The following is a 109,257-nucleotide window of genomic DNA, read 5'->3' on the forward strand; positions in this document are numbered from 1 at the left end:
CCGCAGCCCGCAGCCCGCAGCCCGCAGCCCGCAGCCCGCAGCCCGCAGCCCGCAGCCCGCAGCCCGCAGCCCGCAGCCCGCAGCCCGCAGCCCCTGGGGCGCCCGTGGTGTGGGTCGAGCCGCTGTGGGCCCTCCCGCCACCGGCGCCTGTGCCTGTACCTGTACCTGTACTTGGCGTGTGCCACTTACCAGTGCGACGTCACCGCCGCCTAGCTGACCGGGCTGCTCTCACCAGTTCGGGCCCACCCGTGCCGTCGCGATCACCGCAGCGTCGGGATCCCGTTCCGCCGTGATCACTGCGATCTCGCGCTCACTCACCCCTTCGCCCGACGACGCGCCACGACCGCCCCCCAGCCCCCGCCGCCTTCGCGGGCTCTTCTCGCCTACCGGGGGCCGGGCCGTGGGAAGCCGTCCGAACGCCCAGATCGCCACGGTCGCCAGTCCGGCCGCTTCTATGAGGGCAGCCGCCGTAGGTTCCGAGTTCCTCTCATGCGCTGTTGGCTCCGGGGGCTCCGGATGCCGGAGAGCCGTGGGGTCGTCCGCCGTTACGGGAACCCCGAAGATCGGCAGAAGTCGGGACGGGCCGCCGCGGAGCATGCTTCGCGGCAGCAGGGACAGCGGGTCCAGGTAGGTCTTGCCGCGACGTAGGCCCCAGTGGAGGCAGGGCTCCCGGCAGTGGAACGGGCCGTCGTGCTGGAGGACAGCGACTGGCTGGCCGGCCTTGACGCGCTGACCCTTCCGCACCGTGGAGCGTACGGGTTCGTACGTGGTGCGTAACGGAGGGCGACCCGAGCCGGACACCTCAAGGGTCAGGACGCCGCGGCCTGCGACGGTTCCGGCGTAGGCCACCCGGCCAGGGGCGGCGGCTCGCACCACGGCGTCGGCGGAAGCGGCCAGGTCCACCCCGCGGTGCCCGGCTGCCCACGGGGAAGGAGGTGGCTTCCAGCCCCTGACCACCGTCGGCTGTGCGCCCGCAGGTCCTCCCACTGGCCAGGCTCTGTCTTCGTCCGGCGCGGCAGGTGCCGATGGCGCAGCCCCCTCGGCGCGCCACCGCACCCCCTCGCCGAGTCCCGCGACCCCCGCCCGCTCCACCCCACGCTCCACCCCTCGCCCCGCCACCCCGCTCACCGACGGATCGGCAGCGCTCGCAAGGGCGGGAGTGAAGAACGTGAGGACCGCGGCCGCGGTCGGGGCCAGCAGTACGCCCGCCGCGTGGGCGGGGAAGAAGCAGCTCGGCCCGTATCCCTTCGGCTTCCCGCGCGGACCCGGCGGTAAAGGCACGGGCGACCGGAAGCGGGACGGGGGCGGGGACGAGCAGCGAGACCGGGACCGGTGCCGAGGCAGAGGTGGGAATGAGAACGAGGGCGAGGACGAGGGCGGAGGCCGGCGCCGGGCAGAGGGAGCGGGCTCGTCCCCGCGCCCCGCTCGGGTGCAGTGCCTGGGCCGCCCGCCGCCCGCCGGCCGTGGGAAACGCCCCCGGAAGCCGGTGAAGGAGGCACGCAAGGCCCTGGTCGGGACCGAATGTCGTCGCGGATTCTGTCGCGGTTTTTGTCGCGGGTCTCGCCGCGTGTTTCGTCGCATGTGTTGACGGTGACGCAGTCCGTCGCGGTGTGTGGATCTTGGTCTGAAGCTGTGGATGACGGGGCGGTTGTGGACAACGGTGTCACCCGGGCGGGGCTCGAAATGGTGCGTGTCGCCCGGTGCATCGGCAGTCCCGTACACTTCTGGTGGCGATCCGGGTCACCGGGTCGACTTCGCACGCCCCGCCGTCAGTGCACCAGTCCCGTTCGGGCAGCACGACGGCCGCGCCCCTCGGTCCTCGGACGGCTCCGCAAGGTGTCTTCCCCGGCAGGCGCGTCGGGGCGTCAGGCACCGCGGCCGACCGGCCGCAGTGGAACCGAGAACAACAAGGAGTACGGCCATGGCCGTCGTCACGATGCGGGAGCTGCTGGAGAGCGGCGTCCACTTCGGGCACCAGACCCGCCGCTGGAACCCGAAGATGAAGCGCTTCATCTTCACCGAGCGCAACGGCATCTACATCATCGACCTGCTCCAGTCGCTGTCGTACATCGACCGCGCCTACGAGTTCGTCAAGGAGACCGTCGCCCACGGCGGCTCGGTCATGTTCGTCGGCACGAAGAAGCAGGCCCAGGAGGCCATTGCCGAGCAGGCGACCCGCGTGGGCATGCCCTACGTGAACCAGCGCTGGCTCGGCGGCATGCTGACCAACTTCTCGACCGTCTACAAGCGCCTCCAGCGCCTGAAGGAGCTCGAGCAGATCGACTTCGAGGATGTGGCCGCGTCCGGCCTCACCAAGAAGGAGCTCCTGGTTCTCTCCCGCGAGAAGGCCAAGCTGGAGAAGACCCTCGGCGGTATCCGCGAGATGCAGAAGGTGCCCAGCGCCGTCTGGATCGTGGACACCAAGAAGGAGCACATTGCCGTCGGTGAGGCGCGCAAGCTCAACATCCCGGTCGTCGCGATCCTCGACACCAACTGCGACCCGGACGAGGTCGACTACAAGATCCCGGGCAACGACGACGCGATCCGCTCCGTCACCCTGCTCACCCGCGTGATCGCCGACGCCGTCGCCGAGGGCCTCATCGCCCGCTCCGGTGCCGCCACCGGCGACCAGAAGCCCGGCGAGAAGGCCGCTGCCGCCGAGCCGCTGGCCGAGTGGGAGCGCGACCTGCTCGAGGGCGAGAAGAAGGCTGACGACGAGGCCCCCAAGGCCGAGGAGAAGCCCGCCGAGGCCCCCGCCGCCGAGGCCGAGAAGCCGGCCGAGCAGGCCTGACCCGCAGCATCCGGCTGATGACGGCGGGGGAGAGCGCCACAAGCGCCGCCCCCGCCGTCCACCCGTAGATCTTTCGACTTCGAGATTTCGAGAAGAGATTCACAGACCATGGCGAACTACACCGCCGCTGACGTCAAGAAGCTCCGCGAGCTCACCGGCGCCGGCATGATGGACTGCAAGAAGGCCCTGGACGAGGCCGAGGGCAACGTCGACAAGGCCGTCGAGGCGCTGCGTATCAAGGGCCAGAAGGGCGTCGCCAAGCGCGAGGGCCGGTCCGCCGAGAACGGCGCGGTGGTCTCCGTGATCGCCGACGACAACACCTCCGGTGTCATCGTCGAGCTGAAGTGCGAGACGGACTTCGTCGCCAAGGGCGAGAAGTTCCAGGCCGTCGCCAACGAGATCGCCGCGCACATCGCGAAGACCTCCCCGGCCGACATCGAGGCCCTGCTCGCCTCCGAGATCGCGGCCGGCAAGACCGTCCAGGCGTTCGTCGACGAGGCCAACGCCAACCTGGGCGAGAAGATCGTCCTGGACCGCTTCGCGCAGTTCTCCGACGGCTACGTGTCGGCGTACATGCACCGCACCATGCCCGACCTGCCCCCGCAGATCGGTGTCCTCGTCGAGCTCGACAAGGAGAACGCCGAGGTCGCCAAGGGCATTGCGCAGCACATCGCCGCGTTCGCCCCGAAGTACCTCGCCAAGGACGACGTCCCGGCCGAGGTCGTCGAGGCCGAGCGGCGTGTCGCCGAGGAGACCACCCGCGCGGAGGGCAAGCCCGAGGCCGCTCTTCCGAAGATCGTCGAGGGTCGGATCAACGGTTTCTTCAAGGACGCGACGCTGCTCGGTCAGCCGTACGCCCTTGACAACAAGAAGTCCGTTGAGAAGGTCCTCCAGGAGGCCGGTGTCACCCTGAAGCGCTTCTCGCGCATCAAGGTCGGCATCTGAGCCTGTCGCGAAGGCAGCGAATGACCTACGACCCCGCTAGGGTCGTACGCAGTCGGCCGCTCAACGGCCGGCCGCAGATGTGACGAGGAGGCCATTGCCGCAGAGGGATCTGAACCAGACCCACGGCAATGGCCTTCTTCGTATGTGCACGAGGAGAGCTCAATGATTCACGGTGCCGACGGCGCGCACACAGACCATGCCGGTCACGGCGGCAGGCGACGCTTCCTGCTGAAGCTGTCGGGCGAAGCGTTCGCCGGCGGCGGGGGACTGGGCGTCGACCCCGACGTCGTGCACGCGATGGCCCGCGAGATCGCCGCCGTGGTGCGCGACGGCTACGAGATCGCCATCGTGATCGGCGGCGGCAACTTCTTCCGCGGCGCCGAACTCCAGCAGCGCGGCATGGACCGGGCCCGCTCCGACTACATGGGCATGCTCGGCACGGTCATGAACTGTCTGGCCCTCCAGGACTTCCTGGAGAAGGAGGGCATCGACTCCCGCGTCCAGACAGCCATCACCATGGGACAGGTCGCGGAGCCGTACATTCCGCTGCGCGCGGTGCGCCACCTGGAGAAGGGCCGGGTCGTCATCTTCGGCGCCGGCATGGGTATGCCGTACTTCTCCACCGACACCACCGCCGCCCAGCGTGCCCTGGAGATCGACGCCGAGGCCATGCTGATGGGGAAGAACGGGGTGGACGGCGTCTACGACTCCGACCCCAAGAAGAACCCCGACGCGGTGAAGTTCGACGCGCTCGAATACGGCGAGGTGATCACCCGCGACCTGAAGGTCGCCGATGCCACCGCCATCACGCTGTGCCGGGACAACAAGCTCCCGATCCTCGTGTTCGAACTGCTCGCCGAGGGCAACATCGCGCGTGCGGTGAAGGGTGAGAAGATCGGCACGCTCGTCAGCGATCAGGACACCCGGGCCTGACGGCCTCAACTGCCGTGATTCCGTACGGGCATCGGCCTGTACGGGCGGCAACTCCCGACCGGGGCAGGATCCCCGGCACGGGGATGGACAATGGCCTGCCGGTCGGACACCGTGCAGGAGAAGACGCGCGGCAGGGGCGAGGCTCTGCTTCTTACCGAAAAGACCAGGAGCAAGTGGTGATCGAAGAGATCCTCCTCGAGGCCGAGGAGAAGATGGAGAAGGCCGTCGTGGTCGCCAAGGAGGACTTCGCCGCGATTCGCACCGGGCGTGCGCACCCGGCGATGTTCAACAAGATCGTGGCGGACTACTACGGTGCCATGACGCCGATCAACCAGCTGGCGTCGTTCTCGGTGCCCGAGCCGCGGATGGCCGTGGTGACCCCGTTCGACAAGAGCGCGCTGCGCAACATCGAGCAGGCCATCCGCGATTCCGACCTCGGCGTCAACCCGAGCAACGACGGCAACATCATCCGAGTGACGTTCCCGGAGCTGACCGAGGAGCGCCGCAAGGAGTTCATCAAGGTCGCCAAGAACAAGGGCGAGGACGCGAAGATCTCGATCCGTAGCGTCCGGCGCAAGGCCAAGGAGACCCTCGACAAGCTGGTCAAGGACAAGGAGAGCGGCGAGGACGAGGTGCGCCGCGCCGAGAAGGAGCTCGACGACACCACCGCGAAGTACGTCGCGCAGGTGGACGAGCTGCTCAAGCACAAGGAATCCGAGCTCCTCGAGGTCTGATGAACGAGTCTTCCTGGGGGGCCCCGCCCGGCGCCGGTCAATGGGGACCGCCCGACCACGGACCGGCCTCCTCGCTTCGAGGGGCGGCGCCCCCCGCTCCGGCGGGTCCGGTGTACGACTGGGGCGATGCGGCGCAGACTCGGCCCATGCCCTTTGTCCCCGGGCAAGGCGGACACCAGGATGACAACCGGGAACATCGGGATATCCGGGATAACCGGGATCATCTGGACGACCGGGGGGCTGCTCGACGGAGCGGCCCCCTGTTCCGCGACGAAAAGCCGCAGGAGCCCATGCCCACCTCTCTTTCCGGGTCCGACAGCTCGCCGGACTCAGAGAAGCCGAAGAAGAAGAGCGCGGGCCGCAACCTGCCCGCCGCCATAGGGGTCGGCATCGGCCTCGGCGTGATCATTGTTGCGTCGCTCTTCGTCTACAAGCCCGTCTTCATCGGCGTGATAGCGATCGCCGTGGTCGTGGGCCTGTGGGAGCTGACCTCGCGGCTGGCGGAGCGCAAGGACATCAGGGTGCCGCTGGTGCCGCTCGCGGTCGGCGGCACCGCCATGGTGGTCGCCGGCTATGTCCGCGGCGCCGAGGGGGCGTGGGTGGCGATGGCCCTCACCGCGCTCGCCGTGCTCGTCTGGCGGATGACCGAGGCGCCCGAGAACTATCTGCGGGACGTCACCGCCGGCGTCTTCGCGGCGTTCTATGTGCCCTTCCTCGCGACGTTCGTGGCGCTGATGCTCGCGGCCGAGGCCGACGGGCCGCAGCGGGTACTGACGTTCCTGCTGCTCACGGTCGTCAGCGACACCGGTGCGTACGCGGTCGGCTGGCGGTTCGGCAAGCACAAGCTCGCCCCGCGTATCAGCCCCGGCAAGACCCGTGAGGGGCTCGTCGGCGCGGTGCTCTTCGCGATGGCGGCCGGCGCGCTGTGCATGGAGTTCCTGATCGCGGACGGCGCCTGGTGGCAGGGCCTGCTGCTCGGCCTCGCCGTCGCGGCCAGTGCGACCCTGGGCGACCTCGGCGAATCCATGATCAAGCGTGACCTCGGCATCAAGGACATGGGCACCCTGCTCCCCGGCCACGGCGGCATCATGGACCGGCTCGACTCTCTGCTGCCGACCGCGCCGGTCGTCTGGCTGCTGTTCGTGATCTTCGTGGGAGCCGGCTGATCGCAGGGTTCTCTCAGGTGAGGGCAGGGAGAGGGATTCCTCTTCCTGCCCTCTTCTGTGCACCGCCTCCCGTCTACCGAGGCGGCGACAGGGCCTCGACCACCGCGCGCAGTGGCTCCGGCGACGTGGCGAACTCGCCGAGGTAGGCATACGACAGTTCCGTGACGAGGAACAGGTTGGTGGCGACGAGGACGCTCACCGCCGCGACCATTCCGTAGTGGATCAGGGCCTGCTCGGAGCCGAAGGTGGCGGAGAATCCGAGGACCAGTCCACTGGTCAGAAGAACCGCCATCCACAGGGACAGGGGTGGGCCGATGTTGGTGCGTGCTTCGAGCAGCCGTTCCGTGCGTGCGAGGCTCATGTCCTTCAGGGACGCGAGCGAGCTGGCGAGGAAGGCTCGCTGGGTGTCGTTGCGGGGCTGAATGCTCTCGTACGTGCTGTGCAGACGGTTCAGCGCGTTCTCGGCCTCGGGCGTGGTATCGCCTGCCGCGGCGCTGGGCCACTCGGCCGCCGCCGCGCGTCCGTACGCCAACAGGCTCTGCCTGATCCGCGCGCTCTCGGCCTTGCCGAACACCTCGCGGCCCCTGGCCAGCTGCGTCGCCATGGCGCCCTCGGTCCGCGTCGTCTGGTCGGCCGTGTTCACCTGGCCCCAGAGCGCGAGGACGATGAAGCCGATGAGGAACCCGTAGACGACCGCGATCACGGGGAAGAGGAACTGTGCGATCTCGTTCTGCTTGCCCTGCTTGATGCGAGGGACGCGGCGCCGGACGAATGCCTGGGCGACCGCGGTCCCGCCGGCGATCACGACGACGAGCCCTGCCAGCAGCAACGAGGAAGGGACATTGATCACGATCCAACGGGTCACGGCCACTGTTCCACGCTCCTGACGTACCCCACACCGGCCACCACGGCGCGGTGGCCAACGAAGCGAAGTGCGGGACGCCGGCCTACCAGTCCCGCTCACCGACGAGGGATCCGTCGTGTACGAGGCCGACCTCGACGAAGCTCTCAACCGCAACCAGCTCGCCCGCGCCATCCTCACAACGGAGAACCTGCACCAGGTCGAGCAGCACAGCCGCGATATCTGCGGATTCTCTGAGATCGACTACGAACGCAACAAGTCCAGTTGGCTCGGCAGTCAGTCCGCCCAGAGGCTCGACCCGGAAACCGTACTCCACCGGCTCGACGAGTTCGAGGCCGACGCCCGCTCCCGCGGAATCAACCACACAACGTTCCGCCGACTCGCCGAAGCCTTCGGGCTTAGCGATACCCAGCCCAGGACCTCAGGGCACTACTGCTCAGCAGCCGCCCGGAGCAGTACCAGGCCCTGCCCGGCCGGCGCCCGTGCCTCGCACAGTAATCAGCCGTCTGATGCCAGAGAAGGGGTACGGCTTGGCTGAGGCAGCGGGCGCCGCGGACCTCGTCAGACGAGCACTTAATCTGCCCAAAACGCCACGCACTTCAGGATCACAGCTGTATGGTCGGCCAGGAAGGCCACAGGTATAAGCGTCAGGAGAACTAAAGTGGTTGACACGGACCAGGAAAGAGTTGCTTTCAAGGACCCGCGTCCCACCGTCGAGAGGATCTCACAACTCGCACAGCGAGTACTAACGGGTGACATCCTCTTGCCGAAATTCCAACGTGACTTTGTTTGGCCCAGGGAAAAGGTTTTGGGGCTGCTGGACTCGATCGCCCGCAACTATCCCATCGGAAGCATCCTTCTCTGGCAGTCTCGGCAGGAATTGGCAAGCGAACGGACAATCGGAGGGCTTAACATTGCCGATCGTAAGCCGGACTACCCAGTCAACTACCTTCTAGACGGCCAGCAGCGACTTTCGACCGTCTGTGGCGCACTCCATTGGAAGCCCGATGGTGATCCGGACAGTATCTGGAACATTGTATTTGACGTCCAGGCCGACGAGTTCGTGCATCTCCACTCACTCGGCGACCCCCCGTTGACGCAAATCCCCGTCCGCCTCCTGTCGGATCCCGCTAATTTCTTTCGTCGTGTCTCTGCAATCGAGGGAGATGCTGCGAGGGTAACTGCCGATGCGTTGTTCAACAGGTTCCAGGACTACATGATCGCCGCAGTGACCCTTGGAGACATGCCAATTGACGACATCGCGCCCATCTTCGAGCGTGTCAACAGCAAGGGGACTCCACTCACGATTGTTGACCTCATGAGGGCGGCGACGTGGGACCCGGCGTTTGATCTGCGTGATGCGATCGATGGCATCTTGCAGAGCCTCGCAACCCGCAATTATGATTCGATCGACCGAAAAACCGTCCTAAGGTCCGTGGCTGCTGGAGCAGATTACGGGTTCGCTGTCGATGACATCGACAAACTTCGCAACAAGAATGTCGACGAACTTCGGCAGGTTATCGGTGAAGTAACAGAGGCGGCCAAAAAATCTGTCGACTTCCTCACAACCCATATTAGGGCACCTCGTCCACAATCCCTTCCGTACACGAATCAGTTTGCCGTCCTGACGGAAATCTTCAGGAGGGTGCCAGCTCCGCACAACGATCAGTTCGCCGAGTTGGAGAATTGGTTTTGGCGTACGACGCTCAGTGGTTACTTCGGCGGCTGGAACACGGGGCAAATGTCCAGTGACTGGAGGGCTATCAAAGAATTCGCCGAGGCAATTCCCGGCACGCCGCTGGACGTACCAGCTTCCCTCCCGCGCAAGGATATCTGGAAAGTATCACAGTTCCGAGCTAACAGCGCGGTTTCGAAGATGCTCGCGCTGATGCTGTCGTATGCAGGCCCCGTTGACATGCTCACGGGTCAGCGGCTTGATGTCGGAAAGTCCCTGTCCTGGAGTAACGACAAGGAGTACCACCACTTCTTCCCACGCGACTACCTGAAGGGGCAGGATGTTCCTGGAGGTCGAGCAAACGCAGTAGGGAATATCGTTCTTCTCTCATCCTTGAGTAATATCGGGATCAGTAATTCTGCGCCTTCACGCTACCTGCGGCAGTTGATCGACTCTGTCGGTCGAGAAGAAGCGGTTGGGCGACTCGGCACTCTGCTCGTTTCCGAAGAAGCCCTTGAGTGTGCCCTGGTGGATGATTATCCAGGCTTCCTGGAAGCGCGCTCTATGACGCTGCACGAGCGTGCATTGCAGCTGGTCGGTGAATCCATGGCCGAAGAAAGTGACTCCGGTGCACCGGGTGTTGGAGAGATCTCAGTCGATGATGCTGTGAATTTGGAAGCGGAGGCTGATCCAGAGTCGTGAGTCTGATCCCGCGCATCGTCACGGGCCGGCCAACACGAGTTGCTCTGGTTTGATGGAGGCTCCGATAGCGTGGCTGAGGTCGGTGGGGGCAGCGAGGCACACGCGCGCCTGGTCGGTTTGCGGACCCGCCGCCGTGGCTGACTGGCGTCGGCTGAGGTCCAGGCGGGCAGCGGGGGCAACCACGGTCAACGAGAGCGCTGAACGGTCCCCGCACCCACTGAGAGACCGGAGCCGGCTGCCCGCCCACCGGCCAGGGACGCACCGCGGAGATCACCCCCAGGCTTACAAAGCAGTAGTCCCGAGGGCAGTAACGTCCACGCCCATGACTTCGTCTCCTGATCGTGTGGACAGCAGGGAAGCGCTGGCGTCGTTTGTCCGCTCCCTGCACCGTGACCATGCCGACAACGCCGCCTCGTGGGAAAACGCCGATCTTGGTGACTTCCTGGAGGCCCTGGCCGCCTGGATCGACGATGCGGGCGGCTGGCATCGGAACGCTGGTCGTGAACTTCCTGTCGACGGTGACTGGGCCTTTTTTGCCCGAGCTCTGAGCGCAGCTGCCGTGTACGAGTAGTGCTGGGGAGCGGAGGCTGGGCCGTCTCCGGGCCGTGCGAGGGCGGCCCAGCGCAGGCGGCGTTCGAGGGTGACGGCTTCCACTCCGCTCTCACCTGGGCCGCGCCGGACGATCTGCCACACTGGACCCACCATGCCTGCACCCGGAGAACTTACTTTTGTCGCGCCGCGCGGGGCCAAGAAGCCGCCGCGGCACCTTGCTGATCTCAGTCCCGTCGAGCGTCGTGAAGCGGTGGCGGCGATCGGGGAGAAGCCGTTTCGCGCCAAGCAGCTGTCGCAGCACTACTTTGCCCGTTATGCGCATGATCCGGCGCAGTGGACCGACATTCCGGCGGCGGCGCGCGAGAAGCTGGCGAGTGAGCTGCTGCCGGACCTGATGACGGTCATGCGGCATATCTCGTGCGATGACGACACCACGCGGAAGACGCTGTGGAAGCTGCATGACGGGACGCTCGTCGAGTCGGTGCTGATGCGGTACCCGGACCGGGTCACGATGTGTATCTCGTCGCAGGCTGGGTGCGGGATGAACTGCCCGTTCTGCGCCACGGGGCAGGCGGGGCTGGACCGTAATCTCTCGACCGCCGAGATCGTGCACCAGATCGTCGACGGGATGCGTGCGCTGCGCGACGGGGAGGTGCCGGGCGGGCCGGCGCGGCTGTCCAACATCGTCTTCATGGGGATGGGGGAGCCGCTTGCCAACTACAAGCGGGTGGTCGGGGCCATCCGGCGGCTGACGGACCCCGAGCCCGACGGGCTGGGGCTGTCGCAGCGGGGCATCACCGTCTCCACGGTCGGGCTGGTGCCGGCGATGCTGCGGTTCGCCGACGAGGGCTTCAAGTGCCGGCTGGCCGTGTCGCTGCACGCCCCGGACGACGAGCTGCGCGACACCCTGGTGCCCGTCAACACCCGCTGGAAGGTGCGCGAGGTGCTGGACGCGGCGTGGGAGTACGCCGAGAAGTCCGGGCGGCGGATCTCGATCGAGTACGCGCTGATCCGGGACATCAACGACCAGGCGTGGCGCGGTGATCTGCTGGGGCGGCTGCTGAAGGGCAAGCGCGTCCATGTGAACCTCATTCCGCTGAACCCGACGCCGGGCTCGAAGTGGACCGCTTCGCGTCCCGAGGACGAGCGGGCGTTCGTCCAGGCCATCGAGGCGCACGGGGTGCCGGTGACCGTCCGCGACACCCGCGGACAGGAGATCGACGGCGCCTGCGGGCAGCTCGCGGCCTCGGAGCGCTGACCGCCCCGCTGATACGGTGTGGTCGAACAAATGCACATTCCGACAGGGGAGCGCCACAGCGCTGAGAGTGCGGAAGCGTCGTAGTCCTACGGTGCCCGCAGACCCTTGAACCTCGCCCGGGTCATTCCGGGTAGGAAGTTCGGTCGTCACTCATGCTGTTGCGCCCTGCCCGGAGTTCCCTCCCCGCGTCCCCGGACGCCGGGAGTCGTGGACGCCGGGCAGGGCCGCGTCTCTTCCTGGCCAGCCAGGAGGAAATCAGTGAGCACCATCAGCAGGATCACCACGACGGCGGTGGCCGCCGCGGTCGGCATGACCGCCCTCGCCGCCTGCGGGAACTCCGGCGGCGGCAGCGCGGACGCCAAGACCGTCACGCTCGTCAGCCATGACTCGTTCAACGTCTCCAAGTCCGTGCTGGCCGCCTTCGAGAAGGAGAGCGGCTACAAGGTCACGATGCTCAAGGGCGGGGACGCCGGCAAGGCCTTGAACCAGGCGATCCTGTCCAAGGACAACCCCCAGGGCGATGTGTTCTTCGGTGTCGACAACACGCTGCTCTCGCGCGGTCTGGACGAGGGACTCTTCAGCCCCTACCGGGCCAAGGGGCTGGAGAGTGTCCCGGCGGGGCTTCAGCTCGACAAGGGTGAGCACCGGGTCACCCCGCTCGACTACGGCGACATCTGCGTCAACTACGACCGCGGCTACTTCACCCGGCACAAGATCGCGCCGCCGAAGACCTTCGACGATCTGCTCCAGCCCCGGTACAAGGGGCTGCTCGTCACGGAGAACTCCGCCACCTCCTCCCCGGGGCTGGCCTTCCAGCTCGGCACCATCGCGAAGTACGGGGAGAAGGGCTGGCAGAGCTACTGGAAGAAGCTCAAGGCCAATGGCGTCGAGGTCGTCGACGGCTGGGAACAGGCCTACAACGACCGGTTCTCCGGCTCCGCCGCGGGCAAGGGCAAGGGCGACAAGCCGCTGGTGGTCTCCTACGCCTCCAGCCCGCCCGCCGAGGTGCTCGGCAAGAAGCCCGCGCCCAAGGAGGCCCCGACCGGTGTCGCGGCCGGCACCTGCTTCCGGCAGATCGAATTCGGCGGTCTGCTGAAGGGCGCGAAGAACGAGAAGGGCGGCAAGGCGCTGCTGGACTTCCTGCTGAGCAAGAAGTTCCAGGAGGACGTGCCGTTGCAGATGTTCGTCAACCCCGCCCGTAAGGATGCCGCGGTGCCGGAGCTGTTCACCAAGTACGGCACGACGATCGACGAGCCGGCCACCCTGGCGCCCGGGACGATCACCAAGAACCGCGAACAGTGGATCAAGCAGTGGTCCTCCCTCGTTCTGAAGTAACGCCTTCGGACGGCACGGGCGCCCGGCGCGGCAGGCCCGCGCGGGGGACGGCGGTGCGGCTCGGCCTGATGGCGGTGCCGCTCGCCTTCTTCGCGCTGTTCTTCGCCTATCCCGTCGTGGCGATCGTCGGACGGGGGCTCAAGGACGGCGGGCAGTGGCAGCTCAGCCGGTTCGGTGCCGTGCTGAGCGACCCGGACGTCGTGCAGGTGCTGTGGTTCACCGTCTGGCAGGCGGCCGCCTCGACCGGGCTGACGCTGCTGATCGCGCTGCCCGGCGCCTATGTCTTCGCGCGCTTCGACTTCCCCGGCAAGCAGCTGCTGCGGGCGGTCGTGGCGGTGCCGTTCGTGCTGCCGACCGTTGTTGTCGGCTCGGCCTTCCTGGCGCTGGTCGGGCGGGGCGGGCTGCTGGACGACCTGTGGGGCGTGCGCCTGGACACCTCGGTGTGGGCGATCCTGCTGGCGCATGTCTTCTTCAACTACGCCGTGGTCGTACGGACCGTCGGCGGGCTCTGGGGGCAGCTCGACCCGCGGCAGGAAGAGGCGGCGCGGGTGCTGGGAGCCGGGCGGTTCGAGGCCTGGCGGCGGGTGACGCTGCCCGCGCTGGGACCCGCCGTCGCGGCCGCCGCCCTGATGGTCTTTCTGTTCACCTTCACCTCCTTCGGGGTGGTGCAGATCCTGGGCGGGCCCACCTTCTCGACGCTGGAGGTGGAGATCTACCGGCAGACCGCGGACTTCTTGGATCTGCCGACGGCCGCCGTCCTCACCATGATCCAGTTCGCCGCGGTGCTGGGCGTCCTGGCGCTGCACGCCTGGACCGTGCGCCGCCGGGAATCCGCCCTCCGGCTCGTGGACGCGTCGCAGACCGCTCGCCGGCCGCGCGGCCGGGGCCAGTGGACGCTGCTGTGGGGGACGCTCGCGGTCATCGCCGTCCTGCTCCTCACGCCGCTGGTGGTGCTCGTGGAGCGCTCGTTCGCCGGGCCGGACGGCTACGGGACGGCCTTCTACACCGCGCTCGGCTCCGCCGCGAGCACCGACAGCACCTTCGCCGTCGCCCCCCTGGACGCGCTGTGGAACTCCCTCGCCTACGGGGCCGCCGCCACCGTGATCGCGCTGGTCGTGGGCGGACTGGCGGCCGCCGCACTGACCCTCCCCCGGCTGCGCCGCGGCCCGTCCGGGCGGACCCCCCTGGTCAGCCGGTTCGTCCGCGGCTTCGACGCGCTGCTGATGCTGCCCCTGGGGGTCTCCGCGGTGACCGTCGGCTTCGGCTTTCTGATCACCCTCGACGAGCCACCGCTCGATCTGCGCGCCTCGTGGTGGCTGGTGCCGCTCGCCCAGGCGCTGGTGGGGGTGCCGTTCGTGGTCCGGACGATGCTGCCGGTGCTGCGGGCGGTCGACGGCAGGTTGCGGGAGGCGGCCGCCGTGCTCGGTGCCTCCCCCTGGCAGGTGTGGCGCGCGGTTGACCTGCCGATGGTGCGACGGGCGCTGCTGATCGCCGCGGGCTTCGCCTTCGCCGTGTCGCTCGGTGAGTTCGGCGCGACGGTCTTCCTCGCCCGGCCGGACCAGCCGACGCTGCCGGTGGCCGTGGCCCGGCTGCTGGGGCGTGCCGGGGAGCTCAACTACGGGCAGGCGATGGCCCTGTCGACCATCCTGATGCTGGTGTGCGCCGCCGCCCTGCTGGTGCTGGAGCGGCTGCGCCCCCTCGACCGATCCGGGGAGTTCTAGATGACGGCACGGGCCGGGAGCACGGCGCGGGAGCTGCTGCGGCTGGGCGGGGTGACCGTCCGCTTCGGCACGGGCGGGCGCCCCGCGCTGGACGCGGTCGGTCTGGAGGTCGCCGCCCGGGAGATCGTGTGCGTCCTGGGACCGAGCGGCAGCGGCAAGTCCACGCTGCTGAGGGTGGTCGCCGGGCTCCAACAGGCCGACACGGGGCAGGTGTTGCTGGAGGGGCGGGACCAGTCGGGGGTGCCCGCCCACCGGCGCGGGGTCGGCCTGATGTTCCAGGACCACCAGCTCTTCCCGCAGCGCGATGTCGCGGGAAATGTCGCCTTCGGGCTGCGGATGCGGCGCACCCCGCGCGCTGACCAGGAGCGTACGGTCGCCGAACTCCTGGACCTCGTCGGGCTGCCGGGCGCCCAGCGGCGCGCCGTGGCCTCCCTGTCCGGCGGCGAACAGCAGCGCGTCGCGCTGGCCCGCGCCCTGGCCCCCCGCCCCCGTCTGCTGATGCTGGACGAGCCCCTCGGCCAGCTCGACCGCGGGCTGCGGGAACGGCTGGTCGTCGAACTCCGGCGGCTCTTCCAGGAGTTGGGGACGACCGTGCTGGCCGTCACCCACGACCAGGGGGAGGCCTTCGCGCTCGCGGACCGGGTCGTGGTGATGCAGGACGGCCGGATCGCGCAGTCCGGCACCCCGCTGGAGGTCTGGCAACGGCCCGCCACCGAATTCGTCGCCCGCTTCCTCGGCTTCGACAACGTCGTCGAGGCGACGGTGCAGGGCGAGGCGGCCGCCACCCCCTGGGGGAAGGTGCCCGTGCCGGCGGCCACCCCGGACGGGCCGTGCCGGCTGCTCGTCCGCCCGGCCGGGGTACGGCTGACGGCCACCTCGGAGGGCCTGCCGTGCACGGTCGCGGCCCGTACCTTCCGCGGCACCCATGTCGCACTGCTGCTCCAGCCGGCCGCCGGACCGCAGGTGGAGGCGGCCTGCGCGCTGCGGGACGCGCCCGAAGTGGGCGAGCGGGTGGGGATCGCCTTCCAGGCGCAGGACGTGGTGGTACTGGACGCCTCCGCTCCGGCGGGCTGAGCACCGGCGCGGGCCCGGTGGGACGCCGGGGCCGTGGGCCGCTCACCGGCGTCCCACCTCCGGCAGTCGCGCCGGCCAGGGACGGAGACGCGCCTCAGCGGGCCGCGACCTCCGTGGGCCGCTCGCCGGCCTCCGGCGTCCCGGCCCCGGCTGCGCCGGGCTCCGCCTCCGGCTCGCCGAACCAGGCGACCGCGACGGCACCGGCCACCGCCACCACGAAGCCGAGGACGGCGACCCAGGCGAAGCCCGGACGGGACGCGTCCCCCAGCCACAGCACCCCGAGAATGCCGGGGACCACCGTCTCGCCGACCACCAGCGCCGCCGTGGCGCCGTTCACCGAGCCGATCTGGAGGGCGACGGTGTGCAGATACATGCCCCCGATACCGGCCACGAGAATCGCGTACAGCGCGGGGTCGCCGAGCAGCGACGGCAGGTGGAAGGGGTCCACCCCGTTCAGCACCCGTACGCCGACCCCGAGCGCACCGAACCCCAGACCGGACAGCAGACCCGCCAGGATCGCGGCCCGCCCGCCGAGCAGCCGCACGATCAGGATGCCGCCGCCGATCAGCACGACGGAGGCGACGAGCAGCCACCAGTGGGTGGCGATCGGGGTGTGACCGCTGCCCTCCGGCCCCGCGGCCGTGGCCAGCAGCACCAGGGCCGCGCAGACCACCGCGATGGAGGACCACTCGGCCCGGCTGAGCCGGATGCCCAGAAGCTTGATGCTCAGTACGGCCGTGATCACGAGATTGGCGCTGATCACGGTCTGCGAAAGGAACAGCGGCAGCAGCCGGGCGGCCAGCGCGCCCAGCCCGAACCCGACGAAGTCCAGCACCGTGCCCACCATGAACTCCCAGGTCACGGCCGCCTTCGCGGTCGATGACAGGCTGGGCCCGCCATGCTGGGTGACCCCGGTGGTGGAGGACTCGGCCGCCTCCCGGCGAGCGGATTTGCGGGAGCCCACCGCCTGGAGGACCGATCCCGTGCCGTAGCAGGCCGACGCCGCCACGGCCGTCAGAAGGCCGATGATCACCAAGAGCTCCGTTCGCCCGCTGTCCGCATTACTCGTTCATTACCTTCTTGGCAGACGTGCATTTGGGGACGGGAGTTGCCTCCGCCGGCAAATACACCGGTGCGCCGCCGGCCGCAGCCGCGCAGAGCCTTCGACGCCGGGAAGCCGGCGAGCGCACGGACGCGTCAGGAAGGCGCCTGGGTACGGAGGCGGGCCAGCGCCTCCGGGGCCTCGTCCACCGAGTCGACCAGGGCGATCCGGGCCGCCATCGGCCGGTCCGCGGCCAGCGCCTGGAGCAGCGGCCAGGTGGGGAGCTTCTCCGTCCAGTGCGCGCGGTTCACCAGCACCATCGGGGTCGGCTCGCCCCGCGACTGGTAGTAGTTCGGCGTCGCATTGTCGAAGATCTCCTGTACGGTCCCGGCCGCGCCCGGCAGGAACACGACGCCGGCGTTGGCGCGCGCCAGCAGCCCGTCCTCGCGCACCGCGTTGACGAAGTACTTGGCTATGTGGGACGCGAAGGCGTTCGGCGGCTCATGGCCGTAGAACCAGGTGGGAATGCCGGCCGAGACGCCGCCGCCCGGCCGGCTCCGGCGTATCTCGAAGGCGGCCCGGGCCCAGTCCGTGACGGACGGGGTGAAGTGCGGTGTCTTGGCGAGGAGTTCCAGCGCCGAGTCGAGCATCTCGTCCTCGAAGGGCGCGGCGTACGCCCCGAGGTTCGCCGCCTCCATCGCGCCGGGGCCGCCGCCGGTCGCGACGGTCAGCCCGTCGCGGGTGAGCCGGCGGCCGAGCCGGGCCGCGCCCGCGTACGCCGCGGAACCGCGCTCCAATGCATGGCCGCCCATGATGCCCACCACCTGCGCACCGGCGAGGTGTTCGTCCAGGGCGTCGGACACCGCGTCGTCGTGGATGCTGCGCAGCATCGAGGCGAAGATGTCACCGTCCGACTTGGTCTCCTGGTACCAGCGGTAGGTCCGGGCGTCCGGGGTGGCGTCGAAGCCGCCGTCGGCCAGCCCCTCGAAGAGCTCGTCCGGGCCGTACAGACCGCCCCGGTACGGATCGAACGGCAGGCCCGGCACGGGCGGGAAGACCAGGGCCCCACCGGCACGCACCTTGGCGGCGGCGTCCGGCTCCATGGCGCAGCCGAGGAACACGGACTCCGTGGTGTCCGCGCTGAGCAGCGCGAACGTACGGTCCGTCAGGTCGACCGACTGGACGCGATGTCCGGCGAGACTCCCCGAGGAGACCACCCGGTCGAACTCCTCCAGGGACTCGATCTCACGGTCGTCGTGGTCGTCGTGGGTGTGGGGGCGGCGGGACGCTGAGGGCTGTGAATTCGACTGCACGTCCGTCATGTTAGGACCGCAGTGTGGCCACCGGCGGGCCGAGGTGCCCGTCCGCGGCCGCGGCATCAAGCGCGGCGGGCAGCGCACTGTCATAGGCCGGGCGCGCCTGCCGCTGTACGTCCCGGCCCTCGTCCGTGATCACGCTGTACACCCCGCGCCGGTCATCGGGGCACAGATCGCGGCGGTCAGCCCGGACGACTCCAGCCGGGAGGCCGGCCGGCTCACGGAGCTCTGGTTGAGGCCGATGAGGTCGGCGAGCTCCTGCATCCGCAGCTCACCGTCGTCCGCCTCGGCCAGTGGAGTCCCGGGCGGGCGGGGCCGCCGCTCGACGGCGCGGCGGTCGGCCGGTCGGCCGTGCTGACACGGCCGGCGCCGTCAGGGGAACGGACCGCCCCCACACCCACACCCTCAATGCACCAGCGGAAGCGTGGCCATCTCCGCGACGGTCCAGGTCAGCGGGGCCATGACGAGGACCAGCGCCAGGAAGCGCAGGGCCGCGGCGCGGTGCAGCACCGAGGCGGAGGCGCCCAGGCGGCGGAGGGCCGCCGTGGTGTGGGCGCGGGCCGAGCGGGACTCCACGGCGGCGGTGAGCGCGCTGGCGGTGACACAGGCGAGGACGACCGCCGCACCGACCGCGGTGAGCGGGCCGAACGGACTGGCCGGCGAGGCCTCGTAGACCTTCACGGCGGCGTACGCGGCGGAGGCGACCGCGCACAGCACCCCGAGCGGGCGGCCGAGGCGGTGCGACTCCTCCTGGAGCACGCGGCCGGACAGCAGGCGCAGTGCGCCGGGGCGCCCGGCGCAGAGCAGCCGGCCGCACAGATGCACCAGACCGGGACCGGCCAGCACGAGGCCGAAGGTCGACAGCGCCCAGCCGGCCAGCACGCCAGGGGGGCTGCCGACCAGCCGGCCGGGCAGCGGCAGCAGTCCACCGGGGGCGTGGGCGCCGCGGCTGGTGTACGCCTCGATCGCCAGGCCGGCCGCGGCCAGCGCGATGCCCCAGGGGAGGCCGGAGGGCTGGGCGGTCCTGGGGCGGCTGTCGGTCTCGGGCGTGCCGGCCTCGTCACGGGGGCGCAGGGAGACGGCGGTCGCGGCCGCGGCGGTCAGCGGCACGGTCGCCAGCAGCAACAGGGCGCCGACGAGCGGCACCGGATGGCCGGTGCCGAGCAGGTCGGAGTCGAGACCGAGGGCGGACGGGCGGCCGAGCTGCCCCGGCCCGAGGTCGCCGCGCAGCCGGAGGAAGGCCAGCAGAGCCAGCGCGACGCCGAGGAAGCAGGTCAGCGCGGTGGAGGCGGTGGCGAGCAGGGTGAGCCGGAGCGGGCCCAGGCCGGCGGCGGTCATCCCGCGCTGGAGGCGGGCGGCGGGATCCGTACGCGCCGTGGACACCGCGAACTGGGCGGTGGCGGCGAGCGGGGCCGCGCACCACAGCAGGCGCACCAGCGACTCGTCGGCCGCGGACGGATGACCGGCGGCATGGCCGAGGGTGGAGAGCAGAAGGAAGCCGGTGCCGGCCGCCGCGGCGGTGACGGAGAGGCGGCGCAGCAGGACGAGTGGGCGCGAGCCGCGGGCTAGACGGAGAGCGAGCACTCTGCCCTGCTTTCCTCATCGGAGGCGCCGGTGGTGTCGGGCGCACCGCTCGACTGGTGGCCGTCGAGGAGCGCGAGGGACCGGTCGGCGAGCGTGGCGACATCGGGGTCATGGGTCGCCAGGACCACGGTGATCTGGTGCGAGCGGGCCGCGGTGGTGAGGGTGCGCAGCACCTGCGTGCCGTCGGCGCGGTGCAGCGGGGCGGTCGGCTCGTCGGCGAACAGCACCTGGGGCGTGGTGGCGAGCGCGCGGGCGATGGCGATGCGCTGGCGCTGGGACTGGTCGAGCTGCGCGGGGCGGCGGCTCGCGCACATGCCGACGTCGAGGCGGTCCAGCCATTCGAGGGCGGTGTGCTTGGCGGAGCGGGTGCCGGTGCCGCGGAGCAGGAGGGGGAGGGCGGCGTTCTCCCAGGCGGTGAGTTCGGCGACGAGATGCGGTTCGGTGTCGATCCAGCCGAACCGGTCCAGCCGCAGCCGTTCGCGGCTGGGGGAGGAGAGGGTGTGCACGGGGGAGCTGTTGAACCACACCTCGCCCTCGGCCGGGACGAGTTGGCCGGAGAGACATTTCAGGAGGGTGGTCTTGCCACTGCCGCGCGGGCCGGTGACGGCGAGGATCTCGCCTTCGGGGACGCCGACGGAGACTCCGGTCAGGGCGGAGGTGCCGCCGTACGCGTGGTGCAGGCCGCGGGCCCAGAGAACGTCGTTGTCAGGCGGGGCCACCATCTGCGCACCTCTTGTTGTAGGCGTCGAATCGTTCCCCCGACCGGGTGAACGACCATGGAGGGTATCGGTCACAAGCACGGTAAGGATTGGTGACCCCCGGTATTCGCCGCTTGGCAGCACAACGGCCCAGATTCACTCGTATGGCTTGAAGTGAGCGAATCTGGGCCGCTGGATGTTCAGTTGTCCCCGCGCGCGGCGGGTGGTGCCGCGGGGGTCAGAGCTTGGTCCAGGCCTCGGTGAGGACCGTGCGCAGAATCTGCTCGATCTCGTCGAAGACCGACTGGTCGGCGACCAGCGGCGGGGCGAGCTGGATGACCGGGTCGCCACGGTCGTCGGCGCGGCAGTAGAGACCGTTGTCGTACAGCGCCTTGGAGAGGAAGCCGTACAGGACGCGCTCGGTCTCCTCCTCGTTGAAGGACTCCTTGGTGGTCTTGTCCTTGACGAGCTCGATGCCGTAGAAGAAGCCGTTGCCGCGGACGTCGCCGACGATCGGCAGGTCGTGCAGCTTCTCCAGGGTGTTCAGGAAGTTGGCCTCGTTGTCGAGGACGTGCTGGTTGAGGCCCTCGCGCTCGAAGATGTCGAGGTTGGCGACACCGACGGCCGCGGAGACCGGGTGGCCGCCGAAGGTGTAGCCGTGCAGGAAGGTGTTGTCGCCCTTGTAGAACGGCTCGGCCAGGCGGTCGGAGATGATGCAGGCGCCGATCGGGGAGTAGCCCGAGGTCATGCCCTTGGCGCAGGTGATCATGTCCGGGACGTAGCCGAACTTGTCACAGGCGAACGTCGTACCGAGGCGGCCGAAGGCGCAGATGACCTCGTCGGAGACGAGCAGCACGTCGTACTGGTCGCAGATCTCGCGGACCCGCTGGAAGTAGCCGGGGGGCGGCGGGAAGCAGCCGCCGGCGTTCTGCACCGGCTCCAGGAAGACCGCGGCGACCGTCTCCGGGCCCTCGAAGAGGATCTGCTGCTCGATCTGGTCGGCGGCCCAGCGGCCGAAGGCCTCGGGGTCGTCGCCGTGGATCGGCGCGCGGTAGATGTTGGTGTTCGGGACCTTGTGCGCGCCGGGGACCAGCGGCTCGAAGGGGGCCTTCAGACCGGGCAGACCGGTGATGGACAGGGCGCCCTGCGGAGTGCCGTGATAGGCCACCGCGCGGGATATCACCTTGTGCTTCATCGGCTTGCCGACGAGCTTGAAGTACTGCTTGGCCAGCTTCCAGGCGGTCTCGACGGCCTCGCCGCCACCGGTGGTGAAGAAGACCTTGTTGAGGTCACCGGGGGCCTCGTTCGCCAGCCGCTCGGCCAGCTCCACCGCCTTGGGGTGCGCGTAGGACCACACGGGGAAGAAGGCCAGCTCCTGCGCCTGCTTGAAGGCGGTCTCGGCGAGCTCCACCCGGCCGTGGCCGGCGTTGACCACGAAGAGGCCGGCGAGCCCGTCGATGTAGCGCTTGCCCTTGTCGTCGTAGATGTTGGTGCCCTCGCCGCGCACGATCGTGGGCACGGGGGCATTCTCGTACGACGACATGCGGGTGAAGTGCATCCACAGGTGGTCGTATGCCGTCTTGGAGAGGTCGCCGCTCATTGCTATCTCGTTCCCCAGGTGTAGGTCTGCTTCCGGAGCTTGAGGTACACGAAGCTCTCGGTGGATCGGACGCCGGGAAGCGTGCGGATCCGCTTGTTGATCATTTCCAGAAGGTGGTCGTCGTCCTCGCAGACGATCTCGATGAGGAGATCGAAGGAGCCTGCCGTCATGACGACGTACTCGACCTCTTCCATGGTCGTCAGGGCGTCGGCCACGGGGTCGAGGTCACCTTCGACGTTGATGCCGACCATTGCCTGCCGACGGAAACCGACCGTGAGGGGGTCGGTGACCGCGACGATCTGCATCACGCCTTGGTCGAGCAGTTTCTGTACGCGCTGGCGTACCGCCGCTTCGGACAGGCCGACGGCCTTGCCGATCGCGGCATACGGACGGCGCCCGTCCTCCTGGAGCTGCTCGATGATCGCCAGGGAGACGGAGTCGATCGACGGGGTGCCGTTTCTGTCACGAGTGGCCACGCCGTTCACTGTGCACGAGCCTCGTCTGTCTTGCAACCCCAAAGCGATGAAATTAGTCGTGTAGCGATCAGAATTTCACTGATTCCGTTGTTCCTGGGTGGCGGGTGTGTTGAAAACGTGGGTTCCATGGCTAGGGTGGATGTCCAAACCACCAGACTTCTGACTGAAGGGGGCGCACAGTGACCACCGCACTGCGTCGTCTGCGCAACTACATCGACGGGGAGTTCCGGGACGCCGCCGACGGGCGGACCACGGAGGTGGTCAACCCCGCCACGGGCGAGGCGTACGCCACCGCCCCGCTCTCGGCCGCCGCCGACGTGGACGCGGCGATGGCCGCCGCCGAGGCCGCCTTCCCCGCCTGGCGGGACCTGATCCCGGCCGAGCGCCAGAAGGTCCTGCTCAAGATCGCCGACCGCTTCGAGGAGCGGGCGGAGGAGCTGATCGCCGCCGAGTCCGAGAACTGCGGCAAGCCGGTAGCGCTCGTACGGTCCGAGGAAATCCCGCCGATGGTGGACCAGATCCGCTTCTTCGCGGGGGCCGCACGGATGCTCGAAGGCCGCTCGGCCGGCGAGTACATGGAGGGCTTCACCTCCATCATCCGCCGCGAGCCGGTGGGTGTCTGCGCCCAGGTCGCGCCGTGGAACTACCCGATGATGATGGCCGTGTGGAAGTTCGCCCCGGCGCTGGCCGCGGGCAACACCGTCGTCATCAAGCCGTCCGACACCACCCCGGCCTCCACGGTGCTGATCGCCGACATCATCGGCAGCGTGCTGGACGAACTGGGCCACTCCCGCGGGGTGTTCAACGTCATCTGCGGTGACCGCGAGACCGGCCGGCTGATGGTCGAGCACAACGTTCCGGCGATGGCCTCGATCACCGGCTCGGTGCGCGCCGGTATGCAGGTCGCCGAGTCCGCGTCCAAGGACCTCAAGCGGGTCCACCTGGAGCTGGGCGGCAAGGCGCCGGTCGTCGTCTTCGAGGACACCGACATCCCCAAGGCCGTCGAGGACATCTCCGTCGCCGGCTACTTCAACGCCGGCCAGGACTGTACGGCCGCCACCCGGGTGCTCGTCCACGAGTCCATCCACGACGAGTTCGTCTCCGCGCTGGCCAAGGCCGCTTCGGAGACCAAGACCGGCGCGGTCGACGACGAGGACGTGCTCTACGGCCCGCTGAACAACGCCAACCAGCTCAAGCAGGTCAAGGGATTCATCGAGCGGCTGCCCGCGCACGCCAAGATCGAGGCGGGCGGTGAGCAGGTCGGCGAGAAGGGCTACTTCTTCGCCCCGACCGTCGTCTCGGGCCTCAAGCAGGACGACGAGATCATCCAGCACGAGGTCTTCGGCCCGGTCATCACGGTCCAGTCGTTCAGCGACGAGAAGCAGGCCGTGGAGTGGGCCAACGGCGTCGAGTACGCCCTGGCGTCCTCGGTGTGGACCAAGGACCACGCCCGCGCCATGCGGATGTCCAGGAGCCTCGACTTCGGCTGTGTGTGGATCAACACCCACATCCCGCTGGTCGCCGAGATGCCGCACGGCGGATTCAAGAAGTCCGGCTACGGCAAGGACCTTTCGGCCTACGGCTTCGACGACTACACCCGCATCAAGCACGTGATGACCTCGCTGGACGGCTGAGTAGGGGGAATCCTTCCCGCCGGGCGTCACGGAACGCCCGGCACACCGTCGCGGGCGGAGGCCCGGCAACTGACGCTCTGTCGCTTGCCGCCTCCGCCCGCGACGCGTGAGAGTGCTCGCCATGGCAGATCTTTCGCGGCGGGCGCTGCTCCGGGGCACGGGCGGACTGGGTGTGACGGGGGCGCTGGCCGCCATGACCGGATGCGGGGTGCCACCGGCCTACGTCGGGGCGGCGGACCGCGGAGGCCCGGACCGGTCGGCACGGGACCGCAGGCTCGTCTTCGCCAACTGGCCCCTCTACATCGACGTCGACGACCACCACAAACAGCGCCGCCCCACCCTGGACGCCTTCGAGCGGCGCAACGGGATCTCCGTCACGTACACCGAGGAGATCAACGACAACGACGAGTTCTTCGGCAAGATCAGCCCGGCGCTGATGAACCACCAGAGCACCGGCCGCGATTTGATCGTCATGAGCGACTGGATGTGCGCCCGGTTCGTCCGGCTGGGCTGGGTCCAGGAAATGGACCGCGCCGCCCAGCCGCACGTCGCCCGGCACCTCGATCCGCTGCTGCGGAGCCCGCACTTCGACCCCGGCCGCAGGCACTCGGTGCCCTGGCAGTCCGGGATCACGGGCATCGCCTACAACCGCAAGAAGCTCGGCCGGGAGATCCGGCACACCGCCGACCTCTGGAAGAACGATCTGCGCGGCCGGGTCACCCTGCTCTCCGGGCTCGATGAATCATTCGCCCTGCTCATGCAGGGCGACGGGGTGGACATCACCCGCTGGACGGCCGACGACTTCCACCGGATGACCGACCGCATCCGCCGCCTGGTGAGCAGGGGCCACATCCGGCGGTTCACCGGCAACGACTACATCAAGGACCTGGACTCCGGGGATGTGCTCGCCGCGCAGGCCTACTCGGGCGATGTGATCCAGCTCCAGGCGGACAACCCGGACATCGAGTTCGTGGTGCCGGAGGAAGGCGCCGAGCTCTGGGCCGAGAGCCTGCTGATCCCCGACCTCGCGGAGCACAAGCGCAACGCCGAGCGGCTGATCGACTACTACTACCGCCCGGAGGTGGCCGCGGACCTGGCCGCCTGGGTCAACTATGTCTGCCCCGTACCGGCCGCGCGCGATGTCCTCGCCTCCTCCAGGGACCGGGAGCGCGCCGCGCTCGCCGAGGACCCGCTGATTTTCCCCGACGACGCGATGCGCAAGCGGCTGGCCATCGCCCGCGACATCACGTCGAAGGAGCGGGCCGAGTTCGCCAAGGAGTGGAACGGGATCGTGGGGTTGTGAGCCTGCCGGCCGTGCCGGCTGTGCCGGCCGGGCGGTGTTCTCTGTCCGTGCCGTGGTCTCTGTCCGTGCGGTGTTCGCTGCCGTGAGGCGCCTCGCTCCCTGCCGTGAGGCGCCTCCTTATATTCCGGCAACGATTACGGAGAGTGGTTGGTTCCTTGGCGTTGCGTGATGTGCTGTTGCGGGTTGCGGGTTGCGGGTTGCGGGTTGCGGGATGCGGGATGCGTGAGGCGGTGCTGCGTGAGGGGCAGTGTCACGACAGGGTCAGTGCCATCACGACAGGGTCAGCGCCATGACGCCGTGTACGCGTCGATCTCGGCCGAGAGGCGGGACTTGGCCGGCGCGTCCATGAAGGAGGCGTCGACGGCGTTCTTGGCGAGGGCGGCCAGGCCGGTGGTGTCCAGGCCCAGCAGCCGGGCGGCGACGGCGTATTCGGTGTTGAGGTCCGTGCCGAACATCGGGGGGTCGTCGCTGTTGATGGTGACCAGCACGCCCGCGTCGACCATCTCCTTGACCGGGTGCTCCTCCAGGGTGCGCACCGCGCGGGTGGCGATGTTGGAGGTGGGGCAGACCTCCAACGGGATGCGGTGCTCGGCGAGATGGGCCAGCAGCCGGGGGTCCTGGGTGGCGCTGGTGCCATGGCCGATGCGCTCGGCGCCGAGGTCGTTGAGGGCGTCCCAGATCGTGCCGGGGCCGGTGGTCTCCCCGGCGTGCGGTACGGAGTGCAGACCGGCCGCGCGGGCGCGGTCGAAGTACGGCTTGAACTGCGGGCGCGGCACCCCGATTTCCGGGCCGCCGAGGCCGAACGAGACCAGGCCCTCGGGCTGAAGATCACAGGCGATCCTGGCGGTCTCCTCCGCGGCTTCCAGGCCCGCCTCGCCGGGGATGTCGAAGCACCAGCGCAGCACGACGCCCAGCTCCGACTCCGCCGCCTTCCGGGCGTCCTCGATGGCCTCGACGTACGCGGCGTCGGGGATACCGCGGCGGGTCGAGCTGAACGGGGTGAGGGTCAGCTCGGCGTAGCGGATCTGCTGCCGCGCCATGTCCCGGGCGACCTCGTAGGTCAGCAGCCGGACGTCCTCGGCGTCGCGGATCAGGTCCACGACGGAGAGATAGACCTCGATGAAGTGCGCGAAGTCGCGGAAGGTGAAGTAGTCGGCCAGCGCTTCGGGGTCGGTGGGGACGGCGGAGTCGGGGTGCCGCGCCGCCAGTTCGGAGACGATGCGCGGGGAGGCCGATCCGACGTGGTGGACGTGCAGCTCCGCCTTGGGCAGGCCCGCGATGAAGGCATCGAGATCGGACAACGGTTCCTCCTGGTCAAAGGGTGCGCGGGGGTGCAGGGAACGGCCTGGCCATGCTAAGCGGGCGGGGCCGGCCGGGGGCGCGGGTGTGCGGAGATCGCCCGCACCCGGCCGGCCGCGCGGTCTGTCCTACGCCCCCGCGCCGGCCGCCTCCCGCAGCCGCTGGCGGGCCGCCATCAGCGCGAAGCCCAGCAGATTCAGGCCCCGCCAGCGGGCCGGGTCCGCGGCCCGCTCGTCGTCGGCGGCGAGGCCGATGCCCCATATCCGGTCCACGGGGCTGGCCTCGACCAGCACCCGGGAGTTCGTGCCGAGCAGATACTCCCGCAGGGCGGCGTCCTGGCCGAACTTGTGGACGCTGCCCTCGACGACCAGGTCGAAGCGGTGCCGCCGCCAGGTCTCCTCGTCGAAGCCGCGGACCGTGCGCCCGGCGTCCTTGGCCTGCTTGGGGTGGCGGGCCGCGAGCGCGCGGCGCTCCGCCTCCGCATCGCCGAACAGCCGGGCCTTGCCGGCCATCATCCAGTGCTCCGCGGTGGCGTAGCGGACGCCCTCGGCGGTGAAGGGAGCGGGCCACCACTGGCTGAAGCAGCTCACGCCCAGGCTGCCGTCGCGCCGGGGGCTGTGGCCCCAGAAATGGACGTATTTGAGGCGCTTGCCGGTGGCGGTCTGCCGGCACAGCTCCTCGACCGAGCGGGGCCCGTCCGCGACCGGCCCGGCCGCGTCCCCCGTGGTGATCCCCGTGCTGTCGTGCATCATGCCGGGATTCTGTCAGCGGGCACTGACAACGTGTCGGGGTCCCCGAGGGTGAAATCGCAGAATCCGTCGCGTAACCAAAAGGCAACAACGGAATCCCTTGTTGAGGTCGCTCTCCTCTGTCAAGATCGGCCATCGATTCCGGAAATAGCTACGCCAGACAGTGCCGCTGAGCGGCTCCGGCGCCCGGCGGAGGAGAGCACCATGGATCACCGATTCGATGTCACCGAGCGGTTCGCCGAGGGCGCGCAATTCATCGCGGGCAGTCTCCGCGCCGGCAGTTCCGGCCGCACCCAGGACGTCGTGGACCCGGCGACCGGCGAGACGGTGTACTCCTACGCCCTCGCGGGGACGGCGGATGTCGACGCGGCCGTGGATGCCGCCCGGCAGGCGTTCCCGGAGTGGGGCGGTGCCACACCGGGGGAGCGCTCCGACACCCTGCACCGTTTCGCCGCCGCGCTCGCCGAGGACGCCGGCGATCTCGCCTACGCGGAATCGCTGAACTGCGGAAAGCCGATCAAGCTCAGCAACGAGTTCGACGTACCGGGCTCGATCGACAACGCGGCCTTCTTCGCGGGCGCCGCCCGTCACCTGGAAGGCAAGGCGGCCGGCGAATACAGCGCCGACCACACCTCCGTCATCCGCCGCGAACCGATCGGCGTGGTCGGCTCCATCGCCCCGTGGAACTACCCGCTCCAGATGGCCGCCTGGAAGGTGCTCCCGGCCATCGCCGCGGGCAACACCATCGTCCTGAAGCCGGCCGAGATCACCCCGTTCACCTCGCTGCTGTTCGCCCAGGCCGCGCAGCGCGCCGGACTGCCCGACGGGGTGCTCAACATCGTTTCCGGCGCGGGCCGGGACGCCGGTGAGCGCCTCGTCGGCCACCCCTCCGTCGCGATGACGTCCTTCACCGGCTCGACCGCCGTCGGCAAGCGCGTCGCCGAGATCGCCACCGGCACGGTCAAGCGGCTGCACCTCGAACTCGGCGGCAAGGCCCCCTTCGTCGTCTTCGACGACGCGGATCTGGAGGCCGCCGTCCATGGAGCGGTCGCCGGATCGCTGATCAACACCGGCCAGGACTGCACCGCCGCCACCCGCGCCTACGTCCAGCGCCCGCTCTACGACGCCTTCGTCAGCGGCGTCGCCGACCTGATGGCGACCGTACGGCTCGGCGACCCCTTCGACCCGTCCACCGACCTGGGCCCGCTGATCTCGCACGCCCAGCGCGACCGGGTGGCCGGTTTCGTCGACCGGGCGCGCGGCTACGCCACGGTCGTCACCGGCGGTGAGGCTCCCGGCGGCGAGCTGGCCAAGGGCGCCTACTACCGGCCGACGCTGATCGCCGGGGCCGCGCAGGACAGCGAGATCGTGCAGTCCGAGATCTTCGGTCCGGTGCTGGTCGTGCTGCCCTTCGACAGCGACGACGAGGGCATCGCGCTGGCCAACGACACCCCCTACGGGCTGGCCGCCTCCGCCTGGAGCCGGGACGTCTACCGCACCGGCCGCGCCACCCGCGAGATCAACGCGGGCTGTGTCTGGGTCAACGACCACATCCCGATCCTCAGCGAGATGCCGCACGGCGGCGCCAAGGCATCCGGTTACGGCAAGGACATGTCGGCCTACTCCTTCGACGAGTACACCCAGGTCAAGCACGTCATGTACGACAACACCGCGGTCGCGCGCAAGGACTGGCACCGCACGATCTTCGGGGACCGCCCCTAAGGGACGTTCCCCGCCGAGCACCACCGAGCCCCCCACCGGGCCCACCCCATGGGCCCACCCAGCGGCCAGCGCCGCGCGGCATCGTCACCACCGGCCGAGCGCCGGGCTCACCCTTGAAAGGGCACTGCGCATGGAGCACCACGAGCAGCCCGAACCCCTGTCCCCGGCCGAACTCGCCGCTGCGCGCCGTAGCCTGACGGACGGCCGGCTCGCCATGACCCGCCGCTCCCTGCTGCGCGCGAGCGGCGCCGTGGCGGCCACGATCGGCGGCCTCGGTGCCCTGTCGGCCTGCGGCATCCCGCCCGCGGGCCGTACGGACGCCGGCCGTTCCGAGGACCACTCCAGGGCGGAGAAGCGGATCAGCTTCTCCAACTGGACCGAGTACATGGACGTCACCGACGACGGCAAGCACCGGCCCACCCTGGAGCACTTCACCAAGCGCACCGGCATCGCGGTCAAATACACCGAGGACATCAACGACAACGACGAGTTCTTCGGCAAGATCCAGGCCCAGCTCGCGGCGGGCCAGGACACCGGCCGGGATCTGATCGTGCTCACCGACTGGATGTGCGCGCGGATGATCTCCCTCGGCTGGATCGAGTCGCTGGACCCGGCCAACCTGCCGCACGCCTACGCCCATCTCTCGCCGCAGTTCCGCAGCCCCGCCTGGGACCCGGGCCGCGCGCACTCCTACCCCTGGCAGGGCATCCCGGCGATCATCGCGTACAACAAGAAGGCCACCGGCGGCCGCAAGGTCGACTCGATCAGCCAGTTGCTGGAGGACCCCAAGCTCAAGGGCCGGGTCGGTTTCCTCTCCGAGATGCGCGACAGCGTCGGACTGACCCTCCTGGACATGGGCAAGCGGCCCGAGGACTGCACCGCGGACGATTTCGACGCGGCCATCGCCCGGATCCAGAAGGGCGTGGATTCCAAGCAGATCCGCCGCTTCACCGGCAACGACTACACCACCGACCTGGACAAGGGCGACCTCGCCGCCTGCGTGGCCTGGGCGGGCGATGTCGTCCAGCTCCAGAACGACAACCCGGACATCGGCTTCGCCGTCCCCAAGGCCGGCTACATGACGTCCACCGACAACCTCATGGTGCCGAACAAGGCCCGCCACAAGCAGAACGCAGAACGGCTCATCGACTACTTCTACGAGCCGAAGGTGGCGGCGAAGATCGCGGCGTACATCAACTACGTCTGCCCCGTGGAAGGCGTACGCGAGGAACTCGCCAAGATCGACAAGAAGGCGGCCGCCAACCCGCTGATCATCCCGGACCAGGAGATGGCCGAGAAGTCCCACTCCTTCCGTGCCCTGTCCGCCAAGGAGAACAAGGCGTTCACGCAGAAGTTCTCCGACCTCACCGGCGCTTGATCCCCCACCTCTCAGGCCCGCCCGAGCCGTTTCGCCCTCCGACCCACGGGACGACCGACATGACCCACTCCGCGACCCCCCAGAGCAGCGGCGGCGACGTCCGCCTCCACGGGATCAGCAAGACCTACGGCTCCTTCACCGCCGTCCATCCGCTCGACCTGACCGTCCCCGCGGGCTCCTTCTTCGCGCTCCTGGGCGCCTCGGGCTGCGGCAAGACGACCACTCTGCGCATGATCGCCGGGCTGGAGGAGCCCACCACCGGCACCGTCGAGCTGTCCGGCCAGGACGTCACGGTCCTGCCGCCGTACAAGCGCCAGGTCAACACCGTCTTCCAGAACTACGCGCTCTTCCCGCACCTGGACATCTACGAGAACGTCGCCTTCGGTCTGCGCCGCCGCGGCATCAAGTCCGTCAAGAAGCAGGTCGAGGAGATGCTCGACCTGGTCCAGCTCGGCCCGATGGCGCGCCGCAAGCCGCAGCAGCTCTCCGGCGGCCAGCAGCAGCGCGTCGCGGTCGCCCGCGCGCTGATCAACCACCCCCAGGTGCTGCTGCTCGACGAGCCGCTCGGCGCCCTCGACCTCAAGCTGCGCCGCCAGATGCAGCTGGAGCTCAAGCGCATCCAGACCGAGGTCGGCATCACCTTCGTCCATGTCACCCACGACCAGGAGGAGGCCATGACGATGGCCGACACCGTGGCCGTGATGAACGGCGGCCGGGTCGAACAGCTCGGCGCCCCCGCCGACCTCTACGAGAACCCCGCCACCACCTTCGTCGCCAACTTCCTGGGCACCTCCAACCTCATCGAGGCCGAGGTCGTCGAGGCCGGCGGGGACGAGCTGCTGCTCAAGGCGGCCGACGCCAAACTGCGGCTGCCCGCCGCCCGGTGCAGCGCCCCCGCCCGCACCGGCGGGAAGGTGCTGGCCGGTATACGGCCCGAGAAGGTCGCCCTCAAACACACCGATGACGCCGGCACCATCGCCGAGGGCCGCAACCGGCTGCCAGGCCGCATCAAGGACGCCAGCTTCATCGGCGTCTCCACCCAGTACGTCGTCGAGGTACCCGGCCTGGGCGAACTCGCCGTCTACGAGCAGAACGTCGAGCGCGACGGCCGCCTCGTCCCCGGCGCCGAGATCGTCCTGCACTGGAGCCCGGCGCACACCTTCGGTCTGGACGCCGCACAGGACATCCAGGCCGGCGCGGACCTCGACGAGGAGGCCGCGTGACCACCACCGAGACGCCCGCACCACCGGACGGCCAGGCCGGGACGGCACCCCTGGAGGTGCGCAAAACCCCCGCCCGCAAGCGGCTCGTCCCCTACTGGCTGCTGCTGCCCGGCATCCTGTGGCTGATCGTCTTCTTCGCCGCCCCGCTCGTCTACCAGGCGTCGACGTCGGTCCAGACCGGCTCCCTCGAAGAGGGCTTCAAGGTCACCTGGCACTTCGCGACGTACTGGGACGCGCTCGGCGAATACTGGCCGCAGTTCGTCCGCTCCGTGGTCTACGCCGCCACCGCCACCGCGCTCTGTCTGCTCCTGGGCTACCCGCTGGCCTATCTGATCGCCTTCAAGGCCGGCCGCTGGCGGAATGTCGTGATGATCCTGGTCATCGCGCCGTTCTTCACCAGCTTCCTGATCCGTACGCTCGCCTGGAAGACGATCCTGGCCGACGGCGGACCGGTCGTCGGGCTGCTGAACTCGCTGCACGTCCTGGACGTCACCAGCTGGCTGGGACTCACCGAGGGACAGCGGGTGCTGGCCACCCCGCTCGCGGTGGTCTGCGGACTGACCTACAACTTCCTGCCGTTCATGGTGCTGCCGCTCTACACCTCGCTGGAGCGCATCGACCCGCGCCTGCACGAGGCCGCCGGGGACCTCTACGCCCGCCCGGCCACCACCTTCCGCCGGGTGACCTTCCCGCTGTCGATGCCCGGTGTCGTCGCCGGCACCCTGCTCACCTTCATCCCGGCCGCCGGTGACTACATCAACGCCGAACTGCTGGGCTCCACCGACCAGAAGATGATCGGCAACGTCATCCAGTCGCAGTTCCTGCGGGTGCTGGACTATCCGACCGCCGCCGCCCTCTCCTTCATCCTCATGGCGGCCATCCTCGCCATGGTCACGCTCTACATCCGCAAGTCGGGGACGGAGGATCTGGTCTGATGGCCGTCCACGGGACCACCGAAGCCACCGCGGTCCGCACCCCGAACCGGGGCCTGCGCTGGCTGCGCCGCAACATCGTCGCGATAGCGGGCCTGTGCACGCTGGGCTACCTGATCCTGCCCAACATCGTGGTGATGGTCTTCTCCTTCAACAAGCCCAACGGCCGCTTCAACTACCAGTGGCAGCGCTTCTCCACGGACGCCTGGCGCGATCCGTGCGGCGTCGCCGACCTGTGCGGCTCGCTGGCCCTGAGCCTCCAGCTCGCGCTGTGGGCCACCCTCGGCGCGACCGTCCTCGGCACCATGATCGCGTTCGCGCTGGCCCGCTACCGCTTCCGGGCCCGCTCCGGCGTCAACACCCTGATCTTCCTGCCGATGGCGATGCCCGAGGTCGTCATGGCCGCCTCGCTGGCGACCCTCTTCCTCAACATGGGCATCCAGTTCGGCTTCTGGACGATCCTCATCGCGCACATCATGTTCTGTCTGAGCTTCGTCGTCACCGCCGTCAAGGCCCGGGTGATGAGCATGGACCCGCGTCTGGAACAGGCCGCGCAGGACCTCTACGCCTCCCCCCTCCAGACCTTCCTCCGGGTGACGCTGCCGATCGCCGCCCCCGGCATCGCGTCCGGCGCGCTGCTGTCCTTCGCCCTGTCCTTCGACGACTTCATCATCACCAACTTCAACGCCGGCTCCACCGTCACCTTCCCCATGTTCGTCTGGGGATCGGCGCAGCGGGGCACGCCGGTTCAGATCAACGTCATCGGCACGGCGATGTTCCTGGTCGCCGTGGTGTGTGTAGTCGTCGGCCAGCTGGCCGGGGCCCGCAAAAGGAGCAAGAGGAGCTGAGAACCATGGCACGAGCTGCCATGACCCCGTCCGCCGCGCATGCGCTCGCGGACGCCGAACCCACCCCCTTCTGGCTGGCCGACCCGGACCGGCCGGCCGCCCGGCCCGCCCTCGTCGGCGACGAGACCTGCGATCTGCTGGTCGTCGGCGGCGGCTACTCCGGTCTGTGGACCGCGCTGATCGCCAAGGAACGCGACCCCCAGCGCGATGTCGTCCTCGTCGAGGGCGCCGAGATCGGCTGGGCCGCCTCCGGACGCAACGGCGGTTTCTGCGCCGCCTCCCTCACCCATGGCCTCGGCAACGGCCTGGCCCGCTGGCCCGGTGAACTCGCCACCCTCGAACAGCTCGGCATCCGCAACCTCGACGCCATCGAGGAGGCCGTCGCCCGCTACGGCATCGACTGCGCCTTCGAGCGCACCGGCGAGATCGACATCGCCACCGAGCCCCACCAGATCGCCGAACTCAAGGAGTTCGCCGAGGACGCCGCCGGACTCGGCCTGGACCGGCACACCTTCCTCGACGAGGACGAGCTGCGCGCCCAGATCGACTCGCCGACCTTCCGTGCCGGACTGTGGGACCGCGACGGCGTCGCCATGCTCAACCCGGCCCGGCTCGCCTGGGGCCTGAAGCAGGCCTGTCTCGGCCTCGGCGTCCGCATCTACGAGCGCACCCCCGCCACCGACCTCGCCTCCGACGGCATCGGTATGGCCGTCCGTACGCCCTACGGCCGGGTCTTCGCCCGCCATGTCGCGCTCGGCACCAACGCCTTCCCGTCACTGGTCAAGCGGGTCCGCCCGTACATCGTCCCGGTCTACGACCACGCCCTGATGACCGAGCCGCTCTCCGAGGAACAGCTCGCCGCCATCGGCTGGAAGAACCGCCAGGGCCTCTCGGACTCCAACAACCACTTCCACTACTTCCGCATCACCGCCGACAACCGCATCCTGTGGGGCGGCTACGACATCGTCTACCGCTACGGCGGCGGCGTCCGGGCCGAGTACGACCACCACCCCGCCACGTACGAGAAGCTCGCCCGGCACTTCTTCCGCTGCTTCCCGCAGTTGGAGGGGCTCCGCTTCACCCACACCTGGGGCGGCGCCATCGACACCTGCTCCCGCTTCTCCGCGTTCTTCGGCACCGCCCACGCCGGCCGGGTCGCCTACGCCACCGGCTATACCGGCCTCGGCGTGGGGGCCACCCGCTTCGGCGCCGAGGTGATGCTCGACCTGCTCTCCGGCGAGCGCACCGAGCGTACGGAGCTGGAGATGGTCCGCAGCAAGCCGCTGCCCTTCCCGCCCGAGCCGCTGCGCTGGGCCGGTATCGGGATCACCCAGTGGTCCATGACCCAGGCCGACACCCGCGGCGGCCGCCGCAATCTGTGGCTGAAGGCCATGGACAAGGTGGGGCTGGGCTTCGACAGCTGACACGCGGCGCAAGGGGCGGGCGGCGGGCAGCCGTCCGCCCCGCGCGTTCCTCAGCGCCGCTGCGCCCGCCCGGCGCCCGCCCCCGACCACCGGTCGCACACCGCACACCACACCGCCAGCAGCACCGCGGCCAGGCACCAGCTGCCGAGCACATCCAACGGCCAGTGATAGCCGCGACGCACCAGCCCGAGGCCGACGGCCACATCGAGCAGCGCCACCACGGCCACGACCGCGGGCGCGAACAGCCGGCGGGCCGGGCGGGCCGCCCGCCTCCGCCGTACCCCGCGGATCACCAACAGCGCGGCCACGCCGTACGCCACCGCCGCCGTGGCGCCATGGCCCGACGGATAGAAGCCGTCGTGCGCCCCGCCCGCCATCTCCGGCGGGCCCGGCCTGGCGAGCCACAGTTTGAGCGGGACGACCAGCGCGGGCACCACGGCCAAGGTGAGACCGGCGGCGAGCGGCGGCAGCCACCACCGCACGCGGGCACCCTCGTTGGGCGCCTCCTTGCTTCTGTCGCGCCACCCCTGCCACCCCGCCCACACCATGACCACGCACAACACCGGCAGTGCCACAGCCGTGTTGCCGAGATCGGCGCAGAACTCGGCGGGCCCGGCCGGGAGATGGCCGGTGGCCAGTGCGCGCCCGAGCCGCTCGTCGAGCGCGCGCAGCGGGCCGTGGCCCGCCACCTGCCAGGTGAGCGCGCCGAAGAGCAGCGCACCGACGGCACCGACCCACCACGGGGAGCAGCGCCGGGAGCCGTCGCCGGACGGGCCATCGGACGGGCCGGAGCCCGGAAAAGGGGTCGGCCGCCTCGGAACAGGGGGGGTGGTTCCGAGGCGGCCGCGTGGACCGGTGTCCCGCGCGCCCCGGGGGGTATGGGGCGGGCGGACATCCGATCGGTGAGGATTCCCGGAACCGGGGGTTCCGGTGTTGTGCGCGAGGGCACGGCCTGATCGGAGCCGGGGAAGCGCCGACCGGGCGTCGCCCGCAGTCCCCTGCGAGCGGGGTGTTTCTCTCATCTGCAGAAACCGTACGGCACCGCGAGCGCACCCGACAGGCGCATCACCCTGCCGCCATCGGCCCCGCACATCTTCTTCACGCCATGTCTCCAGCTACGCGCGTCCATACGGAAATGAGCCCAGAAAAGGGGACAGAAGGGGGGTGGAAGGGGGAGGGCAGGTGCGCGCGCCGGCCCGCACCCGGCCCGCCTCCCGCCGCGCGTCGGCCCGTCTCCCGCGCCGCGTACCCGCCCGTCCCCGGGCCCCGAACGGGGCGCGGCCCGGGGCACGACATGAGCCGTGCCCCGGGCCGCGCCGGGGTTCCTTCCGCGAGGTGCGCGCCGCCGGCCGCTCAGAGCGCGGCGAAGGCGCCCTCAAGGATGTCCAGACCCTCGTTGAGCAGGTCCTCACCGATGACCAGCGGCGGCAGGAAGCGCAGCACATTGCCGTACGTGCCGGTCGTCAGCACCAGCAGGCCCTCCTGGTGGCAGGCCTTGGCGAGGGCGCCGGTGGCCTCCGGGTTCGGCTCCTTGGAACCGGACTTGACCAGCTCGATCGCGATCATCGCGCCGCGGCCGCGGACCTCGCCGATGATGTCGTACTTCTCGGCAAGGGCGTTCAGCCGGGCCTTCATGACCTCGCCGATCCGGCGGGCCTTGGCGTTCAGGTCCTGCTCGCGCATGGTCTCGATCGAGCCGAGCGCCGCGGCGCAGGCCACCGGGTTACCGCCGTAGGTGCCGCCCAGGCCGCCCGCGTGCGCCGCGTCCATGATCTCCGCCCGCCCGGTCACGGCCGCCAGCGGCAGACCACCGGCGATGCCCTTGGCCGTCGTGATCAGGTCCGGCACGATGCCCTCGTCCTCGCACGCGAACCACTGGCCGGTGCGGCAGAAGCCGGACTGGATCTCGTCCGCGACGAAGACGATCCCGTTCTCCTTCGCGAAGTTCGCGATCGCCGGGAGGAAGCCCTTGGCCGGCTCGATGAAGCCGCCCTCGCCGAGCACCGGCTCGATGATGATCGCCGCGACGTTCTCCGCGCCGATCTGCTTGGTGATCTGCGAGATGGCCTGGTCGGCGGCCTCCTGCGCGCAGTTCTCCGGGCCGGTCAGCCAGCGGTAGGGGTAGGCCAGCGGGACGCGGTAGACCTCCGGCGCGAACGGGCCGAAGCCGTGCTTGTACGGCATGTTCTTGGCGGTCAGCGCCATCGTGAGGTTCGTCCGGCCGTGGTACCCGTGGTCGAACACGACCACGGCCTGCCGCTTGGTGTACGCACGCGCGATCTTGACCGCGTTCTCCACGGCCTCCGCACCGGAGTTGAACAGCGCCGACTTCTTCGCGTGGTCACCCGGCGTCAGCTCGGCCAGCTGCTCACAGACCTCGATGTACGGCTCGTACGGCGCCACCATGGCACAGGTGTGGGTGAAGGCCGCCAGCTGTGCGGTGGCCCGGCGGACGACCGCCTCCGCGCTGTTGCCGACCGAGGTCACCGCGATGCCGGAGCCGAAGTCGATCAGGGAGTTGCCGTCCACGTCCTCCAGGACGCCACCGCCCGCGCGCTTGACGAAGACGGGCAGCACGGCGCCGACACCACCGGCCACCGTGGCCTGCTTACGGGCCCACAGCTCCTGCGACTTCGGGCCGGGGATCGCGGTGACGACGCGACGCTCCTGGGCGAGGGCGGGGCCTCCGGACAGTTCGGTCATGGCAGTCTCCTGGTGGGTGGAACGGGACGTACACAGGTGTTGTTCTCGCAGGCTAGGGGCGGCCGGGCGGGTCTGGCATGTTCCGTTCGGGAGAAGTGCGCGTGTTGCGTTGTCCGCACCGGACATAGCGACGCCCCACGGCCAGTAGATTGAACGCCGGCCCACCCGGCAACGGCGGCCACCAGCGCGGGCATGACAATGACAACGCGGCCGGCCGCCCCGGCCGCGGCAGGCCACGGCTCAAGGGGGACAAGGGGCACCGGATGGACACCGAGGGCACGCACGACGCACGCAACACCCGCTCCGACCAGGTGCCGCGGCCGGCGGCACCCCCGGACGTGCCGCCGCGGCCCAGTGCGGCGCCGCACTTCGCCGCTCCGACCGCCGCGGCCGGCCGGGCCGCGGGCTCCGAAACCCGGCCGGGCGATGCACCACAGTCCCCGTTCATGGCCTGGCTGAGCGCTCCGCGGGTCCTGGCAGGGCCAGGGGTCTGGGCCTTCGAGCACAAGCCCCGGCCCAAGGAGGAGCCGCAGGAGATCGCGGTGCCGCAGCTGATCGCCGGGGCGGTGATTTCGTTCCTGTGCGCGTGGCTGATCTGGTCGTTGCTGATGAACGACTACCTCGGCCCCTACTGGAAGTGGCCGCGCGAGGTGATGCTCCCCGACGCGTGGAAGACGGGCAACGCCAACATCATCTCGTCCTTCATCTATATGGCCCTCGTTCTCGGCGCGATCGTCGTCGTCTTCGGCCGGGTGGGGCGATGGCCCACGCTGTTCCGCCGGATGCTCGCCCCAGCGGCGAACCGGGTCTGGGACCGGCTGCCCGCGTGGCTCGCGCCCAAGGAACCCGCTGCGCTCCCCGGCGGACAGCTGTTCGCGCGAGCGGCGGTGACCCTGCTGCTCGTGTGGCTTCTCTGGCAGTGGTGCATCGACAAGACGACCGACTCGTCCCTCCTGATGCTTCAGCTGGAGCATCTGACGCCGGTGTCGGGCGAGGCCGCGTCGTATTTCTACTACGCCACCAGCTTTTCGCTGATCGACCTCGGGCTGCTGCTGGCCGTCTTCAGCCGGTTCGCCTGCCTGCCGGAGCTGCGTCGTCGGTACGGCTCACCGAGCCGTCGGGGCACGTCCGACGCCAAGAAGACGGCCGATCCCACCGCCCGGGTGCTTCAGGTGGACCAGGCGGAGTGGGCCGCCCTGCGTGCCGCGGGCGCTCCCGGGGCCGCCGACCGCCTGGCGCACGAGGCCCGGTCCGGGCTCATGAACGATGTCGATCACGCGCGGATCAGCCGTGCCTGGCAGTCCGTACGTGCACAGCCGAGCCGGCTTCAGGCCTTCGTCGACAGTGTGCGCGACCACGGCGCCGCCGCGTGTCTGCACCCCTCCGGGGCACGCGATCTGACGACGCGGACCGCACCGCACGACCTCCTCACCTCCCAGGTGCGCATCGGCACGGCGGCCGAAGACGCACGCAACCCCTATGAGCGGCGCGGCACGGGCTGTGCGCTCGAACCCGAGGTGCTCGGCACCTCGCTGCTGGCGGTCGGCCCGCCCGGTTGCGGAAAGACAACGCGCCTGGTGCGCCCGCTGGTTGAGAGCCTCTGCCTCCAGGCGCTGGCCGGGCGGGCCGCCGTCGTGTCCCTCGGGACGGCTGCCTCGGCACCCGCGCCCGAGGACGCCTTCGACGCCGTGGTCAGGATCGGGCACCGCGACGCGGAGTGCGATCTGGACCTGTACGGCGGCACGACCGACCCCGATGAGGCGGCCGGAATGCTGGCCGAGGCGCTGGTAGGGGATGTGGCGGCGACGCTGCCCGGAGGCGATGTGCGGCGGGCGGCCACCGTGCTGGGGCAGTTGCTGGGACCGTTCCAGGTGGCGCACGGGCGGTTCCCCCGCGTGACGGAGCTACGGGAGTTGCTGGACGGGGCACGAGAGGCAATGGCGGGGCTGCGGGCCACGCTCGAGGCGGCCGGTGAGCACGGCGCGCTGCGGGAGCTGGACGCCCGGGAGCGGCAGGCGGAACGGCCGGGAGACGCCGGGGTGCTGCTCGCGGACCGGATCGCGCTGCTGGACCGGCCGGCGTTCGCGGGCTTCTTCGACCCGACCGGGCGCGCGCGGCAGGTGTCGCTGCGGGCCCTGGATCATCCGCTGCGGGTACGGATCGATCTGCCCGAACGCGGCCACGCGGAGGCTGCGCGGATTCTGGCCCGGCTGGTCCTGGCGCAGTTCACCGAGTGCGCGGTGGCTCGGTCGGACCGGTCGGTCTTCGCCTGTCTGGTGCTTGACGACGCCTCACATGTGATCACGCAGGAGGCGCTGCGCGGACTACAGCGGCTGCGGTCGGCGAACGCGGGAGCCGTGCTGACGCTGCGTTCCCTGGACGACGTGCCCGACGCGCTGCGCGGCACCCTGCTCGGTGCGGTCGGCTGCCGGATGGCGTTCGCGGGCGTGACCACCTGGGACGGGGCGCGGTTCGCCGAGGTGTGGGGCAAGGCGTGGGTCGAGACGCGGGACGTCACCGACCGGCAGATTGTCTCCGACGAGCCGTTCACCAAGGTCATGCACTCCATCCGGCGGCTGGTCACGGGCAAGAACGTGACCGCCAAAGCCGTCACCGTCCGTACCGTCGAGCGGGAGCGCTGGTCCGCGTCGGATCTGGCGAATTCGGTGCCGCCCGGGCATGCGGTGCTGTCCGTGACGTCGGTGGCCGGGGAGCATGCTCCGCCGGTGCTGGTGGATCTGCGGTCCTGAGGGGCTCGGGGGACCGCCCGTGCCGCCTGCCCGGGACGGAGGGGTGGGGGGCTGGAATGGTGGTCCCCCCGATTCCTCCGTTGAGGCAGAATCGGCAGTGGCCGTTCATACGAGGCGGCGTAATCAATCGGGTGTCGGGCGGGCATCGGCCGGTTCGTGGCCGGTTGCCGGCCGGTCCCTCGTAGTCGTCGACGTCGTGAAGGTCCCATGCCGCACACCCTGGCTTCCCTGGTCAACCACACCGCGCTCAAGCTGACCGTGCTCGCGGGCGAGGAGCGGCTGGACGTGCCGGTGCGCTGGGCGCACGCCAGTGAGCTGATCGATCCGGTGCCGTACATGGAGGGCGGTGAGCTGCTGCTGATCACCGCGCTCAAGCTGGACGCGGAGGATGCGGAGGCGACCCGGAGATATGTGCGGCGGGTCGCGGAGGCCGGGGTCGTCGGGCTGGGGTTCGCGGTCGGGGTGAATTACGAGGGGGTGCCGCAGGCGCTGGTCGACGCGGCCAGGGAGCAGGGGCTGCCGCTGCTCGGGGTGCCGCGCAGGACGCCGTTCATCGCGATCAGCAAGGCGGTCTCGGCCGCCGTCGCCGCCGACCAGTACCGCGCGGTGACCGCGGGGTTCGAGGCGCAGCGGGAGCTGACCCGGGCGGCGCTCAGCGCGGAGGGGCCGGCCGAGCTGCTGGCCCGGCTCGCGGCGCATCTGGACGGCTGGGCCGCGCTCTACGACGCGTCGGGCGCGGTGGTGGCCGCCGCCCCCGACTGGGCCGCCCGCCGCGCGGCCCGGCTGACCGACGACGTCGGGCGGCTGCGGGAGCGGCCCGCCCCCGCCAGCTCGGTCGTCAGCGACACCGACGGCGATGACCGGGTCGAGCTCCAGTCGCTGGGCACCGGGCGCCGGGCCCGCGGGGTGCTCGCGGTGGGGACCGCCGCGCCGCTCGGCACCGCCGAGCGCTATGCCGTGCACTCCGCGGTCGCGCTGCTCACCCTGACCACCGAGCGGTCCCGGGCGCTTCAGGACGCCGAGCAGCGGCTGGGTGACGCGGTGCTGAAGATGCTGCTCGCGGGGGAGCCGGACCATGCGCGGGCGGTGGCCGGGCGGCTCTACGGCGGGCTGCTGGACGCGCCGTTCCGGGTGGTGGTCGCCGAACCGGTGGCCGGTGAGGAGCCGTCGCCGGGCGGCGGTGCGGGAGCCGGGGCCGTCGGGGTGCTCGATGCGCTCGCCGACGCGATGGACTCCGCGGCCGCGCGGACCGGTGAGGCGGTGCTCGCCGTCCCGGACGGCGGCCGGCTGATCGTGCTGGTCGCGGACGGCGGGGCGGCCGCGGACGCCTGTGCCGCCTACGCCGCCGAGGCCGAGGCCCGCGCCGGTGCGCAGCCGCGGGCGCGGGGCCGGGTGGCGCGGGCAGAGTCGGGCAACGGCGCGTGGGTGGCCGTCGGGCTGTCGGCGCCGACCGGGCCGATCGCCGCCGCGAACGCCTACCGCCAGGCCGAACAGGCGCTCTCGGTGGCACGGCGGCGCGGCCGTGCGCTGGTCGAGCACGAGGACGTGGCGGCCGGGTCCGTACTGCCGCTGCTCGCCGACGAGGCGGTCCGCGCCTTCGCGGACGGGCTGCTGCGGGCGCTGCGCGAGCACGACGCGACCGGCCGCGGCGATCTGGTGGCCTCGCTGCGCGCCTGGCTCGCCCGGCACGGCCAGTGGGACGCGGCCGCCGCCGACCTGGGGGTGCACCGTCACACGCTGCGCTACCGGATGCGGCGGGTGGAGGAGATCCTGGGGCGCTCGCTGGACGACGCGGATGTGCGGATGGAGCTGTGGCTGGCGCTCAAGGCGACCTCGGCGCCGCAGGGGGAGTGAGGGCTGGGGCGCCCCGAAGCCCCGAAGCCCCGGGGCGGGGCCCCAAGCCGGGGGTCCAGGGTGGCGCCCCGCTGGTTCGTCGCGGTGGCCGCCCGGGTAGGGAGCCGGAGGCTGTCCTCTTGCAGGCCGCGGCGGATCGAAGACGAGCGCGTCGGAAGCGCCGAGCCACCCCCGGAGGGCCGGCTCCGGGAGCGTCCGGGAGCCCGCGCCGCCGCGCGCCCCGGACCGGCCCCGTACGCCCCCTCCACCGCGGAGAGACGGGCGTGGTGATTACGCCGCTTCGGACAAACGCCACGACGGCGCCGCACCCCTACCGTGGGTCCAGAGTCAAAACCGCAGAGACGCTCCCTGAGCCATGCGCACCACCCACCACTTCTGAAGGGCCGGGTTCCACTGTGCCGATCCCCACTGATGCAGCCCCCACCGCCTTTTGGCTCGCCGGCCGCGAGGCCACCGGCGAGGCCACCTTCGATGTCACCTCCCCCTGGGACGGACGTCTCGTCGGCACGGTGAGCGTCCCCACCGAGGCCCAGGTCGAGGAGGCCATCGCGGCCTCCGTCGCCGTCCAGGAGGAGCTCGCCGCGACCCCCGCGCACGTGCGGGCCGCCGCGCTGGACCATGTGCACCGCCGGCTGGTGGAGCGTACGGAGGAGATCGCCCGGCTGATCTCCGCGGAGAACGGCAAGCCCATGAAGTGGGCGCGCGGTGAGGTCGGCCGCGCCGTCTCCGTGTTCCGCTTCGCCGCCGAGGAGGCCCGCCGCTTCAACGGCGGCGAGGCGCAGCGGCTGGACACCGACGCCGGCGGCGCCGGCCGGCTGGCGCTGACCCGCCGCTTCCCGCGCGGCACGGTCCTGGGCATCGCCCCGTTCAACTTCCCGCTGAACCTCTGCGCCCACAAGGTCGCCCCGGCCATCGCGGCCGGCGCGCCGATCATCCTCAAGCCGGCGCCGGCCACCCCGCTCTCCGGCCTGATCCTCGGCGAGCTGCTGGCCGAGACCGACCTGCCGGCCGGTTCCTGGTCGATCCTCCCGGTGCCCAACGACCGGATGCCGGCGCTGGTCCAGGACGAGCGGCTGCCGGTGGTCTCCTTCACCGGTTCCGAGAAGGTCGGCTACGCGATCCTCGACTCGGTGCCGCGCAAGCACTGCACCCTGGAGCTCGGTGGCAACGGCGCGGCCGTCGTCCTGCCGGACTTCTCCTCCGAGGCGGACCTGGACTGGGCGGCGCAGCGCATCGCCACCTTCTCCAACTACCAGGGCGGCCAGTCCTGCATCTCGGTGCAGCGGGTCATCGCGGACGCCTCCGTGTACGACCGGCTGGTGCCGAAGATCGTGGCGGCCGTCGAGGCGCAGGTCACCGGCGACCCGTCGGACGACGCGACCGAGGTCGGCCCGCTGGTCAACGAGGAGGCCGCCCAGCGCGTCGAGTCCTGGGTGGACGAGGCGGTGGAGCGCGGGGCGAAGCTGCTCGCGGGCGGCAAGCGCGACGGTGCCTCCTACGCGCCGACCGTGCTGGAGGACGTGCCCGCCGACGCCACCCTCGCCTGCGAGGAGGTCTTCGGCCCGGTGCTCACGCTCAAGAAGGTCGACGGGGAGGCCGCGGCCTTCGCAGCCGTCAACGACTCCAAGTTCGGCCTTCAGGCGGGCGTGTTCACCCATGACGTGCAGACCGCCTTCCGCGCCCACCGCGCGCTGGAGGTCGGCGGCGTGATCATCGGCGATGTGCCGTCCTACCGCGCCGACCAGATGCCGTACGGCGGCGTCAAGCAGTCCGGTGTGGGCCGCGAGGGCGTGCGCTTCGCGATGGACGACTACACCTACGAGCGGGTGCTGGTCCTGACCGGACTCGCCCTGTAACACCCGGCCCGGCCCGGACCGGTGGACAGCGACGGCCATCCCTCGGGCCGTATCGCCGTCCGGGCCCCGGCCGGCGCGCCCCCCGGCGCCGGCCTCTCCACGCGGCGCGCTCCGGCACCCTGTTTCCGGAGCGCGCCGCGTCCCCCGTTTCCGGCATCGTCTCCCGCCATGCCGGATCTTGACCGTACGGGACGCGCCCCCGCCGCTTCCTCCTGTCTGAGGGGGAGCCGCGGCCGTACCACCAGGGGGGAGACACCGCCGCGTGTACAACTCTCGCGGTATGCCGCACCCCCCGAAGGGCGGAGGGCGGCCGGCCGGCCCGGTCCGGGGCCGGGGCACAGGTCCCCCATGGCGTGCGGTGGCCCGAACACCCACCCGCGCCCGGTAGCTCCAGTGGTGCAACCCGTGCGGATCGGGTAACTCTCACAAGTAGCGCTGTCCAGCGGCCGACCGGCCGCCGGCGCTGAACTCCCGACCCAGCGGCGAGGTGAGCTCCTGATGACCGCTCCATCCATCCGCAACGTTTCCGAGCGCGAAGCACGCCAGGTCGCCGAGGCGGCCCGCGAGCAGGACTGGCGCAAGCCCAGCTTCGCCAAGGAACTGTTTCTGGGGCGCTTCCGGCTCGACCTCATCCATCCGCACCCCACCCCCGCGGTCGACGACGTACGCCGCGGCGAGAAGTTCCTGGCCACGCTGCGCGAATTCTGCGAGACGGAGGTCGACGGGGGGCGGATCGAGCGCGAGGGGCAGATCCCGGACGAGACCGTGGACGGGCTCAAGGCGCTCGGCGCGTTCGGGATGAAGATCGACCCCAAGTACGGCGGCCTCGGCCTCACCCAGGTCTACTACAACCGCGCGCTGTCCCTGGTCGGCACCGCCAGCCCCGCCATCGGCGCGCTGTTGTCGGCACACCAGTCGATCGGCGTCCCCCAGCCGCTGAAGCTGTTCGGCACCAAGGAGCAGAAGGAGACCTTCCTGCCCCGCTGCGCCCGTACGGACATCTCGGCCTTCCTGCTGACCGAGCCCGATGTCGGCTCGGACCCCGCCCGGCTGGCGACCATGGCCGTGCCGGATGGTACGGACTATGTGCTCGACGGCGTGAAGCTGTGGACCACCAATGGCGTGGTCGCCGATCTGCTGGTGGTGATGGCGCGGGTGCCCGCGTCCGAGGGCCACAAGGGCGGCATCACGGCCTTCGTCGTCGAGGCGGACTCGCCCGGCATCACCGTCGAGAACCGCAACGCGTTCATGGGCCTGCGCGGCCTGGAGAACGGCGTCACCCGCTTCCACCAGGTACGGGTCCCCGCCGCGAACCGCATCGGCCCCGAGGGCGCCGGGCTGAAGATCGCCCTGACCACCCTCAACACCGGCAGGCTGTCGCTGCCCGCGATGTGCGTCGGCTCCGGCAAGTGGTGCCTGAAGATCGCCCGCGAGTGGTCCGGGGCCCGCGAGCAGTGGGGGCGGCCGGTCGCCAGGCACGAGGCGGTCGGCGCGAAGATCTCCTTCATCGCGGCCACCACCTTCGCCCTCGAAGCGGTCGTCGACCTGTCCTCCCAGATGGCCGACGAGAACCGCAACGACATCCGCATCGAGGCCGCCCTCGCCAAGCTCTACGGCTCGGAGATGGGCTGGCTGATGGCCGACGAACTGGTCCAGATCCGCGGCGGCCGCGGCTTCGAGACCGCCGACTCGCTCGCCGCCCGCGGCGAACGCGGGGTCCCCGCCGAGCAGATGCTGCGCGATATGCGCATCAACCGGATCTTCGAGGGCTCCACGGAGATCATGCATCTGCTGATCGCCCGCGAGGCGGTCGACGCCCATCTGTCGGTCGCCGGCGACCTCATCGACCCCGACAAGACCCTCGCCGACAAGGGCCGGGCGGCGGCCAGGGCCGGCGGGTTCTACGCCCGCTGGCTGCCCAAGCTCGTCGCCGGACCGGGCCAACTCCCGCGTACCTACCAGGAGTTCGGCATCCTCTCGGGTCATCTGCGGTATGTCGAGCGGACCTCCCGCAAGCTCGCACGCTCCACCTTCTACGCGATGTCCCGCTGGCAGGGCCGGATGGAGACCAAGCAGGGCTTCCTCGGCCGGATCGTCGACATCGGTGCCGAACTCTTCGCGATGAGCGCCGCCTGTGTACGGGCCGAGTATCTGCGGGAGACCGGGGACCACGGCCGTGAGGCGCAGCAGTTGGCCGATGCCTTCTGCCGGCAGGCGCGGATCCGCGTCGAGGAGCTGTTCGGCCGGCTGTGGACCAACACCGACGAACTCGACCGCAAGGTCGTCTCCGGAGTCCTCGACGGCAGCTACGCCTGGCTGGAGGAGGGCATCATCGACCCCAGCAGCGACGGCCCCTGGATCGCCGACGCCACTCCGGGCCCGAGCACGACCGACAACGTCCGGCGGCCCATCCGCTGACGTCCCTCGGCCGCACGCCCGGGGCCGGTCCGGCAGCGATCCACCGGACCGGCCCCGGGGCATGTCCCGCGGCGCGCCGGCGAGCCGCATGATCCATCCGACCGGCCTGGGTGTCCCGGCCCCCTCGGCGACCGGCCACAATGGACCACATGACGGACTCCCTCGCCCACCCGCATCTGCGTTTCGAGCCGGCCGCCCCGCACCCCGGCGGCCCGCGCGACATCGTGATCCTCGGCTCGACCGGATCGATCGGCACCCAGGCGATCGACATCGTGCTGCGCAACCCCGACCGTTTCCGGGTGACCGCGCTCTCCGCGGCCGGCGGCCGGGTGGAGCTGCTCGCCGATCAGGCGCACCAGCTGCGGGTGACCGCCGTCGCCGTGGCGCGCGAGGACGCGGTGCCCGCGCTGCGTGCGGCGCTGGCGGACCGCTACGGCGCGGGTGAGCCGCTGCCCGAGATCCTGGCCGGCCCCGACGCGGCCACCGACCTGGCCGCCTCCCCCTGCCACACCGTCCTCAACGGCATCACCGGCTCCATCGGGCTCGCCCCCACGCTGGCCGCCCTCAAGGCGGGCCGGGTGCTCGCGCTGGCCAACAAGGAGTCGCTGATCGTCGGTGGCCCCCTGGTCAAGGCGCTCGCCGCGCCCGGCCAGATCATCCCCGTCGACTCCGAGCACTCCGCGCTCTTCCAGGCGCTGGCCGGCGGCGACCGCGCCGAGGTCCGCAAGCTCGTCGTCACCGCCTCCGGCGGCCCGTTCCGCGGCCGCTCCAAGAGCGAGCTGGCCGGGGTCACACCCGAGCAGGCGCTGGCCCACCCCACCTGGGCGATGGGCCCGGTCGTCACCATCAACTCCGCGACCCTCGTCAACAAGGGCCTGGAGGTCATCGAGGCGCATCTGCTCTTCGACGTCCCCTTCGACCGCATCGAGGTCGTCGTCCATCCGCAGTCCTACATCCACTCGATGGTGGAGTTCACCGACGGCTCCACGCTCGCCCAGGCCAGCCCGCCCGACATGCGGATGCCGATCGCCCTGGGCATCGGCTGGCCCGAGCGGGTCCCGGACGCGGCCCCGGGCGTGGACTGGACGAAGGCGCAGACCTGGGAGTTCTTCCCGCTGGACGAGGAGGCCTTCCCCGCCGTTTCGCTGGCCTGCCGGGTTGGTGATCTGGGCGGCACCGCCCCCGCCGTCTTCAACGCGGCGAACGAGGAATGTGTGGATGCCTTCCTCCAGGGCGGGCTGCCATTCACAGGGATTGTGGATACGGTCGCCGCAGTGGTCGCCGAGCACGGCACGCCCGCACGGGGAACCTCCCTGACGGTCGCGGACGTCCTGGAGGCGGAAACCTGGGCGCGCGCCCGCGCCCGCGAACTGGCCGCCCGTGCGGCACGGACACCTTCGGAGGCTCGCGCATGACGACCTGGATGACCATCCTCGGCATAGTCGTCTTCGTCGTCGGCCTGCTGTTCTCCATTGCCTGGCACGAGCTCGGCCATCTCTCCACGGCCAAGATGTTCGGTATCCGCGTGCCGCAGTACATGGTGGGCTTCGGGCCGACGCTCTTCTCCCGTAAGAAGGGCGATACCGAGTACGGCATCAAGGCCGTCCCGCTCGGCGGCTACATCCGCATGATCGGCATGTTCCCGCCCGGCGACGACGGAAAGCTCCAGGCCCGCTCCACCTCTCCGTTCCGCGGCATGATCGAGGACGCCCGCTCGGCGGCCTTCGAGGAGCTCCGGCCCGGCGACGAGAAGCGGCTCTTCTACACGCGTAAGCCCTGGAAGCGCGTCATCGTGATGTTCGCCGGGCCGTTCATGAATCTGATCCTGGCGGTCGTGATCTTCATGAGCGTCCTGATGGGCTTCGGCATCAACACCCAGACCACCCAGGTCGGCTCGGTCTCGGAGTGTGTCATCTCGGCGGCGGCCAAGACGGACAAGTGCCCGGCCGGCGCCAAGGACTCCCCGGCCAAGGCCGCGGGCCTGCGGGCCGGCGACAAGATCGTCTCGTTCAACGGCCACGCCGTGCCGGACTGGGGCGCCCTCCAGCAGCAGATCCGCGACACCACCGGGCCCGCGACACTCGTCGTCGAACGGCACGGCGCGCGCAAGACCCTGCATGCCGACCTGATCGAGAACAAGGTCGCCAAGACCGACGGCCGCGGCGGCTATGTCCCCGGCGAATTCGTCACCGCCGGCTTCCTCGGCTTCACCCCGGCCAGCGGCGTCGTCCAGCAGTCCTTCGGCCAGTCCGTCGACCGCATGGGCAACATGGTCGAGCAGGGCGTCTCCTCGCTGATAAACCTGCCCGCCAAGGTGCCGGACCTGTGGGACGCGGCCTTCAACGGCGGCGAGCGCAAGCAGGACTCCCCGATGGGCGTGGTCGGTGCGGCCCGGGTCGGTGGCGAGGTCTTCTCCCTGGACATTCCGCCGGAGCAGCGGGTGGCGACCATGCTCTTCCTGGTCGCCGGCTTCAACCTCTCGCTGTTCCTGTTCAACATGCTGCCGCTGCTGCCCCTGGACGGCGGGCACATCGCCGGTGCCGTGTGGGAGTCGATCCGGCGGGCCTTCGCCAAGATCGTCCGGCGTCCGGACCCCGGCCCCTTCGACGTGGCCAAGCTGATGCCGGTCGCCTACGTCGTCGCCGGGATCTTCATCTGCTTCACGCTGCTGGTTCTGGTCGCGGACGTGGTGAATCCGGTGAAGCTGACCTGAAAACAGGTTTGGCGGCGGCCGGGCACCTCCGTGGCGTTTGCCGGGCACCTCTGTGGCGTTTGGAGGTGCCCGGCCGTCCCATTCGTGGCACCACACGGGCGCGATGTGCTTGCCGCGACTCCTGTGCCGTAATCTCGAAGACCGGAGCCCGCCGCTGCGGGGCCTTGATCCACACCTTGGGGTTGCTCGCCAGATGACTGCCATTTCACTGGGAATGCCGGACGTACCGACCAAACTTGCCGACCGACGGGTCAGCCGCAAGATCCAGGTCGGTCCGGTCGCCGTGGGCGGAGACGCACCGGTCTCGGTGCAGTCGATGACGACCACGCGGACGTCCGACATCGGCGCGACATTGCAGCAGATCGCCGAGCTGACGGCCTCCGGCTGCCAGATCGTCCGGGTCGCCTGCCCGACGCAGGACGACGCCGATGCGCTGCCCGTGATCGCCCGGAAGTCACAGATTCCGGTCATCGCGGACATCCATTTCCAGCCGAAGTATGTTTTCGCCGCCATCGACGCCGGCTGCGCCGCGGTCCGGGTCAACCCCGGCAACATCAAGCAGTTCGACGACAAGGTCAAGGAGATCGCCAAGGCGGCCGGCGACGCCGGCACCCCGATCCGGATCGGCGTCAACGCCGGCTCCCTCGACCGCCGCCTGCTCCAGAAGTACGGCAAGGCCACCCCCGAGGCGCTCGTCGAGTCCGCGCTGTGGGAGGCGTCCCTCTTCGAGGAGCACGGCTTCCGCGACATCAAGATCTCGGTCAAGCACAACGACCCGGTCGTGATGGTCAACGCCTACCGGCAGCTCGCCGCCCAGTGCGACTACCCCCTCCACCTCGGCGTCACGGAGGCCGGCCCGGCCTTCCAGGGCACCATCAAGTCCGCCGTCGCCTTCGGCGCCCTGCTCAGCGAGGGCATCGGCGACACCATCCGCGTCTCGCTGTCCGCACCGCCCGCCGAAGAGGTCAAGGTCGGCATCTCCATCCTGGAGTCGCTCAACCTCCGCCAGCGCCGGCTGGAGATCGTCTCCTGCCCGTCCTGCGGCCGCGCCCAGGTCGATGTCTACAAGCTCGCCGACGAGGTCACCGCGGGCCTGGACGGCATGGAGGTGCCGCTGCGCGTCGCCGTCATGGGCTGCGTCGTCAACGGCCCCGGCGAGGCCCGCGAGGCCGACCTCGGTGTCGCCTCCGGCAACGGCAAGGGCCAGATCTTCGTCAAGGGCGAGGTCATCAAGACCGTCCCCGAGTCGAAGATCGTCGAGACCCTCATCGAAGAGGCCATGAAGATCGCCGAGCAGATGGAGAAGGACGGCATCGCCTCCGGCGAGCCGACCGTGGCCGTCGCCGGCTGACCCACGGCCCTCAGCACCGCCGCCGAGCCCCGCGCCCGCCCCGGGCCGCGGGGCTCCGCGCTGCCCGGCACGATCCGCCCCCGCAGCGGCCGGGTGCTCCCGCGCGGGGGGAGGTAAAGTGCCAAGACCTGCTCCCGCCTGGCCTCCCAGGCCCGTAACGGTGAGGCTTTCCGACACGTGCTGACGACCACCGCCATCAAGGTCCTCGAGCCCGGGGAGCTCGACGACGCCCTCGCGGTCCTCGACCGCGATCCGGTCGCCAATGCCTTCGTCGCCGCCCGCGTTCAGATCGCCGGCCTCGACCCCTGGCGGCTGGGCGGCGAGATGTGGGGCTGGTACGTGGACGGCCGCCTGGAGTCGCTCTGCTACGCCGGCGCCAACCTCGTCCCCGTCTGCGCCACCTCCGAAGCCATCCACGGCTTCGCCGAGCGCGCCCGCCGCCAGGGCCGCCGCTGCTCGTCCATCGTCGGCCCCGCGGAAGCCACCGCCGAACTGTGGTCGCTGCTGGAGCCCTACTGGGGACCGGCCCGCGACATCCGCGCCCACCAGCCCCTGATGGTCACCACCGCACCGTCCGCCGAGATCGCCCCCGACCCGTACGTCCGGCGGATCCGCAAGAACGAGATGGACCTGATCATGCCCGCGTGCGTGGCCATGTTCACCGAAGAGGTCGGCATCTCCCCGATGGCCGGCGACGGCGGACTGCTCTACCAGGCCAGAGTCGCCGAACTCGTCGGCGCCGGCCGCTCCTTCGCCCGGATGGAGAACGGCAAGGTCATCTTCAAGGCCGAGATCGGCGCCGCCACCCCGCGGGCCTGCCAGATCCAGGGCGTCTGGGTCGACCCCGCCTATCGCGGCAAGGGCCTCTCCGAGACCGGGATGGCCGCCGTGCTGCGCTATGCCCTCAGCGACGTCGCCCCCGTCGTCAGCCTCTACGTCAACGACTTCAACACCGCGGCCCGCGCCTCCTATCGCCGGGTGGGCTTCGAGGAAGTCGGAGCGTTCATGAGCGTACTGTTCTGACCCACCGCCTTGTACGCTCCGAGCATGGATGACGTCGCGGTCGGCCCCCTTGATCTCGCTGCCCGCGTGGATGACGCGCTGGCCGTCCAGGCGCTCGCCTTCGGCCTGAGCGACGAGGAGATCGCCGTCCGCCGGCACATCGTGCTGCGCCACCTCGGCTGCCCCGGCGCCCGCGCGCTCGGCGCCACCACCCCCGACGGCCGGCTGGTCGGCTTCGTCTACGGCATGCCCAACGACCGCGCCCACTGGTGGTCCACCGTCGTCGAGCCCTACCTCCGCAACGAGCGCCTCGACCACTGGCTCGACGACTCCTTCACCATCACCGAGCTGCATGTCCACCCCGGCTACCAGCACCGCGGCCTCGGCCGCTCACTGATCACCCGCATCACCGACGAGGCCGCCGAACCGCGCTCCATCCTCTCGGCCATCGACACCGAGAGCCCCGCCCGCCGCCTCTACCGCTCCCTCGGCTACCACGACCTGGCCCGCCGCGTCCTCTTCCCCAGCGCGCCCACGCCGTACGCGGTGATGGGGGCGCCCCTCCCGCTGAAGCGTCCTTGACCTTCCGCCCACGTTTTTGTCTGTCCCGCCGTGGTGGTTTCTCGCCGTGGCGCCTGCGGCGGGCTGGGTGGTTTGTGGGTGCGGTGACGGGCCGGAGGGGCCTGGTGTGTGGACTGCTTCGCTTTACGTCCACACACCAGGCCCCTCCGGCCCGTCCCCTCCCGTTGGGGGAGTAGTAACGGTGGGTGGGGGCTGGCCGCCGTTAGTCGTTTCACTGCGTCCCCGAGGGGGGTAGCGGACCACTCAGAGCAGCCCCCACCAACCGTTTTCCCACCCATCCCACGGGAGGGGACGGGCCGGAGGGGCAGGGGTGTGGGACGTAAAGCGAAGCAGTCCCACACCCCTGCCCCGGAGGTCCGTCACCGCACCCGACAGCCCCGCGCAGCGGCACCGCCCGCCGCAGGCGCAACGGCGAGAAACCACCACGGCGGGAAAGCCGAAAACGCGGGAGACAGGCCAAGCGCAGCGGTATCGCATTTCGTCGTGCCACACCCAGGCGGCTAATCTCCAGGGAGTCACCTTTCTTACGCAGGAGAATCTCCCATGGCCCACGCCGCACAGGTCCAGCGCATGTCCCGCTTGATGATCAAGACACTGCGCGACGACCCGGCCGACGCCGAGACCGCCAGCCACAAGCTGCTCGTCCGCGCCGGTTACGTCCGCCGCTCCTCCGCCGGCATCTGGACGTGGCTGCCGCTGGGCAAGAAGGTCCTGGAGAACGTCTCCCGCGTGGTGCGCGAGGAGATGGACGCCATCGGCGGCCAGGAGGTCCTGCTGCCGGCCCTGCTGCCCAAGGAGCCCTACGAGGCCAGCAACCGCTGGGAGGAGTACGGCGACCTGCTCTTCCGCCTCAAGGACCGCAAGGGCGCCGACTACCTCCTCGGCCCCACCCACGAGGAGATCTTCACCCTCACGGTCAAGGACCAGTGCACGTCCTACAAGGACCTGCCGGTGATCCTGTACCAGATCCAGACCAAGTACCGCGACGAGGCCCGCCCCCGTTCCGGTGTGCTGCGCGGCCGCGAGTTCCAGATGAAGGACTCGTACAGCTTCGACACCACCGACGAGGGCCTGGCGCAGTCCTACGCCCTGCACCGCGAGGCCTACACCAGGATCTTCGAGCGGCTCGGCCTGGACTACCGCATCGTCTCCGCCGTCTCCGGCGCGATGGGCGGCTCCGCCTCCGAGGAGTTCCTGGCCCCCGCCGCGGCCGGTGAGGACACCTTCGTCGACTGCCCGGCCTGCGACTACGCCGCCAACACCGAGGCCGTCACGGTCAAGGTCGAGCCGGCCGACGGCTCCGCGCACGGCCCCGTCGAGGAGCTGGACACCCCCGACACCCCGACCATCGAGTCCCTCGCCGAGTACCTCGGGGTACCGGCCGCCGCGACCCTCAAGAACCTCTTGATCAAGGTCGACGGCGAGATCGTCGCGGTCGGGGTCCCCGGCAACCGCGAGGTCGACCTCGGCAAGCTCGGTGAGCACCTGGCACCGGCCACCGTCGAGCTGGTCACCGCCGAGGACTTCGTCGACCGCCCGGACCTGGTCCGCGGCTACGTCGGTCCGCAGGGCCTGGCCGGCAAGGCGTTCCGCTACCTCGCCGACCCGCGCGTGGCCCCCGGCACCGCCTGGGTCACCGGCGCCAACAAGGAGGGCAAGCACGCCAGGAACGTCGTCGCCGGCCGGGACTTCGAGGTCGACGAGTACCTCGACGTGGTCGTCGTCGAGCCCGGCGACCCCTGCCCCGAGTGCGGCACCGGCCTGAAGATCGACCGCGCCATCGAGATCGGCCACATCTTCCAGCTCGGCCGCAAGTACGCGGACGCCTTCGAGCTCGATGTGCTCGGCCAGAACGGCAAGCCCGCCCGGGTCACCATGGGCTCGTACGGCATCGGCGTCTCCCGTGCGGTGGCCGCCCTCGCCGAGCAGACCCACGACGACAAGGGCCTGTGCTGGCCCCGCGAGATCGCCCCGGCCGATGTGCATGTCGTGGCGGCCGGCAAGGCCAAGCAGACCGAGCTCGCCCTGGAGGTCGGCGAGCAGCTCGGCGCCGCGGGCCTGCGGGTCCTCGTCGACGACCGGGCCGGTGTCTCGCCGGGTGTGAAGTTCACCGACGCCGAGCTGCTGGGCGTCCCGACCATCGTGGTCGCCGGCCGGCGCGCCGCCGAGGGCGTCGTCGAGGTCAAGGACCGCCGTACCGGCGAGCGCGAGGAGCTGACGGTCGAGGAGGCCGTCGCCCGCCTCAGCGCGTAACCGGCGTACGGCGAACGGGCCGGCCGGGGGTGCGCCCCGGCCGGCCCGTTCGCCTGTGCACCGACCCGCCGGGCAGGGCCTACAGCCAGGCCGCGAACTCCAGCAGCGCTTCCCCGCGCTGACGGTCGCCCACGGCCGCCTCCCGTACGCCGGTGTCCACCGCCCGGTACAGCGTCCATTCGCGCAGCCGGTCCCGGTCCACCTCCAGGGAGTCGGCCAGTTTGGCCACCCGGCGGCGGGCCGCGGCGGCCGCGCCGGAACCGGCCAGCAGATCCTCGAACCGGTCCAGCACCAGCGCCGCCAGGTCGTACGCCCGCTCGCCGACCACCGGCGACGGGCCGACCGCCAGCCAGGGCGCCCGCGCACCGGCCAGCACCTTGCCCTGCCGGAACGCGCCGTGCAGCAGGAACTGCTCCCCGGACCCGGCCGGCAGACCACGCCGCAGCTCCAGCGCCTGCTCCACCAGCGGCCCGGCGGCCCGGGTCAGTGCCCCGGCCGTGCGCAGCCCCTCCACGGCCTCCTCCGTACGCCCGGCCAGCGTCTCGAAGGGATGCCCGGCGGCGGGCTCCACCCACAGCCGCCGCACCGTGCCGGCCGCCTCCAGCACCGCCTTGGCCTCCGGCAGCGAACGCAGCGACACCCCGCCCTGAAGCCGCTCCAGCAGCAGCGCGCCGCTCTTCTCGTCGGACCGCAGCAGCCGCACCGCGCCCCAGCCGTCCCACACCTCCAGCGCCGCGCCCTCGTGCGCCGACACCCGCCCCGGCACCGGGAACTTCAGCGCCGCGGGCGTCCCGTCCTGCTGCCGTACGAACGCGAGCAGACTGCTGCGGCCGCCGGGCGCGTGCACCCGTTCCAGCGTCAGCTCCCAGGCCGCCAGCTGCTGCTGAACCAGCGTCGGCAGTGCCGTGAGCCACTGCCGCACCGGACTTTCCGGATCGCCGCTCAGCGAACTCACCAACCGCTGCGGCGGTTCGATGGGTGCGGTTGCCATGCGTGAGCTGTCCCTTTCCCGGTGGCGGAGACCGCGGAGCGGCCGGTCGTTCAGAGCGCGCCCGCGGCGGCGCTCGCGGAGCCGGACGGGGCGGCCTCCGCGGCCCGCTCCACGAGCCCAGGGAAGGCTACGCCGCCGCCGCGCCAGCGCACCGACCGCACCGCCGCCTCCCGCAGCGCGGCCGCCGCCTCCCGCCGCCGGACCGCGCCGCCGGCCCGTACGAGATCCGCGTACACGGCGGCCAGCCGGTCCTCCAGCTCCGCCGCCAGCCGGGCCGCGGCGGCCGCGTCGGGCACCGGGAAGGGCAGCTCGTAGGCGGCGGCCGCGGCCTGCGGGGTGCCGCCCAGATCGCGCACCACGCGGCGCAGCGCGTCCCGGCGGGCGCGGTGTCCGTCGTACGCCGCCTGTGCCTCGGTGCGCCGGTCACCGGCGATCCGCCCGCCGACCACGCCGTAGCCGTACACCGCGGCATGCTCGGCGGCCAGCGCCGCCTGCACCGCCGTCAGCTCGTCGGGTCCGCCGTCGTCGTTGTCGCGCCTGCTGCCGCGAGCCGTTCCGGCCGTCATCCGCACACCCCTTCGCTGGTTTCTGCCCGGTGCCCCGCCGCGCCCGTCATCCGGCCCGCTCCGCCAGCAGATACGCGTGCACCGCACCGGCCGCCGCGACCGAGGCCAGCAGCCGGGCCAGTTCCGGAGGCGCGGCGATCAGCGCCTTGGCGCGGGTGTCGGCGAGCCGGCGTTCCGCGTCGGCGAGCGCCGAGCGGGCGGCCCGCTCGTCCTCGGGGACCGGAGGGCCGGACGGCCGGGCGCCGTGCGGCGACGGACCGGACGCGGGCGCTCCGGCGTCGTGTGCGGGGCCGTCGGAGGCGCCGCCGCCGGGCGAGGCCGCGGCCCGCTCGTCGCCGAACGCCTCGGCGTGCCGGGCGACTTCGGAGCGCAGCGGGCGCAGCCGTGACTCCAGCGCCGGATGCGCGGCCAGCGTCGCGTCATAGCGCGCCAGCAGGGTCGTGCTGTCGCGGGCCGAGCGCTTGCGCAGCCGTTCGGCGGCGGAGGAGTGTTCGGCCCGGTCGGGGCCGGAGTCCTCGGAGCAGCCCGTGAGCAGGGCCGCGCCCCCGAGGGCGGCACCGGCCAGCAGGGTCCTTCTGCGCGCGTACGCCACTTTCGGCACGTTGCACTTCCCGGGGTCTTCCGTAGTGATCACCGCAGGCGAGAGTATCCGTGACCACCCACCGAATCGTCAGTACCCCGCCGGAACCGATAGGCTTTGACCCGACACGCGACCTACCCACAACAGCACACGCGGCCGAGGAGTCACCCGGATGAGCACCACCCAGAGCGAGAGGCTGCGCGGACTGCTTGAACCGCTCATCGCCGCGCGCGACCTGGATCTGGAAGAGATCGAGGTGACACCGGCAGGCAAGCGGCGGGTGCTGAGGATCGTGGTCGATTCCGACGAGGGCGTCCAGCTGGACGAGTGTGCCGCGCTGAGCCGCGAGGCCTCCCAGGTCCTGGACGACACCGATGTGATGGGCGGCGCCCCCTACACCCTTGAGGTGACCTCACCCGGCGCCGACCGCCCGCTGACCGAGCTGCGGCACTACCGCCGCGCCGTCGGCCGCCTCATCAAGGCCCAACTCCACGAGGGCGGCGAGCTGGTGGCGCGGATCACCGCCGTCGACGACTCCGGACTGGACCTCGAGGTACCGGGAGTCAAGGGCCGCAAGCCGACCGCCCGCCGGGTCTCCTTCGACGAGATCGCCAAGGCGCGCGTCGAGCTGGAATTCAGCCGTAAGCCCGACAAGACAGACAAGCGCGACGCGCAGCACGACGAGAAGATCGACGAGAACAAGGAGGAGGCGTAGCCGTGGATATCGACATGAGTGCCCTGCGGGGTCTGGTGCGGGAGAAGGAGATCTCGTTCGACCTGCTGGTCGAGGCGATCGAGTCGGCCCTCCTCATCGCCTACCACCGCACCGAAGGCAGCCGCCGGCGGGCGCGGGTGGAGCTGAACCGCAACACCGGTCATGTGACGGTGTGGGCGAAGGAGAACGCCGAGGACCTCTCGGACCTGCCGGAGGGCGAGGAGCCCCGCGAGTTCGACGACACCCCCTCCGGCTTCGGAAGGATCGCGGCGACCACCGCCAAGCAGGTCATTCTCCAGCGGCTGCGGGACGCCGAGGAGGAGATCACGTTCGGTGAGTACGCCGGACGGGAGGGCGATGTCGTCACCGGCGTCGTCCAGCAGGGCAAGGACCCCAAGAACGTCCTGGTCGACATCGGCCGCCTGGAGGCCATCCTGCCGGTGCAGGAGCAGGTCCCCGGCGAGGACTATGCACACGGCACCCGGCTGCGCTCGTACGTCGTCCGGGTGGTCAAGGGCGTCCGCGGTCCGTCCGTGACGCTCTCGCGCACCCACCCCAATCTGGTGAAGAAGCTCTTCGCCATGGAGGTCCCGGAGATCGCGGACGGCTCGGTGGAGATCTCCGCCATCGCCCGCGAGGCCGGCCACCGCACCAAGATCGCCGTACGGTCCACGCGCTCCGGCCTGAACGCCAAGGGTGCCTGCATCGGCCCGATGGGCGGCCGGGTGCGCGCCGTGATGGCCGAGCTGCACGGCGAGAAGATCGACATCGTGGACTGGTCGGACGACCCGGCCGAGCTGGTGGCGAACGCGCTGTCGCCGGCCCGGGTCAGCAAGGTCGAGGTCGTGGACCTGGCGGCGCGCTCCGCCCGGGTCACCGTGCCCGATTACCAGCTGTCACTGGCCATCGGCAAGGAAGGGCAGAATGCCCGGCTCGCCGCCCGTCTCACGGGCTGGCGGATCGACATCCGCCCGGACACCGAGCACGCGCCGCAGGACTGAGACCGTCCGAGGCGGCCGGTCGCGCCGCGGGCCCCGGAAAATCGGTGGTGCCGCGGCGCCCGGCCGGGAATTCTGAGCAGCCGTCCGGCCTTCACCCCATCGGGGCCGGAGCGGCGCGGGGAGGTAGACTTAAGCAGTGTCTGGCCGGACGCATGCCCGCGCATGCCCTGAGCGCACCTGTCTGGGATGCCGGGAGCGAGCGGCCAAGGGCGATTTGCTGCGCATCGTGGAGATCGAGGGTGAGTGCGTCCCCGATCCTCGCGGTACGCTGCCCGGCCGGGGTGCTTATGTGCACCCGACACTGGTCTGCCTCGACCTGGCGGTTCGCCGCCGGGCGTTCAACCGGGCCTACCGGGCCCGGGGACCGTTCGACACGACGGCCTTGCGCCGGTCCGTCGAGCGTGCCGAGCAGCCCCTGCAATAACGCACAGCACGAAATGCACAGCGCACGGAAAACCGTGCGGTCAGGTACCTCGCGAGTCGGAAGTAGGTCGAGATTGCGATGAGCACTCGATGAGTACGCGATGAGTACGCCCATGAAGTAGCGACGGTCCGGTGGACAAACCCGGACCTAGAAGGAGCGAAGTGGCTAAGGTCCGGGTATACGAACTCGCCAAGGAGTTCGGCGTTGAGAGCAAGGTCGTCATGGCCAAGCTCCAAGAACTTGGTGAATTCGTCCGTTCGGCGTCCTCGACGATCGAGGCGCCGGTTGTTCGCAAGTTGACCGACGCTTTCCAGGCAGGCAGCGGCAATGGCCGCGCCGCCGGTAAGCCCGCGGCGCCGCGGAAGTCGGCCCCCGCGAAGCCGTCCGCGCCGTCCCCGGCGCAGGCGGCGCGTCCTGCTGCCCCGAAGCCGGGCGCCCCCAAGCCGGGCCCCGCGGCTCCGGCAGCCCCCGAGGCACCGAAGGCCCCCGAGGCCCCGGTGGCTCCCAAGAGCACTCCCGCCGCCGGCCCCACCCCGGGCCCGCGCCCCACCCCGGCGCGCCCCGCGGCACCCAAGCCCGCTCCGGCCGCCCCCGCGCAGCCCGAGTTCCAGGCTCCGCCGGCCGCTCCGGCCGCCGGCCAGTCGGCTCCCCGTCCCGGTGCCCCCGCCCCGCGTCCGGCCCGTCCGGCGCCCGGCCAGGGTGGTCAGGGCGGCCAGGGCCGCGGTAACGCCCCGCGTCCCGGTGGCGAGCGTCCGGGCCCGCGTCCCGGCGGTCGTCCGTCCGGTCCCCGTCCGGGCAACAACCCCTTCACCTCCGGTGGCTCCACGGGCATGGCCCGTCCGCAGGCCCCCCGTCCCGGTGGCGCCCCGCGTCCCGGCGGCCAGGGTGGCCCCGGCGGTCCGCGTCCGCAGGGCGGCCAGGGCGGTCCCCGTCCCCAGGGTGGTCAGGGCGGCGCGCGTCCGACCCCGGGCGGTATGCCCCGTCCGCAGGGTGCGGCCCCCGGTGGCGCCCCGCGTCCCGGTGGCGGCGGCGGTAACCGCCCGAACCCGGGCATGATGCCGCAGCGTCCCGCTGCCGGCCCGCGTCCGGGCCCCGGCGGTGGCGGTGGCCGTGGTCCCGGCGGCGCCGGTCGCCCCGGTGGCGGCGGTCGTCCCGGTGGTGGCGGCGGTTTCGCCGGTCGTCCCGGTGGTGGCGGCGGTCGTCCGGGTGGTGGCGGCGGTTTCGCCGGTCGTCCCGGTGGCGGCGGTCCCGGTGGTGGCGGCGGCTTCGGCGGTCGTCCCGGCTTCGGTGGCCGTCCCGGCGGTCCCGGTGGCCGTGGTGGCACGCAGGGTGCGTTCGGCCGTCCCGGCGGTCCGGCGCGTCGTGGCCGCAAGTCGAAGCGGCAGAGGCGTCAGGAGTACGAGGCCATGCAGGCCCCGTCGGTGGGCGGCATCATGCTGCCGCGCGGCAACGGCGCGACGGTTCGCCTGTCGCGTGGTGCCTCGCTGACGGACTTCGCCGAGAAGATCAACGCCAACCCGGCGTCGCTGGTCCAGGTCATGCTGAACCTGGGCGAGATGGTCACCGCGACCCAGTCGGTCTCCGACGAGACGCTCCAGCTGCTCGCCGAAGAGATGAACTACGTCGTCGAGATCGTCAGCCCGGAGGAGGAGGACCGCGAGCTGCTCGAGTCCTTCGACATCGACTTCGGTGAGAACGAGGGCGGCGAGGACATGCTCGTCGCGCGTCCGCCGGTGGTGACCGTCATGGGTCACGTCGACCACGGTAAGACCCGGCTGCTCGACGCGATCCGCAAGACGAACGTCATCGCGGGCGAGGCCGGCGGCATCACCCAGCACATCGGTGCCTACCAGGTCGCGACCGAGGTCAACGACGAAGAGCGGCGCATCACCTTCATCGACACCCCCGGTCACGAGGCGTTCACCGCCATGCGTGCCCGTGGTGCCAAGTCGACCGACATCGCGATCCTCGTGGTGGCGGCCAACGACGGTGTCATGCCGCAGACGATCGAGGCCCTGAACCACGCCAAGGCGGCCGAGGTGCCGATCGTGGTCGCGGTCAACAAGATCGACGTCGAGGGCGCCGACCCGACCAAGGTGCGCGGCCAGCTCACCGAGTTCGGTCTGGTGGCCGAGGAGTACGGCGGCGACACCATGTTCGTCGACATCTCCGCCCGTGAGGGCCTGAACATCGAGCAGCTGCTCGAGGCCGTGGTCCTGACCGCGGACGCCTCGCTCGACCTGCGCGCCAACGCGGAGCAGGACGCACAGGGCATCGCGATCGAGGCCCACCTCGACCGTGGCCGCGGCGCCGTGGCGACCGTCCTGGTCCAGCGCGGCACGCTGCGCGTCGGCGAGACGATGGTCGTCGGCGACGCATACGGCCGGGTCCGTGCGATGTTCGACGACAAGGGCAACAACGTCGAGGAAGCGGGTCCGTCGACCCCCGTCCTGGTCCTGGGTCTGACCAACGTCCCGGGCGCCGGCGACAACTTCCTGGTCGTCGACGAGGACCGTACGGCCCGTCAGATCGCCGAGAAGCGCGCGGCGCGCGAGCGCAACGCCGCCTTCGCCAAGCGCACCCGCCGGGTGTCCCTCGAGGACCTGGACAAGGTGCTCAAGGCCGGCGAGGTCCAGCAGCTCAACCTCATCATCAAGGGTGACGCTTCCGGTTCCGTCGAAGCCCTGGAGTCCTCGCTGCTCCAGCTCGACGTCGGCGAAGAGGTCGACATCCGGGTGCTGCACCGCGGCGTCGGTGCGGTCACGGAGACCGACATCAACCTGGCGTCCGGCTCCGACGCGATCGTCATCGGCTTCAACGTGCGCGCCGAAGGCCGTGCGACGCAGATGGCCGAGCGCGAGGGCGTCGACGTCCGGTACTACTCGGTCATCTACCAGGCGATCGAGGAGATCGAGGCGGCCCTCAAGGGCATGCTCAAGCCGGAGTACGAGGAGGTCGAGCTCGGTACCGCGGAGATCCGCGAGATCTTCCGCTCGTCCAAGCTCGGCAACATCGCGGGTGTGCTCATCCGCTCCGGCGAGGTCAAGCGCAACACCAAGGCGCGCCTCATCCGCGACGGCAAGGTGGTCGCGGAGGACCTCAACATCCAGGGTCTGCGCCGCTTCAAGGACGACGTCACCGAGATCCGCGAAGGCTTCGAGGGCGGTATCAACCTCGGAAACTTCAACGACATCAAGATCGACGACGTCATCGCGACGTACGAGATGCGCGAGAAGCCGCGCGGCTGATCGGGCAGCAGGCCGGGGCCGGTCGGCGGAAGATATTTCCGTCGATCGGCCCCGGCCGTTCCGTGTACGGTTCGAAAAGACAACGGACTCCTAAGGCCCCACGGGTGGCTCGACCCGTCTTGCATGTACGTAGGGACGCTGTCCTTCGACCTGCTTCTCGGCGACGTACGGTCGCTGAAGGAGAAGCGCTCCGTCGTCCGCCCGATCGTCGCCGAGCTGCACCGCAAATTCGCGGTGAGCGTCGCGGAGGTCGGGGACCAGGATCTGCACCGCAGGGCCACCATCGGCCTGGCGGTGGTCTCCGGGGACACGGGGCATCTCACCGAAATCATGGACCGCTGCGAGCGCCTGGTCGCCGCACGGCCCGAAGTGGAGCTGCTGTCGGTACGCCGACGGCTGCACGGCGACGACGACTGACCTGATGACCAGGCATCCCGTCGCCGGCGGAAGCACAATTGTGGAAGAAAGAAGGAGACGGACCAGTGGCCGACAATGCGCGGGCGAAGAAGCTGGCGGACCTCATCCGGGAGGTGGTCGCCCAGAAGCTGCAGCGCGGTATCAAGGACCCGCGGCTCGGTTCGCATGTGACCATCACGGACACCCGGGTCACCGGCGACCTGCGGGAGGCTACGGTCTTCTACACGGTCTACGGGGACGACGAGGACCGCGCCAGCGCCGCCGCCGGACTGGAGAGCGCCAAGGGCATCCTGCGCTCCGCGGTCGGTGCGGCGGCCGGCACGAAGTTCACGCCGACCCTGGCGTTCGTGGCGGACGCCCTGCCGGAGAACGCCAAGACCATCGAGGACCTGCTCGACAAGGCACGGGCCTCGGACGCCAAGGTGCGCGAGGTCTCCTCGGGCGCGCAGTACGCCGGTGAGGCCGATCCGTACCGCAAGCCGGGCGAGGACGAGGACGACGAGGGCACCGCGGCAGAATGAAGCGTGAGAGCAACAAGCCGGGCGGGCTCGTCATCGTCGACAAGCCGTCCGGCTTCACTTCGCACGACGTGGTGGCGAAGATGCGCGGTATGGCGCGTACCCGCCGGGTCGGGCACGCGGGCACGCTCGACCCGATGGCCACGGGCGTCCTCGTCCTGGGCATCGAGCGGGCCACCAAGCTGCTGGGCCATCTCGCGCTGACGGAGAAGGAGTACGTCGGCACGATCCGGCTCGGTCAGACGACCGTCACCGATGACGCCGAGGGCGAGATCACCGCGTCGAAGCCGGCGCACGGCCTCGCCCGCGAGGACATCGACGCGGGCGTCGCCGAGCTGTCCGGCGCGATCATGCAGGTGCCGTCCAAGGTCAGCGCCATCAAGATCAACGGCAAGCGCTCGTACTCGCGGGTCCGCGAGGGCGAGGACGTGGAGATCCCGGCCCGCCCGGTGACCGTCTCCTCGTTCGTGGTGCACTCCGCGCACGAGACCGAGGCCGAGGACGGCACCCCGGTGACCGACCTGCTGGTCTCCGTCGAGTGCTCGTCCGGTACGTACATCCGCGCGCTGGCCCGCGACCTGGGGGCCGGGCTCGGCGTCGGCGGCCATCTGACCGCGCTGCGCCGCACCCGCGTCGGCCCGTACAAGCTGGACCGGGCGCGCACGCTCGAACAGCTCCAGGCGGCGGTGGACGACGCCGAGGGCGAGGGCCTGCCGGTCATGCCGCTCGGTGACGCGGCCGCCGCGGCGTTCACCCGCTGGGATGTCGCCGAACCGCAGGCGCGGCTGCTGCTCAACGGTGCGCGGATCCCGATGCCGCGCTTCGAGGGCGACGGCCCGATCGCGGCCTTCGGGCCGGACGGCACGTTCCTGGCACTGGTGGAGAACCAGGGCGGGAAGGCCAAGAGCCTGGCGGTGTTCGCCCTCTAGGGCGGGCTCATTGCCTGACACCGGGGCCGGGGCCGGGCGTGGAAACGCGCTCCGGACCCGGCCTTCCGCGTATCCGCCTCCGGGCGCCGACCGCCCCCGGAGGCGGCGAGGGCACCCGGGCCGCCCGCACGGCGCCGGCACCGGCCCTGCGCCACCCTCCCCCTCCCCCCTCCGCTCCGACAGGTTCCGGCCATTCACTCATTCGGTGAGGCGCTCGGAGTGAATCAAGGAGTGGACGGGGGCGCGTTGGCCGGCTGCTCTCCCGCGGCGATCACCGCCTGCTTACCGTGCGGAGAACGGGACAGGGCGAGAGGACCGACGATGGCGTTGCTGGATGCCGATGCGGACGCGGCACTGGTGCGGATCCGCGATCTGGCAGGTCGGACGCGGGGTACGGGCTTCCTCGCGGACCACGACGGCACCGTGGTCACCAGCCACGAAGCGGTGGACGGTGCGGCACAGCTGGTGCTCCAGCCCATGGCGGACGGTGCGGGCGGGGGTGCGGCCGGGGGCGGCGGATGGACCTGCCTGGTGGCGGCCGATGCGATCACGCCCCTTCCGGAAGCCGGGCTCGCCCTCGTACGGACCGACAGCTTCGGGCCGCACCGGCTCGCGCCGCTGCCCCTCGCCACGCGCCGGCCGGCCCCGGACACCCGCGCCCGGCTCTGGGCGGGCGGCTGGCTGGACGGCACGGTCGTCGGGCCCGGCTCCGGAGTGATGTACACGGCCGCCGCACGCGTCCATCTGCTCGACGAAACGCTGGAACTCGGCCTCTGCGCGGGCGGGCGGGAGGCGCTGCGGCTGGGCGGTCCCGCGATCGGCGGGCCGGTGCTGGACGCCCGGACGGGCGTGGTGCTCGCGGTCCTCGGCACCGCGCTGCATCCCCAGGCCCCCGGTGGCTTCCGGACGGGGCAGGCCCCCGGGCGCCGGGCGGACGGCTTCGCGATTCCGCTGCGCGCGGTCGCCGAGGCCGCGCCAGGCCCGCTCGCCGCCCTGCTGGAGCGCAACGCGCGGACCGTCCCGGCCTACGGCAGCGAGCTGAATCCGGCCGGTGCGCGGCATCTCGCCGAGGTGGCGCTGGGCTCCGCCACGCGGCCACGACTGTGGCGCGAGCCGGTCGAACGGCCGGAGGTGGCGGCGGAGTTCACCCGTTTCGGGGCCGACGACGGGACGGCGGGCGCACGGGTGCTGGGGCTGGTGGGGGAGCCCGGGACCGGGCGCAGCACCGAACTGGCCGGGCTGGCCGCCCGCCGCGCGCAGGGCCCCGCGCCCGCCCCGACCGTCTGGCTGCGCGGTGCGGAACTGCGGTCCGATGACGACGGCGTCCGCAGCGCGGTCGAGCGTGCGCTGCGCTCCGCGGGCCGGACCGTCGCCGCCGCGGAGCGTACGGCCGGTGATCCGGCGGACACCACGGCGCAGGGCGTGGCCCGGGCGGCGGCCGCGGCCGGAAGTCCGCTGCTCGTACTGCTCGACGGGCCGGAGGAGATGCCGACGGGCCTGCTGCGGCGGCTGGCCGAGTGGACCGGGGCGACGGCCGACTGGCTGGGGACGGCCGGGGTGCGGCTGGTGATCGCCTGCCGCCCCGAGTACTGGGAGCGGGCCGGTGTGCTCTTCCCGCCCGGTCTGCTGCACCGGCCGCACCGTCCGGTGCCTGCGCTGCCCGCCTGTGTGGAGCTCGGCGACCTTCCCCAGGAGGCCGCGGAGCGCGCCCGCGCCCGCTACGGCCTGCCGTCCGGCACACCGGCCGCACCGGACGCCCGCCATCCGCTGGCCCTGCGGCTGCTCGCGGAGGTGCGGGCGGCGCTGCCCAAGGGGGACGAGGCCGGGCGGGACGGCGGCATCGGCTCGCCGGACCGCCACCAGATCTTCGACGCCTACCTGGACCTGGTGTGCCTGCGTATCGCCGTACGCATCGCGGCCGCGCACCGGCCCGCACTGCGCGGCACCGCCGTCCGCCGGCTGGCCGCCCAGGTCGCCGGCCAGGTGCACGAGGCGGCCCGCCGCTGCCTCGGCCCCGGTCCCGGAGCGCTGGACCGTACGTCCTTCGAGGAGGTCTTTCCGCGGGCGGCCGGCTGGGCCTCCGCGGTGCTCGCCGAGGGGCTGCTGATCCCGGCCGGCACCGGATACCGCTTCGCGCACGAGGAGTTCGCGGAGTGGCTCCAGGGCGCCCATGCCGATCTCGATCTGCTGCCCGTCCCCGGACACCGCGTGGGGCCGGTCGTCCAGGCGCTGCTGCGGCTCGCCGGACGCGAGGGCTCGGTGCAACTGACGTTCCGGCTGGCGGAGTTGGTGCCGATGGCCACCGCCCCCGCCGCCGGAACACCGGCCCCGCACGCCGTGGACGGCCGCTGGTGGGCCGCGCGAGTGCTGTCCGGGGTGCTGCTCCGGGTCCCCGATGCGAGGCCGTACACGGGCGTACTGCGGCTGCTCGCCGACCGGATCACCGAACGGTCCCTCCGGACGGGCGGGTTCGCGCACACCGGACTGGAGGCCTTCGGCCCGTGGTTCTGGGAGCGGCTGGCGCTGGCGGACGAGGACCGGATGGATCTGTTGCGCCGTCTGCTGCCGGCGGACGGGCCGCCGGCCGGGGCGGGCCGGGTGTCGGGTGGGGGAGCGCGGGGCGGGGCGGAGCGGGGTGGCCCGGGGGGCGAGGCGGATCGTGCGCCGCTCGGACCGCCGCGGCCGCGGGGGCGGGGGCGGGCGTCGGCGTCCGTGGCCGGCGCCGCGGCCGGAGGCACATCCGACGCGTCGACCGGCTCGTCCTCGACCGGCTCGTCTTCGACCGGCTCGTCCTCGTCCCGCCCGTTGCCGTCCGGCCGGACGGCGGGCGATCTTCTGCCGTCCGGCGACGGTCCGGCCCCCGCCCTGCCGTCCGACGACGGTCCGGCCCCCGGCCACGCCTTCGCCCCGCCCCCGCGGGTACGCGTCCACCCCGCCGACGACGCGTCCGTCGGCCGGTGGGACGGTGAGCCCCCGCCGGGCGGGGCGCACCCGAGCGGAACGCCCCGCCCCGCCTCCGGGACGGGCACCGGCGACGGGCCGCCCGGAGGGGCCGGCGGGGCGGCCGGGGCCGGTGCGCCGCGCTCGTCGCGCTTCCTCGACGCCGCGGCCGAGCTGCTGTGCGCGGACCCGGAGCGGATGCAGCCGCTGCTGTGCGCCTGGTTCGACGACACCCGGCCGCTGCAGCGCCTCGGGGGCGACGAGGGCGACGGCCCGGCCCGCCGCGCCCTGCCCCCTGAGATCACCGTGGCCGCCGCCGCGCAGGCCCTGCTGCACACCCACCGCCGGCCGGCGCTCGACGCGCTCACGGAGGCGCTGGTGGAGGCCGCGCACCCCAAGGGCGACGAGCTGATGGACGCGCTCGCCGAGGACGAGCCGGCGGCGGTGTGCCGGGCCGTGGACCGCTGGGCCCACGACACCCGCCCCGAGCGCCGGGCCGCCGCCGCGTCCTACGGTCTGCGGGCCGCCCCGTACGTCACCGCCGCGGCCGACCGCGCCCTGCTGCGCTACGCCGCCCTCTGCCTGCTCGCCCGGACCGCGGACAGCGCCCACCACGGCTCCGCGCTCGCCCTGCTCGTCGGCGACCCGGCCACCCGGGACCGCTTCCTGGACCGGGCGCTGGCCCGCTTCGTGGCGGGGGATCCGCAGCTGCCGCCCACGGCGTTCCGGGCCGCTCTCACCGACCATCCCGGGCCGGTGCTGGACGCCTTCCGGGCCCGGCTGGTCGGTGGCGCGGGTCCGCCGGTGGCCGCCGGGCTGCTGCGGATGCTCGCCCGCACCGAGGAGCCGGTGCTCGCCGGCCGCATCGACGGCCTGGTCCGCGACTGTGCCCGGCACTGCCCCGACCGGGCCGCGCGCCCGGTCGCGGAGTTCGTCGAGTGCCGCCTGGAGCGCGGACCGGCCGCCCGCGCGGCGCTCCGCCCGCTCGCTGCCGAGCTGCTGACCGGATACCCCGTACCGGTCCGGTGCGCGCTCGCGGCGGTGGTGGCCGAGGTCGGCTCCGGCGACTCGGCCCCGTTGCGCCGTGAGCTGCTGGAGGTGCTGCTGGCGCAGGAGGCGTCGCACGCGGCGCCGCACGGCGGGTACGAGGAGACCGGCCCGGATACCCGAGTGCTGGAGGCACTGCTACAGACGGCCGCCGAGGGAGCGGAGCGGCGGCCGGCCGAGCGCACCCGGGAGCTGGTGCACCGCACCGGGACGCTGCTGGTCCGTACGCCCGAGGGCGCGGCCCGCTTCGACCGGCGGCTGGTGGAGCTGGGGCGGCGGGTGCCCGGCTTCGCACGTCGGGTACAGGACTGGGTGGCGGACGAGCCGGGGGAGTGGGCGGCGGTGGTGGGGCCCGGTGCCCGGGCCACGCTCGCCGGATGCCACAGCTGACCGGCGGGTGGAGCGGGCCGGAGAGGTGCTCCGGCCGGTGTGGCGGCCCCGCCGCGCGCCCGCGGTCCCGGCGGTGGGCGGTTGCGCTGAGCCACCCTTCGCGTGGAGCACCACCCGCGGCATGGCAGTCTTAGACCTGCGCCATGCCGACGTGGCGCAATGGACGGACAAGGGTTCGGGCGAGGAGCGGGCACAGTGCAGCGCTGGCGTGGCTTGGAGGACATCCCCGAGGGCTGGGGGCGCAGCGTCGTCACCATCGGCTCGTACGACGGAGTACACCGCGGCCACCAATTGATCATCGGCAAGGCCGTCGCGCGCGCCCGTGAGCTGGGGATTCCCGCGGTGGTCGTCACCTTCGACCCGCACCCGAGCGAGGTCGTGCGGCCCGGCACCCACCCGCCGCTGCTGGCTCCGCACCACCGGCGTGCGGAGCTGATGGCCGGTCTGGGGGTGGACGCGGTACTGATCCTCCCGTTCACCAAGGAGTTCTCGAAGCTGTCCCCGGCCGACTTCGTGGTCAAGGTGCTGGTCGACAAGCTGCACGCCCAGGTCGTCGTCGAGGGCCCCAACTTCCGCTTCGGGCACAAGGCGACGGGCAACGTCGAGACCCTGGCCGAGCTCGGGATCACCTACGACTACACCGTCGAGGTCATCGACCTCTATGAGCGCGGTGCGGCGGGCGGCGGCGAGCCATTCTCCTCCACGCTCACCCGCCGGCTGGTGGCCGAGGGCGAGGTGGCCGGTGCGATGGAGGTCCTCGGACGGCCGCACCGCGTCGAGGGCGTCGTCGTCCGCGGTGCCCAGCGCGGCCGCGAACTGGGCTTCCCCACGGCCAATGTGGAGACCCTGCCGCACACCGCCATCCCGGCCGACGGGGTCTACGCCGGCCTGCTCCAGGTGGAGGGCGAGGCGATGCCGGCGGCCATCTCGGTCGGCACCAACCCGCAGTTCGACGGCAAGACCCGCACCGTCGAGGCGTACGCCATCGACCGCGTCGGCCTGGACCTGTACGGCCTGCATGTCGGAGTGGACTTCCTCGCCTACATCCGCGGCCAGGAAAAGTTCGACACACTCGACGCCCTGCTGGAGCGGATGGCGGTCGACGTGAAGCTGGCGCGGGGGCTGATCGCGGCGGCGGGTTGAGCGACGGGGCGGGCGGGGCGGCGGACGAGGTCTGCGGCGGATGAGCTCTGCGGCGGACGAGGTCTGTGGCTCGCAGCGCCGCTTGGTGGACTTCCGCCGGCTCGTCTTCGGGGCTCCTGCTGGGCCGCTGCTGGGCCACTGCTGGGGGTTGCTTCCGCTGCCTTGCCTCTTGGGGGCCGCCGCCTCCTCCACCCCCCCCGGTAGTTTTTTCCCCGCCGCCCACCCCCCCTTCGGGGGGTGGGCGGGTGTAGAGGTGCGGTTTGCTCTGAGCGGCGGGCGCAGAAGTGCCGCAATTTCGAGAGGGGCGGGCCGGCGTCCTCTCCCCCAACTTGGCTGATTCCGCCCGGAGTTGGGCCGGGACCGGTTCACTCGTCCGAGGGATGACGTGATACAGGGCGGGGCCCGGCACTTGAGAGGTGCCGGGCCCCGCCCCGTATTGCGTTACGCCCGCCTCACTGCGGAGGCGGCTGCTGCTGCCACCCGGGCGCCAGACCTGGCCCCTCCGGCTGCGGTGCGTCCGGAGCGGGCTGTTGCTGCTGCCAGTGGGCCGGCGGCTGGCCCTGCTGCGGCTGCTGGGTCCAGCCACCCTGCTGCGGCGGGTAGCCGGCCGGCGGCTGGCCCTGTTGCGGCTGCTGCGGCTGGCCCTGCTGGGCGTACTGCTGCTGCGCGTAGGGGTCGCCGCCCATCTGCTGCTGGGCGTACGGATCGCCGCCCATCTGCTGCTGCGGGTACATGCCCTGCGCCTGCTGCGCCCGCGCGAAGTCCTCGGCCACCAGGGCGGAGAGGTTGAAGTACGCCTCGCGGGTCTTGGGCCGCATCATGTCGAGGTCGACCTCGGCACCGGCGGCGAGATGCTCGTCGAAGGGGACGACCACGACACCGCGGCAACGGGTCTCGAAGTGCGACACGATGTCATCGATCTTGATCATCTTGCCGGTCTCACGGACACCGGAGATGACCGTGATGCCGCGCTGCACCAGGTCGGCGTAGCCGTGCGCGGACAGCCAGTCCAGGGTGGTGCTCGCGCTGCTGGCACCGTCCACGGACGGGGTGGAGATGATGATCAACTGGTCCGCGAGATCGAGGACTCCGCGCATCGCGCTGTAGAGCAGACCGGTGCCCGAGTCGGTGAGGATGACCGGGTACTGCTTGCCGAGGACATCGATCGCCCGCCGGTAGTCGTCGTCGTTGAAGGTCGTCGAGACGGCCGGGTCGACGTCGTTGGCGAGGATCTCCAGGCCCGAGGGGGCCTGCGAGGTGAACCGGCGGATGTCCATGTAGCTGTGCAGATGCGGGATCGCCTGCACCAGGTCACGGATGGTCGCACCGGTCTCCCGGCGCACCCGTCGGCCGAGCGTGCCGGCGTCCGGGTTGGCGTCGATCGCCAGGATCTTGTCCTGCCGCTCGGACGCGAGCGTGGAGCCCAGGGCGGTGGTCGTGGTGGTCTTGCCGACGCCGCCCTTGAGGCTGATCACCGCGATCCGGTAGCAGGACATCACCGGCGTACGGATCAGCTCCAGCTTGCGCTGCCGCTCCGCCTCTTCCTTCTTCGCGCCCAGCTTGAACTTGGACGGCTGGGCATTGGCACCCGGCTTGCGCTTCTTGGGCTGGTTGCGCAGCAGCCGGTCGGAGGTCAGCTCGACGGCGGCGCTGTAGCCGAGCGGCGCGCCGGGGGCGGCCCGCTGCTGAGGCTGCTGCTGGCCCGGCTGCGAGTACGAGGCGTAGTTGGCCGCGGCGTTCGGGTCGCCGGCCTGCTGACCGGGCAGCGGCTGGTACTGCGCCTGCTGGGGCTGGGCCTGTTGGGCCTGTGCCTGCTGCGCTTGCTGAGCCTGCTGGGCCTGCTGGGCTTGCTGTGCCTGCTGGGCTTGCTGTGCCTGGGCTTGTTGGGCCTGCGCCGCCTGGGCCTGTGCCTGGGCGGCCTGAGCCTGTGCTGCCTGCTGGGCGGCGTGCTGCTGGGGGTAGCCGGCCTGCGCCTGGCCCTGCTGCGGGTAGCCCTGCGCACCGGTCTGCGGATAGCCGTACGCCGACTGCTGCGCGGCCGCGTGAGGCTGCTGTGCGTGGGGCTGCTGCTGGGCCTGCTGGGGGTAGCCGTACGCGGGCTGCGGATAGCCGTAAGCGGGCTGTTGCTGCTGCGCGGGCGCGCCCTGCTGCTGTTGCGGGTAGCCGGCCTGCTGGGCGTGCTGCCCCTGGGGGTACCCGGCCTGCGGCTGTCCCGCCTGCTGGGCGTGCGGCTGCGGCTGCGCCTGAGGGTGCTGCTGGGCCTGCTGCGGCTGCTGCTGAGCGGCCTGAGCTTGGGCCTGTGCCGTCCGCGGGTCCGCGGGCTGGTACTCGGCCGGCAGCGGCGGCAGCGCGCCCTGTCCGGGCACACCCTGCTGCTGACCGTCCGCCGCGGCACCCCAAGGAGCGCCCTGCTGCGGCACTCCTTGCTGCGGAACGCCCTGCTGGGGGGCCTGCTGCGGAGCCGCCTGCGGGGGCATCGCCTGCTGCGGAACGCCCTGCTGCGGTACGCCCTGCTGAGGGGCCGTCTGCTCCGGAACCCCCTGCTGCGGCACACCCTGTACGGGCATGCCCTGCTGGGGCACGCCCTGCTGCGGCTGCTGCTGGGCCGGGGCGGGCTGCGCCTCCGGCATGGCCGCCTCGGGGGCGGGCTGCGCGGGCACCGCGGCCTCAGGGGCCGGGGCGCTCTCCTCGACGGGGGCGGGCGCGGCCGAGGTCTCCGGCTGCGGCGCCGCCTCGGTGGACGTGACCTCGGGCTCGGACGCGTTCGTCGCCTCCGGCTCGTCGTCCTCGTCGTCGTCCCAGAGCGAGGCCGACGGATCGGTGCCCGTGCCCATACGCCGATTGCCGGTGCCGGCACCCTCGTTCGCGGCCGGCGCGGGCTCCGAGGGAGTCTCCACCGGGTCAGGGGCAGTGGCGGCGACCGGGGCGTCATTGCCCGTTTCCTGGGGGCGCAGCGTCGGGAATCCCGGCGGCGCGGCCTCCGCGGGCCCGGGGAGCGGCTGGCCCAGGGGCTGTCCGACGGGGGGCTGGGCCCCGGCGGCCGGAGTGACGGACGAAGACACAGGAGGAGCCGCGGACGAGGCGCCGGCGCTCGCGCCGCCACCACTGGTGTCGTTGCTCGCGTACCAGGCCGGTGCGGCGAAATCGATCTTGAACTCACCGGTCAGGTCGAACTCGGACTGGTCGTCGTCAGGATCGTTTCCGTCCGGACGGAAAGCCTCCTGCTCGTTCACTGTGCCTCCTGGTGTACTGCAACGCACCTGAACGGCAGGACCGGATACAGGCGGATCGATCGGATGTAGCGGAAGTCGGAACACACCACCCGGGGTTGCGCCAACACTAGCTGTCTCCATCCCCGTATCGACTGCCGTCATGCTGTGCTCCTGCGGCTGTCCCACACAGCCTAATCAAGAGTCGGCGCATAACGGCAGTCGATGTCATGTCGTCTTCATACCCTTCGCACGCTTACGGGCGCACCCGTGGATGCGCCCGTAGGTCGTGCCCCGTGGCCGGTTGCGGACGCGCTGCGCACAGCGCTTCGCGGGCGACCGGCCCGGAATGACGGTCAGTCCATCCGGCGCGGCCCGCCGAGCAGGTTGGTCTCCGCTTCCGTCGGCTGCGTCATGACGAACTGGTGGCCATCGCGCGAGCACCACAGCATGGCGTTGTCGCTGAGCGTCGGCAGCACCGCGCCGACCTGCTCCGGCAGCCGCATGATTCGCGTCACAACCTCCGCCTCTTCGGGCGAAAGCCGCTGGAGACCGACCAGATCGGCGCGGCTGAGCATCTGTGGCGACCGCGGCCCGAGGAACGGCAGCACGGTCAGCACCGACTGCCAGGGGCTCGGGGCGAGCTGATTGCGCGGCGGGCGTGCGCCCATGTCCCGTACGACCAGCACCGGGCTGGAAACCGACGGGCCCTGGGGTGCGATCTGGCGTACGTCATGGACCGACACACACTGCTGTCCGCCGCCCGCGGCCTGTGCCATCTGGCCCCAGGCCGGCGGCCGCGCGGTCTCGACCGCGACCCGGGCACCGACGGCGACCGTGCGCAGCGCCAGTACCTGCGCCATCCACATGCTGCCGACCAGCGCGATCTCCATCGGCGCGGGCCGCAGCAGGCTCAGCACGGCGGGCTGGTTCTGCGGGTCGATGCCGATGATCACGCCGTCGTCGCCGACCGGGAGGGTCAGTGAGGCGAGCGATTCGGCCGTCAGCACATGGGGGCTGCGCCGCGGACCGCGCAGGCCGTAACCGGGCCTCGGCTTCGGACCGGTCGGCCCCGACTGGTCCTCGTCCGGGCGCGGCTGGTGCGAGAGCCGCCCGCCGCCGTCGCCGCCGCCGAGCGGGGGATTGCGCCAGCCGTTGCCGCTGGTGTTGACACGGGGCTGATAGGTGGGAGAGGCCATCAGCGGGTACCTCCGAGGGGAAGCGTGGCCAGCAGGCCGGGCAGCTGTTCCCGGTCGAGCCGTACGAGGCCGACCTTCACGGAACCGGAACGGCGCTCCAACTCGCTCTGTGCGGCGGTGAGTTCGTTCTCGCTGCGGGTGGAAAGACGGACGTAGCCCGAGATGGCCGGGGCGCGGCCGCTGCCGTGTGTGGCGGTCAGCGCGAAGGTGCTGGCCATCGCCCTGGTGCTGGTGAGCAGCTGGGTGACGGCCGCCAGCGGCGCACCGCCCTGGCCCAGTTGGGGCCACCGGCCGATCCAGTACGTGGAGTGCCAGCGGTCGTCGCAGCGCATCGCCCGGGTCGTCTCCTGGGTGCGGCGGGCGGCTCGTCCCTCGCGTCCCATCGCGCCGTTGGCGGCCCGCGGGCTGACGCACACCGCGGTGCCGATCGCGGCCACCACCTCGCGCTCGGCGAGCACCTTGGCGCGTACCCCGTGCGCGGTCAGCCGGCTGACGAGCTGGTCGGCGGCGCGCAGCAGCGAACGCTTGGCGCCCTCCATCCCGCCGCCGCGGGCCTCGATCGCCTCGGAGCACAGCTCGGGGTCGAGCTTGAGCGCGATCCACGTCAACTGGAGCGCGGGCGTCTGGGCCTGGGCCTGGAGCGGTGCGTACGAGCGGGCCGCGACGGCCTGTTCGGGCAGGTGCGGGGCCGGCGCGGGCTGGGTGTACTGGACGAACTGCACCGACTCCAGGTGGATGTCCTCGATGTCGAGCGCGGTGTGCAGCACCTCGAGCGGCAGCATGTGGCTGCCGCGCTCCGGGCGCAGCGGCTCGTCACGGGCGTCCACCTGGACGAGGGCGGTCAGGAACGTGCCGTCGCCGACGAACCCGATGGCGCGCTGATCCGACTCGGTCGTGAACTCGTAGGTGCGCAGCGCCGGTTCGCACTCCACCACCGGGGCGATCGCCGGGTCGACGCCCTGGGTGGCCGCGAGCGCGGAGGCGCTCTCCTTGCCGCGGCGCTTCATGGCGCGCACGGTGGTGATCCATTCCGGCAGCGGAATCCTCCGCCGCCGGCCGAGCGCGAAAATGACCAGAACTGCCGCGATCACAATGGCCGCGGTCAGTGCGGCCGGGTGGATGGACCAGCCCACCAGTACCAGGGCCGCGGCGAGTTCGATGATGGCCAGCTGCTGAACGCGGACCCCGCCGATGGTTCCGGCCTGTTGGCGCAGCCGCGGTGCCACCGGACCTGCCGGGCGGGCCGCGGAACCCCGGCCGCCATTTTCTCTGTTGCCCGGAGCTGTGCCGTTTTGGCCAGCATTTCCCGCGTATTGCGGTGCAGCGGAAGGCTGTTGCTGCTGTTGCCGCCCGTTGCGGCGTCGAGCCCTGGTGGCGCTGGACATCCCCCGGCCTGCTCCTCTACTGGTGGTGTGGGCCTCTAGGCGTATCGGCCGCCGCTGAGACTGGTGCGTTGGAAGGTGGCACCCGTACCGTACGGGTCGATCGACACACGGCATAGTAGAGGGCGCTACGGCGTGAGTGCCGGGGGCGGTCGATGTGGATCCGACAGGCGGGGAGAGAAAGCAACAATGGCATCACGTCGGGACGAGCTGAATGCGTATTCGTTCGCTCGAAAGCGCACGAATGCGGCATTTCTGAAGCCGCTGCCGAACGGTTCGATCGAGAGTGCTCCCAGGCCCCTGAAGGCGGTGGTGCCGAGCATCATGATGGGGGTCGTGATGCTCGTGGGATTCGGTGCCTGCGGCATTCTCAAGCCTGTTGCCCCGCAAGGCTGGGACGAGGTCGGAAAGAATGTCATCGTCGGGGACAAATCCACCACGCGTTATATCGTCCTGAAGCAGGGCAAGCAGAAACTGCTGCACCCGATCCTTAACCTCGCCTCCGCCCGGCTCCTTATCGACCCGAAGTTCACGGTGGTCAAGGTCAAGGAATCCGAACTGGACGGAAAGATCCCGCACGGACCGGCCATCGGTATTCCCTACGCCCCCGACCGGCTGCCCACCACGGAGGACGCCGACACACCCAAGACCTGGGCGGTGTGCAACCGTCCCGGAAGCGGCCTCAACAGCAAGCCCCAGCAGTCCGTGTTCATCCTGGGCGGCAAGGACAAGCAGGCCGTCGAGGGCAAGGGCAAACTCGGCCCGAGCCAGGCGCTGTTCGTCGAGGACCCCCAGCACAAGAAGTGGCTGGTCGACAGCGAGGGCAAGGCATTCGAGTTCAACGGGGGGAGTGAAGCGGTCAACGACACCCTGCGCCGCATCATCTTCCGTTCCGCCAAGCCGCAGCCGGTGTCGCAGGACTTCATGGACACCCTCCTCGTGCTCCCGCCCAAGCTCGGCATCAGCATGCCCATGGTCCCCGGGGCGGGGGGCCAGACCACCGACCCGAAGGTCCCGGCACGGGCCAGGACCGTCGGTTCGATCCTCCAGGACAGCAGCGGCCAGAAGTACGTCGTGGAGCAGGACGGCGTCGAGCAGGTGACGGACTTCGTGGCGAACCTTCTGGAGGAGGGCGCGAACGCCGACAAGCTGCACAGTGACGGTTCGCGGGTCAAGCCCGAACAGATCGCCGTCAACAGCATCGACCCGAAGCGGGACGACTCGGATAACCCGACGTACTTCATGGGGAAGTTCGGCACGTTTCCTTCCCCGTGGCCCACCGAGAGCCTCTCGGTGGCCAACGAATTCGAACACGGCTCCCAGACCGGCGGACTGACCCGTCCCACCCGGAACGGCGTCTCGTGCAGCGTTTACAACGGCAAGAACATCAAGCTGCCGGGCGGCGAGGAGAAGCAGCTCGGATACAAGAACGGCGTGCCGGACATGCAGACCTGGGTCGGCAGCGACTACCCGGTCAAGATTGCCACCGGAGCCAACTCGTACGTCACCCCCGGCAGCGGCCTGCTTTACACGGAGGTGCGCACCTCCGCTTCGACGAGCGGCAGCCAGTTCCTGATCACCGACACCGGACTGCGCTATCCGCTGCCGAGGAACAACGACAGCGAAAGCAAGGCCGGCAAGGCCGATGACGAACAGGACAAGGCGAAGGTCCACCTCGGTTACGAGGGCACGCATCCGCCGCTGATCCTGAAGGCGTGGTCCGAACTCCTCTCCACCGGCCCGTCGCTGGACATTCAGAGCGCCAAGAAGCCGCAGTCGTCCTGATATGAGCGAAGGCCGCGCCGAGTCCTGGAAAGGGACATTCGGCGCGGCCTTCGGCGTACTCCGGATTCCGCCGCCGCGGTTTTCCCGCCGGGATCGCGACGGCCTTCTCGGTGTGATCTTCACCGTCCGGGAGTGTTGACGAATGACCGATAGCGGCGCATCTGTCCGTTTCCCGTGAACGACGTTTCGCTGACGGCCAGTTGACATTGTTGTGATCCCGTCACAACAGTCCTCCCCCCTGTTGGGGACAGGCATATCGAGTGGTTAAAGTAGCCAAAGGCGTCAGCAGGAGATGCCTGCCGCGCGAGCGCCTGTGGCTGCCCGGTGCGGTACGACGTACGAGTCTCATGGGGGACGTTGACTATGGCTGGTCAGCAGTACACAACCACCGAGGAGGAGATGGTCGCGTTCAGCGGCAAGATCTCCTCGGTCAACCAGTCGATCCAGGGCGAGATTTCGCGCCTGAACACGGTCGTCGACACCATCACGTCTGGGTGGAAGGGTGCTGCGGCCTCCTCGTACAACCAGCTCCAGTCGCAGGTGAACGAGGACGCCAACCGTCTCAACCAGCTCCTGGCTGAGATCAAGGAAGCGATCGACGAGACCACCAAGAACTACTCCGCCTCCGAAGAGGAGCAGGCGCAGTCGATCTCGCACATCTCCGCCTCGGCTTCCCCGTTCGGATGATGGGGCCGCGCCGCTGACCGTGGCGCAACGGCCCAGCCGCCGCAGCCCGGGCCCGCCGGTCACATCCGCCGGCCCGCTGTGGTGTGCGAATCGACCAGGCATCATCAACTCCTGAGGAGACACCATGTCAGGCCAGATCCTCGTTAATTTCGCGACGATCTCGCAGGCCAGTTCCGACGTGCGCGGGACGGCCAACAACATCCGCCAGCAGCTGGACGACCTCGAGGCGGGCGTCAAGAAGATCGCCGCCAGCTGGGAAGGTGCGGCGCAGGAGGGCTACCAGGCCCGCCAGCGCGAGTGGGACCAGCGTGCCGCCTCCCTGCACTCGACGCTCGAGGCCATCGCCAAGGCGCTGGACCAGGCCGCCCAGAACTACCAGGCCACTGAGCACAAGAACTCCGGCATCTGGGGAGGCTGACCTCCGGTCAGTCGAGCCGGAGACGGCCAGACCTGAGCAGCCCGGCTGCTCGCACAGTGGTCCATGAGGGCGAGCGCGCTGCATCAGTGCGCTCGCCCTTCTGCCGTCCACCACTCCTCCACCCCTCCGCCTCCGTCTCCTCACCTTTCGTTCCTGCCCAATTCGCCACACATGGAGAGCAGAAAGCCCGTGGGATCTCGCGCCATTGGTCACCGAGCCGGGCACCGTCGCCGAGCGGCGGGTGCGCTGGTCACGGCGGCGTGCATCGTCGGCCTGTCGAGTGCCACCGCCGCACCGGCGGTCGCGGACCCGAACGTTCCGCTCAACAGTGGTGAGTGCAAGTTCGGCACCAACGACATCAAAGAGACCCCCTGGTCGCTCCAGCGCCTCCTGACCAATCAGATGTGGGCCGACACCAGGGGCAAGGGCGTCCGGGTCGCCGTCATCGACACCGGCATCGATGCGGGCAACTCGCAGATCAAGCCCAACATCGAAGGCGCCGGCAAGAAGTTCGTCTCCGGTGCCGGCAAGCCGACCGTCGATCAGGTCGGACACGGCACCAAGGTCGCGGGCATCATCGCCGCCCGCCCGAAGCTGGGTTCGGGTTTCTACGGAATCGCCCCCGAAGCAAAGGTCATTCCGCTACAGCAGACCAGCGAAGAGAAGGCCGGCACCGCCGACAGCCTCGCCGCCGCCATCGATTACGCGGTCCGGCTGAAGGTCAACATCATCAACGTTTCTCAGGGCACGGACGCCGGCGAGGAAAAGCTGGGCCCCCTCAAGGCAGCGATCCAGCGAGCCGCCCAACAAAACGTCCTCATCGTCGCGTCGGCCGGAAACGACGGCGCGAGCGGCAAGGTAAAGAATATGTACCCCGCCGCTTTCCAGCAGTTCGAGAATGTGCTGTCCGTTGCCGCCTCGGACCGCAACAACGAGCGCGCCCCCTTCTCCCAGCCGGGATCCTGGGTCGACATCGCCGCGCCGGGCGTGAACATGGTCTCCACCGTCCCCGACGGCGGTAACTGCGTCGACCAGGGCACCAGCTTCGCCGCACCCTACGCCGCGGGCGCCGCGGCCCTCCTCATCGCGAAGCACCTGAACGAGGTCCCGAAGTGGACCCCGAAGCAGGTCATCTGGCACCTGGAGAAGACCGCGGAGCGCGTGCGCCCGAAGGCGGACCAGAACATCGGCTGGGGCGTCGTCGACCCGGTCGCCGCCCTCAACGACGACACCAGGCCCACCGCCTCACCCCAGCCGGACAAGCCCTCCAACGCGGCTGACGGCTCCAACATCCAGCCGGCCGCCGTCACCATCGGAGAATCCACCGAGGAACGGCGCGCCCGCATCTCCATCTACATCGTCGGTGGCGGACTTCTTGCCGTCGCCGCGGTCGTCGGCTCCTCGATCGCCATCCGCGACTGGCGCCGCAAGACCGGACTGACATCTCACGGGGAGGCCAGTAATGGCTAAGGAATACCGCGTCGATCTGGACGCCTTGGACCAGGTGGTCAAGGAGCTGAACGGTGTCCTGAAGGACATGAACGGGACCAAGGGTAAGGCCGGTAGCGGGACTTACCTGCCGTCAAGTGCTTTGGGTAAGAAGTATGCAGAGCACGAAATGCTGCACACAGCTCACAGGGACATGAAGAAATTCATCGACGACGAGATCGTCGGCAAGATCGAGAAGCTGGTCGAGGATTTCGGTCAGAAGTCCAAAAAGACGAAGGAAGCCTACGACGACGCCGAGCACGAGAACAAGATCCACTGACGGTGGTCGGCTGATCGCCGACTGAAGAAAAAGGGGGCCCACAGGTGGGTGAAGGAAAGAGCGGCGTGCCTGAAGAAAGGTACGAGAGCTATCGGCATGTGACGGACTTCAACCAGAGCAACTTCAATGGTCTGAAGGACATGCTCGATGGTGCCGATCCCGAAGTTCTTTACTCTGTCGCTCAGCACTGGCAGGACCTTGCCGACGACTTGGAGACACACAAGAAGAGTTTCTCCAAGGCCGTAGACAAGGTGATGGAACACTGGCAGGGCGAGTCCGCTGAACGCTTCCAGAAGAGGGCTCGGCAGATCATCGCGAACTTCGAGACCGGGAAACCTTGGTGCACTCACACGGCGAAGGTCATGGACGAGTCGGCCAAGGCCCTTCAGACGGCCATCAACAAGGTCAGGATGAAGGAGGAAACCTGGGAACTCGGCGACCTCAATGACTGGGGTTGGGACATCTCCGACGATGATCTCGACGAAGCGCTCAAGAGGGGCGAAGACGCCACGGGTCTCCTGGAGGCGAACAAGGACAGGCTCGACGATGAGCAGACGCTTCGGCTCGAGTCGACCATCGCCATGGAGCAGTTGGGCTCGTCGTTTGTGAGGGCTTCGAAGGCGCTGAAGGCGCCAACGCCGGGGGACCTTCGTGGCCGAGACGACAAGATCCCCGATCACCAAAAGGACCCGTCAAACGATCCAGGCGCCATTAACACGCCCATGATTCCGACGGGTGGTGGACCGAAGGGTGGCGGGGGTGGACTCAAGCTCCCCAAGCGGGGCGCGAACTCCGGTAGCACCCCCAAGATGCCCAGCCCCCCGAGCCTCAAGCATCCGGGTGTCAGCGGTGGCCTGGGAGAACTGAAGCCTAAGGGGCCCACTGTGGGGACTGGCCTTGACGGCCTCCACGATGGACCCAGCGGCGGCCTCAAAGCCCCCAGTGGCCCCGGTGGTGGCGGTCTCCACGCGCCAAGCGGCGGTGGTCCCGGCGGTGGGCCTGGCTTGTCAGGCATGCCGGGCGGCATGCCTGGCCCTGGCGGTCTCAAGAGCGGTGGCCCTGGCGGTCTCAAGGGCGGAGCCCCTGGGGGGCTCAAGGGTGCTGGCCCCGGCGGTCTCAAGAGTGGTGGCCCTGGCGGTCTCAAGGGCGGCGCACCCGGTACCACCTCGGGCGGTGCCCACTCGGGGGGCCGTGCCGGCATGCCCGGCATGGCCGGCGCACACGGTGGTGGCGCAGGCAAGGGCGCCGGTGGCGGGGGTGTCAGCGCCGGCGGTGCCCAAGCGCGGCAGAAGGGCGGGATCATCGGGTCGCCCGGTGGTAAAGCCAGCGGCGGAGGACAGGGGGGATCCGGCCTGCACCGCAGTCGAGGGGGAACTGCCTCCGGGGCCAATTCGGGTAGCGGACGTCGCCCGGCAGGCATGATGGGTGGCATGCATGGTGCGCCCGGTGCCAGGGGCGAGGGCGGAGGGGGTGACGCGAGCCGTCCTGACTACCTCGTGGAAGACGAGGAAACCTGGACGGCCAAGCGTAATGTGGCTCCCCCGGTCATCGAGTAGGAACGGCCGGTCAAGCAATCGGCGGACGTGCTTGGGGCCCGCAGCCCCTCGGGCTGCGGGCCCCAACTCTGTAGGAAGGTGTTACGGCATGAGCTTCACGCGGACGCTGCGTGTGGTGGGCGGCGCGGTGGTGGCGGGGGCGCTGCTCTTCGGCACCGCGCCGGTTGCATCGGCAGATCAGGTCAGGAAAGACCAGTGGCCGTTGACGGTCTTCGGAGTTGACGACATTTGGAAGGTGTCAACAGGCAAGGGCGTCACGGTTGCGGTTATCGACGACCCGGTAGACGGAAGCCACCCTGATCTAAAGGGAAGTGTGCTTCCCGGAAAGAGTTTCCTCCCCGGTGGGGGAACGGCAGATCATCCGAACCAAGAGTATGAGCATGGCACTGCCATGGCTTCGCTCATCGCAGGGCACGGGCACGGTCCTGCGGGATCCGACGGGGTCAAGGGGCTGGCACCTGATGCCAAGATCCTTCCTGTAGGAATTTATCTTGGGAACAGCAGCGGGGTGAAGAAGTCCTATGCCGAACCCTTGAGGTATGCCGTCGACCACGGTGCGAAGGTCGTCAACATGTCGTTCGAGGTTTACGAGGATACGTCACCTGCTGAAAAGGCAGCTGTTGAATATGCCCGGAAGCATGACGTCCTGGTAGTTGCTGCATCGGGAAACTCTGGCTCCAGCATTCCTCGCAATCCATCAGCAGTACCTGGGATCCTCGCTGTGGGGGCGATGGACATCGACCTGAAGGTTTGGAAGTTCTCTAACTACGGGTCGCATATCAGGCTGTTGGCCCCAGGAGTTCACATCCGCTCAGCGGGTGTCGAAGACCCGTACAGGCTGGCCAACGGCACGTCCGACGCCACCGCCTACGTGTCTGCCACAGCGGCCCTTCTACGCCAGAAGTTCCCAGACCTGACCGCTGGCCAGATTGCCAATCGCCTGGTGAAGACCGCCATTTTGCCGGACAGCATGAAGGGCAAGAAGCTTCCCGACCCACACTACGGTTACGGCATTGTCAATCCCTGGCAGGCGCTCATCAAGAAGATGCCCGCGGGATCGGAGAACGGGCCGTTGCCTGCCCTCAAGGATGGCTCGTCCAAGGCATCCGGTAACGGCAAGGGCGCTCAGCAGGCAACTGAGAGCGATAAGGGTATGAGTACAGGCGTCATCATCGGCATTGTCGGTGGTGTGGTCGGCCTCCTCGTCGTTGTACTGATTGTTGTGCTGGTGGTCAAGAAGAAGAGCGGCCGTAACGGTCCGCCTCCGGGTGGCCCTGGTGGCTTCGGGGGGCCTGGTGGCTCCGGTGGCTTTGTGCCGCAGCCGCCGAACCCGGGGTACCAGCAGCAGCCGAGCGCGCCCGGTGTGTATCCGTCGGCGCCGCCCACGCAGCCGCCGGGGCAGTAATTCCGAACTTGTTTCATCAAAGGTGCGGCCCGCAGCTTTCGAGCTGCGGGCCGCACTGTTGGGGAGAGGTGTTACAGCGTGAGTTTCACGCGGACGCTGCGTGCGGTGGGCGGCGCGGTGGTGGCGGGGGCACTGCTCTTCGGCACTGCGCCGGTTGCTTCGGCAGACCAGATCAGGCATGAACAGTGGCCGTTGAGGTCCTTCGGAGCTGACGACATCTGGAAGGTGTCAACCGGCAAGGGCGTCACCGTCGCGGTTATCGACGACCCCGTAGACGGAAGTCACCCTGACCTCAAGGGAAATGTGCTTCCTGGCAAGAGTTTCCTCGATGGGGGAACGGCAGATCGCCCGGATGGGAAGCATGAGCACGGCACCGCCATGGCTTCGCTCATCGCTGGGCACGGGCATGGCCCTGGGGGATCCGAAGGAGTCAAGGGGCTGGCGCCTGATGCCAAGATCCTTCCCGTGGGAATCGACCTTGGCGACCAGGAGGAGTCCTACGCGGAACCGTTGAGGTATGCCGTGGACCACGGCGCGAAGGTCGTCAACATGTCGTTCGAGGACTATGCGGACACGTCACCTGCCGAAAAGGCATCTGTTGAATATGCCCGGAAGCACGACGTTCTGGTAGTTGCGGCATCTGGAAACACTGGCTCCAGCATTCCCCGTCTTCCTTCTGCGGTACCGGGGGTTCTCGCTGTCGGAGCGGTGGACATTGACCTCAAGGTCTGGAAGTTCTCCAGCTACGGGCCTCATATCAAGCTGCTGGCGCCAGGACTTCATATCCGGTCGGCGGGAGTTGAGACCCCTTATCGCCTGGCCAACGGCACGTCAGACTCTACAGCGTACGTATCTGCTGCCGCTGCCCTCCTCCGCTCCAAGTTCCCGGACCTGACCGCCGGCCAGATCGCCAACCGTCTGGTGAAGACTGCCGGGCTGCCGGATGAGATGAAGGGAAAGAAGCTTCCTGACCCCCACTACGGCTACGGTTTCATCAGGCCGTCCAAGGCGCTCACCGCGAAAATCCCCGCAGGCTCGAAGAATGGGCCGCTGCCTCCTGTGAGCGATGGCTCCCCCAAGGCGCCCGGTAAGGGCGAGGCAGTCAAGAGCGATGGCGATGAGGGAATGAGTACGAGCGTCATCATCGGCATTGCCGGTGGTGTGGTCGGGCTCCTGGTTGTCGTGCTGATCGTTGTGCTGGTGGTTAAGAAGAAGAGCGGCCGTAATGGTCCGCCTCCGGGTGGCCCCGGTGGCTATGGCGGCTACGGTGGTCCCGGGGGACAGGGCGGCGCCGGTGGCTTTGTGCCCTATCCGTCGAACCCGAACGGCTACCAGCAGCACCCGAGCGCGCCCGGTGCGTATCCGCCGGCGCCGCCCACGCAGCCGCCGGGACGGTAATTCCAAGCTGGTTCATCAAAGCGGCCCGCAGCTTTCGAGCTGCGGGCCGCCGCCTGTTCAGCAGAGGTGCTGTGGCATGAGCGCTGCGCTTCACCGCCGCGCCGAGCGCTCCCGCGGACTGCATCCGGGACGGACAGTGGGTGCTTGACGCATCCCATCCATAGGAGGCCGGATCAGCCGAAGACCGAGCGGACCTCGTCTGTTACGTCGGGGTTGTTGGTGGCGGCGCCGCCCGTGCGGCGGTCGACGTGGCGTTGGGCGTGGTTGAGGCCGCGGTTGGTGAGGTCTTCCTTGGCGTGGTCGATGTAGGTGCCGGGGTCCGCGAGGCTGGCGACGCCGTCCTTGTAGTCCTGGGCGCCTTCCTTGATGCCGTCGACGTATTCGCCGGCCTTGTCCTTGGCGATGTCGCCGGTTTCGCCCCAGTCGATTCCGTCGCGGGCGCCGAAGTGACTTTCGATGCCCTGCTGTGTGACGTTCTGGGCCATCTCCGTGGCGGCCTCTTGGGCCTTGGCCTTGCCCTCTTCGACGATCTTGTCCCTGGCGATTTCCTTCGCCTGGTCGACGACCTTGTCCTTGACGGTCTCCTTGACCGTCTTCTTCACATAGTCCGCCGCGATCTTGCGGGCTTCCTTGGAGACCGCCTTCTTCGCCATCTTCTTGATGGCGTCCATGGTGGCGTGCTCCATCGCCTTGGTGGCCGCCTCCATGACCTCGCGTTTGATCTTGTCGAGGATCTGGCGGACGAGCACGCGGGTCGCTTGGGTGGCCCCTGCGGCGCCGAGCTCGGAAAGGCCGAGGGTGAAGGGTGCGGCGGCCTGGGCCGCGATGATCTCGGCGGCCAGGATGACGAGTTGGACGATGACCGCGATTTTGCCGGCGAGAACGGCGATGGCGGCCGCGTCGAAGGCGAGGGCGATGACCTCGGCCGCCGCGGCGGCGTCGCGGAGGTAATTGTCCCCGCTGTCCCCGCCGCCGGAGAAGGATCCCCATTCGTTGGAAAAGCCCTCGATCGCATCGCCGGAGTTGGCGGAGACGACTTGATTGGCTGCCGAAGAGCCCTGGGAGGACGCCTGATTGACCGACTCGGCGAAGTTGCGCCAGACCTGCGCGCATTCGTGGAGCTTGTCCTCGTCGGCGTCCGGCCAGTTGTAGCCGAGGAGGTCCAGGACCCAAGCTACCTCGCCTGGCAGCGTCAATGACACAGTGATCGTCCCCCGTGCAGTTATGGCGATTGCGGAGTGGAAGGGAAGGGTGGTGGAGAAGGAGAGGAAGGGAGAGTGGGAGTGAGGATGAGGATGAGGCGGGGGGAATTCCCGCGCCCGGGCTCAGGCGGGACAGGGTGGCGTCAGATGGCCGGGTGGCCTACCGCCCGTCAGACGGCCGGACGGCCTACCGCGCTGATGGTGTGAATGCCCTGCTCGTCGGATTCGGTGTACGAGTCGCTCATGCTCTGGAGCTTGTCGCCGATGCCTTCGAGGCGCTCGCCCAGGGAGTCCATCGACTCGAACATGCCGTCCCTGATGGGCGTGTAGATCGTTTCGAAAATATCGCCGAAGTCGCAGTTCTCCCAGGGGCTGCCAAGGCCTTCAAGATCGTCTTGAAGCTTCTTCGACGCCTTGGAGAAATCGCTGCCGATGTGCACGAACGCGTTGCCCTGCGTGCGCAGCACATCCGGATCGACGTCAAACGCCTTGCCTGCCACCATTGCCCCCGTTTTGCGGTGTCCCGCGCGATACTTGTCGCGTTCTTAACGAGCCCACATTAGGCGATCTGAATGCAGGCATGTCAAGGCGAGGAGTGTGGAGGGAACGTGGGCATCGTGGTATGGCAACTCCGTTGCGATTCTGGGGAATTGCCCTACCTGAGGCTATTGGTGAACCTTGTGGGTGGCGCGGATGCGGGCGCGACGAGCGCGTACTGAAAGGGAAGGTTAAATATTGGTACGCCGCTGGTCAATCATTTGCTGAGTGCTGAGCGTTCCCGTGGCGGGGCCGGTCCGGAATCCGTTTCAGGAGAGTGCGTCCGGTCGACCCGCCCACGTGCAGGGCGAGTTGAACCCGGGGCCGGGGATCGGGGCCGTCCGGCGATCACCCGTCCCGTAGCATTCCCGCTCATGGACGTACCCGGCAATGAAGAGCCCCTCCCCGACAGCCGTGTGGGGCTGACACCCCGTCAAGCCCGGCGAATACGCATCGTCCTGGCCTCGGTGCTGATGGCCGCGATGGCGGGGGTGCTCGTGGTGCGCCTGGCGTCGCGTACGTCGGTGCTGGTGGTCGGGGTGTACGGAGCCGCACTGGTGCTCTGCGGTGTGGTGATCGAGCTCAGCCGTAACGGGCGCACCCGGCTCGGCACCTGGTTGCTGGGCATCGGTCTGGTGGCCGCGCTCGCCTCGGACTGGCTGTTGTTGCCCTGACGGCCGGGGAGGGAGAGGCCGGGGGCCGAAGCCCCCGGAGCCCCCGGTCCTCAGAACAAGCCGTGCCACATCTGCTCGATGACCAGCGACCACCAGTTGCTGTCGTCGTCCAGCGCCCAGGAGTCGATCGCCGCGATCTGCTCCTGGAAGGCGGCCACCGCCGCTCCCGCCGCGTACGGGTCCATGCCCTGCATCTGCGAGCGCGTGGTGACCAGCAGGGCGAGCGAGCGGAGGTAGGCGGACAGGGTGCGGTTGACGAACCTGCCGCCGCCCGACGACGGCTGGACCGCCCAGACGGTGCCGACCAGGTTCTGGTTCTCCTCCGCGGCCGTGCACTGGACGGCGAGCGTGTAGAGACCGTCGGTGCCGATCCGGACGTAGCCGGCGAGGGTGGCCAGGGTCTGCTCCTTGGCCTCGGTGCCGGTGACGCGCAGGGAGGTCGCCACGTCCGGGAACAGCCCGCCGGCGGGCGGGGCCTCCGGCCGGTCCGCGGTGAAGAAGAACGGCACCTGCGCCGGCAGACCGGCCCAGACCAGAGTGCTCTTGGTGGCCTCCGGCAGCTGCGTCGTGGCGAGATCATCGGCGTCCGGGCGGGTGACCCCCTGGGGCCCGAAGACCTCCACGAGGTGCTTGCCGAGGGCGACGTCCCGCATCTGCGGTGCGGCCTCGACCCGCTGTGGCACCGGGACCCGGTGCGGTCGCGGCGGTGCCTGCCGGCCCGCCAGCTGGTGCATCATCTCGACGTGCCGCAGCAGTCCGGCGACGCCCTCGGCGCGCTCCTCGGGCCGCATGCCGTAGCCCTCGGTGCAGGAGAACGTGGCGTTCGGGAACGTGCGGAGGATGAAGTCGCCGGGGTAGCCGCCGGGCAACAGGGCCGAGCGCAGATCGGTGTGCACCGCGCGGACGTTCGCGGGGTGCACGCCCAGCCGCTGGAGCTCGTCGTAGAGCTGGAACTCGGCGGGCGGCTGTCCGGGCGCCGAGACGCGGGCGAGGCTGGTCTCCTCGCCGGTCGACGGGTCGGCGTAGGTCGCGACGGCGGTGTTGCCGGGGCCGGTGACCGGCGGCTCGGCGGGGGCCGCCGGAGCCGCGGCGGACCCGGCACCGTGCTTCTGCTGATACATCCGCACGACCTCGTCGACCGGTACGGACGGCCACACCGTCAGCTCGCCGGACGCCCGGTCGACGACCCCGCAGGCGGCGCCGACCTCGGCGGGCGGGCGCCGCTGCCCCGTCTGCGGGTCGACCTCCGGGGGCGGCGGTACGGCCCACACCACCCAGCCGAGGTCGAACTCCTGCATGGCCACCTCACGCGGGGGACCCTGATGTCCCTCGGGGTTGAGCCAGCGGGCGGCGGTGGCGTGTGCCTGCGCCTGGTTGATCACGAGTGGTCTCCTTCGAGGCCGTCGGAAGCAGCGGTGTCGGCGGCGCCGGTGCGCTGGGCCGGCACGGTGGGGGCGACCGCGGGAGCCGCGGCGAGGATCTGCCGGGCGGTCACCCCGCGTTCGGTGGCGACGACCAGCACCCCGTCGGGTGAGAGGTCGGCGCCGGTGAGCGGGGTGTCCGAGAGCAGCGCGGCCACCACCTTCTGGCCGGCGCGGGCCCAGACCCGCAGATAGTCGGCGCCCCGGCTGAAGCCGAAGGGGGCCGCCGCCTTCGTCTCGTCGGAGGGCAGCTGTACCTGCGTCGGGTCGGCGTCGATGTATCCGGGCCGCAGCAGATCGTGCAGGAGCAGTGCCGCGCCGTCCTCGGAGGCGTCGCCGTCCGGGCCGGGCACCGTACGGGAGCCGGGGGTGCCCTGGGGGACGATGAAGGCGGCCACGGGGCGGAGCGCGGGTGCCGTGCCGGACGCCGGTGCCGGTCCTTCCCCGCCGGATCCCGCCCCGGCACCGTCCGCGCCCGGGGCCGTCTCCGCCGCCGTGCCCTCGTCACCCTCCTGGGGCAGCGAACCGGTCGTCACGGCGCGGACGCCGGGCAGCGGCACGCTCCACAGCGTGCGCCACGGCAGGTCGAAGCCGAGGGTGTGCAGTGCCTCCGCGTACGGCGCCAGCCCGTCCTCGACGAACGCGGTCTCCAGGAACGCCGCCCGCATGCCGGCCGGAGCCTGCGAGCGGGTCAGCAGTGGAGCGGTGCGCAGGTACGTACGGGCCGGGGCGCCCAGCTGCTCCAGCGGTACGGCCTCGATGGCGGCCCGCAGTGTCACCGGGTCGGCGTGCGCGAACAGGCCCGGGTCGGTGAGGAGTTGAGGAAGCAGCCCGGCTTCGAGGGTGTGGGCGGCGAGATGGTCGCGGATGTACGGATCGGCCTTGGCCCAGTTCTGCTGGGGCACCGCTTCCAGCAGCGCCATGGCGATCTTGGTCTGGGCGTCCCGGACGTCCGGCAGTCCGGAGCGGATCTCCTCGGCGATCGCCGGGTGCTGAAGACGCAGCAGCGTACGGCCGTCGTCGGCACCGTCCCCGGCCGCCTCGTCGTCCGCGTCCTGCTCCGCGTCCGGCTCGACCGGCTGGATGAACGGCGCGGCCAGCAGCATGCCGTCGGCGAGGTCCTGGCTCATGTCCCGTCCGGCCACGGCATTCGCCAGCGCACCCCACAGCTGGACGGGCAGCCCCTCGCCCTCGGCGAACGCGAGCGGTGCCAGCAGCAGCCGCAGCGTCTGCGGATCGACGTCCAGCCGGCGGGCATGCAGGTCGAGGGCCTCGCCGACGGTGGCGGGCAGCAGGGACTCGTCCGCCGGGTCGAAGCCCTCCGGCTGCATGAGCAGCGACTGCACGGCGAGCTGGACGGTCAGCCGGCTGCCGTCCGCACGCCGGGCGAGGGCCTCGGCGAGCGGCCGGCGCACGGCGGGGTCGGTGGTGAAGGGCAGTTCCGGCGCCCCGGCGCCGGGGTCGAGCGCGGTCTCGGCATGCAGCACCAGACCCTTGGGGTCGGCCCACTCCGGCGCGTCGAGATCGATGATCTGTGCCTGGCCGGACGGCAGCGCCTCCGCCAGTTCCGCGGCCAGTTCGCGCGGCACATCGGCGAGCAGTTGTACCGTCTCGGTGGCGGCGAGCGGCTTGAGCACGTCCCGTACGAGGCGGGCCGGCTCGTGCGCGGCACGGACCGGGCCGGCCCGGTCGACGTCCGGCACCACAATCGTCACCGGCTCTTCACGAGCGGCGAGTTCGGGAAAGATGTCTTCGCCGCGGTCCGCGCGCAGCCCGAAATGATCGGCGATGACCCACAACAGCTGTGCCGCGGTGCGCCCCGAGGGGCTCGGCACGGCGGGCGCCGGGAGGTCCGGGGGCACGGTCGCCGGGTCCAGATCGTCCAGCGGCAGCTGCTTGCGGTAGCCGGGATCGCACATCATCAGGAAGCCGGTGATCAGGCGCGAGCGCCCGCTGCCCGGGTTTCCGGTGAGCACGATGACGCGCGGGGCGCCGGGCCACCGCATCCGCCAGGCCGCGAGCGCGCGGAGCGCCGCGGTGCGGCCGCCGACGTACGGATGAGGTGCATATCCGGCCCGTGCGGCGATTCCTTCGTCTGAGGCGCTCATGGCTTCCTCGTCCCCCATCAATCCCGTCTCCACCTTTGTGGATTCCTGCGTCTACCGGCTCGATCTTATGATCCGGACCGCACGCCCCGGACGATGCGGGGGTGGCTGTGCCGGAACTGGAACACGCAGGCCGGGCCCCTTGCCGAGGGACTGCGCAAGGTGATGCGCGAGGCCCGCGTCAAGTGCGTTGTCCCTGGGGCCCGGTGTGGAGAAAACGGGAATGCGGTGTGCGGAAAGGAAGCAGATCCGCCCATGAATCCGGCGGCCGATCTGCTTTCTTCCACATCGCCTCTATGGACTCTTTGAACGGATTTCGGCGGGGGAAAGGAACGCCCCCGGCGCACCGCCCGGGCGGCCGCCGCACCGCCGGTCCGGCCGCGCGCCCCGTTCGCCGGAAGAGCGGGTCAGCCCCGGTGCCCGCCGCCCCGGCCGCCGCGCCGCGGAGTGGTGACGATGTTGCCCGAGGGGCCGTCGCGCTCGGCGCGCTCCTCGTCCTCCTTGGCTTCCTGCTCCTTCTGCCAGGCGGCGAACTTCTCGCGCGACTCCTCGCGCTCCGCCATGGTCTGGTTCTCCGCGGCCCGCCGGATCTCGGTCATCCGGTCGCCCAGCGCGTCCATGTACCCCGGCGTCTGGATCGCGTCCTTCATGCCGATACGGCCGGAGAGCACCTCCTGGGCCATCTCCTGGAGCTTGCCGCCGACGTTGGGGTTGTCCGCCAGGACCTTCAGTGCCTTACGCAGCCGGTGCGCCTGCTCCGGATCCTGGGCGACGTCCATCAGGTCCTCGTCCTGGATCTGCCGCTCGTTGCTCATCCCTGCCCCCTTGAACGTGATGGCACAGCAACCGCATGTGCTGCACCGGCGTCCTGAAGTCTAATGACGGGTGTGAACGGGTCGTCAAGGCGGGGGTTGTCGGTATTGCCGCATATTGCTCCGTATGCATTCCGCGGTTCGCTGTCCGCCCGCTCCGGAGAGTGCTTCGGGCCTATTGCGGGTGTGCTAGACCTGAGGCGATGTTGGCAGGTAGCTGTCATTCAATTCGGGGAGAAATGATGTCCGACGAAGTCCGGCTCAGTACCGAGGAGTTGCACAAGCTCGGTGCGACCTTCGAGATACGCGCGGAAGAACTGAGCCGGCAGCTGGCCGCATTCAGACGGCGGGCCGATGCCGAGGCCCTGCGGGAGGGCTTCGGCAGCGACGAGGAGGCCCGGCCGTTCCGTGAGCTGTACGAGCAGGCCGAGCAGGCGCTCGTCCAGCTTCAGCAGCGGCTCGCCGAGGTCGGCGGAGGGATCAAGGAGACCGTCGCGAACACGCAGGCGGCCGAGGACGAGCTGGTCGAGATGATGCGGAGCGTCAAGTGAGCGAGCGACGCAACCCCCAGGCCCTGCACGAAGCGGCGGCCGGCTGGCGGGAGATGGGCCGGCACCTCGACGGTCTGGTCCGCGATCTGGACCGGCATGTCGGCACCGCCGCCGCGGCCAACTGGCACGGCCCGGCCGGTGAGGCGTTCGCGGGGGAGTGGCACCGCCTCAAGCGGTCCGTCGACGACTCCCTGCCGGCCTTCGAACTGGCCGCCGCCGACCTGGAGAACGCGGCCGCCGCGCCCCCCGAGGACAAGGGCGGCGAGGAACACCACGAGGCGTCGCCGGCCAGGAACTCCGCCAACTCCTCATCCTCGTCGGGCACCGAGGTCGCCTATGGCTTCATGGCGCTCGGCCAGCTCGCCAACGGCCTCGGCGGCGCGTTCGGCAAGCGCGGTGGCGGGGGCGGCCAGTCGCGGGGGCCGGCCGTCGGCCACACCTGGGAGACCTCCACCGCAGCGCAGGGGCCCGACCCGTTCGGACCGGCGAAGGCCGGCGAGGCCAGGACACGGGGCGGCGAGGGCATCGCCAAGGGCGTACGGACCCAGCCGGCGGTCGCGGAGCCGGCCCCCGGCGAGGAGCGGCCCCCGAAGGCCGGGCAGGACAAGAAGGGGGCGGCCGACGGGCCCGCCACCGCCGCCGATGCCCCGGCCAAGGGCGGCACCCCGGCGGCCGGCGGCGAGGCCCCCGGCCGGCCCGCGCCCGACGTGACCCAGCACGGCGCGTTCGGCTGACAGCGGCCGCCGGCCGGCCCGGCACCGGCGCGGACACACCGCGTACCGACGGAAAACGGCGGTGGGGCGCCCCTCCTGAGAGGGACGCCCCACCGCCGTTTCGTCTGTCCGGTCAGCGGCTGTTCGCCGGCAGCCAGCCCGTCTGGACCAGCTGCGCACCGCGCTTCCGCGTGATGAACGTGGCCCGTCCGGGCGTCAGGCTCTGCCCCTTGATGTTGCCCATCAGCGGCCCCTCGGCCGGATCGGCGGAGAGGATCAGACCCTGCGCACCGAGCTCCTTGGTGCGCTGCATCACCGGCTCGAAGGACGACCGCCCGGCACCCGACGAGCTGCGCGCGATGATCAGGCGCAGACCCAGGTCACGGGCGAACGGCAGGTACTCCAGCAGCGGCTGAAGCGGGTTGCCGCTGCTGGTCGCCACCAGGTCGTAGTCGTCCACGATCACGAACGCGTCCGGCAGGTCGTACCAGCTGCGGTTGCGCAGCTGCTCCGGCGTGACGTCCGGGCCTGGCATCCGGCGGCCCAGCGAACCGGCCAGCCCGCTGATGACCTCCTGAAGCTGCGGCCCCGCGGCGCAGTACTTGTACAGATGGCTCTCGGGGACCTCGCCGAGCAGCGCGCGGCGGTAGTCGGAGACCACCATCAGCGCCTTCTCGGACGGGTACCGCTCGGCGATCTGCTTGGTCAGCAGCCGCAGCAGCGACGACTTGCCGGACTCGCTCTCGCCGTAGATGACCAGCAGCGGGTCGGTCTCGAAGTCGATGAACGCCGGCGACAGCGTGGTCTCGTCGACACCGATCGCGATCCCGTGATCCGGGTAGTCGCTGCCCTTGGGCAGCTCGTTGACGTGCAGCATCGTCGGCAGCATCCGCACCGCGGGGGCGGGCTCGCCCTGCCAGTGCTCGCTGACCGTCGACACCAGGTTCGCGATGCCCTCGCTGAGCGTCTCCGGGTCGCTCATCCCGTCCAGCCGCGGCAGCGCCGCCAGGAAGTCGAGCTTCTCCGGGGACATACCGCGACCGGGCTTGCCCATCGGGACGTTCTCCGCGCGCTTGCGGTCGAACTCCGACTCCATCGGGTCACCCAGGCGCAGCTCGACACGGTTGAGGAGCTGGTCGCGCAGCGCGGGACGCACCTCGGTGTAGCGCGCACCGGCGATGATCAGGTGGACACCGAAACCGAGACCCCGGGCGGCGATGTCCAGGATCACCGGGTCCATCTGCTCGTAGTCGGTCTTGAACGTCGCCCAGCCGTCGATGACCAGGAAGACGTCGCCCCACTTCTGGTCGGGGTAGGCGCCCGAGGCCCGCCGCTGGCGGTAGGTCCCGATCGAGTCGATGTTGTTGGCCCGGAAGAACTCCTCGCGCTCGTTGAGGATGCCGACGACCTCGGAGACCGTACGGCGCACCTTCTCGGCGTCCAGACGCGAGGCGACACCACCGACGTGCGGCAGGCCCTCCATGGTCAGCATGCCGCCGCCACCGAAGTCGAGGCAGTAGAACTGCACCTCGGCCGGGGTGTGGGTGAGCGCGAACGAGGCGATGGCGGCCCGGATCAGCGTGGACTTGCCGGACTGCGGACCACCCACGACCAGACCGTGACCGGCGCCCGCGGAGAAGTCCAGGTACATCACGTCACGCCGCTGCTCGAACGGCTTGTCCACCAGCGCGACCGGCACCACGAGCTTGCCGAGCGCGGTGTACTCCGGTGCGTGCACACCCCGTTCGGGCGTGACCGCGAGCGTCGGCAGCAGCTGGTTGACCGTCGGCGGCTCGTCCAGCGGGGGCAGCCATACCTGGTGCGCCGGCGGGCCCTGGCCCTGCATGCGCTGGACGATGACGTCGAGGACGGTGTCGGCGAGCGCGTCGTCCTGCTCCGGGGCGACCGGCTCGACCGGGGTGGGGTCCTCGATGATCTGCTCGACGACCGGCGCCGCGGTGAACGGCACCGGCAGACGCCGGGTCCGGCTGCCGCCGGGGCCGCCGCCGGCACCGGGACCGCGGTAGGGACCCGAGACATACGCGGCCTTGAACTGGACCATCGTCTCGGTGTCGTACTTGAGGATGCCGGAACCCGGGACGTTCGGCAGGTGGTAGGCGTCCGGCACACCGATCGCGGTCCGCGACTCGGCCGCGGAGAACGTCCGCAGACCCAGCCGGTAGGACAGGAAGGTGTCCAGACCGCGCAGCTTGCCCTCTTCCAGGCGCTGCGAGGCGAGCAGCATGTGCACACCCATCGACCGGCCGATACGGCCGATCTGGATGAACATGTCGATGAAGTCGGGCTTGGCGGTCAGCAGCTCGGAGAACTCGTCGAGCACCATCACGAGCGACGGCAGCGGGTCCAGGGGCGCACCCGCGGCACGTGCCTTCTCGTAGTCGGTGATGTTGGCGTAGTTGCCCGCCGAGCGCAGCAGCTCCTGACGGCGCTGGAGTTCACCGGTGATCGAGTCGCGCATGCGGTCGATCAGGGTGACGTCCTCACCGAGGTTGGTGATGACGGCCGCGACGTGCGGCATCTCGGACATACCCGTGAAGGTGGCGCCACCCTTGAAGTCCGCGAGGATGAAGTTCAGCGTCTCCGAGGAGTGGGTCACCGCGAGCGCGAGCACCAGGGTGCGCAGCACCTCGGACTTACCGGAACCGGTCGCACCGACACACAGGCCGTGCGGGCCCATGCCCTCCTGCGAGGCCTCCTTGATGTCGAGCATGACGGGCTGGCCGTCCTTGTCGACACCGATCGGCACCCGCAGCCGCTCGTGCAGCGTCCGCGGCCGCCAGGTACGCGACACATCGACGGAACCGGCGTCACCGAGGTTCAGCAGATCGGTGAAGTCCAGGTTCGACAGCAGCGGTTCCTCACCGTCCGCGCCCGAACCCGCCCGCAGCGGGGCCAGCTGGCGCGCCAGCGCCTCCGACTCGGCGATCGACAGGGTGTCGCAGACACCGTGGTAGACCGCGCCGCTGGCCGACTCCAGCACCAGCTTGCCCGGCTGGACCTGGACGGCCAGACCGCCCCGGATCTCGTCCAGATCGCCCGGTACGACCTCCAGGATGGTGACGCCCTGAAGACCCTCGGCCCCGGCGATCACCGAGTCCATCGGCACCTCGCCGCCGTCCAGCACGATCACCACATGCGGGGTGTCGGTCACCGGAGTGCCCTGCGGGTTGAACCGGCCGCGGCCCTCCAGGTCGTCCGCCAGCAACTCCTCGATCTCACCGAGGTCACCGACGACCAACCGGCGCGACCCGGCGCCGTCCGTGGTCTTGTCCTGCACGTGCGGCAGCCACTTCGTCCACTCCCACTCCGCCTGCGCACCGGGCGCGGCGACGACGGCCACCACCAGGTCCTCGGGCGAGTGCAGGGTGCACAGCTGGGCGACGATGGCGCGCGAGGCGCCGTAGACCGTGTCCGGGTCGCCGGAGACGGTCAGGTGGTAGAAGGCGCGCAGCGAGACCGCCAGCGGCAGGTTGTCCAGGTGCCCGTGCTTGTCGAGGAACTCCTTCATCGCATGCGCGGTGAGCGGTTCCAGCTCGTCGACCGGAGCGGTCTCCGGGGCCCGCAGGGGAGTGGCCAGCTGCTGCGGCCCGAGCCCCAGCCGTACCTGCCCGAAGTCCGGGTCGGTCGACCGGCGTTCCCAGACGCGTTTGCCCTCGGCCACGATGGACCACAACTGGCTCGGGTCGGGGTGGGTGAACAGCTGGGCGTCCCGCTGCTTACGCGCGGTGCGCCGTACCTCTTTTCGCTTCTGCGTAAGGTACTTGAGGTAATCCTGGCGCTCTTGGAGCATTTGCCCGGAAGGCCCTTGGCGGGCCTTGACGATCTGCACGATCGCCATTGCCAGAGTGGACGCCACCATAAAGCCGCCCATGATTTTCATGAACGGCTGATTGCCCATGAACAAGAATCCCGCCGATGACGCCATGCCCATCATGGGCATAAGGGTCATCAGCATGTTCTCTGATTCACCCTCACGCGGCAGCTCCGGAGGTGCCTCGAGTGTCACCTCCTCCGAGGGGACTTCGGGTGGCAGCGCGCGGGGCGGGCGCTTGACGATGACAACGCTCACCGAGGCATCAGTCCTTCATGCATCTCGCAGTCTCGGACCGCCCCCGTTGGATTCGACGGTCCCCCGAGCCAAGTACTTGGCCCGACGCAGGCGTTGATCCTACTGTTAAGCGTCAAGTCTCGGGGTGGGTGGGGCGGCCGCCGAATTGGACGGTACGCTGACGCCTCGCGAGCGTGCCCAAGCCCTGTAGTGACGGCTCTATATATACGGCGCGCGAAGCGACAAAACGCCCAACGGATAGGGGGAACCGCCAGGTGAGCACGAGCACTGGCACCGGCTTTTGCCGGGTCACAGTCGCCGCGCCGGATGCACGGATCGATGTGGCTCTGCCGGAAGACGTCGCACTCGTGGACATTTACCCGGAGATTCTGCGGCTCTCCGGTCAGTCCCAGGCGGAGGGCGCCCCGACCGGCTATCACCTTGTACGCCGCGACGGCACGGTACTTGACGCCGGGCAGTCGCTCGCGCAGCAGCAGATCCTCGACGGTGACCTCCTTCTTCTGAAGCCGTTCGCCGAGTCGCTGCCGCTCCCGGTCTTCGACGATGTCTCCGACGCCGTCGCCTCTGCGGTCAAGCGCAACCGCAGCCGCTGGAGCGACGACCTCATGCATGTCGTCGGTCTCTCCGCCGGTGTGCTGCTGCTCGTCATGATGGCGTTCGCCCTGTGGTTCTCGAACCCCCTGAACCGCGACATGCACCGCCTGCCCGGCATCATCGCCGGTGTCGTCGGCATCGTCCTGGTCGCACTGGCCGGCGTCCGTGCCCGCGTCTACGACGACCACGGCTCCTCCATCGCGCTGGGCCTGGCCTCGCTTCCGCATCTGCTGCTCGCCGGCTCCGGCATCTTCCCCGTCGACGAGGGCGCCGGCCCCGGCCGGCTGCACCTCCTCGTCGGCTGTGTGACCGTACTGATCGCCTCCGTACTTCTGGTGGTCCTGCTGCCGCGCGGTGACGCACCCTTCGTCGCCGCCGCGTTCCTCTCCGCCGCCGGCACCCTCGCGGTCTTCGCCGCGATCCTCACCGACGCCGCGCCCATCGAGGTCGCCGCCGTCACCGCCGTCGTCGCCATCGCGCTGGTCGCCTGGCTGCCCGGCCTCTCCGCCCGCTTCGCCAGGCTGCCGATCGGCTACAAGTCGCCCGACCAGATCGCGAAGGGCTCGTACGACAACAGCGGCGAGACCGAGTCCGTCGACTTCGTCAAGATCGGCAACCAGGCCAAGCGCGGACACGAGCTGCTGCTCGGCCTGGTCGCCGGCTGCGCCGCCCTGGTCGTCGGCTCGGCCGGTGCGGTCCTCGGCTTCTCCGACAACATGTGGGCCCAGCTGCTGGCGCTGGCCGCGGGCATCACGGTCATGCTGCGCGCCCGGCTCTTCGACTACACCGCACAGGTCGCCTGCCTGACCATCGCGGGCATCCTCACGATCGTCCTGCTGATCCTGGGCATCGCGCTGAACCCGCCGACGGAGATCTTCGTCGAGCTGGAGCGCTTCCAGGACGCCGGTCCGCTGAACATCCGCACGGTCTGGTTCTCCAGCAGCATCGCGGCGGGTGCCGCCCTCCTGGTGGGCGTCGGCCTGGTCGTCCCGCGCAAGGGCGTCACCCCCTTCTGGGGCCGGATCTTCGACCTCTTCGACGGTCTGGTCCTGCTGTCCTTGGTGCCGCTGTGCCTGGCGGTCCTGGACGTGTACGCCACGGTGCGCGGCCTCACCGGCAGCAGCTAGACCCCCGCTCACCGGCCTTTTCCACGGCCCCCCGACCAGCCGGTCGGGGGGCCGTTGCCAGCTGGTACGCTGTGTGACGGTCCGGTCGAGTTATCCAAGATCCCCTGTGAAGCAAATCCAGGGGCGCTCACGGGCCGAAACCAAGAGGAGTACCGCGTGTCGCTCGACGCCGCTACGAAGAAGCAGATCATGGCCGAGTTCGCCACCAAGGAGGGTGACACCGGTTCCCCCGAGGTTCAGGTCGCGATGCTCTCCCGCCGCATCTCGGACCTGACCGAGCACCTCAAGACCCACAAGCACGACCACCACTCCCGCCGTGGTCTGCTGCTGCTCGTCGGCCAGCGCCGCCGCCTGCTGCAGTACCTGGCGAAGAAGGACATCACGCGCTTCCGTGCGCTGGTCGAGCGCCTGGGCATCCGCCGCGGCGCGGCGGGCGCCAAGTAAGACGCCGTAGAGGGAGCGGTTCCCACCCGGGGGCCGCTCCCTTTGCCATACGCACCGGACTCCGCCCCGCCGCGAGGTGGACGGAAGCTTTGTAGTCTGGTGCCATATCGCAAAAAGCGAACGCGGTAGGAGCGCCACCTGGCCGCCGGTCCTCGGTAGTGGCCCCCGGACGATCCATGGAGACACTCCATGGCCCTCACTCCGGGTGCTTCGATCGAAGACCGGCCCGCACCGGCGCTCCACCGAAGACGGTCCCCTGCCACACGGGCAGCGGACACATACGAGGAGATATTCCTGGTGGAGAACGAGACCCACTACGCCGAAGCCGTGATCGACAACGGTTCCTTCGGCACCCGCACCATCCGCTTCGAGACGGGCCGCCTGGCCAAGCAGGCCGCCGGTTCCGCCGTGGCGTACCTGGACGACGACACCATGGTGCTGTCGGCCACCTCCGCTTCCAAGACCCCGAAGGACCAGCTGGACTTCTTCCCGCTGACCGTCGACGTCGAGGAGCGGATGTACGCAGCCGGGAAGATCCCCGGTTCCTTCTTCCGCCGTGAGGGCCGCCCCTCCGAGGACGCGATCCTCACCTGCCGCCTGATCGACCGCCCGCTGCGCCCCTCCTTCAAGAAGGGCCTGCGCAACGAGATCCAGATCGTCGAGACGGTCATGGCGCTCAACCCCGACCACCTCTACGACGTGGTCGCCATCAACGCCGCCTCCTGCTCCACGCAGCTGGCCGGCCTGCCCTTCTCCGGCCCGGTCGGCGGCACCCGTGTCGCCCTGATCAACGGCCAGTGGGTGGCGTTCCCGACCCACACCGAGCTCGAGAACGCCGTCTTCGACATGGTCGTGGCCGGTCGCGTCCTCCCCGACGGCGACGTCGCGATCATGATGGTCGAGGCCGAGGCCACCGAGAAGACCATCCAGCTGGTCAAGGACGGCGCCGAGGCTCCGACCGAAGAGGTCGTCGCCGCCGGTCTCGAGGCCGCCAAGCCCTTCATCAAGGTCCTGTGCAAGGCCCAGTCGGACCTCGCCGCCAAGGCCGCCAAGCCCGTCGGTGAGTTCCCGGTCTTCCTCGACTACCAGGACGACGTCCTGGAGGCGCTGACCGCCGCGGTCAAGGACGAGCTGTCCCAGGCGCTGACCATCGCCGGCAAGCAGGAGCGCGAGAACGAGCTGGACCGCGTCAAGAGCGTGGCCGCCGAGAAGCTGCTCCCGCAGTTCGAGGGGCGCGAGAAGGAGATCTCCGCGGCGTACCGTTCGCTGACCAAGAGCCTGGTCCGTGAGCGCGTCATCAAGGAGAAGAAGCGCATCGACGGCCGCGGCGTCACGGACATCCGTACGCTCGCCGCCGAGGTCGAGGCCATCCCGCGGGTGCACGGTTCCGCCCTGTTCGAGCGTGGCGAGACCCAGATCCTGGGCGTCACCACCCTCAACATGCTCCGCATGGAGCAGCAGCTGGACACCCTCTCCCCGGTGACCCGCAAGCGCTACATGCACAACTACAACTTCCCGCCGTACTCCGTCGGTGAGACCGGCCGCGTGGGTGCCCCCAAGCGCCGCGAGATCGGCCACGGTGCGCTCGCCGAGCGCGCCATCGTGCCGGTGCTGCCGACCCGCGAGGAGTTCCCCTACGCGATCCGCCAGGTCTCCGAGGCGCTGGGCTCCAACGGCTCGACGTCCATGGGCTCGGTCTGCGCCTCCACCATGTCGCTGCTGAACGCCGGTGTGCCCCTCAAGGCCCCGGTCGCCGGTATCGCCATGGGTCTGATCTCCCAGGAGATCGACGGCCAGACCCACTACGTCGCCCTCACCGACATCCTCGGTGCGGAGGACGCCTTCGGTGACATGGACTTCAAGGTCGCCGGCACGAAGACCTTCGTGACCGCCCTCCAGCTGGACACCAAGCTGGACGGCATCCCGGCCTCCGTCCTGGCCGCCGCGCTCAAGCAGGCCCGCGACGCCCGTCTGCACATCCTCGATGTGATGAACGAGGCGATCGACGTTCCGGACGAGATGTCCCCGAACGCCCCGCGGATCATCACCGTCAAGATCCCGGTGGACAAGATCGGTGAGGTCATCGGCCCCAAGGGCAAGATGATCAACCAGATCCAGGAGGACACCGGCGCCGACATCACGATCGAGGACGACGGCACGATCTACATCGGTGCCGCCGACGGCCCGGCCGCCGAGGCCGCCCGCGCCACGATCAACGGCATCGCCAACCCGACCATGCCGGAGGTCGGCGAGCGCTACCTGGGCACGGTCGTCAAGACCACCACCTTCGGTGCGTTCGTCTCCCTGCTCCCGGGCAAGGACGGCCTGCTCCACATCTCGCAGATCCGCAAGCTCGCCGGTGGCAAGCGCGTGGAGAACGTCGAGGACGTGGTCGCGGTCGGCGCCAAGGTCCAGGTCGAGATCGCCGAGATCGACCAGCGCGGCAAGCTCTCCCTGATCCCCGTGATCGAGGAAGAGGATGCGGCCGAGGGCACGAAGGACGACGCCGCCAAGTGACGTCCCGTACGCACATGACGACGGCCCGCACCTCCACGGAGGGGCGGGCCGTCGCCCGTACCCAAACGCTTCTCAAGGGCACCGCGGGCGCCGGCACGGTCCGCCGGACCACCCTCCCCGGCGGTCTGCGCATCGTCACCGAGACGCTGCCGACGGTCCGCTCCGTCACCTTCGGGATCTGGGCGAACGTCGGCTCCCGGGACGAGACCCCGTCCCTGAACGGCGCCACGCACTACCTGGAGCACCTGCTCTTCAAGGGCACCGAGCGGCGCAGCGCGCTGGACATCTCCGCCGCCATCGACGCGGTCGGCGGCGAGATGAACGCCTTCACCGCGAAGGAGTACACCTGCTACTACGCGCGGGTGCTGGACACCGATCTGCCGCTCGCCATAGACGTGGTGTGCGACATGCTGACCGGCTCCCTGGTGGAGGCCGAGGACGTGGACGCCGAGCGCGGCGTCATCCTCGAAGAGATCGCGATGACCGAGGACGACCCGGGCGACTGTGTGCACGACCTGTTCGCGCACACCATGCTCGGTGACACCCCGCTCGGCCGCCCGGTCCTGGGCACCGTCGACACCGTCAACGCCCTCACCCCCGAGCGCATCCGCCGCTTCTACAAGAAGCACTACGACCCCACGCACCTCGTCGTCACGGCCGCCGGCAACATCGACCACGCCAAGGTCGTCCGCCTGGTCCGCCGCGCCTTCGAGCAGGCCGGGGCCCTGGACCGGACGGACGCCACCCCGATGGCGCCGCGCTCCGGCGCCCGCGCCATCCGCACCGCCGGCCGCGTCGAACTGCTCAACCGCAAGACCGAGCAGGCGCATGTGATCCTCGGGATGCCCGGGATGGCACGCACCGACGACCGGCGCTGGGCGATGGGCGTGCTGAACACCGCCCTGGGCGGCGGGATGAGCTCCCGCCTCTTCCAGGAGGTCCGCGAGAAGCGCGGCCTGGCCTACAGCGTGTACTCGTACACCTCGGGCTTCGCCGACTGCGGACTGTTCGGTGTCTACGCGGGCTGCCGCCCGAACCAGGTGCAGGACGTCCTCAAGATCTGCCGCGACGAACTCGACCAGGTGGCGTCCCAGGGCCTCACCGACGACGAGATCCGCCGCGCGATCGGCCAGCTGCGCGGCTCGACCGTCCTCGGCCTGGAGGACACCGGCGCGCTGATGCACCGCATCGGCAAGAGCGAGCTGTGCTGGGGCGAGCAGATGTCGGTCGACGAGATGCTCGCGCGGATCGCCGCCGTCACCCCGGACGAGGTGCGCGAGGTGGCCCGGGACGTCCTGGGCACCCGTCCCTCGCTGTCCGTCATCGGTCCCCTGAAGGACCGGCAGGCGGCCCGGCTCGACGACGTCGTCGCATAGGCCCGCTGCGATACCACCAAGAGAGAGACGGGAAACGATGAGCAAGCTGCGCGTGGCCGTACTGGGAGCCCAGGGGCGCATCGGCTCCGAAGCCGTACGGGCGGTCGAGGCCGCCGAGGACATGGAGCTGGTCGCCGGGCTGGGCCGGGGCGACAAGCTGGAGACGCTGGTCGAGGCCGGTGCCCAGGTCGTGGTCGAGCTGACCAACCCCGGCGCGGTGATGGGCAACCTCGACTTCTGTGTGCGTCACGGGATTCACGCGGTGGTCGGGACGACCGGGTGGACCGATGAGCGCCTCGCGCAGCTGCGCACCTCGCTCGCCGCCTCGCCCGGGGCGGGCGTGCTCATCGCCCCGAACTTCTCCATCGGTGCGGTGCTGACCATGCAGTTCGCCCAGCAGGCGGCCCGGTTCTTCGAGTCGGTCGAGGTCGTCGAGCTGCACCATCCGAAGAAGGCGGACGCCCCGTCCGGCACCGCCGCCCGCACTGCTCAGCTGATCGCCAAGGCCCGTGAGGAGGCCGGCTGCGCCCCGCAGCCGGACGCCACCAGCACCGCGCTGGACGGCGCCCGCGGCGCGGACGTGGACGGCGTCCCCGTGCACTCCGTACGGCTGCGCGGTCTGCTGGCCCACCAGGAGGTGCTCTTCGGCGGCGAGGGCGAGACCCTCACCATCCGCCATGACTCCCTCCACCACAGCAGCTTCATGCCGGGCATCCTGCTCGGGGTGCGCCGGGTGGTGAACACTCCGGGCCTGACCGTGGGCCTGGAAAACTTCCTCGACCTGGGCTGACGGGTATGGGCGGAAAGATCACGTACTTCTTCCTCGCCACCGTGCTGATCCTGGTGTTCGGCGTGGTGGCGCTGGAGGGCGTCCTCCTCCTGCTGACCGGCGAGCCGGCGGCCATGGGCATGGGAGCGGTGGCCTTCCTGCTGCCGTGCATCGGCGGCTGGTTCCTCTGGCACAACACCCGCTTCGCCCGCGACGCCCACCGGCTGGCCCGGGTGCTGGAGGCCGAGGGCGGACTGCCCGCCGACGAGCTCCAGCGCACCCCCGGCGGCCGGATCGACCGGGACGCGGCCGACGCGGTCTTCGCCCGGCGGCAGGCCGAGACCGAGGAAGCGCCCGGCGACTGGCGTACGTGGTTCCGGCTCGCGGTGGCCTACCACGACGCCCGGGACACCCCGCGCGCCCGTAAGGCGATGCAGCGGGCCATCGCCCTGCACGACCACAAGGCCGTCCCGGCTGCCTGAGCCGTCCTACGGGTCAGGGCCGGCCGGGTCCTGACCCGTGTGGGGCGCGCGATGCCCGGCGGGCGCTACAACGGACGAGGGCCGAAGGCTCAGCCGCGGTGTTCCGCCGCCCAGGCCTCCAGGACGTCCGCGGCCCGCTCGAAGGCCTCCGGACGGGACAGGAAGTCGCCGTTGCGGTCGGTGATCAGGGTGCGCAACGGTTCACCCTGGGTCCGCTCGATGATCAGGGCCTGACCCTGCACCGTCCGCGGCAGGCCCAGCCAGCGCACCGGCTGCTGGCGGGTGCGCACGGAGGCGATGGCGCTCCACGGCTCGGTCGCCGTACGCAGCAGATTCACCTGGCGCAGACCCTGCGCGCTGACCCACAGGCCGACGCGCAGCAGCCGTAGGGCGAGGGCGATCATCAGCGCCCCTACGGCCGCACAGGCCGCGGCGCCGGGCAGCGAGCCGGCCATCGCGATGATCATCGCGGAGAGCAGGACGAACGAGGCGAGCAGCAAAAGCACCGCCGCCGCCCCTACCCGCCACGGTCCGGGGCGGTAGGGACGGCGCCAGTGGTCGGGCTCGTCATGCGGCAGTGCGGCGATATCCGCGGCACCGGTGTCGAGGTCGCGGTCGGCCGTCAGGAAGGGCAGGGGCACGGCTGATCCTCACTCATGGGCACGCTGTCGGAAGCTGTGACCGGTGAGGTTATCGGGACCGGCGGAGCGGAACCACTTTCCGGCACGCCCCGCCCGCCCGTTCAGCGATGTGCCTCGGACTGGTGCACCCGGCTCGGCCCGGAACTGTCCTGCGACAGGGCGGGAAGGCCGAACAGCAGGGCGCCGGCCAGGCCGCCCACGACTGTCAGCGTGATGAGAGACTGGCCGAGGAGCTGCGCGCGGGAAGCGCGCTGCCGCGGCGGGGGAGTGACATTGCTGCGGAACCGGTCTGCCTCGGCAACGAAGGCGAACGGGACGGGCTCTCGCCGGCGGAACATGAGCGGGCTCTCCTAGGAACCTCGAAGTGGGCACTGTCACAGGGTTAGACGTCTGCGGAGTCCGGTTGGTGCCCGTTTTCCGAGACTTCTGTGAAAAATATCAACTGCCGCGCCGCAGGCTGCTAAAGCGCGTCCGTTTTGCGGCTAACGCGGCATCACGTCGTATTTCCCGGGCTGTCAGTGGCGGGTCGTAGGCTGGTCGCGCACGAGGAACGAATGGAAGGAACCGCCGGTGTCCCAGACCCCTGCCGAGAGCGCTGCGAGCCCCGACAGCGCAGCCGTCAGCTTCCGGAGCGAGGTGACGGTCGAGCTGGTCAAGCACAGCGCCGCGGACAGCGATGTGCTGTGGGCGGCCCGTGTCTCCACGGCCGGCGAGCAGTCCCTGGAGGAGCTCCAGAAGGATCCGGAGCGCTCCAAGGGCTTGATCAACTACCTCATGCGGGACCGGCACGGCAGCCCCTTCGAGCACAACTCCATGACGTTCTTCATCAGCGCGCCGATCTTCGTCTTCCGCGAGTTCATGCGGCACCGCGTCGGCTGGTCGTACAACGAGGAGTCCGGCCGCTACCGCCAGCTGGACCCGGTCTTCTACGTCCCCGGTGCGTCCCGCAAGCTCGTCCAGCAGGGCCGCCCCGGCAAGTACGAATTCGTCGACGGCACCCAGGAGCAGCACGAGCTCACCGGCCGCGTCATGGAGGATTCCTACCGCCGGGCCTACGAGGCGTATCAGGAGATGCTCGCCGCCGGCGTCGCCCGCGAGGTCGCCCGCGCCGTGCTCCCCGTCGGTCTGTTCTCCTCGATGTACGCGACCTGCAATGCCCGCTCCCTGATGCACTTCCTGGGCCTGCGGACCCAGCACGAGCAGGCGAAGGTGCCGTCCTTCCCCCAGCGCGAGATCGAGATGGTCGGCGAGCAGATGGAGGCCCACTGGGCCAAGCTCATGCCGCTCACGTACGGCGCATTCAATGCGAATGGCCGGATCGCTCCGTAAGGCCCAGGCCGCGGGCCGGTTACCGGAGCGCGCAGGACAGACGTGCGAAGTGTTCGGATTGCGGCATTTTGCGAAGTTCATTTACGCTGAACAGATGGACCCGGCACTGCTTGAACCCCCGAGCAGGCAGTGCCGGTGTCCACATCCCTGCTCCCCAGAGGCGCATCCCGCGGTGAGCTACGAGTAGCGTGGGACCCATGGCTCCGACTTCCACACCGCAGACCCCCTTCGGGCGGGTGCTGACCGCCATGGTCACGCCATTCACGCCGGATGGCGCTCTCGATCTCGACGGCGCGCAGCGGCTCGCTGCCCATCTGGTGGACGCCGGCAATGACGGTCTCATCGTCAACGGCACCACCGGAGAGTCCCCGACCACCAGCGATGCGGAGAAAGCACAGCTGGTCCGCGCCGTGGTCGATGCGGTGGGCGACCGCGCCTTTGTCGTCGCCGGAGCTGGCACCAACGACACCCACCACAGCCTCGAGCTGGCCCGCGCCGCCCAGGACGCCGGCGCCCATGGCCTGCTCGCGGTGACCCCGTACTACAGCAAGCCCCCGCAGGATGGCCTGCTCCGCCACTTCACGGCGATCGCGGACGCCACCGAGCTGCCGGTGATGCTCTACGACATCCCGGGCCGCAGCGGTGTCCCGATCAACACCGAGACCATGGTCCGGCTCGCCGAGCACCCCCGGATCGTCGCCAACAAGGACGCCAAGGGTGACCTCGGCCGTGCCAGCTGGGCCATCGCGCGCTCCGGCCTGGCCTGGTACAGCGGTGACGACATGCTGAACCTCCCGCTGCTCTCGGTCGGCGCCGTCGGCTTCGTCTCCGTGGTCGGCCACATCGTGACCCCCGAGCTGCGCGCCCTCCTGGACGCCCACCTCAACGGCGACGTCACCAAGGCCACCGAGATTCACCAGAAGCTGCTGCCCGTCTTCACCGGCATGTTCCGCACCCAGGGCGTCATCACGACCAAGGCCGCGCTCGGCCTCCAGGGTCTGCCGGCCGGTCCGCTGCGGCTGCCGCTCGTGGAGCTCTCCCCCGAGGAGACCGAGCAGCTGACGCGCGATCTTGCCGCCGGCGGGGTACAGCTCTGATCACAGACTTCATAACTGAATACGGACCAACAATCGCCCTACAGCAAGTGCACGAATGTCATGCGCGCCACGTGCCCTCGACGGCAGCGTGGCGCGTGTGGTGAGGAGAGTCTTTTGAGTCATCCGCATCCTGAGCTCGGCGCCCCGCCGAAGCTTCCCAAGGGTGGCCTGCGCGTCACCCCCCTCGGCGGCCTGGGTGAAATCGGCCGCAACATGACGGTCTTCGAATACGACGGCCGGCTGCTGATCGTCGACTGCGGAGTGCTCTTCCCCGAGGAGGAGCAGCCCGGAATCGACCTGATCCTTCCGGACTTCACGTCCATCAGGGACCGTCTCGACGACATCGACGGCATCGTGCTCACGCACGGCCACGAGGACCACATCGGTGGCGTCCCCTATCTCCTGCGCGAGAAGCCGGACATCCCCCTCATCGGCTCGAAGCTGACCCTCGCCCTCATCGAGGCCAAGCTTCAGGAGCACCGCATCCGCCCCTACACCCTTGAGGTGAAGGAGGGCCACACCGAGCGGATCGGCTCGTTCGACTGCGAGTTCGTCGCGGTCAACCACTCGATCCCGGACGCCCTGGCCGTCGCCATCCGCACCCCCGCGGGCATGGTCGTGCACACCGGCGACTTCAAGATGGACCAGCTCCCGCTGGACCGCCGGCTGACCGACCTCCCCGCCTTCGCGCGACTCGGCGAGGAAGGCATCGACCTTCTGCTCTCCGACTCCACGAACGCCGAGGTCCCGGGCTTCGTCCCACCCGAGCGGGACATCTCCAACGTCCTGCGCACGGTCTTCGCGAACGCCCAGAAGCGCATCATCGTCGCCAGCTTCGCCAGCCATGTGCACCGCATCCAGCAGATCCTCGATGCCGCCCATGAGTACGGCCGCCGGGTCGCCTTCGTCGGCCGCTCGATGGTCCGCAACATGGGCATCGCCCGCGAGCTGGGCTATCTGAAGGTCCCCGCCGGCCTGGTCGTCGACGTCAAGACGCTCGACGATCTCCCCGACGACGAGGTCGTGCTGGTCTGCACCGGCTCCCAGGGCGAGCCGATGGCCGCCCTCTCCCGGATGGCCAATCGCGACCACCAGATCCGGATCGTCCAGGGCGACACCGTGATCCTGGCCTCGTCCCTCATCCCGGGCAACGAGAACGCGGTCTACCGCGTGATCAACGGCCTCACCCGCTGGGGCGCGGATGTGGTCCACAAGGGCAATGCCAAGGTCCATGTCTCGGGCCACGCCTCGGCCGGCGAGCTGCTGTACTTCTACAACATCTGCAAGCCGAAGAACCTCATGCCGGTGCACGGCGAATGGCGCCATCTGCGGGCCAACGCCGAGCTGGGCGCCCTGACCGGCGTACCGAAGGACCGGATCGTCATCGCCGAGGACGGCGTGGTGGTCGACCTGGTCGACGGCGTCGCCAAGATCGTCGGCAAGGTCAAGGCCGGCTATGTCTACGTCGACGGCCTCTCGGTCGGCGATGTCACCGAGGCCCACCTCAAGGACCGCCGGATCCTCGGCGACGAGGGCATCATCTCGGTCTATGTGGTCGTGGACAGCACCACCGGCAAGATCGTCGGCGGCCCGGACATCCACGCCCGTGGCTCGGGCATCGACGACGCCGCCTTCTCGGGCGTGATGCCCAAGATCGACGAGGCCCTGGCCAAGTCGGCACAGGACGGCATCACGGAGCCCCACCAGCTCCAGCAGCTGGTCCGCCGCACGGTCGGCAAGTGGGTGTCGGACAACTACCGTCGCCGCCCGATGATCCTCCCCGTGGTCGTCGAGGTCTGACGCACAGAGTCGTACGAACGTACTCAAGTCGGAGCGGGGCGCCCGGATTTGCATCCGGGCGCCCCGCTCCAGTACGTTTACGGCTCCGCCTGAACGGGAAGCGCCGCACGCTGTGCGTACGGAGCACCCCGCGAAGCCGGGCGGAATTCCGACCCAGAGCAATCTGATAAAGTCGGATCAGCCGAAAGGCACCCCCCTCCGACGGGAAATCGGAACGAATTCGAACCGGAAACGGAACGAAATCGGATCTGGTAGAGTCGGAAACGCGAAGAAGCCGAAAGGTGGAAACGCACCGGCGAAAATCGGGCCCGCAAGGATCTGATAGAGTCGGAAACGCAAGACCGAAGGGAAGCGCCCGGAGAGCCTGGTGAAACAGGCACAAAGGAAGCGTCCGTTCCTTGAGAACTCAACAGCGTGCCAAAAGTCAACGCCAGATATGTTGATACCCCGTCCACCGGAAACATCCGGAGGATGAGGTTCCTTTGAAAAGCCCATCCCGCCCATGTGGTGCGGATGGCACACACAGCGGGGACGCTGTGAACGACCGGACCTATTCCGTCTGGTCGTTCCGCTCTCGTGTGTGTTTCACCCGATTACGGGTAAACATTCACGGAGAGTTTGATCCTGGCTCAGGACGAACGCTGGCGGCGTGCTTAACACATGCAAGTCGAACGATGAACCTCCTTCGGGAGGGGATTAGTGGCGAACGGGTGAGTAACACGTGGGCAATCTGCCCTTCACTCTGGGACAAGCCCTGGAAACGGGGTCTAATACCGGATACGACCTCCGACCGCATGGTCTG

General features: G+C 70.2%; 87 protein-coding genes and 1 rRNA gene. 60 read left to right on the forward strand and 28 right to left on the reverse strand.

Annotated features, from left to right (window positions below; translation table 11 throughout):
• Nucleotides 1–228 precede the first annotated feature (228 nt).
• The gene (locus tag TU31_RS40540; RefSeq protein ID WP_078885539.1) at nt 229–1,581 is read right to left on the reverse strand and encodes a murein hydrolase activator EnvC family protein; all 1,353 of its coding nucleotides are present in this window, start codon (nt 1,579–1,581) and stop codon (nt 229–231) included.
• A 340-nt stretch (nt 1,582–1,921) separates the two neighbouring features.
• On the opposite strand from TU31_RS40540, the gene rpsB reads away from it, so the two are divergent.
• From rpsB to TU31_RS05045, 5 genes are all read left to right on the forward strand, one after another.
• On the forward strand, nt 1,922–2,791 hold the full coding sequence (gene rpsB / locus TU31_RS05025; protein ID WP_042149408.1) for a 30S ribosomal protein S2: 870 nt from the start codon (nt 1,922–1,924) through the stop codon (nt 2,789–2,791).
• Nucleotides 2,792–2,899: 108 nt separating this feature from the next.
• The gene (gene tsf / locus TU31_RS05030; RefSeq protein WP_042149410.1) at nt 2,900–3,736 is read left to right on the forward strand and encodes a translation elongation factor Ts; all 837 of its coding nucleotides are present in this window, start codon (nt 2,900–2,902) and stop codon (nt 3,734–3,736) included.
• A 162-nt stretch (nt 3,737–3,898) separates the two neighbouring features.
• On the forward strand, nt 3,899–4,669 hold the full coding sequence (gene pyrH, locus TU31_RS05035; protein WP_018087130.1) for a UMP kinase: 771 nt from the start codon (nt 3,899–3,901) through the stop codon (nt 4,667–4,669).
• A 176-nt stretch (nt 4,670–4,845) separates the two neighbouring features.
• Nucleotides 4,846–5,403: a ribosome recycling factor gene (frr, locus tag TU31_RS05040; RefSeq protein ID WP_006602824.1), complete on the forward strand. Its 558-nt coding sequence runs from the start codon at nt 4,846–4,848 to the stop codon at nt 5,401–5,403.
• Nucleotides 5,403–6,569, forward strand: a complete 1,167-nt coding sequence (locus TU31_RS05045; protein ID WP_181018530.1) for a phosphatidate cytidylyltransferase — start codon at nt 5,403–5,405, stop codon at nt 6,567–6,569. The genes frr and TU31_RS05045 overlap by 1 nt, the downstream gene beginning before the upstream one ends.
• A gap of 73 nt (nt 6,570–6,642) precedes the next feature.
• Here TU31_RS05045 and TU31_RS05050 read toward each other — a convergent pair whose 3' ends face one another.
• Complete coding sequence (locus tag TU31_RS05050) at nt 6,643–7,440, reverse strand: bestrophin-like domain (RefSeq protein WP_078885540.1); 798 nt, start codon at nt 7,438–7,440, stop codon at nt 6,643–6,645.
• A gap of 109 nt (nt 7,441–7,549) precedes the next feature.
• On the opposite strand from TU31_RS05050, the gene TU31_RS36475 reads away from it, so the two are divergent.
• The 7 genes from TU31_RS36475 (at nt 7,550) to TU31_RS05075 (ending at nt 15,748) form a co-directional block, all read left to right on the forward strand.
• Nucleotides 7,550–7,969 (forward strand): DUF1152 domain-containing protein, encoded by a 420-nt coding sequence (locus TU31_RS36475; protein WP_306304250.1) that lies wholly within the window; start codon nt 7,550–7,552, stop codon nt 7,967–7,969.
• A gap of 123 nt (nt 7,970–8,092) precedes the next feature.
• Nucleotides 8,093–9,808 (forward strand): GmrSD restriction endonuclease domain-containing protein, encoded by a 1,716-nt coding sequence (locus TU31_RS36480; RefSeq protein WP_078885541.1) that lies wholly within the window; start codon nt 8,093–8,095, stop codon nt 9,806–9,808.
• A gap of 322 nt (nt 9,809–10,130) precedes the next feature.
• Nucleotides 10,131–10,379, forward strand: coding sequence for a DUF7660 family protein (locus TU31_RS36485; protein ID WP_245698401.1), 249 nt, complete (start codon nt 10,131–10,133; stop codon nt 10,377–10,379).
• Between the two features lie 132 nt (nt 10,380–10,511).
• Nucleotides 10,512–11,618, forward strand: a complete 1,107-nt coding sequence (rlmN, locus tag TU31_RS05060) for a dual-specificity RNA methyltransferase RlmN (protein WP_042149422.1) — start codon at nt 10,512–10,514, stop codon at nt 11,616–11,618.
• A gap of 258 nt (nt 11,619–11,876) precedes the next feature.
• The gene (locus TU31_RS05065; protein WP_042149425.1) at nt 11,877–12,953 is read left to right on the forward strand and encodes a thiamine ABC transporter substrate-binding protein; all 1,077 of its coding nucleotides are present in this window, start codon (nt 11,877–11,879) and stop codon (nt 12,951–12,953) included.
• On the forward strand, nt 12,929–14,674 hold the full coding sequence (locus TU31_RS05070) for an ABC transporter permease (RefSeq protein ID WP_370682697.1): 1,746 nt from the start codon (nt 12,929–12,931) through the stop codon (nt 14,672–14,674). The genes TU31_RS05065 and TU31_RS05070 overlap by 25 nt, the downstream gene beginning before the upstream one ends.
• On the forward strand, nt 14,675–15,748 hold the full coding sequence (locus TU31_RS05075) for an ABC transporter ATP-binding protein (RefSeq protein ID WP_042149432.1): 1,074 nt from the start codon (nt 14,675–14,677) through the stop codon (nt 15,746–15,748).
• 94 nt (nt 15,749–15,842) lie between these two features.
• Here the strand turns inward: TU31_RS05075 and TU31_RS05080 are convergent, their stop codons facing one another.
• The 8 genes from TU31_RS05080 to TU31_RS05110 all read right to left on the reverse strand — a co-directional run bounded on the left by TU31_RS05080 (nt 15,843) and on the right by TU31_RS05110 (nt 22,464).
• Nucleotides 15,843–16,781, reverse strand: coding sequence for a DMT family protein (locus TU31_RS05080; RefSeq protein ID WP_042149435.1), 939 nt, complete (start codon nt 16,779–16,781; stop codon nt 15,843–15,845).
• A gap of 164 nt (nt 16,782–16,945) precedes the next feature.
• The gene (locus tag TU31_RS05085; protein ID WP_370682698.1) at nt 16,946–18,112 is read right to left on the reverse strand and encodes an LOG family protein; all 1,167 of its coding nucleotides are present in this window, start codon (nt 18,110–18,112) and stop codon (nt 16,946–16,948) included.
• A gap of 1 nt (nt 18,113) precedes the next feature.
• Nucleotides 18,114–18,245, reverse strand: coding sequence for a hypothetical protein (locus TU31_RS40425; RefSeq protein WP_275451768.1), 132 nt, complete (start codon nt 18,243–18,245; stop codon nt 18,114–18,116).
• Complete coding sequence (locus tag TU31_RS40430) at nt 18,242–18,370, reverse strand: helix-turn-helix domain-containing protein (protein WP_245698402.1); 129 nt, start codon at nt 18,368–18,370, stop codon at nt 18,242–18,244. Before TU31_RS40430 ends, TU31_RS40425 begins: the two co-directional genes overlap by 4 nt.
• A gap of 141 nt (nt 18,371–18,511) precedes the next feature.
• Nucleotides 18,512–19,690 (reverse strand): hypothetical protein, encoded by a 1,179-nt coding sequence (locus TU31_RS05095; RefSeq protein ID WP_042149438.1) that lies wholly within the window; start codon nt 19,688–19,690, stop codon nt 18,512–18,514.
• Nucleotides 19,672–20,412 carry an ABC transporter ATP-binding protein gene (locus TU31_RS05100; RefSeq protein WP_042149441.1) on the reverse strand — a complete coding sequence of 247 codons (741 nt, stop codon included), beginning with the start codon at nt 20,410–20,412 and terminating at the stop codon, nt 19,672–19,674. The genes TU31_RS05095 and TU31_RS05100 overlap by 19 nt, the downstream gene beginning before the upstream one ends.
• Before the next feature lie 214 nt (nt 20,413–20,626).
• Entirely contained in the window at nt 20,627–21,988 is a 1,362-nt protein-coding gene (locus TU31_RS05105) for an aspartate aminotransferase family protein (protein ID WP_042149444.1), read from the reverse strand.
• Between the two features lie 2 nt (nt 21,989–21,990).
• Nucleotides 21,991–22,464, reverse strand: a complete 474-nt coding sequence (locus tag TU31_RS05110; RefSeq protein ID WP_042150015.1) for an Lrp/AsnC family transcriptional regulator — start codon at nt 22,462–22,464, stop codon at nt 21,991–21,993.
• 179 nt (nt 22,465–22,643) lie between these two features.
• Between TU31_RS05110 and TU31_RS05115 the strand changes: the two genes are divergently transcribed.
• Together TU31_RS05115 and TU31_RS05120 are read left to right on the forward strand one after the other, a co-directional pair.
• Nucleotides 22,644–24,098, forward strand: a complete 1,455-nt coding sequence (locus TU31_RS05115) for a gamma-aminobutyraldehyde dehydrogenase (protein ID WP_042149447.1) — start codon at nt 22,644–22,646, stop codon at nt 24,096–24,098.
• 121 nt (nt 24,099–24,219) lie between these two features.
• A complete protein-coding gene (locus TU31_RS05120; protein ID WP_042149449.1) occupies nt 24,220–25,401 on the forward strand; it encodes a polyamine ABC transporter substrate-binding protein in 1,182 nt (393 codons plus the stop codon).
• A 281-nt stretch (nt 25,402–25,682) separates the two neighbouring features.
• Here TU31_RS05120 and TU31_RS05125 read toward each other — a convergent pair whose 3' ends face one another.
• Together TU31_RS05125 and ybiA are read right to left on the reverse strand one after the other, a co-directional pair.
• Entirely contained in the window at nt 25,683–26,702 is a 1,020-nt protein-coding gene (locus tag TU31_RS05125) for an adenosine deaminase (RefSeq protein ID WP_042149454.1), read from the reverse strand.
• Between the two features lie 126 nt (nt 26,703–26,828).
• Nucleotides 26,829–27,452, reverse strand: coding sequence for a riboflavin biosynthesis intermediates N-glycosidase (ybiA, locus tag TU31_RS05130; RefSeq protein ID WP_042149457.1), 624 nt, complete (start codon nt 27,450–27,452; stop codon nt 26,829–26,831).
• Nucleotides 27,453–27,653: 201 nt separating this feature from the next.
• On the opposite strand from ybiA, the gene TU31_RS05135 reads away from it, so the two are divergent.
• From TU31_RS05135 to TU31_RS05160, 6 genes are all read left to right on the forward strand, one after another.
• Nucleotides 27,654–29,171: a gamma-aminobutyraldehyde dehydrogenase gene (locus TU31_RS05135; RefSeq protein ID WP_042149460.1), complete on the forward strand. Its 1,518-nt coding sequence runs from the start codon at nt 27,654–27,656 to the stop codon at nt 29,169–29,171.
• A 130-nt stretch (nt 29,172–29,301) separates the two neighbouring features.
• Complete coding sequence (locus TU31_RS05140; RefSeq protein ID WP_042149464.1) at nt 29,302–30,549, forward strand: ABC transporter substrate-binding protein; 1,248 nt, start codon at nt 29,302–29,304, stop codon at nt 30,547–30,549.
• A gap of 59 nt (nt 30,550–30,608) precedes the next feature.
• On the forward strand, nt 30,609–31,772 hold the full coding sequence (locus TU31_RS05145) for an ABC transporter ATP-binding protein (protein ID WP_042149466.1): 1,164 nt from the start codon (nt 30,609–30,611) through the stop codon (nt 31,770–31,772).
• Entirely contained in the window at nt 31,769–32,707 is a 939-nt protein-coding gene (locus TU31_RS05150) for an ABC transporter permease (protein WP_107070612.1), read from the forward strand. Before TU31_RS05145 ends, TU31_RS05150 begins: the two co-directional genes overlap by 4 nt.
• On the forward strand, nt 32,707–33,552 hold the full coding sequence (locus TU31_RS05155) for an ABC transporter permease (protein ID WP_042149468.1): 846 nt from the start codon (nt 32,707–32,709) through the stop codon (nt 33,550–33,552). The genes TU31_RS05150 and TU31_RS05155 overlap by 1 nt, the downstream gene beginning before the upstream one ends.
• Nucleotides 33,553–33,557: 5 nt before the next feature.
• Nucleotides 33,558–34,976 carry an NAD(P)/FAD-dependent oxidoreductase gene (locus TU31_RS05160; protein WP_370682699.1) on the forward strand — a complete coding sequence of 473 codons (1,419 nt, stop codon included), beginning with the start codon at nt 33,558–33,560 and terminating at the stop codon, nt 34,974–34,976.
• A gap of 50 nt (nt 34,977–35,026) precedes the next feature.
• Here TU31_RS05160 and TU31_RS05165 read toward each other — a convergent pair whose 3' ends face one another.
• Both TU31_RS05165 and gabT read right to left on the reverse strand, forming a co-directional pair.
• Nucleotides 35,027–35,665, reverse strand: a complete 639-nt coding sequence (locus TU31_RS05165) for a phosphatase PAP2 family protein (RefSeq protein WP_078885543.1) — start codon at nt 35,663–35,665, stop codon at nt 35,027–35,029.
• Between the two features lie 664 nt (nt 35,666–36,329).
• On the reverse strand, nt 36,330–37,679 hold the full coding sequence (gene gabT, locus TU31_RS05170) for a 4-aminobutyrate--2-oxoglutarate transaminase (protein WP_042149474.1): 1,350 nt from the start codon (nt 37,677–37,679) through the stop codon (nt 36,330–36,332).
• A gap of 263 nt (nt 37,680–37,942) precedes the next feature.
• Here gabT and TU31_RS05175 point away from each other — a divergent pair, with 263 nt between their 5' ends.
• From TU31_RS05175 to TU31_RS05220, 10 genes are all read left to right on the forward strand, one after another.
• Nucleotides 37,943–40,429 (forward strand): hypothetical protein, encoded by a 2,487-nt coding sequence (locus tag TU31_RS05175; RefSeq protein WP_042150025.1) that lies wholly within the window; start codon nt 37,943–37,945, stop codon nt 40,427–40,429.
• Nucleotides 40,430–40,636: 207 nt separating this feature from the next.
• Nucleotides 40,637–42,283, forward strand: coding sequence for a PucR family transcriptional regulator (locus tag TU31_RS05180; RefSeq protein ID WP_042149478.1), 1,647 nt, complete (start codon nt 40,637–40,639; stop codon nt 42,281–42,283).
• A 395-nt stretch (nt 42,284–42,678) separates the two neighbouring features.
• Entirely contained in the window at nt 42,679–44,139 is a 1,461-nt protein-coding gene (locus tag TU31_RS05185) for an aldehyde dehydrogenase family protein (protein WP_042149481.1), read from the forward strand.
• 498 nt (nt 44,140–44,637) lie between these two features.
• Entirely contained in the window at nt 44,638–46,557 is a 1,920-nt protein-coding gene (locus TU31_RS05190) for an acyl-CoA dehydrogenase family protein (RefSeq protein ID WP_042149484.1), read from the forward strand.
• 149 nt (nt 46,558–46,706) lie between these two features.
• A complete protein-coding gene (gene dxr / locus TU31_RS05195; RefSeq protein WP_042149486.1) occupies nt 46,707–47,972 on the forward strand; it encodes a 1-deoxy-D-xylulose-5-phosphate reductoisomerase in 1,266 nt (421 codons plus the stop codon).
• The gene (locus tag TU31_RS05200; RefSeq protein ID WP_042149492.1) at nt 47,969–49,270 is read left to right on the forward strand and encodes a M50 family metallopeptidase; all 1,302 of its coding nucleotides are present in this window, start codon (nt 47,969–47,971) and stop codon (nt 49,268–49,270) included. The genes dxr and TU31_RS05200 overlap by 4 nt, the downstream gene beginning before the upstream one ends.
• A gap of 193 nt (nt 49,271–49,463) precedes the next feature.
• On the forward strand, nt 49,464–50,621 hold the full coding sequence (gene ispG, locus TU31_RS05205) for a flavodoxin-dependent (E)-4-hydroxy-3-methylbut-2-enyl-diphosphate synthase (RefSeq protein ID WP_042149495.1): 1,158 nt from the start codon (nt 49,464–49,466) through the stop codon (nt 50,619–50,621).
• 177 nt (nt 50,622–50,798) lie between these two features.
• On the forward strand, nt 50,799–51,644 hold the full coding sequence (locus tag TU31_RS05210) for a GNAT family N-acetyltransferase (protein ID WP_042149499.1): 846 nt from the start codon (nt 50,799–50,801) through the stop codon (nt 51,642–51,644).
• A 24-nt stretch (nt 51,645–51,668) separates the two neighbouring features.
• Complete coding sequence (locus tag TU31_RS05215; protein ID WP_042150028.1) at nt 51,669–52,205, forward strand: GNAT family N-acetyltransferase; 537 nt, start codon at nt 51,669–51,671, stop codon at nt 52,203–52,205.
• Between the two features lie 543 nt (nt 52,206–52,748).
• On the forward strand, nt 52,749–54,458 hold the full coding sequence (locus tag TU31_RS05220; RefSeq protein WP_042149502.1) for a proline--tRNA ligase: 1,710 nt from the start codon (nt 52,749–52,751) through the stop codon (nt 54,456–54,458).
• A 79-nt stretch (nt 54,459–54,537) separates the two neighbouring features.
• Here TU31_RS05220 and TU31_RS05225 read toward each other — a convergent pair whose 3' ends face one another.
• The 3 genes from TU31_RS05225 to TU31_RS05235 are packed head-to-tail and all read right to left on the reverse strand — an operon-like array spanning nt 54,538 to nt 56,607.
• Complete coding sequence (locus TU31_RS05225) at nt 54,538–55,449, reverse strand: aminoglycoside phosphotransferase family protein (RefSeq protein WP_042149504.1); 912 nt, start codon at nt 55,447–55,449, stop codon at nt 54,538–54,540.
• Between the two features lie 50 nt (nt 55,450–55,499).
• Complete coding sequence (locus TU31_RS05230; protein WP_042149507.1) at nt 55,500–56,015, reverse strand: ferritin-like domain-containing protein; 516 nt, start codon at nt 56,013–56,015, stop codon at nt 55,500–55,502.
• A gap of 46 nt (nt 56,016–56,061) precedes the next feature.
• Nucleotides 56,062–56,607, reverse strand: coding sequence for a hypothetical protein (locus TU31_RS05235; protein ID WP_042149510.1), 546 nt, complete (start codon nt 56,605–56,607; stop codon nt 56,062–56,064).
• 160 nt (nt 56,608–56,767) lie between these two features.
• Between TU31_RS05235 and rimP the strand changes: the two genes are divergently transcribed.
• The 9 genes from rimP to TU31_RS05280 all read left to right on the forward strand — a co-directional run bounded on the left by rimP (nt 56,768) and on the right by TU31_RS05280 (nt 69,367).
• Nucleotides 56,768–57,310 (forward strand): ribosome maturation factor RimP, encoded by a 543-nt coding sequence (gene rimP / locus TU31_RS05240; protein ID WP_042149513.1) that lies wholly within the window; start codon nt 56,768–56,770, stop codon nt 57,308–57,310.
• 2 nt (nt 57,311–57,312) lie between these two features.
• Complete coding sequence (gene nusA, locus TU31_RS05245; RefSeq protein WP_042149517.1) at nt 57,313–58,311, forward strand: transcription termination factor NusA; 999 nt, start codon at nt 57,313–57,315, stop codon at nt 58,309–58,311.
• Between the two features lie 136 nt (nt 58,312–58,447).
• Nucleotides 58,448–58,735, forward strand: a complete 288-nt coding sequence (locus TU31_RS05250) for a YlxR family protein (protein ID WP_042149520.1) — start codon at nt 58,448–58,450, stop codon at nt 58,733–58,735.
• A gap of 161 nt (nt 58,736–58,896) precedes the next feature.
• Nucleotides 58,897–61,983: a translation initiation factor IF-2 gene (gene infB / locus TU31_RS36490; RefSeq protein WP_078885544.1), complete on the forward strand. Its 3,087-nt coding sequence runs from the start codon at nt 58,897–58,899 to the stop codon at nt 61,981–61,983.
• 123 nt (nt 61,984–62,106) lie between these two features.
• Nucleotides 62,107–62,400 carry a DUF503 domain-containing protein gene (locus tag TU31_RS05260; RefSeq protein ID WP_042149524.1) on the forward strand — a complete coding sequence of 98 codons (294 nt, stop codon included), beginning with the start codon at nt 62,107–62,109 and terminating at the stop codon, nt 62,398–62,400.
• A 65-nt stretch (nt 62,401–62,465) separates the two neighbouring features.
• Entirely contained in the window at nt 62,466–62,921 is a 456-nt protein-coding gene (gene rbfA, locus TU31_RS05265) for a 30S ribosome-binding factor RbfA (RefSeq protein ID WP_042149527.1), read from the forward strand.
• The gene (gene truB, locus TU31_RS05270) at nt 62,918–63,847 is read left to right on the forward strand and encodes a tRNA pseudouridine(55) synthase TruB (protein ID WP_042149532.1); all 930 of its coding nucleotides are present in this window, start codon (nt 62,918–62,920) and stop codon (nt 63,845–63,847) included. Before rbfA ends, truB begins: the two co-directional genes overlap by 4 nt.
• A 321-nt stretch (nt 63,848–64,168) precedes the next feature.
• Nucleotides 64,169–68,224 (forward strand): S1 family serine peptidase, encoded by a 4,056-nt coding sequence (locus TU31_RS05275; protein ID WP_042149535.1) that lies wholly within the window; start codon nt 64,169–64,171, stop codon nt 68,222–68,224.
• A 195-nt stretch (nt 68,225–68,419) separates the two neighbouring features.
• On the forward strand, nt 68,420–69,367 hold the full coding sequence (locus TU31_RS05280; RefSeq protein ID WP_042149538.1) for a bifunctional riboflavin kinase/FAD synthetase: 948 nt from the start codon (nt 68,420–68,422) through the stop codon (nt 69,365–69,367).
• A gap of 452 nt (nt 69,368–69,819) precedes the next feature.
• Here the strand turns inward: TU31_RS05280 and TU31_RS05285 are convergent, their stop codons facing one another.
• The 3 genes from TU31_RS05285 to eccE all read right to left on the reverse strand — a co-directional run bounded on the left by TU31_RS05285 (nt 69,820) and on the right by eccE (nt 75,001).
• Nucleotides 69,820–72,600 (reverse strand): SCO5717 family growth-regulating ATPase, encoded by a 2,781-nt coding sequence (locus TU31_RS05285; protein WP_042149541.1) that lies wholly within the window; start codon nt 72,598–72,600, stop codon nt 69,820–69,822.
• A 332-nt stretch (nt 72,601–72,932) separates the two neighbouring features.
• Complete coding sequence (locus TU31_RS05290; RefSeq protein ID WP_042149544.1) at nt 72,933–73,775, reverse strand: hypothetical protein; 843 nt, start codon at nt 73,773–73,775, stop codon at nt 72,933–72,935.
• Nucleotides 73,775–75,001 carry a type VII secretion protein EccE gene (gene eccE, locus TU31_RS05295; RefSeq protein WP_042149547.1) on the reverse strand — a complete coding sequence of 409 codons (1,227 nt, stop codon included), beginning with the start codon at nt 74,999–75,001 and terminating at the stop codon, nt 73,775–73,777. The genes TU31_RS05290 and eccE overlap by 1 nt, the downstream gene beginning before the upstream one ends.
• A 345-nt stretch (nt 75,002–75,346) precedes the next feature.
• Here eccE and TU31_RS05300 point away from each other — a divergent pair, with 345 nt between their 5' ends.
• The 8 genes from TU31_RS05300 to TU31_RS36500 all read left to right on the forward strand — a co-directional run bounded on the left by TU31_RS05300 (nt 75,347) and on the right by TU31_RS36500 (nt 84,174).
• Nucleotides 75,347–76,942, forward strand: a complete 1,596-nt coding sequence (locus TU31_RS05300) for a type VII secretion protein EccB (protein ID WP_042149550.1) — start codon at nt 75,347–75,349, stop codon at nt 76,940–76,942.
• Nucleotides 76,943–77,305: 363 nt separating this feature from the next.
• A complete protein-coding gene (locus tag TU31_RS05305) occupies nt 77,306–77,629 on the forward strand; it encodes a WXG100 family type VII secretion target (protein ID WP_042149554.1) in 324 nt (107 codons plus the stop codon).
• Nucleotides 77,630–77,753: 124 nt separating this feature from the next.
• The gene (locus tag TU31_RS05310) at nt 77,754–78,047 is read left to right on the forward strand and encodes a WXG100 family type VII secretion target (protein ID WP_018093366.1); all 294 of its coding nucleotides are present in this window, start codon (nt 77,754–77,756) and stop codon (nt 78,045–78,047) included.
• A 189-nt stretch (nt 78,048–78,236) separates the two neighbouring features.
• Nucleotides 78,237–79,517, forward strand: a complete 1,281-nt coding sequence (mycP, locus tag TU31_RS05315) for a type VII secretion-associated serine protease mycosin (protein WP_042149560.1) — start codon at nt 78,237–78,239, stop codon at nt 79,515–79,517.
• A complete protein-coding gene (locus tag TU31_RS05320) occupies nt 79,510–79,815 on the forward strand; it encodes a hypothetical protein (protein WP_042149563.1) in 306 nt (101 codons plus the stop codon). Before mycP ends, TU31_RS05320 begins: the two co-directional genes overlap by 8 nt.
• Before the next feature lie 44 nt (nt 79,816–79,859).
• The gene (locus TU31_RS40205) at nt 79,860–81,371 is read left to right on the forward strand and encodes a WXG100 family type VII secretion target (protein ID WP_158894260.1); all 1,512 of its coding nucleotides are present in this window, start codon (nt 79,860–79,862) and stop codon (nt 81,369–81,371) included.
• Between the two features lie 88 nt (nt 81,372–81,459).
• Nucleotides 81,460–82,776 carry a S8 family peptidase gene (locus TU31_RS05330; RefSeq protein ID WP_042149567.1) on the forward strand — a complete coding sequence of 439 codons (1,317 nt, stop codon included), beginning with the start codon at nt 81,460–81,462 and terminating at the stop codon, nt 82,774–82,776.
• A 78-nt stretch (nt 82,777–82,854) separates the two neighbouring features.
• On the forward strand, nt 82,855–84,174 hold the full coding sequence (locus tag TU31_RS36500; RefSeq protein WP_107070613.1) for a S8 family serine peptidase: 1,320 nt from the start codon (nt 82,855–82,857) through the stop codon (nt 84,172–84,174).
• A gap of 173 nt (nt 84,175–84,347) precedes the next feature.
• Here TU31_RS36500 and TU31_RS05340 read toward each other — a convergent pair whose 3' ends face one another.
• Nucleotides 84,348–85,376, reverse strand: coding sequence for a WXG100-like domain-containing protein (locus tag TU31_RS05340; protein WP_042149572.1), 1,029 nt, complete (start codon nt 85,374–85,376; stop codon nt 84,348–84,350).
• Between the two features lie 170 nt (nt 85,377–85,546).
• Complete coding sequence (locus tag TU31_RS05345; protein ID WP_042149574.1) at nt 85,547–85,879, reverse strand: WXG100 family type VII secretion target; 333 nt, start codon at nt 85,877–85,879, stop codon at nt 85,547–85,549.
• A 408-nt stretch (nt 85,880–86,287) separates the two neighbouring features.
• Here TU31_RS05345 and TU31_RS05350 point away from each other — a divergent pair, with 408 nt between their 5' ends.
• Complete coding sequence (locus TU31_RS05350) at nt 86,288–86,587, forward strand: hypothetical protein (RefSeq protein ID WP_107070614.1); 300 nt, start codon at nt 86,288–86,290, stop codon at nt 86,585–86,587.
• 50 nt (nt 86,588–86,637) lie between these two features.
• On the opposite strand, the gene TU31_RS05355 is transcribed toward TU31_RS05350, so the two are convergent.
• From TU31_RS05355 to TU31_RS05365, 3 genes are all read right to left on the reverse strand, one after another.
• Nucleotides 86,638–87,969 carry an SUKH-4 family immunity protein gene (locus TU31_RS05355; protein ID WP_042149578.1) on the reverse strand — a complete coding sequence of 444 codons (1,332 nt, stop codon included), beginning with the start codon at nt 87,967–87,969 and terminating at the stop codon, nt 86,638–86,640.
• Nucleotides 87,966–90,116: an ATP-binding protein gene (locus TU31_RS05360; protein WP_245698404.1), complete on the reverse strand. Its 2,151-nt coding sequence runs from the start codon at nt 90,114–90,116 to the stop codon at nt 87,966–87,968. The genes TU31_RS05355 and TU31_RS05360 overlap by 4 nt, the downstream gene beginning before the upstream one ends.
• Nucleotides 90,117–90,520: 404 nt before the next feature.
• Nucleotides 90,521–90,928 (reverse strand): hypothetical protein, encoded by a 408-nt coding sequence (locus TU31_RS05365; RefSeq protein WP_042149586.1) that lies wholly within the window; start codon nt 90,926–90,928, stop codon nt 90,521–90,523.
• Nucleotides 90,929–91,167: 239 nt separating this feature from the next.
• Between TU31_RS05365 and TU31_RS05370 the strand changes: the two genes are divergently transcribed.
• Both TU31_RS05370 and TU31_RS05375 read left to right on the forward strand, forming a co-directional pair.
• Entirely contained in the window at nt 91,168–91,476 is a 309-nt protein-coding gene (locus TU31_RS05370; protein WP_042150034.1) for a hypothetical protein, read from the forward strand.
• Nucleotides 91,473–92,210, forward strand: coding sequence for a WXG100 family type VII secretion target (locus tag TU31_RS05375; RefSeq protein WP_042149589.1), 738 nt, complete (start codon nt 91,473–91,475; stop codon nt 92,208–92,210). The genes TU31_RS05370 and TU31_RS05375 overlap by 4 nt, the downstream gene beginning before the upstream one ends.
• A gap of 112 nt (nt 92,211–92,322) precedes the next feature.
• On the opposite strand, the gene TU31_RS05380 is transcribed toward TU31_RS05375, so the two are convergent.
• A complete protein-coding gene (locus tag TU31_RS05380; protein ID WP_042149592.1) occupies nt 92,323–96,279 on the reverse strand; it encodes a type VII secretion protein EccC in 3,957 nt (1,318 codons plus the stop codon).
• 254 nt (nt 96,280–96,533) lie between these two features.
• On the opposite strand from TU31_RS05380, the gene eccD reads away from it, so the two are divergent.
• The 6 genes from eccD (at nt 96,534) to TU31_RS05410 (ending at nt 103,588) form a co-directional block, all read left to right on the forward strand.
• Nucleotides 96,534–98,000, forward strand: a complete 1,467-nt coding sequence (eccD, locus tag TU31_RS05385; RefSeq protein ID WP_042149595.1) for a type VII secretion integral membrane protein EccD — start codon at nt 96,534–96,536, stop codon at nt 97,998–98,000.
• 156 nt (nt 98,001–98,156) lie between these two features.
• Complete coding sequence (gene rpsO / locus TU31_RS05390; RefSeq protein WP_006602744.1) at nt 98,157–98,444, forward strand: 30S ribosomal protein S15; 288 nt, start codon at nt 98,157–98,159, stop codon at nt 98,442–98,444.
• Nucleotides 98,445–98,741: 297 nt separating this feature from the next.
• Nucleotides 98,742–100,961 carry a polyribonucleotide nucleotidyltransferase gene (locus tag TU31_RS05395; RefSeq protein ID WP_042149598.1) on the forward strand — a complete coding sequence of 740 codons (2,220 nt, stop codon included), beginning with the start codon at nt 98,742–98,744 and terminating at the stop codon, nt 100,959–100,961.
• The gene (locus tag TU31_RS05400; RefSeq protein ID WP_042149602.1) at nt 100,958–102,337 is read left to right on the forward strand and encodes a M16 family metallopeptidase; all 1,380 of its coding nucleotides are present in this window, start codon (nt 100,958–100,960) and stop codon (nt 102,335–102,337) included. The genes TU31_RS05395 and TU31_RS05400 overlap by 4 nt, the downstream gene beginning before the upstream one ends.
• 37 nt (nt 102,338–102,374) lie before the next feature.
• Entirely contained in the window at nt 102,375–103,127 is a 753-nt protein-coding gene (gene dapB / locus TU31_RS05405; RefSeq protein WP_042149605.1) for a 4-hydroxy-tetrahydrodipicolinate reductase, read from the forward strand.
• Nucleotides 103,128–103,132: 5 nt separating this feature from the next.
• Entirely contained in the window at nt 103,133–103,588 is a 456-nt protein-coding gene (locus tag TU31_RS05410; protein ID WP_042149608.1) for a hypothetical protein, read from the forward strand.
• Nucleotides 103,589–103,677: 89 nt separating this feature from the next.
• On the opposite strand, the gene TU31_RS05415 is transcribed toward TU31_RS05410, so the two are convergent.
• Both TU31_RS05415 and TU31_RS05420 read right to left on the reverse strand, forming a co-directional pair.
• Entirely contained in the window at nt 103,678–104,229 is a 552-nt protein-coding gene (locus TU31_RS05415; protein ID WP_042149611.1) for an SCO5741 family PH domain-containing membrane protein, read from the reverse strand.
• A 101-nt stretch (nt 104,230–104,330) separates the two neighbouring features.
• Nucleotides 104,331–104,567: a hypothetical protein gene (locus TU31_RS05420; RefSeq protein WP_042149614.1), complete on the reverse strand. Its 237-nt coding sequence runs from the start codon at nt 104,565–104,567 to the stop codon at nt 104,331–104,333.
• Nucleotides 104,568–104,799: 232 nt separating this feature from the next.
• Between TU31_RS05420 and thyX the strand changes: the two genes are divergently transcribed.
• The 4 genes from thyX to TU31_RS05440 form a co-directional block, all read left to right on the forward strand.
• The gene (thyX, locus tag TU31_RS05425; RefSeq protein ID WP_042149617.1) at nt 104,800–105,558 is read left to right on the forward strand and encodes an FAD-dependent thymidylate synthase; all 759 of its coding nucleotides are present in this window, start codon (nt 104,800–104,802) and stop codon (nt 105,556–105,558) included.
• Between the two features lie 197 nt (nt 105,559–105,755).
• Complete coding sequence (dapA, locus tag TU31_RS05430; protein WP_042149620.1) at nt 105,756–106,655, forward strand: 4-hydroxy-tetrahydrodipicolinate synthase; 900 nt, start codon at nt 105,756–105,758, stop codon at nt 106,653–106,655.
• A gap of 114 nt (nt 106,656–106,769) precedes the next feature.
• Nucleotides 106,770–108,455, forward strand: a complete 1,686-nt coding sequence (locus TU31_RS05435; RefSeq protein WP_042149621.1) for a ribonuclease J — start codon at nt 106,770–106,772, stop codon at nt 108,453–108,455.
• A 606-nt stretch (nt 108,456–109,061) separates the two neighbouring features.
• Nucleotides 109,062–109,257: ribosomal RNA gene (locus TU31_RS05440) — 16S ribosomal RNA — on the forward strand; the annotation flags it as partial.

The sequence above is a fragment of the Streptomyces lydicamycinicus genome (assembly GCF_000829715.2).
Classification (GTDB): Bacteria; Actinomycetota; Actinomycetes; order Streptomycetales; family Streptomycetaceae; genus Streptomyces; species Streptomyces lydicamycinicus.

Bases quoted from the DNA above. Each gene is read 5' to 3' on its own strand.
- TU31_RS05320 (WP_042149563.1), top strand. From the start codon at position 79,510: ATGGCTAAGGAATACCGCGTCGATCTGGACGCCTTGGACCAGGTGGTC.
- TU31_RS05105 (WP_042149444.1), bottom strand. From the start codon at position 21,988: ATGAGCGGCGACCTCTCCAAGACGGCATACGACCACCTGTGGATGCAC.
- TU31_RS05350 (WP_107070614.1), top strand. From the start codon at position 86,288: ATGGACGTACCCGGCAATGAAGAGCCCCTCCCCGACAGCCGTGTGGGG.
- TU31_RS05310 (WP_018093366.1), top strand. From the start codon at position 77,754: ATGTCAGGCCAGATCCTCGTTAATTTCGCGACGATCTCGCAGGCCAGT.
- TU31_RS05075 (WP_042149432.1), top strand. From the start codon at position 14,675: ATGACGGCACGGGCCGGGAGCACGGCGCGGGAGCTGCTGCGGCTGGGC.
- TU31_RS40430 (WP_245698402.1), bottom strand. From the start codon at position 18,370: ATGCAGGAGCTCGCCGACCTCATCGGCCTCAACCAGAGCTCCGTGAGC.
- TU31_RS05410 (WP_042149608.1), top strand. From the start codon at position 103,133: ATGGGCGGAAAGATCACGTACTTCTTCCTCGCCACCGTGCTGATCCTG.
- ispG (WP_042149495.1), top strand. From the start codon at position 49,464: ATGACTGCCATTTCACTGGGAATGCCGGACGTACCGACCAAACTTGCC.
- TU31_RS05260 (WP_042149524.1), top strand. From the start codon at position 62,107: ATGTACGTAGGGACGCTGTCCTTCGACCTGCTTCTCGGCGACGTACGG.
- dapB (WP_042149605.1), top strand. From the start codon at position 102,375: ATGAGCAAGCTGCGCGTGGCCGTACTGGGAGCCCAGGGGCGCATCGGC.
- rimP (WP_042149513.1), top strand. From the start codon at position 56,768: ATGAGCACCACCCAGAGCGAGAGGCTGCGCGGACTGCTTGAACCGCTC.
- pyrH (WP_018087130.1), top strand. From the start codon at position 3,899: ATGATTCACGGTGCCGACGGCGCGCACACAGACCATGCCGGTCACGGC.
- TU31_RS05190 (WP_042149484.1), top strand. From the start codon at position 44,638: ATGACCGCTCCATCCATCCGCAACGTTTCCGAGCGCGAAGCACGCCAG.
- rlmN (WP_042149422.1), top strand. From the start codon at position 10,512: ATGCCTGCACCCGGAGAACTTACTTTTGTCGCGCCGCGCGGGGCCAAG.
- TU31_RS05365 (WP_042149586.1), bottom strand. From the start codon at position 90,928: ATGAGCAACGAGCGGCAGATCCAGGACGAGGACCTGATGGACGTCGCC.
- TU31_RS40540 (WP_078885539.1), bottom strand. From the start codon at position 1,581: ATGCGACGAAACACGCGGCGAGACCCGCGACAAAAACCGCGACAGAAT.
- TU31_RS05200 (WP_042149492.1), top strand. From the start codon at position 47,969: ATGACGACCTGGATGACCATCCTCGGCATAGTCGTCTTCGTCGTCGGC.
- TU31_RS05085 (WP_370682698.1), bottom strand. From the start codon at position 18,112: ATGACGGACGTGCAGTCGAATTCACAGCCCTCAGCGTCCCGCCGCCCC.
- TU31_RS05140 (WP_042149464.1), top strand. From the start codon at position 29,302: ATGGAGCACCACGAGCAGCCCGAACCCCTGTCCCCGGCCGAACTCGCC.
- dxr (WP_042149486.1), top strand. From the start codon at position 46,707: ATGACGGACTCCCTCGCCCACCCGCATCTGCGTTTCGAGCCGGCCGCC.
- TU31_RS05175 (WP_042150025.1), top strand. From the start codon at position 37,943: ATGGACACCGAGGGCACGCACGACGCACGCAACACCCGCTCCGACCAG.
- tsf (WP_042149410.1), top strand. From the start codon at position 2,900: ATGGCGAACTACACCGCCGCTGACGTCAAGAAGCTCCGCGAGCTCACC.
- TU31_RS05160 (WP_370682699.1), top strand. From the start codon at position 33,558: ATGGCACGAGCTGCCATGACCCCGTCCGCCGCGCATGCGCTCGCGGAC.
- TU31_RS05135 (WP_042149460.1), top strand. From the start codon at position 27,654: ATGGATCACCGATTCGATGTCACCGAGCGGTTCGCCGAGGGCGCGCAA.
- TU31_RS05305 (WP_042149554.1), top strand. From the start codon at position 77,306: ATGGCTGGTCAGCAGTACACAACCACCGAGGAGGAGATGGTCGCGTTC.
- TU31_RS05360 (WP_245698404.1), bottom strand. From the start codon at position 90,116: ATGAGCGCCTCAGACGAAGGAATCGCCGCACGGGCCGGATATGCACCT.
- ybiA (WP_042149457.1), bottom strand. From the start codon at position 27,452: ATGATGCACGACAGCACGGGGATCACCACGGGGGACGCGGCCGGGCCG.
- TU31_RS36485 (WP_245698401.1), top strand. From the start codon at position 10,131: ATGACTTCGTCTCCTGATCGTGTGGACAGCAGGGAAGCGCTGGCGTCG.
- TU31_RS05230 (WP_042149507.1), bottom strand. From the start codon at position 56,015: ATGACGGCCGGAACGGCTCGCGGCAGCAGGCGCGACAACGACGACGGC.
- TU31_RS05155 (WP_042149468.1), top strand. From the start codon at position 32,707: ATGGCCGTCCACGGGACCACCGAAGCCACCGCGGTCCGCACCCCGAAC.
- TU31_RS05045 (WP_181018530.1), top strand. From the start codon at position 5,403: ATGAACGAGTCTTCCTGGGGGGCCCCGCCCGGCGCCGGTCAATGGGGA.
- TU31_RS05225 (WP_042149504.1), bottom strand. From the start codon at position 55,449: ATGGCAACCGCACCCATCGAACCGCCGCAGCGGTTGGTGAGTTCGCTG.
- rpsB (WP_042149408.1), top strand. From the start codon at position 1,922: ATGGCCGTCGTCACGATGCGGGAGCTGCTGGAGAGCGGCGTCCACTTC.
- TU31_RS05215 (WP_042150028.1), top strand. From the start codon at position 51,669: ATGGATGACGTCGCGGTCGGCCCCCTTGATCTCGCTGCCCGCGTGGAT.
- TU31_RS05180 (WP_042149478.1), top strand. From the start codon at position 40,637: ATGCCGCACACCCTGGCTTCCCTGGTCAACCACACCGCGCTCAAGCTG.
- truB (WP_042149532.1), top strand. From the start codon at position 62,918: ATGAAGCGTGAGAGCAACAAGCCGGGCGGGCTCGTCATCGTCGACAAG.
- TU31_RS05300 (WP_042149550.1), top strand. From the start codon at position 75,347: ATGGCATCACGTCGGGACGAGCTGAATGCGTATTCGTTCGCTCGAAAG.
- TU31_RS05330 (WP_042149567.1), top strand. From the start codon at position 81,460: ATGAGCTTCACGCGGACGCTGCGTGTGGTGGGCGGCGCGGTGGTGGCG.
- gabT (WP_042149474.1), bottom strand. From the start codon at position 37,679: ATGACCGAACTGTCCGGAGGCCCCGCCCTCGCCCAGGAGCGTCGCGTC.
- TU31_RS05290 (WP_042149544.1), bottom strand. From the start codon at position 73,775: ATGGCCTCTCCCACCTATCAGCCCCGTGTCAACACCAGCGGCAACGGC.
- TU31_RS05345 (WP_042149574.1), bottom strand. From the start codon at position 85,879: ATGGTGGCAGGCAAGGCGTTTGACGTCGATCCGGATGTGCTGCGCACG.
- dapA (WP_042149620.1), top strand. From the start codon at position 105,756: ATGGCTCCGACTTCCACACCGCAGACCCCCTTCGGGCGGGTGCTGACC.
- TU31_RS05220 (WP_042149502.1), top strand. From the start codon at position 52,749: ATGGCCCACGCCGCACAGGTCCAGCGCATGTCCCGCTTGATGATCAAG.
- TU31_RS05420 (WP_042149614.1), bottom strand. From the start codon at position 104,567: ATGTTCCGCCGGCGAGAGCCCGTCCCGTTCGCCTTCGTTGCCGAGGCA.
- TU31_RS05120 (WP_042149449.1), top strand. From the start codon at position 24,220: ATGGCAGATCTTTCGCGGCGGGCGCTGCTCCGGGGCACGGGCGGACTG.
- TU31_RS05100 (WP_042149441.1), bottom strand. From the start codon at position 20,412: ATGGTGGCCCCGCCTGACAACGACGTTCTCTGGGCCCGCGGCCTGCAC.
- TU31_RS05145 (WP_042149466.1), top strand. From the start codon at position 30,609: ATGACCCACTCCGCGACCCCCCAGAGCAGCGGCGGCGACGTCCGCCTC.
- TU31_RS05275 (WP_042149535.1), top strand. From the start codon at position 64,169: ATGGCGTTGCTGGATGCCGATGCGGACGCGGCACTGGTGCGGATCCGC.
- TU31_RS05370 (WP_042150034.1), top strand. From the start codon at position 91,168: ATGTCCGACGAAGTCCGGCTCAGTACCGAGGAGTTGCACAAGCTCGGT.